Below are 111,889 nucleotides of genomic sequence, written 5' to 3' on the forward strand. Positions count from 1 at the left end.
TCCTGGTACTCGCCGGTCGCGGCGTTGAAGCCCCAGCCATAGGCATCCTTTTCCAGGAGCTTGCCGACCACCAGCGAGCCGTCCTCGCCGGCGTTCTGCACGATCTGCCGCACCGGCACCTGGATGGCGCGCCGGACGATGTCGACGCCGGCCTTCTGGTCGGCGTTAACAGTCTTGACGCCGTCGAGCACCTTGGTGGCGCGCAGCAGCGCGACGCCGCCGCCGGGCAGGATGCCCTCCTCCACCGCGGCGCGGGTCGCATGCAGCGCATCATCGACGCGATCCTTGCGCTCCTTGACCTCGACCTCGGTGGCGCCGCCGACCCGGATCACCGCGACGCCGCCGGCGAGCTTGGCCAGCCGCTCCTGCAGCTTCTCGCGGTCGTAGTCGGAGGTGGTCTCCTCGATCTGCAGCCTGATCTGCTGGGTGCGCGCCTCGATGTCCTTCCTGGCGCCGGCGCCGTCGACGATCGTGGTGTTCTCCTTGTCGACCACGACCTTCTTGGCGCGGCCGAGCATCGACAAGGTGACGTTCTCCAGCTTGATGCCGAGATCCTCGGAGATCGTGGTGCCGCCGGTGAGGATCGCGATGTCCTCCAGCATGGCCTTGCGGCGATCGCCGAAGCCCGGCGCCTTGACCGCGGCGATCTTCAGGCCGCCGCGCAGCTTGTTGACCACCAGCGTCGCCAGCGCCTCGCCCTCGACATCCTCGGCGACGATCAGCAGCGGCTTGCCGGACTGCACCACGGCTTCGAGCAGCGGCAGCATGGTCTGCAGGCCCGACAGTTTCTTCTCGTGGATCAGGATGTAGGGATCCTCGAGCTCGACCCGCATCTTCTCGGAATTGGTGACGAAGTACGGCGAAACGTAGCCGCGGTCGAACTGCATGCCTTCGACCACCTCGAGCTCGGTGTCGAGGCTCTTGGCCTCCTCGACCGTGATCACGCCCTCATTGCCGACCTTCTGCATGGCCTCGGCGAGGAAGCGGCCGATCTCGTTGTCGCCATTGGCCGAGATGGTGCCGACCTGCGCGATCTCGTCATTGCTGGTGATCTTCTTGGCGTGCGACTTGAGATCCTTGACGATCGCGTCGACGGCGAGATCAATGCCGCGCTTCAGATCCATCGGGTTCATGCCGGCGGCGACCGACTTCGCGCCTTCCTTGACGATGGCCTGGGCGAGCACGGTGGCGGTGGTGGTGCCGTCGCCGGCGAGATCGGCGGTCTTCGAGGCCACCTCGCGCACCATCTGCGCGCCCATGTTCTCGAACTTGTCCTCCAGCTCGATCTCCTTGGCGACCGTCACGCCGTCCTTGGTGATGCGCGGCGCGCCGAACGATTTCTCGATCACGACGTTGCGGCCCTTGGGACCGAGCGTGACCTTCACGGCATTGGCGAGGATGTCGACGCCGCGCAGCATGCGATCGCGCGCGTCGGTCGAAAACTTCACGTCCTTGGCAGCCATGTTCGTCGTCTCCTTTCTCTCGATGACTGTCAGTTGAGGGAATCACGCAGCCTTCTTGGCCGCGACGGGCGTGTCGATGATGCCGAGCAGATCGCTCTCCTTCATGATCAGCAGATCCTTGCCGTCGATCTTGACCTCGGTGCCCGACCATTTCCCGAACAGCACCCGGTCGCCGGGCTTGACGTCGAGCGGCACCAATTGCCCCTGCTCATTCCGCGCGCCAGGACCCGCGGCGACGATCTCGCCCTCCTGCGGCTTCTCCTTGGCGGTGTCGGGAATGATGATGCCGCCCTTGGTCTTCTCCTCGGCATCGATACGGCGCACGAGCACGCGGTCGTGCAATGGACGGAAATGCATGCACATCCTCCTTTACAGATCAGCGATGTCATAAGCCTCGGGTCCCATCAGGCCCCCGAGCGAGCAACGACCTAGGAAAGCCGAACTTTTCGTTCAAGAGGGTCACGTAAATTTTTTGGCACTCTCGGGGAACGATTGCCAGTGCGGCTCTTGAACCGGGCCGGCCGCTTTCCCAGTTCTGTCGTCGCCAAAAAATCCTGATCGCGCTTGTTGGGGATCACGATGCAGCTTCCGCCTTTTCTCCGGGCCGTCCTGGCGCCTGCCATTCTGCTTTGCCTGATGACCGGGCCTGCCTTGGCCCAAATTCCCGATCTCAAGCTCGGCCGGGTGCCGACGCTGGCCCCGCTGGTCAAGGAAGTGACGCCCGCCGTCGTCAACATCTCGGTCGAAGGCAAGGTCCGCCAGGACAATCCGCTCTACCAGGACCCGCTGTTTCGCGAGTTTTTCGACGTCCCCAAGCAGGTCGAGAAGCAGATCAGCGCCACCGGCTCGGGCGTCATCGTCGATGCGCAGCGCGGCTACGTCATGACCGCCAATCACGTCGTCGAGCACGTCACGACAGCGCAGATCCGAACCAAGGATGGCCGCAAATTCGCCGCCCGCCTGGTCGGGCGCGATCCCGCCACCGATATCGCGCTGCTGCAGATCAGGGACCCTATCGACCTCAAGGCCATCGCGCTTGGCGACAGTGATGCGCTCGAGGTCGGCGACTTCGTGATCGCCGTCGGCAACCCGTTCGGTCTTGGCCAGACCGTCACCTCGGGTCTCGTCAGCGCGCTCGGGCGAACCGGCCTCGGCAAGCAGGGCTACGAGGATTTCATCCAGACCGACGCCGCGATCAATCCCGGCAATTCCGGCGGCGCGCTGATCAATCTGCGCGGCGAGCTGGTCGGCATCAACACCGCGATCATCTCGCCCGGCGGCGGCAATGTCGGCATCGGCTTCGCCGTCCCGATCAACATGGCGCGGCGGGTGATGGAGCAGCTCGTCGCCAACGGCCGCGTCGATCGCGGCCGCATCGGCGTGACCCTGCTCGACCTGGATGCGCCGGCCGATGGCCGGATTCAGGGCGCGCGCGTCGCCGACGTCACCGTGGGCTCGCCGGCCGAACGCGCGGGACTGCGCAAGGGCGACATCATCGTGAAGGCGAACGACATGCCGGTGCGCAGCGCCACGCAGGTGCGCAACCTGATCGGCCTCACACCGGTCGGGCAGCGCGTCCGTCTCGTGTTCGAGCGCGACCGCGCGCTCGGCAATGCGACGGTGGAGGTCGCGCCGGTCACCGAAGAACGTGCGCGCGCGAGAACCTCGGGCTGAGAATTCAACTTCAGTTCGTTGTTAGCTGCGCATACCACGTGGAGTAAATTTTTACCGTGCATCAAGCATGCAGCGAGACGCCGATACCTCTCTAAACGCCTGTTAAGTGCTATCGCGCTTATTGCAACCCCGCGGAGGTATTGAAATGCGGGGTGATGGTTTGGCGTTCAGTTTGCCACGCTGGCGCGTGACGCGCTGGCTGGCCGACCCGGGATATCCGGTGTCATCAGATATCCGCCGCGCGTTGACGCGTGAGCTCTACGGCTGCTGGTCGGTGTTCGCCGGCGGCGCCATCAACACCGTTGCTGTCGCCGCAGCGCTCGCACTGCGTACGCCGAGCCCGCTCTTCATCACCTGGTTCGTGCTCGAAGTCGCGATCTGCCTGTCGCGGCTGATCGTGATGATGATTGCCTACCGCCGCGCCCGCGAGCGGCTGGCGACGCCGACCGACATCCACATCCTGCTGTCGGTGGCCTGGAGCGCCAGTGTCGGCTTCGGTGTCGGCATCAGCCTCGCGTCGGGCGACTGGGTGGCCGCGTCACTGACCTGCATCTCCTCGGCCGCCATGGTGGGCGGCATCTGCTTTCGCAATTTCAGCGCGCCGCGCTTGGTCGGCACGATGATCCTGTTCAGCATCGGCCCCGTCATCCCCGGCGTCGCGACGTCGCATGAGCCGTTGTTGTTCGCGATGTATCTGCAGATGCCGGTCTACTTCCTCGCCATGACCGGCGCGGCGTTCCGGCTCAACAAGATGCTGGTGGCGGTCATGCAGGCCAAGCGCGAGAGCGACGAGCGGGCGCGGCTCGATCCACTCACGGGCTTGCGCAACCGCGCCGGCCTGATCGATGCACTGCAGAGCAGGCTCGACGCCGGCGGCGATCGCAGCTTCGCCGTCCTGTATCTCGATCTCGATGGCTTCAAGCCGGTCAACGACACCTTCGGTCACGCCGCAGGCGACGAGCTGCTGAAGATCGTCGGCCGGACGCTGCGGCAGACCGCCTCTCGGGGCGACGTCATCGCCCGGATCGGCGGCGACGAGTTCGTGGTGCTCGCCGGCGATCCTGCGCTCGACCACGCGCTGGCGCTCGGCGAGCGCATCATCGAGGTGATGACCTCGCCGATGGCCCTGCCGGGCGGCGCGCATGTCCAGATCGGCATCAGCATCGGCATCGCCGTCGCGCCCGAGCACGGCACCGATCCGGAAGCCCTGCTGTTCGCGGCGGACGCCGCATTGTATGAAGCCAAGTCGAGCGGGAAATCCTGCTGGCGATTGGCCTCAGCCGAGGCCAATCTCGCAGCGCTGCGCAAGATCGCCGGCGGCGATCTCGCGGCGAAGTCGGTCGCCAGCGCGGCTTGAGCTCGGCCTCGTGCAAAACAATCAGCGCCGTCGCGGTCGTAGCCCGGACGAGCGCCTGCACTACCGTGGCATCTCCGCGAGCGCGGCGAGGATGCGGGCCCAGGAGCGGATGCCCTTGTGGTAGCTCTTGAGGTCGTATTTCTCATTCGGCGAATGGATGTTGTCGTCGTCGAGACCGAAGCCGACCAGCAGTGAATCGAGACCGAGCGTCTTCTTGAAGTCGGTGACGATCGGGATCGAGGCGCCCGAGCCCATCAGGATGGTCTCCTTGCCCCACTCCTCGGTCAACGCCTGCTTGGCAGCCGCCAACGGCTTCATGGTCCAGTCGAGCGCGATCGCAGCGCCCGCCGAATGATCGCCGAACTCGACCGAGCAGTCGCCGGGGATGCGCGCCGACACGTAGTCGCGGAAGGCCTTGCGGATCTTCAGCGGGTCCTGGCCCTCGACGAGACGGAACGAGACCTTCGCATGCGCCAGCGACGGAATCACCGTCTTTGAACCCTCGCCGATATAGCCGCCCCAGATGCCGTTGATGTCGCAGGTCGGCCGCGACGAGATTTGCTCGATCAGCAGACGATCCTTCTCGCCGGCGGGGATCGACAGCCCGATCGGCTTGAGGAAGCTCTCGGGCGTCAGGTTGAGCTTCTTCCACTGCTCCAGGACCTCCGGCGGCACATCCTTCACGCCGTCATAGAAGCCGGGGATGGTGATGCGCCCGTCGGCGTCGAACAGGCCGCCGAGGATCTCGGTCAGCACGCGGATCGGATTGCGCGCGCCGCCGCCGAACACGCCGGAATGCAGATCGCGATTGGCGGCCTTGATCTTCACCTCTTCATAGAGCAGCCCGCGCAGCGAGGTCGTGATCGCCGGGGTGTTCGGGTCCCACATGCCGGTGTCACAGACCAGCGCGAAGTCGGCCTTGAACTCGTCCTTGTTGGCTTCGAGGAACGGCACGAAGTTCTTGGAGCCGACCTCCTCCTCGCCTTCGATCAGCATGGTGATGTCGAGCGGCAGCGCGCCCGTCACCTTCTTCCAGGCGCGGCAGGCCTCGACGAAGGTCATCAGCTGGCCCTTGTCGTCCTCGGCACCGCGCGCGACGATGATCTTGCGGCCGTCGGCATGGTCGGCGACCACAGGCTCGAACGGCGGCCGGTGCCACAGCTCGAGCGGATCGACCGGCTGCACATCGTAATGGCCGTAGAACAGGACATGTGGCTTGGCCGCGCCATGGCCGTTGCTCTTGCCGACCACGGCCGGATGGCCGGCGGTCGGCCGCACTTCGGCGGCGAAACCGAGCGTCGCAAGATCCTTGGCAAGATGGTCGGCTGCTGCCTTGCAATCCCCAGCGAAGGCCGGATCGGCCGAGATCGACTTGATCCGGATCAGCGCAAACAGCCGCTCCAGGCTGTTGTCGAAGTCGGCGTCGATGTGGTCGAGAACGGATTGAAGCTGCGCATTGGCCATGGCCACCGGATCCTTCGCATGTAACGGCTATCGGCCCGCTTGTAGCTCCGTTGCGCGGTCCGGGCCAGCCTCATGCAAAGGCAGCAAATGCCGCCTGCCCCCAGTCGGCGCAAATGACGTGACAAGGCCATCACGCCGACCGGGAACACGACACCATATCAACGCCGCAGCAGTCCACCTAGCGCGCCACGCACGAGGGAGCGGCCGATCGAACTGCCCAAGGAGCCGCCGACCTGCTTGCCGAGATCGGCCGCGATCCCGCCCACCACCTTGTCGGAGACCGAGCGGGCGACGTTGCGCGCGATCACCTGCGTGGTCGAGAGCTGGCCGCGCTTGACGTTGGTGCCGAAGATCGTCGCGGCGATGTCGCCGATCTTGCCGAGCACGCTGCCGGAGGAGGCTTCCGTCGTCGCGGCGGTTCCGCTGATCCGCTTCTGCAGCAGCTCGTAGGCGGACTCGGCGTCGATCGCGGTGTCGTATTTGCCCTTGACCGGGCTCGCGGCGATGATCGCCTTGCGCTCCTCCGGCGTGACGGGTCCGATGCGCGCCGACGGCGGCCGGATCAGGACGCGCTCCACCATCGCCGGCGTGCCGTTGCCCTCCAGGAACGACACCAGCGCCTCGCCCTTGCCGAGTTCGGTGATCACCTTGGCGGTGTCCAGCTTGGGATTGGGGCGGAAGGTGTCGGCGGCCGCGGCCACCGCCTTCTGATCGCGCGGCGTGAAGGCGCGCAGCGCGTGCTGCACGCGATTGCCCAATTGCCCGAGCACCCGGTCCGGAACATCGAGCGGATTCTGCGTGACGAAATAGACGCCGACACCCTTCGACCGGATCAGCCGCACCACCTGCTCGATCTTGTCCATCAGCGCCTTCGGCGCATCGTTGAACAACAGATGCGCCTCGTCGAAGAAGAACACCAGCTTGGGTTTGGCGAGATCGCCGACCTCCGGCAGCTCCTCGAACAGCTCGGACAGCATCCACAGCAGGAACGTCGCGTAGAGTCGCGGGCTCTCCAGCAACCTGTCGGCAACGAGGATGTTGATCATGCCGCGGCCGTCGCGGTCGGTCTTCATGAAGTCGGTGAGCGCCAGCGCCGGCTCGCCGAAGAACTTCGTGCCGCCCTGGTTCTCGAGCACGAGCAACTGCCGCTGGATCGTGCCAACGGTCGCGCGCGTGACATTGCCGAACGACTGCGCCGCCTTCCGGATCGGCGCCAGCGGATCGGCCTCCGCATCCGCCCCCTTCTTGCCGGCCTCCGGAATGATCGCGTCGAGCAGCGCGCGCAGATCCTTCATGTCGATCAGGGCGAGGCCGTTCTCGTCGGCCACGCGGAACGCGACGTTGAGCACGCCTTCCTGAACATCATTGAGATCGAGCATCCGCGCCAGCAGCAGCGGTCCCATCTCGGTAACGGTGGCGCGCACCGGATGGCCCTGCTCCCCGAACACATCCCAAAATACCGTCGAGAACTGATCGGGCTGATAGGTGAGGCCGAGCTCGGTGGCGCGCTTGAGGATGAAGTCCTTCGCTTCGCCGGTCTGCGAGATGCCCGAGAGATCACCCTTGATGTCGGAGGCGAAGACCGGAACACCGGCACGGGCAAAACCCTCGGCCATCACCTGTAGCGAGACTGTCTTGCCGGTGCCGGTCGCGCCGGTGACCAGTCCATGGCGATTGGCAAGCTCAAGCGTCAACCAGGCCGGCTGCTCGCCGGCACCCACGAAGATCTTGTCGTCGGTATCAGCCACGGGTTTTCCGGATGGTGCCATGATGATCCATCTTTCGAGAGAGAATGTTTCGCATCACACGTGGTGCGGAGCGTCGCGCGCGATAACATAGTTGAGTTTCGCGAATTGGAACCAGCGTCAGGGTGCCTCACCTCTTCGCACGGCACGCACTCTTCTTAGCATTGGTGCTGCGCGATGCGCACGTTTGATCCGTGGATTCAACATCCGGTCTTGCATCGCTGCAACAGTTCATCGTCGATCGCGAATCGATTCGCGCACCGAGCCGGCTCCTCGCTTGTAATTCACGGATCGTCCGATCAAGATGAATTCAGCGAGAGGACATCCGGTCGTGGGGGACCGGATGAGACGGGGTTCACATGAACGAGTTGATTGAGCCGCTGGCCAGAACGGCCGGCATCAGTAAAGTCGTGGCTGAAATCATCGGCATCGGGCCTGACTTCCTCAGCGGCAATGGACGGCAATGGCAGGCGCCGCAGCCGTCAGCCGGTGAACTTTTTGCGTTCGGCCGCGACCAAATCGAAGCCGATCAGTTGGCACGATCGCGACAGGCACACCCGGCCTGAGCCCGGTTGCCCCAAGCCCGACCGCCCGGGCCATATCACCTGAAGCACCTTCGCGCGCGCCGAGTATCATGACATATCCGATCACCGAACTCGAAGGCATGACGACCTTCTATGCCGCCAAGCTGAAAGCTTTGGGCATCCGGACCACCGACACATTTCTCGAAGCCGCCCGGACCGTGAAAGGGCGTAAGGCGCTGGCCGCCAAGACCGGCATCAGCGAGCAGCAACTGCTCGATTGGGCAAACGCCGCCGATTACATGCGCATTCCCGGCATGGGCAAGGCCAAGGTCTGCCTCGTCCGCGCAGCCGGGGTGACCACCGTGCGCGAGCTGGCGCACCGCAATCCCGCCCGGCTGGCGCAGAACATCAAGGAAGTGAACACCCGGCGAAAACTGGTTCGGATCCTGCCGTCGGAGAAGTCGGTCGGCCAGCTCATCGAAAGGGCGCGCCGGCTGGAGCCGAAGATCAGCTATTGACCAGCCTCTAGATTGACCGTGCTTGTGCGGTGCGACACCTTGACTTGAGGGTGGCAACCGCGCAAAGCGGCGCCTATGAGCGCCATTTCGCCGCACTCCGCCCCGGACCTCGCGTCGAGCCACCCGCTGCTGCGGAGCTGGCTTTCGCGTCCATTCCCGGCGGTGATGGGCATTCTCAACGTCACACCGGATTCGTTCTCGGACGGCGGCCGCTTCGATGCACCGGAACGCGCCATTGCGCAGGCCGAGCGCTTGATCGCGGCCGGCGCCGACATCATCGACATCGGTGCCGAGTCCACCCGGCCCTACAAGGGCGCGGTGCCGGTCACGGCCGAGGAGGAACTGGCGCGCCTGCAGCCGATCCTGCCCGCGGTCGTCGCACTCGGCGTGCCCGTGTCGATCGACAGCATGAAATCTCAAGTTGCAGGCTACGCGCTGGACCATGGTGCTGCGATCGCCAATGATGTATGGGGTCTGCAGCGCGATCCCGCGATGGCCGATGTCGTCGCCGCGCATGGCGCGCCGATCGTGGTGATGCACAACCGTGCTGCCGTCGATCCGGAGATCGACATCGTCGCCGACATGATCGGCTTCTTCACGCGCTCGCTCGACATCGCGGCCAAGGCCGGCATTCCCCGTGGGAACATCGTGCTCGATCCAGGCATCGGCTTCGGCAAGACGGCGGAGCAGAGCATGATTGCGCTGGCCCGGCTCGATGCATTCGCATGCTTCGGGCTGCCGCTGCTGGTCGGCGCATCGCGAAAACGTTTCATCAGCACCGTGGTGGCGTCGGAGCCGCAGGAGCGGCTCGGCGGCTCGATCGCGGCGCATCTGATTGCGGCTCGGCGCGGTGCTGCAATCATCCGGGCGCATGACGTCGCCGAAACGGTTCAGGCCGTACGCGTGGCCGCGGCAATCGAGGCACTGCGATGACCGATACGATCTTCATCAAGGGCGTTCTCATCCACGCGCGTCATGGCGTGATGGAGCATGAGAGCGAGGTCGGCCAGCGCTTCGTGATCGACCTCGAGCTCTACACCGACCTTTCGGACTCCTCGCGCAGCGACCGCCTCGCCGACACCGTGTCCTATTCCGACGTGGTGGAGACGGCGACGGCGGCGTTCAAGGACTCCAACTACCGCCTGCTCGAACGCGCGGCCGGCGCGGTGGCCGATGCGATCCTGTCGACCTTCGCCCGCATTCGCGCCGTCAAGGTCACGGTGCACAAGCCGCATGCGCCGATCGCCGCCATCTTCGAGGATGTCGGCGTGGTGCTGATGCGCTCGCGGCATCCATGACGGCGATGGCGAGCGCGCTGGTTGCTCTCGGCGGCAATGTCGGCGACGTCAGGGCGACGTTCCGGCGCGCCATTCCGGAGATCTGTGCGCGCGCGTCGGCGGCGCTTGTCGCGCGCTCGTCCGACTACATCACGCCGCCATGGGGCGAGGAGCAGCAGCCGCCCTTCATCAATGCCTGCATCGAGATTGCGACCGCGATGCCTCCACGGCCGCTGCTCGGCGTTCTGCACGCGGTCGAGCGCATGTTCGGCCGCAATCGCGCGCAGGAGACGCGGTGGGGTCCGCGGACGCTCGACCTCGATCTGATCGCCTATGACGATTTCGCGATCGACACCCCCGATCTCACGCTGCCGCACCCTCGGCTGTTCGAACGCGGCTTCGTGCTGGTACCGCTGGCCGAGATCGTGCCGGCGCGACGGATTGCCGGCCGCCGCGTCGATGAGGCCGTGCTCGCCGTTTCGCGCGACGGAATCCGGCCGTTGCCGTCAGCCGAATAGCTGACATCTCCGGCCAAACAACCGTTTGGCTTGGCCGTCCTGACGTGGCATTTTGCGCCACAACAAACAGACGCCCGGGAGACGCGATCCGCATGACGACCGAGACCGACGATCTGCGACTGGCTGCCGATTTTGCGCCGGCCGGCGAGGCGGACTGGCGCAAGCTGGTCGATGGCGTGCTGAAGGGCGCGGCCTTCGAGAAGCTGGTCGGCAAGACCTATGACGGGCTCGAGATCCAGCCGATCTATCCGCGCGCCAAGCATGCCGCGCCGGTCGCCGGCCGCGCACCATCGGCACCATGGCAGATCATGCAGCGCGTCGATCATCCCGATCCGGCCAAGGCCAACGCACAGGCGCTGATCGACCTCGAGAATGGCGCGACCGGGTTGTCGCTGGTGTTTGCCGGCTCGAACGCCGCGCATGGCTTCGGCCTCGCCGCCAGCCCCGACGCAGTGGCGCGCGCGCTCGACGGCGTGCATCTCGATGCTGCGATTGCAATCGAATTGCACCTCGGCGACTCCCTCTCACCCGCCTCGCTTCTCGCCGACACCGTCGAGCAGCGCGGCATCAAGGCCGCGGCCTGCGACATCCGGTTCGGCCTCGATCCGATCGGGCATGCGGCCGCTCGCGGCGCAAGCTCGCATGAGGCATCGACGCTCGGCGGCAACTCGGGCGCGCTGGTCAAGCAACTGCACGCGGCCGGCTTCAAGGGCCCGTTCTTCGCCGCGGACGGCCGGGTCGTGCACGACGCCGGCGGATCGGAGGCGCAGGAGCTCGCTTTCGCTCTCGCCTCCGCCGTCGCCTATCTGCGGGCGCTCGAAGCCGAAGGCATCGCGCTCGAGACCGCGCGCGGCATGATCTATGGCCGGCTCGCCGCCGACACCGATCAGTTTCTCACGCTGGCGAAATTCCGCAGCCTGCGGCGGCTGTGGGCGCGCATCGAGGAGGCCTGCGGCCTGGCGCCAAAGCCGCTCTTCATCTCGGGCGAGACGGCGTGGCGCATGCTCACCCGGCGCGATCCTTACGTGAACATGCTGCGCGCCACCATCGCGACGTTCGCGGCCGGATTGGGCGGCGCCAATGCCGTGACGGTGCTGCCGCACACGGCCGCACTCGGCCTGCCCGACGCGTTCGCGCGCCGTGTCGCCCGCAACACGCAATTGGTGCTGCTGGAGGAAAGCAATCTCGCCCGCGTCGCCGATCCCGCCGCCGGTGCCGGCGGCATCGAGGCGCTGACCAGCGAGTTGTGCAGCGCCGCCTGGGCACTGTTCCAGGAGATCGAGAAGGCCGGCGGCGTCGTTGCGGCGTTGCAGGCGGGCCTCATCCAGACCAAGGTCGCCGCGGTGAAGCAGGCGCGCGATGCGAACATCGCCAAGCGGCGCGACGTGCTGACCGGCGCCAGCGAGTTTCCGAATCTCAACGAGGCCGAAGTCGCCGTGGAAGCGGTCGCCCCTCTGGCCGCGCCGCTGGCGGCCAAGGCTGCGCTCAGCTTCGCACCGCTCACGCCGATCCGCCTCGCTGAAGGATTTGAGCGGCTGCGTGACCGCTCCGACAGCCTGCTGAAGAGCCAGGGACAGCGCCCCTCGGTCTTCCTCGCCAATCTCGGCACGGCCGCCGACTTCACCGCGCGCGCGACCTTCGTCCGCAGCTTCTTCGAGGCCGGCGGCATCGCCGCGATCGACGGCCAGGGCGGCGCGGATCCGGCCGCGCTCGCAGATGCATACCGCGCCTCCGGCGCCGCGATCGCCTGCCTCTGCTCGTCGGACAAGGTCTATGCCGAGGCCGCGGTTCCGGCGGCCAAGGCCCTTCAGGCCGCGGGCGCACGACATATCTATCTGGCAGGCCGGGGCGGCGAGCGGGAAGCTGCGTTGCGCGAAGCAGGCATCGGCAGCTTCGTATTCGCCGGCGGCGACGCGCTGAAGACGCTCGAGGACGCCTATACGCATCTGGAGTGAGCATGACCGACGACACCAAGCCTCTCCTGACCGGCGGCTGCCAATGCGGTGCCGTCCGCTTCGCGTTCAAGACCACGCCGAACAAGGTCAGCATCTGTCATTGCCGGATGTGCCAGAAAGCCTCCGGCGCGCCGTTCGCCTCGTTCGCTGAGATCGACCGCGAGCACTTCGCCTGGACGCGCGGTCAGCCCGCCGCGTTCCGTTCATCCACGATCGCCGAGCGCTTCTTCTGCCCCGCCTGCGGCACGCCGCTCGGCTTCGGGCGTATTGATGGGCCGCGGATCGAGATCATGACCGGCAGCTTCGACCGGCCGGACCGGGTGGTGCCGACGCGACAATATGGCTCGGAGTCGCGACTTGGCTGGGTGGTCGCGATCGCCAATCTGCCGAGCCAGACGACACAACAGAACTATGGACCGGAGAAGATGGCGTCCATCGTCAGTCATCAGCATCCGGATCATGACTGAGCGCGCGACATGCGAGCGTCCGAGGACCACCTCATGATCAACTGGCTGGCCGCGCTCATCGAAACTGCGGTCCACGGCCTCTGGACGCGCAGCATGACAACGGATCCACGCAATGATCCGGTCTACAAGAAGAACATCCAAGAGCTGATCGAGAGAAACCGCAGGTTTGAGGACGCCAGGGAATGACCCGGATTCCGAATTTCGCCGACATCGCGTTCGCGCCGATCGCAGCCCCCGCGCCCGCAGGCGCTGCCGAGCCGTGGCTGACGCCGGAAGGCATCCCGGTAAAATCAGCCTACGGCGAGGCCGATCTCGCCGGCATCGACTTCCTCGACACCTGGCCCGGCATCGCGCCCTATCTGCGCGGCCCCTACCCGACCATGTATGTCAACCAGCCCTGGACGGTCCGGCAATATGCCGGCTTCTCCACGGCCGAGGATTCCAACGCCTTCTACCGGCGCAACCTCGCCGCCGGCCAGAAGGGCCTCTCGGTCGCCTTCGATCTCGCCACCCATCGCGGCTATGATTCCGATCATCCGCGCGTCGGCGGCGACGTCGGCATGGCCGGCGTCGCAATCGACTCGATCTACGACATGCGCACCCTGTTCGCCGGCATTCCGCTCGACCAGATGAGCGTGTCGATGACCATGAACGGCGCCGTGCTGCCGATCCTGGCGCTGTTCGTCGTCGCCGCCGAAGAGCAGGGCGTGCCGCCGGAGAAGCTGTCGGGCACCATTCAGAACGACATTCTGAAAGAGTTCATGGTGCGCAACACCTACATCTATCCGCCCTCGCCCTCGATGCGGATCATCTCCGACATTTTCGCCTTCACCTCGCAGAAGATGCCGAAGTTCAATTCCATTTCCATCTCCGGCTATCACATGCAGGAAGCCGGCGCGACGCAGGATCTCGAGCTCGCCTATACGCTCGCCGACGGCGTCGAATATCTGCGCGCCGGCATCGCCGCCGGACTCGACGTCGACCGCTTCGCGCCGCGGCTGTCGTTCTTCTGGGCGATCGGCATGAACTTCTTCATGGAGGTCGCGAAGCTCCGCGCCGCGCGCCTGTTGTGGGCCAAGCTCTTGAAGCCGTTCAACCCGAAGGATCCGCGCTCGCTGTCCTTGCGCACGCACAGCCAGACCTCCGGCTGGTCGCTGACCGCGCAGGACGTCTACAACAACGTCGTGCGAACCGCCGTCGAGGCGATGGCAGCCACGCAAGGCCATACCCAGTCGCTGCACACCAACGCGCTCGACGAGGCGCTGGCGCTGCCGACCGACTTCTCCGCCCGCATTGCCCGCAACACCCAACTGTTCCTGCAGCAGGAGAGCGGCACCACCCGGATCATCGATCCCTGGGGCGGCTCGTATTATGTCGAGCGCCTCACCCGTGACCTCGCCGCCAAGGCCTGGGGCCACATCCAGGAGATCGAGGAGCTCGGCGGCATGGCCAAGGCGATCGAGGCCGGCGTGCCGAAGCTGCGCATCGAGGAAGCCTCGGCCAAGACCCAGGCCCGCATCGACACCGGCCGCCAGTCGGTGATCGGCGTCAACAAATACAAGCCGACCGACGAGCCGCCGCTCGACGTGCTCAAGGTCGACAATTCCACCGTGCGCCGGCTGCAGATCGACAAGCTGTCGCGGCTCAAATCCGAGCGCAGGCAGGCCGAGGTCGATGCGGCGCTGTCGGCGCTCACGCGCTCGGCCGGCGACGGCAACGGCAACCTGCTGGCGCTCGCGATCGACGCGGCGCGCGCCAAGGCCACCGTCGGCGAGATCTCCGACGCGCTGGAGAAGGTGTTCGGCCGCCATCGCGCCGAGATCAAGTCCATCACCGGCGTCTACAAGCGGGAGATCGCCGCCATGTCCGGCAAAGCCGAGAAGCTGCAGGCGCTGATCGAGGCGTTCGAGGAGGCCGAGGGCCGCCGGCCACGCATCCTGGTCGCCAAGATCGGCCAGGACGGCCACGACCGCGGCCAGAAGGTGATCGCGTCGGCCTTCGCCGACATCGGTTTCGACGTCGACATCGGACCTTTGTTCGCCACCGCCGACGAGGCGGCGCGGCAGGCGGTGGAGAACGACGTGCACATTCTCGGCGTCTCATCGCTGGCGGCCGCGCATCTCACCGCGGTGCCTGAGCTGAAGGCCGCGCTCAAGAAGCAGGGCCGCGAGGACATCATGATCATCGTCGGCGGTGTCGTGCCGCCGCAGGATTATGATGCGCTGTACAAGGCCGGCGCCGAGGCGATCTTCCCGCCGGGCACCGTCATCGCCGACGCCGCCGAGGAGCTGATCCAAAAGCTCAATGCGCGGCTGGGGCACAGCGAGGCGGCGGAATAGTCCGACTGCGTCACACCCCACCGTCATTCCGGGGCAAGGCCAAAGGCCTTGAGCCCGGAATCTCGACATTGTCTTGCGTCCATTCCCGAGAGCGTCGAGCTATTAACGCGCTGTAATCAATCGCCGCGCGTTCGATCTGGGCACGATCGAACCTTTGCGGTACGTGCGCGCACAGACAACCAAACCCGGATCACAAGCCTCATGTATTCTACCAAACTGCTTGTCGCCGCCCTGTTCGGCCTGCTCACCCTCTCGCCGGCGATCGCCGCCGAAGCCAAGCCCGATGCGTCGATCAAGACCAAGGCCGCCGAGGCCAGCGTCACGCTGAGTGCCGACATCAAGGCCGATCCGGCGCTCGCCGCGAATTGCCTCGCCGAAGGCCGCAAGTGGATGGACAAGCAGGCCGCGGACGCCGCCAAGGACTACAAGGCGGACAAGGAACTGTTCCGCGACGGCCCTTACACCTATGGCCGCGACTATTCGGTGCGTTCGATGGTCGCCGATCGCTATGTCAGCGTGCTGCGCAACGACTACATGGACACGCATGGCGCCCATCCCAACCGGACGGTCGACACCATCCTCTGGGACAAGGCCGCCGCCAAGCGCATCTCGATCCGCCCGTTCTTCAACGAGACCGCCGACAACGGTCCGACCATGACCGCGATCAGCAAGGCGATCATCGCCTCGCTGCGAGCAGAGAAGAAGGCGCGCGACGCCGGCGACACTGACGAGTGGTGGTTGAAGAGCGTCGAGCCGAAGCTGCTCGGCATTGGCGCCGTCACGCTCGCGCCCTCGACGCTGGCCGGCAAGAGCTCGGGCCTCACCTTCCACTATCCGCCCTACGCCGTTGGCGCCTACGCGGAAGGCGACTATGTCGCCTTCGTGCCCTGGGAAACGCTGAAGCCCTATCTCAGCGCGGAGGGGCAGGCGATCTTCGGCGGCGCGAGGCCGAAGGGGGATGCGGAGGAGAACTAGCTGGCCGGGCCGCTCGCATCCGCTATAACGGGCGCATGTCCTCTCGTTCTCCTTCGCCAAATACCACGACCTTGGCCGACGATATCAGCGCCGGCAGCCGCGCGGCGCTGGCGCGCGCGATCACGCTGGTCGAGAGCCGCCGCGCCGACCATCAGGCCGCCGCGCGCGAACTGGTGCAGGCGCTGCTGCCACGGACGGGGCACGCGATCCGCGTCGGCATCACCGGCTCGCCCGGCGTCGGCAAGTCCACCACGATCGATGCTCTCGGCATGTTCCTGATCGGACAGGGCCACAAGGTCGCGGTGCTCGCGGTCGATCCGTCCTCGGCGCGCACCGGCGGTTCGATCCTCGGCGACAAGACGCGGATGGCGCGATTGTCCCATCACGAGCACGCCTTCATCCGCCCCTCGCCCTCGTCGGGCACGCTCGGCGGCGTCGCCGCCAAGACGCGCGAGGCGATGCTGCTGTGCGAGGCCGCAGGCTTCGACGTGATCCTGGTCGAGACGGTCGGCATCGGCCAGTCCGAAACCGCGGTCTGCGACATGACCGATTTCTTCCTCGCCCTGATGCTGCCGGGCGGCGGCGACGAGCTGCAGGGCATCAAGAAGGGCCTGGTCGAGCTCGCCGACATGATCGCGATCAACAAGGCCGATGGCGACAACGTCAAGCGCGCCAACATCACCGCCGCCGACTATCGCGGCGCGCTGCATCTGCTCAGCCCCCGCTCCGAGCACTGGCATCCGCCGGTCGTGACCTATTCGGCGATATCAGGCACGGGCATCGCCGAGCTGTGGCAGAAGGTCCTGGATCATCGCAAGGCGATGATCGCCTCCGGGGAGTTCGCCGCGCGGCGGCGCGACCAGCAGGTGAAATGGATGTGGACCATGCTGGAGCAGCGCCTGATGGCGCGGCTGCGCACCGATCCATCCATCCGCGCGAAGGTGAAGAAGCTGGAGAGCGACGTCGCCGAGGGCCGCGTCGCGCCGGCGCTCGCCGCCGAGCAGCTCGCGGAGATGCTGACATGAGCGAGCGGCCGCGCATCCTGATCACCGGATTCGGTCCGTTTCCCGGCGCGCCGTCCAATCCGACCATGCCGCTGGTGAAGCGGTTGTCCGAGCTGCGGCGGCCAGCGCTGGACGACGTCGCCATCAGCAGCCACATCTTTCACGTGACCTATGCGACCGTGGATCGCGAGCTGCCCGCGCTGATCGCCGAGCGGCACCCGCATGCGCTAATGATGTTCGGCCTCGCCGGGCGAACGTCCTATCTGCGGATCGAGACGCGCGCCCGCAACGCGATCACCACGACCTTCCCGGATGCCGACCGCCACGTCGCGCGCAAGGGCGTGATCGTCCCGGGTGCACATCCGATGCCGTTCGGCCCGCACATGGCGCGGCTGCTGCGCGCGGCGCGCGCCACCGGCATCGATGCCCGGGCCTCGCGCGATGCCGGCAGCTATCTCTGCAACTATCTGAGCTGGCGCGCGATCGAGGCGACCAAGGCCGCCGAAGGGCCGCGGCTCGCCGCCTTCATCCACATTCCTCCCTTGCCGCGTGCCGGCACGGCGTTGCCGCACGGCAGTTCGCGCATCACGCTGGAGGGGCTCGTCGATGCCGGCGAAGCGATGCTGACGGAGCTGGTCAAGCTCGTGCGACAGGCGTCCTGTCGCACGAGCTGACGCCGATGGTGGTATGACCGCTGACGGTCAGCGCGGGATATCAGATGCTCCAGCGGCGCCGACCGCCAAATCCCCCACCGATCAAGCGCAGCAGGAGCAACAGGACCACGGCGCCGATGAAGGCGTTGATGATCGCGGCGACCAGTCCGACACCCAGATGAATGCCGAGCTGCGGCAACAGCCAGTTGCCGATGAAGGCACCGAGGAGGCCGACGATCAGGTCGCCGATCAGGCCGAAGCCGCCGCCTTCCATGACGCGGCCTGCGAGCCAGCCCGCGACAATGCCCACGAACAGAATAACCAGTAGACTCTCATTTGACAGATGCATGACCCTCTCCTCGCCGATCCATTGCGGGAACAATGTCCCCGAGTCCCATTGGTTCCCTCGGGAGAGGCTCACCGGTTCGACGGGCAACCCACGCCGGCGGGCGATCTGACGTGAAGATTTAACCCTACCGCCAACAATCCCGGGCGCAGGCGCTCATCCTCGGCATCAGCATTGAGACTTTCAGCTTAAGTCGTGGCCGCACATCATCTTTTGCGCGAGACGCTGACCATGGATGTCAATCGCCGCCGCATTCTGGCTGGATCGGCTGCCGGCGTCGCCGGGGCATTGGCCCTGCCGGCGGATGCCGCGCAGGCCACCCTCCTGATCTCCACACTCGGCCGCGACGCCACGCAATATGGCGTCAAGCCCAACAGTCCCGACGACCAGACCCGCGCGCTGCAGCGTGCGATCGACGAGGCCGCGCGCGCCCAGGTGCCGCTGGCGCTGCCGCCGGGCACCTACAGGACCTCGATGCTGCGGCTTGCCAGGGGCAGCCAGATGGTCGGCGTCCGGGGTGCCACCAAGCTCGTGTTCACCGGTGGCGGCCCGTCGATGCTGTCAGCAGAAGGCGCTGACGGCCTCGGCATCAGCGGCGTCGCGCTCGACGGCGGCGGCATTGCCCTGCCCCAGCGGCGCGGCCTGCTTCACGTTGCAGCCGGCAACGATGTCAGAATCCTGGATTGCGAGATCACCCGCTCCGGCGGCAGCGGCATCTGGCTCGAGCAGGTTTCCGGCGACGTCAGCGGCAACGTCCTCACCGACATCGCGGTCACCGCGATCGTGTCGTTCGATGCCCTCGGGCTGATCGTGTCGCGCAATACCATCAAGGGGACGCGCGACAACGGCATCGAGATCCTGCGCACCGCGATCGGCGACGACGGCACGATGGTGCTCGACAACAGCATCACGGACATCAAGGCCGGCCCCGGCGGCTCGGGCCAGTACGGCAACGCCATCAACGCCTTTCGCGCCGGCAACGTGATCGTGCGCGGCAACCGCATCAGGAACTGCGACTACTCGGCAGTGCGGGGCAACTCGGCCTCGAACATCCAGATCGTCGGCAACAGCGTCAGCGACGTGCGCGAGGTCGCGCTCTACTCTGAGTTCGCATTCGAGGGCGCCGTCATCTCAGGCAATACGGTGGATGGTGCCGCCTTCGGCGTCTCCGTCTGCAACTTCAACGAAGGCGGCCGCATCGCGGTGGTCCAGGGTAACATCATCCGCAATCTGATCCCGAAGCGGCCGATCGGCACAGCACCCGACGACGACGCCGGAATCGGCATCTATGTCGAGGCGGACTCCGCGGTGACCGGGAACGTGGTCGAGAATGCCCCGTCCTACGGCATCGTCGCCGGCTGGGGCCGATATCTGCGCGACGTGGTGATCTCCGGCAACGTCGTCCGCAACGCTCTGGCCGGCGTCGGCCTCTCGGTCGTGCCGGGCGCGGGCACGGCGCTCGTCAGCAACAACGTCATCTCCGGCACGCCCCGTGGCGCGGTCATCGGGCTCGATCACGTCAAGCCGGTGACATCGGACCTGACGCAGGACGGTGCGCAGCGATTTGCCCATCTGACTGTCAACGGCAACGCCGTCAGCCGGTAACAGACTAATAAGCGACCGCCAGCGCTGGATAGCGGCGCTCGATGGCATCGAGATCGACCACCGGCTCGTCATACTCGGCGTCGGATTGAATGCCGATGCTCAAGGCCTGCTCCAGGGCGAACATGTCGATGCGGGACGGCGCGACGGTCGGCTCCGGCGCGATGTCGTCTTCGGCCACATAGTCGGGTTCGATGACGTCGTCCGGTTCCAGATCATCCGCGGCCAGCTCGATCTCGGGCTCGACGATGATCTTGGACTCCGCAAGGATGGTTTCGAGCGAAGGCGGCAGCGCAATGGGGCGCCGCTCGATGGGATGATTCTCATGGAGACGGAGTTTGATCGGCTCAGGCTCGGCGGGGCGCGCGGGCGCCGGTGGCGCAGCCACAACGGCAGCCGGCCTCTGGCTGGGCACGATGCTCACCTGCTCGGGCTCGGCGCGGGATAGCGCCTGCCAGGTCTGCACCGCGGCTTTGGCCTGGCGGATATCGTCGAGGAGAGACTGCTCGGTGTAGTAGCGGCGCCAGCGGCCGCTCTGGAACAGCTCGGTCAGATGGTCGAGCCGCCGTTCGGCAAGCGCGCACCAGCGTGCAGCCAGTTCGCGGCTGCAAGCCACGTCCGGTCGATGTGTCATGGGGGAGCCCGTGAGATAAGGGGACGGACGCACTCGGCACGAATCAACGCAACGTGACGGGAATATTTTGTGGAAAAGGTTAACAAAGTCTAGCTAATGCCATGTTGTTTGGCGGCCAAACCGTAGTCGTGCGGAAATTTTGTCCGTGTTCTTTCGGGCTTTGGCCAGGCGCGGAGCGCGAGCGCGGCCAACGGCATCCCGAGACAACCCAAGGATGTTCGCCTCGGGGCGCGCGAAACACTGCCGGATATCGACGTTGCCGGGCTTCGACCTCGCCCAAAATGAAAGACCCGTCCGGGGGGACAACCGGACGGGTCGAGCCATATGGGCGCTTGGGGTGGATGGGCGCTCGCGCCGTATATAGCCTTGGGGAGGGGATCACCGCTCCCACATGCTTTCTGTCGTGACCGCCCCGCTGCACGTTCAAAGCGAGCGGGAGAATTTCGGAACGTTCACGAAAACGTTGGCGTCATTGCTGCGCCGGCCGAAGCGCGTCGCCGGCCGGAGATGCCTCGGTCACCGCGGCCGGCGCCGGGCGCAACTCGCGGGCCGCCGCGGGCTCCGTTTGCAGCCCCGCAGAAGGCACAGCAGCAGCAGGCGCCCCCTGCGGCGAGACCACGGCCTGGACCGCCGCCAACGCATCTGCCTCCCCTGCCCCGAACAGATCGTCGCGTCCGGGGGTCCCGAGATCCCGCGCGGTCCCGGTCAATACGGTCCGCACCATCTCCGGCTTCAGCGTCGGATTGCGCTCCAGCACCAGCGCCGCAAGCCCGCTGACATAGGCCGCGGAAAACGAGGTGCCCGAGATGATCTGATATTTTCCGTCCGGCGCCGGCAGAAAAATCTCGGCGCCGGGCGCGGCCAGCGCAATGTAATTGCCGCGGTTCGACGCCGGCAGCAACTGGTCCCGGTCATCGGTCGCACTGACGGCGATGACGTTGGGATTGCCCGCAGGATACAGCGGCGGCGACTTGGCCCCGGCATTGCCGGCCGCAGCGACCATCACGACGCCCTTGGAAGCGACGGCCGCGATCGCGCGCTCGATCACCGCATCCTTCGGGCCGGCGAAGCTCATGTTGACGATCTGCGCACCATGCAAAACCGCGTAGTCCAGCGCCTTCAGGATCACATAGGAGTTGCTCTCCGGCCCGCCGCCCTTCTTGGCCATGCCGAAGGCGCGGATGGCGATGATGCGTGCATAGGGCGCGCTGCCCATCAACCGCTTGTGCGACACGATCACGCCGGCGATGCCCGTGCCGTGCGCATGCGGCCCCTCGTCGCCGCCGAGCGCGTCGAATGCGTCGAACGACGCGTCGGCGAATTCCGGGTGCTTGAGATCGATCCCGGAATCGATCACGGCGATGGTGACGTTGGCGCCCTCGGCCAGCCTGTGCGCTTCCGGCAGCCGCAGCTTCGCCAGCGCGTATTGCGCCGGATCGCCCTCGACTGGCACGGCGCTCTGCTGCTGCAGCGTGTAGCGGTAGTTCGGCTGCACCGAACGCACCCTGGCATCCGCCGCGAGCGCACGGCTGACCGCCTGCACCGAGCGGCGATCGGTGATCCGGAACAGACCGATGGTGGCGCCGATCAGCGGAAAGCGCTGCGAGCTGATGCGCTGCAGGCCATGGCGACGCGCCAACGCGTCGACCTGGTCGGCCGAGAGACCATCATCGATTTCGGCGACGATCTCGTTGGCGATGGTCCGCGGGTCGACCGCGCCCGCAGCTTTCGGCTCGCCGCGCTGCGTCACCTTGGCGGACCTGCCTTTGTCCAATCTTCCTTGGGACCGCCGGCCCTGCCCGTCCGCCGTCACCGGCCGGCGGTCGAGACATTCACCCGAGGCGCTGCGATCCGCCGGGTCACAGGACACCTGCAGGTTCGGTGCAAATCGCACATTGGGCAGGGTCGGGCGCACGGCCATCGCCGGCGGCGGCACACGCATCGCGGTGCCCGGGTTGATGCTCGGCACCCGGCTCGGGATGTTGATGTTGGGCGAACGCATCATCGCCTGGGCATGGGCACTGAGGTCGCCACCCGCGAAAGCAGGCATTGCGACGACAATCAGCATCGCGACCGATCTGGCGAACTGGAGCGGCGAAGTAGTCGACATGGAGCCTCCGAATGACGTTCGGACGGCGCGGGCCTATTGCGCGGCCACCGCCAGGCTGACGATCTTCTCGCGCGCCAGACGGCCGATCAGGCTGTCGGCCTCGGCCTTCGACAACGGCCGGTCGCCGAGTTGCAGCTTGAACAGGCCGCCCTTGGCGCCCTCGACGATCGAGGCCTGGTAGCTGTCGAGCAGCGCCGAGATGTCGGCCATGCGCGCATCCGGCGCGAACCGCACCAGCGCATAGGCGGGCGCGGTCGATCCGGCGACCTGCGGTCCAAGGCCGCGGATCAGCGGTGCGGCCGGGGCCGGTGCTTCGGCCATCCGCGAACGCGTCATGCTCTCGGGCGCCCGCTCCGCCGGGGCCGGCGCAGCGGCGCTCGGCGGCGGCGGCGCGGCCATCGGCCTGCTCGCGGGCTCGGGCGCCGCGGTCTTGTCCTGGACCGAGGCGGTCTGATAGGTCGCAGTCTGCGAGCGCATCAGCACGGCGCCGATCACGCCGGCCTGCGCCAGCACTAGCAGCGCGCCGAGGCTGACGGTCCACGCCAGGGTCCGCGGCGACAGGCTGTCGAAGAAATCCATCAGCCGCGCGCCGAAGCCGCGCGGCGCGGCAGGCTTCTGCACCGGATCCGCCTCGATCGCCGCGAACAGCTTCTGCATCGCACGCATCGACGGCGCGCCGAGGCTTTCGTTCAGCGCGATGGTCTCGGCATACTCCTTCTGGATTTCCGCATACTGCCTGGCGAGATCGGCATCGTTGGCGAGAGCCTCCTCGACCCGGCGCATGTCGCGCGCGCTCAGCGTGCCGGCGGCGTACCACGGCAGCAGGAGTTCGATCTCTCCGGGCTCTTGCTCCAGCATCTTGCTCAAAGCCATCATGGCCAGCCTCTCTCAATGCCGGCCGCTTTCAGGAGTTCGGCCAATTTCTTGCGCGCATAGAACAGGCGCGTCTTGACGGTGTTTTCCGGAATTCCGACGATCTCGGCCACCTCCTCCACGGACTTCTCGTGGTAGTAGACGAGATCGACGATCTCCCGGTGATCAGGCGAAAGCGCCGTCAGGCACTTGCGCAATGCTTCGCCGGTATTCTTCTTCTGGACCGCGACCTCCGGATCGTCGGACGTGTCCTCGATCGCGTTCGCGGCCTCGTCTTCCAGCTCAACGTCCTTCCGGCGCCGAAGGGCCGACAGGGCCTTGAACCGCGTGATCGCCAGGAGCCAGGTGGAGACGGCAGAACGGCCTTCGAACTTGCCGGCCTGACGCCACACGTCGAGAAAGACCTCGCTGATGAGGTCTTCCGCGACCTGCTCGTCCCGCACGAGCCGGAGCCCGAAACGGTACACCCTGACATGGTGCCGTCCGTACAGCACCTGCATGGCGAGCCGGTCGCCTTGAGCGATCCGGGCAATCAGGGTTTCATCTGACGCCGCTGCTGTCACGCTCAATGGCCGTCTCGCAAGATTGGTCTGGAGGATTGACGTCGCGGTTCGAACACAACCGCAAAAATCTTCAAAATACCGGAAAGATACGTCCCGAAATGTGAGCTGGCGCACAGACTTGCAGATTTCGCTGCAGCGCCCAGATCGATCGCGACCAGCGGGTTCCCGCCTACCATGTTCCGCCCGTTCCCGCCAACTGCACGCCCTGAAAGCCGTAGATTCCCCGTCGCAGCACGACGCCGGCGGCCTCTTCGTCCATGCCCATAGATACCAAAGTTAAATGCTTTCCCACGTAGATTTTAAGCCAACGACGAAGAATCGCGAGCACATGGGCACGACGGCACCGCCTATTCCCAGTCCGAATGTCACCGAGGCCGGGGACGCGCAACCGTCTCCGGCCAGCGACCTGCGCGCGCGTCGTGCCGGGCGGCGCCGGCAGATGCTGGCGCTGGTCGCCGGATGCTACCTGATCGACGCCGTCATCCTGCTGATCTACGCAGAGGCGGGAACCGTCCCGGTCACGATCGCGCCAGCCTACGCAGCGACCGGCATTCTGACCGTCGCGCTGTGGACCGCCCTGTCGGAAAGCGGCTTCAACGACCGTTTCCGCGACCACTACCTCGTGGTGCCGCAATCGCTCGCCAGCATGATGATCACGGTCGCGTTCTGCTACATCGCGCCCGAAGTCAGCATCCTCTTCCTGTGCACGCTGTACATCGTCGTCGCCTTTGCCTCGCTGCGGGCGACGCCGCGCCAGAGCGCGATCTGCTGGACGTTCCTCGCGATCGGGCTGGCGGGATTGTTCCTGCTCACCGACAAGCCGCTCGGCATGCCGCACGACAGCGGCCTCGAGCGGCTCGCGACGCTCCTGGTCTTCCTCCTCACCATCGCCGGCTGCATGTTCCTCGGCATCTTCTCCAGCGCGCTGCGCGAGACGCTGTACCAGCGCGGACAGAAGCTCAAGGAAGCCTATCGCCGCATCGAGGAGCTGGCCGAGATCGACGAGCTCACCGGCGCGCTGAACCGGCGCTCGATCATGGATGTGCTGGACGAGGAGATGGCGCAGGCGCGGCAGGGCGGCCAGCCCTGCTCGGTCGTGCTGATCGATCTCGACTGGTTCAAGCGCATCAACGACACGCATGGTCATCCGACCGGCGACGACGTGCTGCGCACCTTCGCCATCACCATCTTCGCCAACATTCGCGGCAGCGACCGCTTCGGCCGCTACGGCGGCGAGGAATTCCTGCTGGTGCTGCCGGGCGCACCGGCCGACGCCGCGGCGCGGCTCGCCGAACGATTGCGCCAGATCATCGCCGGCCTCGACTGGAGTGCGTTTTCGACCGGCCTGCAGGTCACGTTCTCGGCCGGCGTGGCCACCCCGCGCGGCGACGAGACCGCCGATTCGCTGCTCGCCCGGGCCGATCGTGCGCTCTACGACTCGAAGGCGCAGGGCCGCAATCGCGTCACCAGCGCCTGCGCCGTCCCGGCATGACCCCGAAACCCGCCCCGAACGAAAGCCTGCTCGACGAACTCGAGGACACGCTCGCGCACGGCACCGTCGCCCGGCGGGTCGAGACCCTGCGCAAGGTGACGGACCTGTTCGTCGACGGCGCGACGGACTTCGCCGATGATCAGGTCGCGCTGTTCGACGACGTGTTCGAATGCCTGATCGAGCACATCGAGATCTCGGCCCGCGCGCTGCTCGCGCGGCGGCTGGCGCCGCTGGCGTCGGCGCCGCCGCGGACGCTCTACCGGCTGGCCGATGACGACGCCATCGATGTCGCAGGCCCGGTGCTGTCGAAGTCCGAACGGCTCGACGAGGCCGCGCTGATCCGCACAGCCGAGACCAAGAGCCAGGCGCATCTGCTCGCGATCTCGCTCCGGCGCGTGCTCAGCCGCGCCGTCACCGACATCCTGCTCAGGCGCGGCAACGACGAGGTCGTTCACAGCACCGTCAGCAATCCCGGCGCCGACGTCTCGGAGGCCAGCCTCGACACGCTGGCCGATCGCGCCGCGCTGGACGAAAACCTCGCCGCGTGCCTCGCCATGCGGCCCAATCTGCCGCGCCATCTCTATCTGAAGCTGGTCGCCAAGGCGTCGGCCACGGTCCGCGCGCGGCTCGAGGCGGCAAACCCGAAGCTCGCGCAGGAGGTCTTCTCGGCGGTGCGGACGGCAGGGCGGCGGGCGCGATCGAGCGCGGCGGCGCTGACCAGCCAGACCGAGATCGCGCACGCGCTGGTGCGCTCGCTGCATGCCGAGGGCCGGCTCGACGATCGTCTCGTCGTGCAGTTCACCGAGCAGCGCAGGTTCGACGAGGCCAATGCCGCCGTGGCGGCCATGGCCAACGTGCCGGTCGCGGTCGCCGAGAGCATCATGATCGAAAGCCGCGCCGAGGGCGTCATGATCCTCGCCAAGGTCGCAGGCCTGTCATGGCCAACGGTGAAGTCGATCATCCTGATGCGCGATGGGCTCGCCACCACCGCGACGACCGATCTCGACGCCTGCAAGGCCACCTATGAGCGGCTCCGGCGGTCCACCGCGCAGCAGGTGCTGCGCTTCCATCGCGTCCAGGACGCCGCGACGCCGGTGCAGGCGTAGCCGCCCCCGGTCAATAGCGCAGCACCCTCGCGCCGATGAGCGCGCCGAGCCCGGCCACGATCAGCGCGGCCACCGTGTACCAGGTGGCCACGAACAGCGGCGAATCGTCGGTGCAATGCGCGGCATAGAGCGTCGCCGCCATGCCCGCCGAGACCAGCCCGGCGATCGCGCCCGTCATCGCCGGACGCGACGGCGCGCCATGGCGCAGGCCGAACAGCGCGGCGGCCAGCAGCGGCAGCGACAGCACGGGAATGGCGCTCATGCACACCATCGAATTGTGGCCGACCAGCCGCGCCATCATCGGTGTGCGCTGCGGCAGCATCATCTCCGCCGCCATGCCGCCGACGAGGACGATGATCGGCGCGATCAGGAGCCAGCTCCAGCCCTGCAGCGAAGCTTCAGGGCGCGACAGATGCAGGCTGATGATCAGCGCCGGGATCGCCAGCGCCGTGGTGACGACGAACTTCAGGTCGAAGAACGGATTGCGCACCGCGAGCCAGATGTCCGGCCGGACGCCGAGGCCGATGAGCAGCATTGCGGTCGAGACCGGCGTTGCCGCCATCAGGGCCAGCGCCAGCACGATGCCGACCGGCTGCGCGCGCTGCGCATTGTCGGCGGCGAGGGTGCGGATGAGCTGATCGGTGTCCATGGTCAGGTATCCCGTAGCTTGGCCGTGAGGCTTGCGAGCGCGCGGTGCAGCGCCACCCGCACCGCGCCCTCGCTCATGGAAAACTTCTCCGCGGTCTGCTTGATCGAGGCAGCCTCGACTGCGATCGACTGCAGCACGTCGCGCTGACGCTGCGGCAGGGTCTTCAGCTGCGCCTCGACCTCGCCGGCCGAGACGGTGGGCGCCGGCGGCTCGTCGGCCAGCGTCTCCGAGAAATCGTCGATGTCGACGAACACCCGCCGGCCGCGCCGGCGCAGCATGTCGATCAGCTTGTTGCGCGCGATCGCGAACAGCCAGGGCGCGAACGGCGCGTCGACGTCCCAGGTGTGCCGCTTGAGATGAACCGCCAACAGAATTTCCTGCACGATGTCCTCGGCCTGGTCGGGGGGCTGACCGGCGCGCGCCAGCCCGCGCCGTGATGCTGCGCGCAACACCGGCGTGATCGCCCTCAGCAGGCGATGATAGGCCTCGTCGTCACCGGCGACGGCCTGGCGCATCCAGCCCGTCCACTCGTCGTCACGCTCGCGCAACTCCGCTCCACCCCCAGCAATTCGCCCGAATCGTCAGCTTGTTACTCTCGCGACATCCTGATCACTAATTCGTGATGCGGGCATTGGCCTCGGAACCATCCGAGTTACGCCACAACGAGAGCACGCCACCGGGCAAGTCTTGGAACCGCTCCATAGCACCGAATCGAAAGGTGCATGATCAGGTTTAATGGGCCGCGCCGCAAAGTGCGGCGCCGCCCAGCTTTTGCCGTGAGCGGCAGGAAGATACCCATTTTCTGCCCCGTTCTCGACATCTGTCGGGGTCTCACTCCGGCCTGGGCTGGCGGGATGGGGAGAGAGCCGACGATGACGATCCAAGCCAGTGGACGTTCAGCATTGATCATTGCCGCCGCGTTCGTTCTGGGCCTCGTTGGCACTGGATTCGCCCGCGCGGCCGAACAGCAGAGCTACAGTCCGTTCTTGCCGGTGGGGTCCGAGAGCGCTCCGGCGGCGAAGCAGGACGGATTCCCGGCGCCGATGCCGGTCGAAGCCCAGGCTCAGGCCGCACCCGCGGCGGAATCGGCCGACGCCGCGCCGAGCGACGCGCCGGCGGCCTCGGACGTCACCGTGAACATGGTCACGGTCAGCAATGACGACAGCTCCGGCTGGGACAAGGCCTCGATCATCGGCAAGATCTTCATCGCCTGCGGCACCCTGCTCACCCTGGGCTCGGCGGCACGGATGTTCATGATCTGAGGCGCCGCGCGGCGCCGCACCTACTTGATGCGCATCGATCCAGCGGGCACATTGCCCGCTGTTTTGATTTCTCGGGGTGGGATCATGAGCGTTTACGAGCACATCATCGTCGAAGGCAAAGGCGCGGTCGGAATCATCACCCTGAACCGGCCGAAGATGCTCAACGCGCTGTCGTTCGGCGTCTTCCGCGAGATCGCCGCCGCCGTGGATGACCTCGAGGCCGACGACGCCATCGGCTGCATCGTGATCACCGGCAGCGAGAAGGCGTTCGCCGCGGGCGCCGACATCAAGGAGATGCAGCCCAAGAGCTTCATCGACATGTTCTCGAGCGACTTCACCGCGATCGGCGGCGACCGCGTCGCGCGCTGCCGCAAGCCGACGATTGCGGCGGTCGCCGGCTACGCGCTCGGCGGCGGCTGCGAGCTCGCGATGATGTGCGACTTCATCATCGCTGCCGACACCGCGAAATTCGGCCAGCCCGAGATCACGCTCGGCACCATTCCGGGCATCGGCGGCACCCAGCGCCTGACGCGCGCGATCGGCAAGGCCAAGGCGATGGACCTCTGCCTCACCGGCCGCATGATGGATGCGGCCGAGGCCGAACGCTCCGGCCTCGTCAGCCGCATCGTGCCGGCCGACAGGCTGATGGATGAGGTGATGGCTGCGGCCGAGAAGATCGCATCGATGTCGCGCCCGGCAGCGGCGATGGCCAAGGAGGCCGTCAACCGCGCCTTCGAGACCCCGCTGTCCGAAGGCATGAATGTCGAGCGCAACCTGTTCCACGCCACCTTCGCGCTCGAAGACCGCGCCGAGGGCATGGCCGCGTTCATCGAGAAGCGCAAGCCGGTGAACAAGAACCGCTGAGATTGCTGCGGGTCACTCGCAGCTGAACGAATCGATCTGCCTCTCATGTCGCCGGGTGCACCTCACCCGCTTACCAAGCGCGTATCCGCGCGCCGGGCCGCAGCACTGCGACAAACGGCCTGTGGCGAGCACGCCACAACAAACCATGGAAAAGCCCGCCAGATTCCACATCGGCGGTTTGTGTGTGGCCGCCATCCGCCCTAAACAGGTAAACAACTGGTTAAGACAGTGAGACGCGGCGGAGTCGGATGGTGGGTCGAGCCAAAGAATTTGGCGTCGGCAAGATGCGTGTGCGAAGGATCGGCCTCGGCCTGACCCTCGCGGGCAGCCTTGTCGTCGTGTGCTCGCCCGCGCGCGCCGAGGATCTCGCCGCCGCGCTCGCGAAAGCCTATCAGACCAATCCGGCGCTGAATGCGGAGCGCGCGCGCCAGCGCGCCACCGACGAGAACGTGCCGCAGGCGCTGGCCGGCTATCGTCCGCAACTGATCGCGAGCCTCGGCGCCGGCCTGCAGGCGGTGCGCAATCTGCTGCCCAACAACACGATCCAGACCGCGACATTGAAGCCCTGGACCATCGGCGTCACCGTTACGCAGACGCTGTTCAACGGCTTCCGGACCGCCAACAGCGTCCGCATGGCCGAGCTGCAGGTGCAGTCGGGCCGCGAGGCGCTGCGCAATGTCGGCCAGGGCGTACTGCTCGACGCCGTCACCGCCTACACCAATGTGCTCGCCAACCAGTCGCTGGTCGAGGCACAGCGCTCCAACGTCGCCTTCCTGCGCGAGACGCTCTCGGTCACGCAGCGCCGTCTCAATGCCGGCGACGTCACGCCGACCGACGCCTCGCAGGCCGAGGCGCGGCTGTCGCGCGGGCTGTCCGATCTCAACGCCGCCGAGGTCAACCTCGCCATCAGCCAGGCGACCTATGCCCAGGTCATCGGCATGGCGCCGGGCCAGCTGCGCGCGGCCGACCCGATCGATCGCCTGCTGCCGCGCAGCCGCGAGGACGCGATTGCGCTCGGCAACAAGGAAAATCCGGCCGTGGCTGCGGCGAGCTTCGACGTCGACGTGGCCTCGACCTCGATCAAGGTCGCCGAGGGCGCGCTGCTGCCGAGCGTGACCCTGCAGGGCGGTGTCAGCCGCAGCCGCGATTCGGATCAGACGCTGGGTACCTTCGGCACCGACCAGGCATCGATCGTCGGCAGCATCACCGCGCCGATCTATGACGGCGGCACGGCGGCGTCGCAGACCCGCCAGAGCAAGGAGCTCGCGGCGCAGAGCCGCCTCGTGCTCGACCAGGTCCGCAACCAGGCGCGAACTGCGGTGGTCAGCGCCTGGGTTGCCAACGAGGGTGCCAAGGTCGCCGTCAGCGCCTCCGAGGCCGAGGTGAAGGCCGCCACCATCGCGCTGCAAGGCGTGTCGCGCGAGGCCCAGGGCGGCCAGCGCACCACGGTCGACGTGCTCAACTCGCAGGCCGATCTGATCCAGGCCAAGGCACGGCTGATCGGCGCGCAGCGCGACCGCGTCATCGCCTCCTATACGCTGCTCAGCGCGATCGGCCGGCTCGACGTCAAGAACCTCAATCTGAATACGCCGGACTATCTGCCCGAGGTGCACTACCACCAGGTGCGCGACGCCTGGCACGGCCTGCGCACGCCCTCCGGACAGTAGTGCGAGCGGTCATCGCTCAAGGCCGACGACCTTGCTTTGCCGATATTGCCGGATAGTCTGACGCACGACCGACTCCGGGGCTGTCATGACGGCATTGCGTTACCTGTTGCTTGTTCTCGTTCTCATCAGTTCAGGCAGCACCGCCGCGCTGGCGGACAAGCGCGTCGCGCTGATCATCGGCAACTCCGCCTACAAGACTGTCGCCAGGCTATCGAACCCGGCCAACGATGCGAAGCTCGTCGGCGACATGTTCCGCAACGCCGGCTTCGAGCGCGTCGACGTCAGGCTCGATCTCGGCGTGCAGGAGATGCGCCGGGCCTTGCGCGAGTTCGGGGCGCGGGCGCGCGAGGCCGAGGTCGCGGTGATCTACTACGCCGGCCACGGCATCGAGCTCGACGGCACCAACTATCTGATCCCGACCGATGCCGCGCTGGAGGCGGACAGCGACGTTCTCGACGAGGCGATCGCGCTCGAGCGCGTGCTGTTCGCGATCGAGCCGGCCAAGCAGTTGCGCCTCGTCGTGCTCGACGCCTGCCGCGACAATCCGTTCGCCAAGACGATGAAGCGCAGCGTCGCCTCGCGCAGCATCGGACGCGGCCTCGCCAAGGTCGAGCCGTCGAGCCCGAACACGATGATCGCATTCTCGGCCAAGGCCGGGTCGACCGCCGCCGACGGCGACGCCAGCAACAGCCCGTTCGCAACGGCGCTGGTGGCGCATCTGCCAAAGCCCGGCCTCGATCTGCGCCGCGCGTTCGGCTTCGTCCGCGACGACGTGCTGAAGGCGACCGGCTATCGCCAGGAGCCCTATGTCTACGGATCGCTCGGCGGCAACGACGTGGCGCTGGTGCCGGTCGTGCAAGCTCCGAGCGCGGCGGCCGATTCCGACGCGGCGATGCGGCGCGACTACGAGCTCGCCGAGCGCATCGGCAGCGAGGCGGCGTTCGATGCCTTCATCGAGAAGTATCCAAGCGGATTCTACGCCGCGCTCGCCAGGGCGCAGCGCGCCAAGCTCGCGCCGGCGGCAGCCAACGTCGCCGCGCCCGCCACGACCGACGTCACGCGCAGCCCGCCCGAAGCGTCAGGGCAACGTGCGGACAAGCCGCCCGCGGCGTCCGAGCCAGCCAAGCCCGCGATGGTCGCGGCGTTGCCGCCGCCCGCGGACAAGGTCGCGCCGCCGGACCCGGCACGCGAGCTTGCCAGCGAACTGCGGCGCGTCGGCTGCAGCACCTCCGACAGCGACGGCACCTGGGATCTCAACGCGCGCCGGGCGCTGGAGCGCTTCAACAAGCAGGCTGGCACCCGGTTCGATACCAAGCTCGCCAGCCTCGACGCGCTCGACGCCGTCAAGGCGAAGACGGCCCGTGTCTGCCCGGTGCTCTGCCCCAAAGGCCGGCGCGCCGACGGCGATGCTTGCGTCGCTATCGCCTGCCCCGCCGGTCAGGCGCGCGACGGGGATGGCGATTGCGTGAGGCGCAAGGACGAGCCGGTCGCGAAGAAGCCGGACGAGGCGCTCAGGCGCGACGAGCCGGCGCGCAAGAAGGAGCCGGCGGTGGCGGCGCGCTCCGAGCCGGAGCCGAAGCGCGTCAGCGGCGGCGGCCGCTGCACCAGCATCAGCCAGCGCTGCGCGATCGAGATCGGCGGCCGCTGCAATCCCGCCACCGGCCATTGGGAATACGGCCGCAACGGCGCCGGCGGCAACACGATGTCGTTCAACAATTGCATCGGCCGGATGATGGCCGGGCGGCGCTGAGCGGACGGCCGCGTCCGGAGACGAGACAACCGGGGCGATCTGGAACAGGCGCGCGAACTCGCCCACAATGGGCGGCAACCGGAGGCGCGCATGCTGTTCATGGTGATCGAACGTTTCAAGGACCGCGATCCGATTCCGGTCTACCGCCGCGTGCGCGATCCCGGCATCACGTTTCCCGAAGGGCTCAAATATCTCGGCAGCTGGATCGAGCCGAACTTCGACCGCTGCTTCCAGCTGATGGAATGCGACGACGCCCGCCTGCTGCAGCATTGGGTTCTCGCCAACGCCCGCGACACCGGCATGACCTTCGAGATCGTGCCGGTGGTGACAAGCGCGGAGACGCGCGAGGTGGTGGCGCCCTTTTTGGATGAGAATCCACTCGCGGGCGGACGATGCTCGACATCCTGACGCAGGTGCTCGCCGCATGCATCGTCTCCTACGCGATCGCTGTTCTAATGCCGTCGTGGCGGGCGTTGCTCGTGGCGACGCTGATCGTCGTGCTGCTGACTGCGTTCGACGGGATACGGCATTGGTGGTCGCCAGCGTCGGATCGTTGTCACAGCACCTGTACACTCAACGATCTGCTCGCCATTCCGCTGCTGCCGATTGCGAGAGCAGGCTTCTTGACCGGAGCAGCGATCCGCGCACTGACCTTCCTTCCGCATGCCCAAAGACTGTCGTCGCGGGCGATCATCATGATCTTGGTTGCCGGAGGGCCCATCGCCATCGCAATCGTCTTGTTCGCGCCGGATGTTGTTTTCTGGCACCCGCCCCGGCTGGGCTAGGCTCAGTCGATCGACACGGCCCTGCCCGAATTCGCTACCCCTCGAACGAAAACAGCTCGATCGGGTCGCTGAAGCCGCGTACCGGAAATTCGCCGACGCGCTCCAGCGCGAACGGGCCCTCGACGAGCTCGGCAAACGCACGCGACATCAGCACGGGACGGCCGACCTGCTTGGTCAGCGCCTCCATGCGCGAGGCCATGTTGACCGCGGGTCCGATCACCGTGAAATCCAGACGTGTCTGCGAGCCGATGTTGCCGTACATCACGTCACCGACATGGATGCCGATGCCGTAGCGGAGCGGCGCCCGGCCGCTCTCGGCGTTGCGTGCGTTCAGCTCCGCCATCGCCTGCCTGGCGCCAGTCACGGCATGCAGCAAGTTGGCACAGGCTGCGGGCTCGGTGAGCGGAAAGATCGCGAGCAGGCCGTCGCCGATGAACTTCAGGATCTCGCCGCCGTGCTGCGTGATCGGTTCCACCATCGCGTCGAAATAGCCGTTGAGCAGATCGATGACATCGTCGCGCGGCCAGTTGTCGGAGATCCTGGTGAAGTCTCTGAGGTCGCAGATCATGATCGCCGCGCGCACCGTCGTGCCGCTGCCGCGCCGCGTCGCTCCCGCCAGGACCATCTCGGCCGCATGCGGCCCGACATAGGTCTCCAGCAACGTCCGCGCCAGGCGGTTCTTGATGCGAATCTCGCTCACCAGCGCCAGCACCGGCAGCAGCCGCTGCAGCGCGTCGATGTCGGCCTGGTCGAAGCCACCGTGGCGATCGGTCGCGAACGTCACGAAATGCCGCTTGCCGAGCGTGTGATACATCGGCCAGGCGACGTAGTCGGTCAGGCCCTGCGCCCGCATCTCGTCATAGATCGCATGCTGACGGCCGAGCCTGGGATCGCGCGCCAGATCTTCGCGAATCTCCTCGGCACCGCCGTAGATTTCGGCGCCGGGGCTGCCGATGAATTCGGACCGCTCGCGGACGTCGTAGTCGATGCGGGCGATCTCGGCCCCTTGCATGCCGTCGCTCCACAGCATCCGGGCGCCGAGCCATTGCGGATGGTTGATCTGAACGTGCAGCGAGGCGCGCTTGAGCGGAATGCCGGCGCGCTGCAGCCGGATGCACATCTGCGCGAAGATGTTGTCGATGAAGCGCTCGTCGCGGGTGCCGTTGGTAAGCCAGTCCACGACCTCGTCGCCCAGGCGCTGGCCAGGGGCGAGATGGACGTCTGTTGCGGTCATGGCGATCTCCTGGCGGCTCGGCGTCGCGGTCCAGGAGATGTCGTGCCGCAATGCGAAAGAGTCAATCGACGTCATCGCATCGCGGCCCACCCGGATGGGCAGGATACGCCAGCTCCTCATCGGATCGGTGAGCCGGGCGCGCCTCGCGCGATGGGGCGGATGCTGCACACCCGCCCCATCGGCTCACATCACAGGATCAGAAGTGCACCACCGTCCGCAGGCCGAGAACCACCGCATTGCCGGTTTTGACACCGGCGCCATTGAAGCCCCGCCCGCCCGGATTGATGACATACTGGGCGTCGAACTTCAGGTTCATCCAGCCGGTCGCCTGCCAGCCATACCAGGCCTCGATCGGCACCTCGTTGCCGCCCGCATTCGGCGTCAGCGCCGCCGAGTTGACATGCGTGGTGCCGACCGCGAAGCCGACCTCGTCGTCGGGACGGAACGAGAAGGTGCCGGTGTGCTTGACGCCCCAGGAGATCTGGTAGTCCTGATACGCGGTGCGGTGATCGGCGACGCTGGTGTTGAGGAAGGTGTACCAGCCCTGCGCCTTGGGACCCTCGACCGTCAACCGCTGCAGGATCGATTCGTAGAAGCCGTAGCGGCCGCGCTGGCTGCTGAGGTTCTGATCGCCGACGCCGGGGCCGCCGGCATACACGCCGGTGATGCCGGGCAGACCGCCGTCGATGGTCGAGGCGCTGTCATACCAGCCGCCGACGCGCCAGGTGCCGTTGAGCGGACCGCTCGGTTCATACACCACCTCGACCGGCACCAAGACGCCTGCGGCCGGATTCGAGCGCGGAATGCCCGGCGCGAGATAGACGCCCGCGTCCGACGTCGTCAGATAGTTCGGATTGGCGTCGTAGACGCCGACCGACAGCTTCCATTCCTTGGTGAAGTTGTAGTGCACGACGCCGGCCCACTGGCTCACCGGCCAGTTGTAGATGTAGCCGCCCTGGATGTTGCCCGGCTGGCCGCCGCAGAAGGTCAGGTTGATGAACTCGCACTGGCCGAAGAAGAAGTCGGAGCCGACCGGCAGCCGGCCGCCCTTGAGCACGAGGCGGTCGTCGAACAGCTTCTGCTGATAGTAGAACTCGGTGAGGCGCAGGATGTTGCCGCGGCCGAACACCTCGTTGGTCAGCTGCAGCGCCGGAATGCCGGCCTCGCTGTTGAGATTCTTGCCGAAGCGATCGACCAGCGTCACGCCGATCATGCCGCCCTGGATGCCGGCGAGCTTGGCCATGTCGAACTTGGCCTCGAACCACAATTGCCCGGCATTGGCCGCGGTGTTGCGCGAGCCACCCGACAGATTGGTGACGGCTTCGTCGCCGAGCGTGAGCGCGAGCGAGATGCCCTGCTCCTTCAGCCTGGTCCGGCCGAGATCGCCGAACAGATACGGCCGCGTCCAGAAATCATCGACACCCGCATAGGGAATCGGCGGCGCCTTCATCGGCAGATCGGCCGCGACCGCACCACCGCCACCCAACAAACAAGACAAAGCAACCCCTACGCCGCACATGCGCGCGGTCGTCGCAAACCCACTCATTTTTCCTGCTCCTCGCAGCGTCCCCAGGCTCTGGATGTTGTTCTGTCGCGCCCGGCCCAGAGCCTCCGTCCCGGCACGCGCTTCCCCACGGCTCAATCCCCGGCCGCCGCCCATTCGAGGGGCGATTTCGTCAACCTAAGATTGGATGGCAATCCTAGCAAGCGCCGAGGCGCCTTTGAATAGTCATATTATATTTGGGAGTCGGTATAACCGTAACTGTGACATGAGCGTCACATGCCGCACTGCGGAATATCTGCTGTTCAGGTCCGACCACGTGAAGCCGTCCGTATGTCGCTACGCTCACGAGCGGCTCGCCTGGAAGCACGATGTCTCCGCGCGTCATTGGAGAGGAGCTGCGAGTTCGAGAGCTCTCGGGCCGAGGCAACTTCCTAGCGAGGCTGCGCATCTTGAACGAGGGCATTCCACTCATCGCGAACGGCGTCCCGAAGCAGACCAGGAGGGATCGCGCCCACGTTCTCTGGCGCAAGATGACTAGGCTGTGGGCTGCATGTCTCGATCAGGAAATTGACGGCATCGTCTGCTGTCTCAACCCCAGCGGCTTTGGCCGTCGGTGCATACGTGCGGACGCAGGCTTTGAGGTTAGAGACCACTTGACGCAATCTGTCGTTCGCAGCCCGTGCTGATACTAACAGCGCAGCGGCAACAAGCAGCAATGCAATTGCCGTTCTCAAGGCATCGATCCCCATGACATCCAGCCCATCAGAATTGCATCGGCAGTTGTGCAGTTTAAGTGTGTAAACACCAGTTACGCGTCAGCCGAGGGTCAGCCAGCTTCGGAGAAAAAAACTGCCTTGTGGCGTCACTGCCAGCTTACTTCCAGTTGCACCCTGATAGCGTAAACTTCCGCCGCGGACCGAAAGGCCCGAGACGGGCCAGAAGCGCCCTTGGTCTCCGGGTGACGTGCTGCGCCGGGCGAGTCGGAGCGATCGGGCCAAATTCGGTCGTGACCTGTCGTCGTTGATTTGCCCGACGAGCAGCGTCCCGGCCGTTCATGCAACGAAATTGGTCTCGGCCACCCCAAATCGGCCTTCGCCGGAACGGCGCATTTCATCAGCAGCTTCAACGCCATCGCCCGTTTCAAGGGCTTCGCGCAAAAATAAATCACTTCCGAAAATCAGCAAATCATGTCTATTCTCTCCACGTTCCGGTCCGGATGAGGGGCGTACGCGTCGTCACGAAACGTTGGGCCGGCAATGCGGTGGACGTGAGGGCATCAGCGCGCTTCATGCGCGGACGATTGATGCGCTCGCGGACGTGAAGTCGCGTGGTCCTGACACCCCGAAGCTGGTGTCCCCGCGGCGGCGAGCGAGAAGCGCGTCGTCGCGCACGGTGGCCAACAAGCCCGGTGCACCGAGGAGATCGCGTATAAGCGTTAAAACCGCCGCGCAGGGAATGCCGGATGAACCGGCTTTGCCTGTGGTACCTGCCGCCTGCATTTTTTTCCGCAGGCGGGCCATGGGTGAGGCCCTCACCCGGCATTCCCTGCGCCCTCATCACTCTCGAGGGCGGACGTCTTCCGCATCTCCTGGGTGCAATCGCGCCGCGGGATGGTGCGCGCGCGCCCGGCTGTTTGACTCGTTGGAAGATGGAATGAGACGCGCGCCTGCCGTCGCCAACGACGTACGGAATCCGCGCGCAGCCCCTACTCGTCCGTCTGGTCGTCGTGCTCGGCCTGCGACAGCTCGGCAAGGGCGAGGTCGCCGGAATCGGCCATGCGCGCCTTGGCGATGGTCCGGACATGCGCGGCGAGCGCCGGCATCCGCGCGATCAGCGCATGGAAATCCTGCGCGTCGAGCACCAGCAGCCGGGTCTTGCGCGTCGCCGTCACGGTGCCCGAGCGCTTGGTCCGGTGCAGCAGCGCGATCTCGCCGAAGAACGTGCCGTCGGCGAGCTTGACGCATTGCGTCGGCAGCTCGATCTCGACCTCGCCGGCAGTGATGAAATACATCGAGGAGGCGGCATCGCCGCGCCGCACCAGCACCTCGCCGGATTCGATCGTGCGCGCGCGCAGCAGCCGCATGATGTCGGCGATTTCGGACGCCGAAAGATGCGAGAACAGCGGCACCCGCGCCAGCATGCCCCAAGTGACGACGAAGTCGCGCCGCTTGATCTCCTCGGCGAACGCGGTGGAGATGATCGCGACCGGCAGCGCGATCATGGCGAAGCCCCAGATGATCGCGAACACCGTGATGATGCGGCCGAGCGGCGTCACCGGCACGACATCGCCATAGCCGACGGTGCCGAGCGTCACGATCGCCCACCACATCGCGTGCGGGATGGTGCCGAACTTGTCGGGCTGGACGTCGCGCTCGACCGCATAGAGCAGCGAGGCGAACAGCAGCACCGCGCCGGCCAGGATGACGAGGCAGCCGATCAGGATGCGCCGCTCGGCCTGCACCGCCGACAGCAGCGAGCGCAGCGCCGGCGAATAGCGCACCAGCTTGAGGAACGGCAGCACGATGCACACCGCTTCCAGGCTGCGGTCGCCGAGCACGAGCGCAATCGCGGCCGGCACGAAGGACAGGAGATCGATCAGGCCGAGCGCTGACAAGGCGTAGGCGAGCCGCTCCCGGTGCGGCGACTGGCGCCGCGGCATGTGCCCCGCCACGCTCCAGAGCCGAGCGACATACTCCGCGGCAAACACGATCAGCGAACAGACCTTGATCGCTCGCAGCAATCCGCCAATGGCGGCCGCGATGTCCGGGTCGGAGGCCAGCACCACCGCCAGCACGTCGAGCGTGATGACGAGCACGATGAACTGGACGACGCGCGAGCCGTGCGTGCTCGGCAGATGGTCGTGCTCGAGCAGCTCGTACAGCCGGTCGCGCAGATCGGGATCGCGAACGCTCTCGCCCGGCCCGAGCGTCGGCACGGTCAGCCTGCCTTGCTGATCGCGCTCTCGATCGCGGCCAGCGCAGCCTCCGCCTTGGAGCCGTCGGGACCGCCGGCCTGGGCCATGTCGGGACGGCCGCCGCCGCCCTTGCCGCCGAGCGCCTCGGACGCAGCCCGCACGAGGTCGACCGCATTGAAACGCGAAGTGAGATCGGCGGTGACGCCGACCACGACCCCGGCCTTGCCGTCCTCCGAGGTCGCGACAAGCGCGACCACGCCGGAGCCGAGCTGCTTCTTGGCGTCGTCGGCCAGCGATTTCAGATCCTTCATCTCGATGCCGGTGACCACGCGCCGGAAAAACTTGATGTCTCCGATCAGAGTCGGACCTGTGCGGCCTCGCCCCTCCATGCTATCGGCAGCTTCCCCTGCTGACATGACACCGCTGACCCCGCCACCCATCGCGAGCTTCTTGCGCGCGTCCGACAGCTCGCGCTCGAGCTTCTTGCGCTCCTCCATCAGCGCGGTGATGCGCGCCGGCACGTCCTCGACCGTGGTGCGCAGCTCGGCCGCCGCCGCCTTGGCGAGCGAGAGGTTGTGGTTGGCATGCGCACGGGCGCCGCGCGCCGTCAGCGCCTCGATGCGGCGGACACCGGACGCCACCGCACTCTCCGAGGTGACCGCGATCAGGCCGATGTCGCCGGTGCGCCTGACATGGGTGCCGCCGCACAGCTCGACCGACCAGCCCATGGCGTTATTGCCGTGATCACGCGCGGCGTTGCCCATCGAGACGACGCGGACCTCGTCGCCATATTTCTCGCCGAACAGCGCGCGGGCGCCGGCCTCGCGGGCATCGTCGAGCCCCATCAGGCGGGTCGTGACCTCGGCATTCTCGAGCACGACGTCGTTGGCGATGTCCTCGACGCGGGCGAGCTCATCCGGGGTGATCGGCTTCGGATGGACGAAGTCGAAGCGCAGGCGGTCCGGAGAGACCAGCGAGCCGCGCTGGGCGATGTGGTCGCCGAGCACCTGGCGCAGCGCCTCGTGCAGGATGTGGGTCGCCGAGTGGTTGGCGCGGATCGCCGAGCGCCTGGTGTGGTCGACGTCGAGCTGCAGCGCCGCGCCGAGCTTGAGCGTGCCCTGCTCCACGGTGCCGATGTGCGCGAACAAGTCGCCGGCCTTCTTCTGGGTGTCGGTGATGCGCACGCGGACGCCGTCGCCGGTCATGAGGCCGGTGTCGCCGACCTGGCCGCCGGACTCGCCGTAGAACGGGGTCTGGTTCAGGACGATGACGCCGCTCTCGCCGGCCTTGAGGCTGTCGACCTCGGCGCCGTTCTTGACCAGCGCGGTGACCGCGCCTTCGGCGGTCTCGGTCTCATAGCCGAGGAACTCGGTGGCGCCGAGCTTCTCGCGCAGCGGGAACCAGACGGTCTCGGTCGCAGCCTCGCCGGAGCCGGCCCAGGCGGCGCGCGCCTTGGCACGCTGGCGGTCCATGGCGTCGGTGAAGGAAGCCTGGTCGACGCTGATGCCGCGCGACTTCAGCGCGTCCTGGGTGAGATCGAGCGGGAAGCCGTAGGTGTCGTACAGGGTGAAGGCGACGTCGCCGTCGAACATGTCGCCCTTCGAGAGCGAGGCCGACTTCTCGTCGAGGATGGCCAGCCCGCGCTCCAGCGTCTTGCGGAAGCGGGTCTCTTCGAGCCGCAGCGTCTCCTTGATCAGCGCCTCGGCGCGGATCAGCTCCGGATAGGCCTGGCCCATCTCACGCGAAAGCGTGCCGACGAGCTTGTGCATCAGCGGCTCGCGGGCGCCGAGCAGTTGGGCGTGGCGCATCGCGCGGCGCATGATCCGGCGCAGCACATAGCCGCGGCCCTCGTTCGAGGGCAGCACGCCGTCCGAGATCAGGAACGACGAGGCGCGCAAATGGTCGGCGATGACGCGGAGCGACGCCTTCTGCGGGCCCTGCGGGTCGGCATTGGTGAGGTCGGCGATGGCGCGGATCAGGGCGACGAACAGGTCGATGTCGTAATTGTCGTGCTTGCCCTGCAGCACCGCGGCGACGCGCTCCAGGCCGGCGCCGGTGTCGATCGACGGCTTCGGCAGCGGATTGCGGACCCCGCCCTCGAGCTGCTCGTATTGCATGAACACGAGGTTCCAGATCTCGATGAAGCGATCGCCATCGGCCTCCGGCGAGCCGGGCGGGCCGCCCCAGATCTTGTCGCCGTGGTCGTAGAAGATCTCCGAGCACGGGCCGCACGGGCCGGTGTCGCCCATCTGCCAGAAATTGTCCGAGCCGGCGATCCGGATGATGCGCGATTCCGGCAGGCCGGCGATCTTCTTCCAGAGGCCGAACGCTTCGTCGTCATCGATGTAGACGGTCGCGGTCAGCTTGTCCTTCGGGAGGCCGAACTCCTTGGTGACCAGCTTCCAGGCGAGCTCGATGGCGTTCTCCTTGAAATAGTCGCCGAAGGAGAAGTTGCCGAGCATCTCGAAGAAGGTGTGATGCCGGGCGGTGTAGCCGACATTGTCCAGATCGTTGTGCTTGCCGCCGGCGCGCACGCATTTCTGCGACGTCGTGGCGCGGTGGTACGGCCGCTTCTCGACGCCGGTGAAGACGTTCTTGAACTGCACCATGCCGGCGTTCGTGAACATCAGGGTCGGGTCGTTGCGCGGCACGAGCGGCGAGGACGGCACGATCTCGTGGCCGTTCGCAGCGAAGAAATTGAGGAAGGTCGACCTGATCTCGTTGACGCCGCTCATAGCAATCCAATCGAAGAAGTCCGGGAATTCGGCGGCAATGCTTTTAGACAAGGCGACTTCGCGTGTCCAGAAACTGTGCAGAAACATCATGGGCTTGCTGCACGGCTCCTAAAGCTGGTTGAAAGCCGCCGTGACGCGTTGACAGCTTGCGCGGGCTGGTGTTTGGTCCCGGACATAGACGACAGTCGCGTCGGGAGAGACTGGCCTTTGAGGTTCTGGTTGAACGTCAAGGGTCGGCGCCGAAGGAGCAACCGCCCCGGAAACTCTCAGGCAAAAGGACCCTCGCGACTGCAACTGCATCTGGAAAGAGACGCTTGTCCGGTTTTGACCGGGACGCGTCCGCCGACGGGATAATACTCTCAGGCACAGCGACAGATGGGGCTTCGGTGGCGTTTTTCGGGACTGGTCCCGAGGAACCGCGCGAGGATCCCTGATCGATGGCTGAACCGGCTGCCCCCCCTTTTTTGAAGCGAACGCCGCTCCATGCGCTGCATGTCAGCCTTGGCGGCAAGATGGTGCCCTTCGCGGGCTATGAGATGCCGGTGCAGTACGCGCCCGGCGTGCTCAAGGAACACCTCCATACCCGCAGCGCGGCCGGGCTGTTCGACGTGTCCCACATGGGGCAGGTCGCGCTGGTGCCGAAATCCGGCAAGGTCGCCGACGCCGCAGCCGCGCTCGAGCGGCTGGTGCCGCAGGACGTCATCGGCATCCCGGCAGGCCGGCAGCGCTATGCCCAGTTCACCAATGCCGAGGGCGGCATTCTCGATGACCTGATGGTGGCGAATTTCGGCGAGCACCTGGTGCTGGTGGTCAACGCCGCCTGCAAGGACGCCGACATCGAGCTGCTGCGCGACGGGCTGTCCGACGTCTGCGAGGTGCAGCCGCTGACCGACCGGGCACTCCTGGCGTTGCAGGGGCCGAAGGCCGCGAGCGTGCTGGCGAAATTCTGCGCTGATGCCGAGGGCATGCGTTTCATGGATTCCGGCCCGCGCACGGTCGACGGGCTCGCCTGCTACGTCTCGCGCTCCGGCTACACCGGCGAGGACGGCTACGAGATCTCCGTTCCCGCCGACAAGGCCGAGCAGCTCGCCGAAGCGCTGCTGTCGGACAAGGACGTGCTGCCGATCGGACTGGGCGCCCGCGACAGCCTGCGGCTCGAGGCCGGGCTCTGTCTCTATGGCCACGACATCGACACGGCGACGACCCCGGTCGAGGCCGCGCTGGAGTGGTCGGTGCAGAAGGTCCGCCGCAGCGGTGGCGCGCGCGCTGGCGGCTTCCCCGGCGCTGACAAGATCCTTGCCCAGTTCGATGGCGGTGCGACACGCCGCCGCGTCGGCTTGAGGCCCGAGGGCCGCGCGCCGGTGCGCGAGGGAGCTGCGCTGTTCGCGTCGGCCGATTCAGCCGAGCCGGTCGGCCAGGTCACCTCTGGTGGCTTCGGCCCGACGCTGAATGCTCCGGTCGCGATGGGTTACGTGCCGACCACTCTCTCTGCGCTCGACACCCCATTGTTCGCCGATGTGCGCGGCCAACGCCTGCCGCTGCGCGTCGCCGCCATGCCCTTCGTTCCCAACACCTACAAGCGCTGAAGGACGTCCATGACCACGCTCTACACCTCCGACCATGAATGGCTCAGCATCGATGGCGACACAGCCACCATTGGCATCACCGACTATGCGCAGGCCCAACTCGGCGACGTCGTGTTCGTGGAGCTGCCGCAGGTCGGCCGCGCGCTGAAGAAGTCGGAAGCCGCCGCCGTGGTCGAATCGGTCAAGGCCGCCTCCGACGTCTACGCGCCGATCACCGGCGAGGTGGTCGAGGTCAACCAGGCGATCGTCGACGAGCCGGCGCTCGTCAACACCGACGCCGGCGGCAAGGCCTGGTTCTTCAAGCTCAAGATCGCCGACCGGGGCGAACTCGGCGGCCTGATGGATGAGGCCGCCTACAAGGCGCATACGGCGTGAGACGCGCGGTGCGTAGCCCGCATGAGCGGAGCGATGCGGGACCGGCGGTCCCGGGTCGCTGCGCTCGCCCGGGCTACGGTCTGCCGATCTCGCCGTCGCTGTTTACTGGATGCCCCGCCGTCGCGGGGCATGACGAGGCATAGAGGATTTGCTCATGACCACGCCGCTCAAGCCGCTCGATGATGCCGCCACCAGCTTCGCCCGCCGCCATATCGGTCCCTCGCCGCGCGACGTCGCGGCGATGCTGGAGACCGTCGGCGCCAAGAGCGTGGCGGAGCTGATGGCGCAGACGCTACCCGGCACGATCCGGCAGACGGCGCCGCTCACCCTCGAGCCGGCGCTGAGCGAGCCCGAAGCATTGTCACACATGCGCGCACTCGCCGCACGGAATCAGGTCTTCACCTCGCTGATCGGCCAGGGATATTCCGGCACGCTCATGCCGGCGGTGATCCAGCGCAACATCCTGGAGAACCCGGCTTGGTACACGGCCTACACTCCCTATCAGCCGGAGATCAGCCAGGGCCGGCTGGAGGCGCTATTCAACTTCCAGACCATGATCTGCGATCTCACCGGGCTCGACGTCGCCAACGCCTCGCTGCTCGACGAGGCCACGGCGGCGGCGGAAGCGATGGCTCTGGCCGAGCGTTCGGCGCGGGCGAAGACCAAGGCGTTCTTCGTCGATCGGAACGTGCATCCGCAGACGCTGGCGGTGCTGCGCACCCGCGCGGAGCCGCTCGGCTGGCAGCTGATCGTCGGCGACCCCGCCGAGGATCTGGACGGCACCGAGGTGTTCGGCGGCCTGCTGCAATATCCGGACACGACGGGCGCGCTGCGCGATCCGCGCGCCGCGATTGCCAAGCTGCATGACAAGGGCGCGCTCGCGATCCTCGCCGCCGACCTGCTGGCGGTGACCGTGATTGCCTCGCCGGGGGAACTCGGCGCCGACATCGCGATCGGCTCGGCGCAGCGCTTCGGCGTGCCGATGGGCTATGGCGGACCGCATGCGGCCTACATGGCGGTGCGCGATGCGCTGAAGCGGTCGCTGCCCGGCCGCATCGTCGGCCTCTCCGTCGATTCACGCGGGGCTCCCGCCTATCGGCTGGCGCTGCAGACCCGCGAGCAGCACATCCGCCGCGAGAAGGCGACCTCGAACATCTGCACGGCGCAGGTGCTGCTGGCGGTGATTGCCGCGATGTACGCGGTCTATCATGGCCCCGACGGGCTGAAGGCGATCGCCCGCACCGCGCATCGGCGGACCGCGGTGCTGGCTGCAGGGCTGCGCAAGCTCGGCTTTGCGCCGGAAAGCGAGGCCTTCTTCGACACGGTCACCGTCGAGGCCGGCGCCAAGTCCGAGTCGATCATCGCCCGCGCGGAAGGCGAGCGGATCAATCTCGGGCGCGACGGCAGCAGGCTGCGGATCGCGCTCGATGAGACCACGACGGCCGATGTCGTCGAAGCCGTCTGGCGCGCTTTCGGCGGCGAGCTCTCCTACACGACGATCGAGGCGGAAGCGCGCGAGGCTCTGCCGGCCGAGCTCAAGCGGCAGCGGCCGTTCCTGACCCATCCGGTGTTCCACGCGCATCGCTCCGAGACCGAGATGCTGCGCTATCTGCGCAAGCTCGCGGACCGCGACCTCGCGCTCGATCGCGCGATGATTCCGCTCGGCTCCTGCACGATGAAGCTGAACGCGACGACCGAGATGATTCCACTGACGTGGCCGGAATTCGCCAGCCTGCACCCGTTCGTGCCGCGCGCGCAGGCCGCCGGCTATCATACGATGTTCGCCGATCTGACCGACTGGTTGTGCCGGATCTCCGGCTATGACGCGGTGTCGCTGCAGCCGAACTCGGGCGCGCAGGGCGAATATGCCGGCCTCCTGGCGATCCGCGGCTACTACGCCGCCCGCGGCGAGGGCCATCGCACCATCTGCCTGATTCCTTCCTCCGCCCACGGCACCAACCCGGCCTCGGCGCACATGGCCGGCATGGAGGTGGTCGTGGTCGGCTGCGATGCAGGCGGCAATGTCGATCTCGCCGATCTCAAGGCCAAGGCGGAAGCGCATAGCGCCAAGCTCGCCGCCATCATGATCACCTATCCCTCGACGCATGGCGTGTTCGAGGAGCACATCCGCGACATCTGCGACGTCGTCCATGCCCACGGCGGACAGGTCTATCTCGACGGCGCCAACCTCAATGCGCAGGTCGGCCTCGCCAGACCCGGCGATTACGGCGCCGATGTCAGCCATTTCAACCTGCACAAGACCTTCTGCATTCCGCATGGCGGCGGCGGCCCGGGCATGGGCCCGATCGGCGTGAAGGCGCATCTGGCGCCCTTCCTGCCCGGTCACCCCGCGACCGACGGCGCGAGCGCGCATCCGATCGGGCCGGTCTCGGCCGCCCCCTACGGCTCGGCCTCGATCCTGACCATCTCCTACATCTACATGCTGCTGATGGGCGGCGACGGCCTGACCCGCGCCACCGAGATTGCGATCCTCAACGCCAACTACGTCGCGGCGCGGCTCGATGCGCATTTTCCGGTGCTCTACCGCAACGAGCGCGGCCGCGTCGCGCATGAATGCATCATCGACCCGCGGCCGCTCAAGCAGAGCAGCGGCGTCACCGTCGACGACATCGCCAAGCGGCTGATCGACTACGGCTTCCACGCGCCGACCATGAGCTTCCCGGTGGCGGGCACCTTGATGATCGAGCCGACGGAATCGGAGTCCAAGGCGGAGCTCGACCGCTTCTGCGACGCCATGATCGCGATCCGGAAGGAGATCGCCGAGGTCGAACAGGGCCGCTTCGGAATCGAGGCCTCGCCGCTGCGCCACGCGCCGCACACGGTGCACGACATCGCCGACGACGATTGGAACAGGGCCTACCGGCGCAGCGAGGGCTGCTTCCCCGCGGGCACCTCGCGCACCGACAAGTACTGGTGTCCGGTCGGCCGCGTCGACAACGTCTACGGCGACCGCAATCTGGTGTGCTCATGCCCGCCGGTGGCGGACTACGCCCAGGCGGCGGAGTAAGCCTCCTCACGCATGTTCCAGTGGATCGGGCGCCACGGCTCGCGACAATCAATGACGTGAGGCGTGCCGGGATCCGGAGCGATGAGCACCGCATGCCAACGCCAGAGATTGGCGTTGATCAATTCGGTGCCGCCCCACCAGCGCCGGATCGGATTATGGCTGCTGAAATCCTCCTCGCCGGCCAGGATCGCCTTGCCGAGCGGCGTCAGCGACAGCGTGCTCGCCTTGTAGCGCTCGAGGCGTTCACGGCTGTCGTGCATCTCGACCGAGAATGGCCATTCGGCGAGGCCCGAAATTGCCGGCACCGGCGCCAGTGCCAGACCGTCGAGCAACGCGCCTCCCTCCCAATAGTCATAGACGCGGCGTTGAAAGCGATCCCGATGAGGCGGCAACAGGTCGAATGGGTGCTGATAGCCGGCTGACAGCAATTCGAGGATTCTCAGCTCCGATGCTCCCAGGCCCGTCGCAACACCGGGAAGCTCATCGAGCATCTCCTGCACGCAGCGGCGAAGCTGCGGCAGTGCACTGAGATCCTGCTTCAACAGATCGAACCAGGCTTGCGGCGTGAGCGCCCGAAACGCCTGCCATGCCAGATGGCCCAAATCGAGATGCTCACGCGCAAGCTCTACGCCGGCAATGGCCCGACCGGCGAGTCGCCCGGCCGGGGCATCGGATAGCGGGACATCGACATGCCGCAATACGATCTTCGTCGCGATCTCCGCGTGATGGCGCAGATAGTCCAAGAGCCAGATCAGCACCAACTGGTCGTTCGGACGGGTCCCCATCCACAGCTCGACGCTATCGCAACGGTCGACAAGTTCGAGAAAACTCTGACTCCGCCCGCCGACCGCCATGAAGTCGCCACGCGAGGCGAAATCCAACCAATGCCCGCGCTTCGGTCGCGCGGTGCGCTGGACGAGATAAGCCGATAACTCGGCATCTGATGGCAACGGTCCCCATACGAAACGATGGAGAATTGGCACCACCAGGTCGGCAAAGCCGCCTCTCCGAAGCGCTCCGGCGCTGGGATCATCGGCCGCTAGAATCAAACGCGTCATGCTGTTGGCTCCGGCACGACCTGATTGGCTCAAGACGCTATCAACACGCTCGCGATCGGCTCCCGGCGCCCAGGGCTGGCGTCGGAAATGTCGGTGCCGCCGCGCGGATCCGGTCCGCTCGCCCGCGCACGCGCTTTCGACTATTCGCGCTGAAGATCGTATCCGGCGTTCGGAACCTCAGGCTCACTGCATTCGATCATGCAGCAACCGCAGATTTCGGCAGAACACCACACATCTGCAAACGGGCGCCGGAACGTCGGCAACGCAACGTCCACGGCACCCGCTGCCGTCTTACCTCTACTCCTCCGCCGGCTCCTCGCCGTCGGCGTCGGCGTCGCGCTCGGCGTTGCCGGCCAGGATCTGCTCGGCGATCAGGCCGGAGTTCTGGCGGATCGCGGCTTCGATCTTGGCGGTCATGTCCGGATTGGCCTTGAGGAACGATTTCGAATTCTCACGTCCCTGCCCGAGACGCTGGCTATCGTAGGAGAACCAGGCGCCGGACTTCTCGACGATGCCGGCCTTGACGCCGAGATCGAGGATCTCGCCCATCTTGGAGACGCCCTCGCCATACATGATGTCGAACTCGACCTGCTTGAACGGCGGCGCCAGCTTGTTCTTCACCACCTTCACACGGGTGGAATTGCCGATCACCTCGTCGCGCTCCTTGATCGCGCCGATGCGGCGGATGTCGAGGCGGACCGAGGCATAGAACTTCAGCGCATTGCCGCCGGTGGTGGTCTCCGGCGAGCCGTACATCACACCGATCTTCATGCGGATCTGGTTGATGAAGATCACCATCGTGTTGGACTTGTTGATCGAGGCCGTCAGCTTGCGCAGAGCCTGGCTCATCAGGCGGGCCTGCAGGCCCGGCAGCGACTCGCCCATCTCGCCTTCGAGTTCGGCCTTCGGCACCAGCGCCGCCACGGAGTCGACCACCAGCACGTCGACCGCACCGGAACGCACCAGGGTGTCGCAGATCTCCAGCGCCTGCTCACCCGTATCCGGCTGCGAGATCAGAAGCTCGTCGATGTTCACGCCGAGCTTGCGCGCATACACCGGATCGAGCGCATGCTCGGCATCGATGAAGGCGCAGATGCCGCCCTTCTTCTGCGCTTCCGCCACCGTGTGCAGCGCCAGCGTGGTCTTGCCCGAGGATTCCGGCCCGTAGATCTCGACGATGCGGCCCTTCGGCAGACCGCCGATGCCGAGCGCGATGTCGAGCCCGAGCGAGCCGCTGGACACCGTATCGACATCCATCGAACGGTCGTTCTTGCCCAGCTTCATCACCGAGCCCTTGCCGAACTGACGCTCGATCTGGGACAGCGCAGCGGAGAGCGCCTTACTCTTATCCATGGAGGAACCTTCGACGATACGCAGGGCGGTGGCGGACATTGGCGCTCCTTATGGCGGGGATTCGCGGGATGGACAAACGGTTAACGAGGTCGGCCAGCAATCTTGAGGCGAATGTACTCCATCCGTTCTTTGTTCGCAATATGTTCTTCTCGACATTCACACCTCTCTTTCACAAACCCCTGACAACCCGCGGGAGACACGCCTGCCGCTCGAAGGCCGAGGGCCGGCGCGCAGTGCACCGAGCACCAGCGAGGGAGCGCTGCCCGATCAGCGCGCCCAGAAGCGAAGTACGGCATGCTGGATGCTGGATGACGGCGACTGCGAAGGGATCCCGATTCCAGCTGGAGGCGGAAGCCATGCGCGCGAGCGGCGCAGCCGCCGACCGGCGATCACGCGGATTAAAACCAAACTGTCCGAGCGCTCCAACCTCATCTCCCGCACCAGCGGCAGACGCCGACCCAACTATAAATTGTTATTGTCGTCTCGGCCGTGTCCCATCATCCTGCTGGTCCTTCTCTGTGAGCCTCGCAGACTGCTTCCAATTTTCGGAACCAGCATGACCGGATCCAACAACGAACAGACCCTCACGCTGTGGCGCCCTGTCGGCCCAAAGGAGCTTGCCTTGATCGAGGCGTCGGGCATGCGTGCGTTTCCGCCGCGCCTTCCGGAGCAGCCGATCTTCTACCCGGTGCTGACCGAGGACTATGCCGTGAAGATCGCACGGGACTGGAACGTGCCGGCGAGCGGCGCCGGCCACGTGCTGCGCTTTGCGATCCTGCGAGGCTTCATCGACACCTACGAGGTGCGCGAGGCCGGCGGCCGCAAGCATCGCGAGTACTGGATTCCCAGCGAAGACCTCGCCGACTTCAACGCCGCAATCGTTGGACCGATCGTGCTTGTCAGGTCTTTTCCTTGAAACTACCAACTCCTACACGCGTGCGTAGATCGCACATTCCGTGGTTCTCCTGAGAGGAACGAAGTTCCATCGCCTCTTCTGCTTTTGTTCGGCTCGTCGTGCGTGCAGGCGCACGATTTCGATGCAGACGCGCAGCCGCGCGCAAGCGGCGGCCGGCCATCAGGTTCCGCATCACGTGGCGTGCAAGCACTCGACGGCCACCATATGACGGACGACAGATGAAGCGACGAACCTCGGACGCCCCCGTGTCGGACCCTGCCCAAGGATGCGTTAGCGCGCCATTGGCGCGGCTCCTCATGCCGGCCCGAGGAATGGCCCGGAAAAAACCCGCGTGATCCGCATCACGCGCGCCGGCGCTCACGACATCTTCAAGCCACAAACCATTGTCATAAACTTTGGGTTGCGTTATAGAATCGTGGTTGTCGTACGTCTGAGCAGATTTTTGATCAGCCCCGGATTTGTTTGTTCGTTGCGATGATGGTCGCCGCACATCCTCTAGTGTATCGCCTTTGGTGTGCCGTCGACCGATCCCTTGCAGCCTGCCAGCTCCGACACTTGCAGGCTCCGTCACACGTAGGCGCACGGCCCTGAAACCATCCGCGCCGAAAGAAAGCCCCGGACGACGTCCGGGGCTTTCGACGTTGATAGCTCCGCTCGGGATGCATCTCCCTCCGTCATTGTCGTGATGTCGGGGAACGGATCGCGTGCGTTGCGCTTCATATTGGCGATGACAACAAATGACGTGACGTGCCCGTCCTGCAGGGCCGGCCTTCAAAGGATCGAGCTTCACTCGCAGCAAGACGCCGCGGGAGAGAGGCGTTGTCCGGCCTGCGATGAACTCTTGGAAATGGTCGACGGCGCGACGCAGATCGCCTACCGACTGACAGTCGTGCCGGAACGGATCTTCGACCACAGCCAGGTGCGCGTCCCACGGCGGCCGATCGAGATTGCAACCTTGATCTGACGCAAGGCACGCCTACAGATTTCGCACTAATTTAATCGTGTCACTGCCGAACTGCCCTCGCTGGGAAGCTACGACGTTGACGCCGAGCCTCGGACCGCAGCGGTCCGAGGCTCATTCGTTGGCCCGCGATTCGTCCGGTTGCGCCGCACATCACCAACGGCAATCAGCCTAACCGAAGCGATCAGCGCGACCGACCGTATTTTACCGGAATTGATCCGAGTGGGTTTTGCGCTTCCATTTGTGGTGCGTACATCAAACCCAGCGGCCTGGGGCGGTCAGGGCTCACCGGTTTTGGCAATGCCGCTCTATTTCTTTCGTATCCGCAACGGCCACTTCTCAGGCGCGTCCGAGTATGGGACCGAGTGCGCCGACCGCAATGCAGCCTGGAAAGAGATGACCACCGTCTGTGCCGACATGGCCAGCAGCATCTCGCGCAAGCTCGCCGAAAACTCCGAATGGCAGATGGAGCTGCTCGACGAGGCAAGGCAGCCGGTCTTCCGCATCCGGATCGTCGCCGAGTCGCTGGATCAGGCCTGACGGCTCGCCACACCTCTTGTGGATCGTCGCAGGCGAAAGACGCAACCTAAGATTGCAGTCAACGAGGTTGACTGCGCGTCATTTCGGCAGCCGAACTTGATCGAGATCAAAATGCCTGTCTGCATCTTGGCAGACATTTAAATTTGTATGGGTAATCTGATCTTCAAATGTCCGCGAACGGGGATGAACGTGCAGCATTGGCTGGAAGAGCCGAAGCCGGGCGATCCCACGTGCTCCTATGAAACCGTGGTCTGCAAGGCCTGCACGCGGCTTCATTTCATCAATCGCGATACACGCAAGCTTCTTGGCGAAAAGGAATGAGGCGCTCGCGGCAATCGTTCAATCGGCGCTGGGAAGCCGCCGCATCGTGAACTCGATGGCCCCATCGGGAAGCTCGCGCCAGCTTTCGACCGCGCTCATGTAGCCGGCCTTGGGATAGCGGGTCAGATAGTCACGGGCCTTGGCGCGCGCTTGCTCGCGCGGCAGCGTGAACGTGTCGCGAACGTAGCCGTCGCGAGCCCCCACGGCGCCCTTCTGGCGCCGGGCCGCCATCCGGCTGGCAATGTCCCGGGGGCGCATCCCCATCGACGAACTCCAACGCGCTGCCACACCGTCAATATAGACGGGGCCGCGAGGAATCCGAGTCCGCAATCGGCAAACGGGCCCCGAAGGGTCAGAGCCCGCCCGACCCGAGCGCGATAAATCTCAGTTGGTGCTGCCGACAGCCTTCGGCTTCTTGGCCGCGGTGGTCTTCATGGCAGGCGCCGCCTTGGGCTGCTCCGCCGCCCGGACGTTGCCCCAGGGATCGGTGCTCGTCTTGGCGTCCGGAATCTTGCGCATGGTGTCCCTGTAGGCCTGCTCCCGCGCCGCTTCGGCCTCTTTCTCCTCGGGCGACTTGGAGGGACCGTCGGCGAGAAGGTTGATGTTGGGCATCTGCGCCATTGCGGGCACCGCCCAGCCGGCCAGCACGGCGACCGCCATCGTCACGATCAGCTTCTTCATTGGTTACTCCCCGGTATAGGCGCCTTATACCATCGCTTCGCCATGCGCCAAGCCCGCGGCACTGTGCCGGAACGGTGGAGCGCAGGTCGGGATGTTCACGGCCGCATCGTCTGCGCGCACCTCCCGTCTGTTCCACGGCAGGCCATCATCATAGTTTTCCAACTCCGGCCTTTTCAAGCCGCCGCTCTGCGGCAACATTCCGGCAGCTCCGCCGATCGCGGCGAGGCAAGTCGATGCCAAGACACGTCGATGACACGATCATGGAAGGACCTCCGCGCGTGCCGAACGAGACCCTGAACTTCACCACCGACGACGCGAGGCGCATCCTCGATGACGTGTTCGCGCCCTGGATCAAGGATCTTGGCTTGATCGTCGAGGACATCGCGCCGTCTCCGCAGGGCGAAGCCGGCGCCATCCTGCGCATGCCGTTTTCGCCGCGGCTCTGCCGCGACAATGGCGTCGTCTGCGGCCAGGCGCTGATGGCTTTTGCCGATACCGCGATGGTGATCGGGATGGTCACCGCCAGCGGCGGCTACCGGCCGATGACCACTGTCGACCAGACCACGCATTTCATGCGCGCCATTGCCTCCGCCGACGTGATGGCCGATGCGCGCGTGGTGCGGATGGGCCGCACCATGAGCTTCGGCCGGGTCACACTGACCAGCGCCGGCGATGGCAAGCCAGTGGCCATGGTGTCGAGCGCCTTCGCGATGCTCTGATCCGCGGCCTGGCCGGGTTAACGAAACGTGAAGGCGAGGGCCCGGGCTTCGCACGCCGGATTCATCTGATCGAAACGCGAGCCTGATTTATTTTAGGTGCTTTTGACGCGAAAGGTGACGCCGTCCGGCACCGGAATACAGGCCATGAGCGAGACGAGTGACAAGCGCATTGCACCGAGGCATCGGGTGCTGAAGCAGGGCAGGCTGGCATTCGACGGCGGCGGCGCGGTCGATTGCATGGTCCGCAACATGTCCGACACCGGCGCCAGGGTCGAGGTGGTCAGTCCGGTCGGTCTGCCCGAAGCCTTCACGCTGGTGATCCCGGCCGACAAATTCACGCGGCGCTGCCACGCAGTCTGGAGCCACGACAAGCGGATCGGCGTGGCATTCGACTGATAGCGGCGCGGCGGGCTAGACCCACCGCAGGCGCCATCGCCACAACGCCACCAACAGGCCGGCCAGCACCCCGGCCGCGAGCAGGGAGCCGGCGGCGAACCGTCCGCCCGGACGATCAATCGTCCGTGACCACAGCGAGGGCCCTTCGCCATCGCGCGCCAGCCGAAACGCCACGACGCTGTCGCCGAGCGACGTTCCCGCCTCCGAATGGCCGCCGGCTGCGGTCACCACGAATTGCTCGCCCTTCCATTCATAGGTCATCGGATTGGCGACGCCCGGCGCGGGCAACCGGCCCTGCCAGAGCTCCTGACCTGAGACAGCATCAAAGGCGCGCAGATAGGCGTCCATTGCGCCGGTGAAGACGAGGCCGCCGGCTGTGACCACGACGCCGTTGACGAGCGGCGTGCCCCATTTGAACGCCAGCCCGAGCGGTGCGCGATCCTCGGTGGTACCGACGGTCGAGCGCCACAGGATCTTGCCGGCCTTGAGATCGACCGCGACCATTTCGCCCCATGGCGGCCGGTTGCACAACAGGCCGAGCTTGGACATGGCGACCACCCGCGTCACCGCGAACGGCGACCCGCGCTGCAGCCCGACATCGACACCACGCGGCGGCGTCATCCCGTCAGCTTCCGCACGCGGGATCAGCCGGACGATGTGGATGGCACGGCTGACATTGGCGTAGAGGATCTGATGGACGGGATCGAACGCCGCCCCGCCCCAGTTCACGCCGCCGCCGGTCATCGGAAACAGCAACGTGCCCTGGATCGTGGGCGGCGTGTACAAACCCTCATTGCGCAATGGCGCGAGCTGATCGTCGCAGGAGGAATCCAGGACGCGCGGCACGGCCCTGAAAATATCATCCGCTGCGAAGCGCTGATCGAGCAGCGGCGGCACATGGGTCGGGAATGGCTGCGTCGGTGATAGAACCTCACCCTCGGCGGCGCCTTGCGGCACTGCGCGCTCCTCCACCGGCCAGACCGGCGCGCCGGTGTCGCGGTCGAGCACGAACACGAAGCCCTGCTTGGTCGGCTGTATGACGACGTCACGCGCCCCCTGCCCGGCATCGATTAGGGCCAACGTCGGCTGCGCCGGCAGATCGTAATCCCAGACGTCGTGGTGCGTGGTCTGAAACGACCAGGCCAGTTCGCCGCTTTCAATCCGCAAAGCGACCACGGAATCGGCATGCCGGTTGTCACCCGGACGCGCACCGCCGAAGAAATCCGGACTGGGCGACGAGGTCGGAAGGAAGACGAGGCCGCGCGTCTCGTCGACCGACATCGGCGCCCAGACGTTCGCATGTCCCGCCGCGATGCCGTCATGGATCAACGGATCGAAACTCCAACGCAGCGCGCCGGTGCGCGCATCGAAACCGCGGACCGTGCCTTTGGGCGCATCGACCCGCACATTGTCGCCGATCGATGAGCCGACCACCACGACACCCCCGCCCACCACCGGCGCCGAGGTGATCTGGAACTCGCCCGGCCATAGCAGATCCTTGGAAATGTCGATCCGCGCTTCGCCGTCCGATCCAAAGCCGGCGCAGGGCTGTCCCGTTTGCGCGTCGAGGGCGATCAGGCGAGCATCGACCGTGCCCATGAACAGCCTGCTGCGGCATGCCGCGCCGGCCGGCGCCCGCTCGTCCACCCAATGGGCAACGCCGCGGCAGGCATAGCGATTGGCCGGGCGCCGCCCGTCACCGACCTTGGGATCGAAACGCCAGCGCTGCACGCCGGTGCCGGGATCGAGCGCGACCACCTCATTGAACGGCGTGCAGAACACCAGGCTGTCCTCGACCAGGATCGGCGTCGCCTCGAACTTGGTCCGCAAGGCTGCCGCGGGCGGCCGGCGCTGCAGATCCGCGGTGTGATAGTCCCAGGCAGGCACCAGCCGATCGACATTGGAAGGCGTGATCTGCGCCAGCGGCGAGAACCGCGTTCCACCGGCATCGCCGCCCCAGTGCTGCCAGCCAAGGGCCGGCACGACCGTCAACTGGCTCCCGACGAGGACCGCGCAAACACCTGCTCGACGCAACGACATGACCCTTCCCTCCCGCAGACTGCATCCGAAGCGACGCACCGGGACGATGAAAGCAGCCTTCGCGGGCGGATCGAGCAGGATGGGACGGGCGGCGGCATCCGCGGGACGAGTGGTGAGGAGCGATGACGAATGGCAGAACCGAGAGGATGACCCGAACGGACGTCCCCCGCCAAACATCAGTGGCCGCCCTTGCGGGCGGCCACATCGATGCGCAGACGTCAGCCAGCTTCAGTAGCCATAGCCGCGCCGTGTCGGATAGTTCTGAGGTGCCCGCCCATAGCCACCGCCATAGCCGCCGCCGATGCCGATCCCGATACTGACCGGCGGCACCACGCGCACCGGCGGTCCATAATACGCGCGCGGCGGAGGCGGTGGCGCGTAGACGACGACATCGTCGTCAGGGTCGCGTCGGGGCGTGCGGCCGGCGCGCTTGGGAGGGTCCTCGTCGCGCTTCCTCGCCGGCTTCTCTTCGACCCGCTTCGGCGTCTCAGACTTCCGAGCCGGCGGAGGCGTCTGCGAACATGGGCAGGTCGGGCCTGCCGCGGCAACGGCCGGCACGACCGGCAGGGTTGCCGAAGCGGCGGCCGGGATCGCCGCATTGGCGGCCGCCACCACCGGCGTCACCACGGGCCGGTTGCGCAGGCGCTCGATCAGCTTGCGCGCGGTCGGGGTCAGGTCGCTGTTCGGATAGCGGTCGAGAAAGCCCTGATAGGACGCCACCGTATTGATCAGCACCGCCTCGTTCCAGGCTGCCATCCTGTTGTGGAGGTCGAGCCATTCGCGCGCCTGCGGGCCATAGGGCGGCGCGGTGTAGAGCGTCACGAAGGCCTCATACGCCTCGACGCTGCCGTCGCCGACGATGATTTCGTTGGCGGCCTCGATCGGCTTGCCCTCCAGGCTGCGCTTCCATTCGTCGACGCTGCGCTTGGCGACGGCCGGCCGCGGGCCGGCATTGGCAGCGCCTCCATCCGCCGACCCGACGAAGCGAAAATCCTCCGTCAAGGACGACGAATCCCACGGCGTCTGCCGGCCCTCGGTGACCTTGTTCACCGCAACGCGCACGCGCTTGAACGCCTGCTCGATGGGAAGGCCCGGCTCCCGCGCCGCCTGCAGCAGTGCCGTGGTATAGGGGCTGTTGGCGCCGGTGCCATCCTCGGCTTCCGCGCCGGGCGAGGTCGAGTAGGACAGGAAGGTGCCCGGCGCTCCCGTCTTTGTGTCGACCAGCGCAAGGCCACGGCCCGCGTTCTGGCTGATGGCGGGAAACGGATTGTTGCGGCAGGCATCGAGCAGCAGGATTCGCATCCGGCTCGGCACCGAATTGAGCGTGTTCAAGAGATCGTTGAGACGCACGGCCTGCAGCGGAATGTCGGCTTCACGTCGCGGATCGACGTCCACGGGTACGAGATAGTTCTCGCCGTCGATCTGCAGTCCGTGGCCGGCATAGAACACCAGCGCCACCGTGTCGGGTCCCTTGGCCGCGATCTTGGCGGCGAAGTCGCCGACCTCCCTGTTGAGGTCCCGCTGCGACAGATCGGCGGCGGTCGTCACGTCGAACCCCGCTTCACCCAGCATCTTCGCCATTGCCTTGGCATCGTTGGCGGGATTCGGCAGCGGCGTCACCGAACGATAGGCCGACTGCCCGATCACCAGCGCCAGCCTGCTGCTTTCAGCCAATGCGGGAGCAAGGCCGGCAAACAGGCCGCCGGCGAGCAATGCAGCCCTGAGAGCGTGCCGAAACATGGGATCTCCAATCTGCTCATGGCGTGCCTGTTGGTCGAGCCGGTTCGCGGCCCGGTTCATCCCGACGAGCACAATCCGGTGAGCACGATGCCGGACGGCCGGCGCCGTTCGCGCGCGCATGACTGCCGCCGGCCGCGACCGGACATCGTTGCTGCACGAGTTTCCCGCAGCAATGCCGCGATCTCTCGCTAGCGTGCGCGCCGCAATGGGGGACGATGCGGCATGCGGCGGATTGCGTCACGCGTGGGGCTGCTCTCGGCCCTGCTCCTGATCGGCTGCGCCGCCGACAGCAATGCGCGCCTACCGGCCTTCATGCGGGCCAAGGCGCCCGAGCCGCCGCAGCCCGAAGCCGCGCCAGATGTCGCGCTTCTCGTGCGCAAGAATCTCGACATGATCTTCGTCGCAACGACGCTGCCACGTGATGTCGAGGCCACATCCGTCCGACATGCCGATGCCGGCGATACATGGACCGCCTGCGTGCGGGCTCAGATCATATCCGCCAGTGGAACCGCGCTCCGGCGCCAGACCTATCGGCTCTTGATCAGGCACAACGAGATCATCGACCGGCGGCGCGCGGCGGCCGGCGACGACTGTGTTTCTGAAGATTACAAAGCCGTCCTGCCGACGAAGTAATTCCCTCCGAAGGCGAGCTGGATCCGCCTCGTCGACTGGAACTCGTCCTGTCGGTGGGCGTGCAGGAACGGGCTACCGCACCGGTCGCCGATTGTTAGTTCTTAGCTAACGCAAATCCGCAACCGCACAGCGAACGAATGGCTCAAATTTAACAATTCCTGCGGAACATCGGGGCCTAAACGCGGAATGACCCTGGACCTGGTTTTCCATGAACGTTCACCTCGTCGGCGATGACACGGCCAAGCTCGCTATGCTTCGCGGCATGCTGGCCGAACGCTGCTCGCTCACATCTGAACTGATCGGTGATGCCGACTTCAAAGGCGGCGACATCGACGCGATCGTCGTGGCCGCCGATCTGCGCCACGTCGACAACATCACCGCATTGAAGGAGATCTCGGAGCGGCTCTCGCGTATTCCGCGGCGGATCTTCCTGACCAACAACAAATCCCGTCTGTCGACGGTCCAGGCCTATGCGCTCGGTGCGACAAGCGTATTGTCGAGCACGCCGAGCCGCAATCAGTTGCTCGGAAAGCTGCTCGATGTGCGCCCCGGTTCTGCGGCCAAGAGCATCGCGGTCGACGACCGACAGGCCGCATTTGCCGGCGCGTCCTGCATCGCCTCGATGTTTGCAGCCGTGCTGGGCGGTGCAGCGATCGATGTCGAGGAGACCCGGCGGGCGGGCAAGCGGATCGCCGACTGTATAGCGGAAAACGGTCTGTCCGATTGGCTCGCCACCGTTCGCCGCCATCACGAAGGCACCTATCAACACTGCCTGCTCGTGACCGGCATCACCGTCGATTTCGGCTTGAGCCTCGGCGTCCACAGTTCGGATCTGGAGCGTCTCTACATGGCCGCGATGTTCCACGACATCGGCAAGGCCAAGATCCCGCTCACCATTCTCGACAAGCCGGGCCGGCTCGACGTCAAGGAACGTACGCTGGTGGAAACCCATCCGGTGGCCGGTTACGATGCACTGAAGGACAACGCAGCGATCACCGACGAAGTGCTGAAGGCGGTGCGCAACCATCACGAATTTCTCGACGGCAGCGGCTATCCCGATGGGCTGATGGCCGACAGCATCCCGGACCTGACGCGCATCCTCACCATCTCCGACATCTTCTCGGCGCTGATCGAATACCGCAGCTACAAGCCGATGATGACGCGCGAGAAGGCCTACGAGATCCTCCGGGGGATGGAGGGCAAGCTCGAGAAGCCGCTGATCGGCGCCTTCCGCGAAGTGGCGCTGATCCGCTGATCGCATCAGGCGACGTGCTGAACCGGCCGTTAACGCATCGATTCGAATTGTCTGCCAACGGCAAGTGTCTCTTGTCAGCTTTGCGCTAGTGTCGCCCGCGGTGTGGGTTGTCCGCGCCGCGAGGGGACCATCGGGACGTGGCCGAGATCATCGATCGCGCGATTGCGACTGCTTCATCGACGGCAAGGAACCAGCAGGCCGGTCCGCTCGAACGCGCGCGCGCCGCTGACCTGGTGCCGCTCGATACCGTTTCACCGCAGGCGTGGCAGGATCTGGCGGAGCATGCGCGGGAGCCGAACGGCTATTACCTGCCCGGCTGGGAACGCGCGGTGAACGCCACGGCACGCGGCCGCACCGGAACATCGGCGCTCTGCGCATGGGATGACGATCAGCCCTCGCGTCTCATCGGCCTGATGCCCACGACCTCTCTATGGCATGCCTGCAGGCTTCCCCTGCCCGCGCTCGCCAGCGGCCATCCCTACGGCACGCTGTGCACGCCGCTGCTCGACGGAAGGAGCGCTGAGCGGGCTGCGGCGCAACTGCTCGACGCTGCGCGACGAACAGGCGCGCGCGCCCTGCTGCTGCGAGACATGTCGCTGGCAGGCTCCGTGATGCAGGCGTTCGAGGCGGCGCTTCGTCGCGTGGATCTGCGCCCGCGCGTGCTGCAATCCTATGACCGGGCCCTGCTCGATGCGAGCGGGGACGCCGACACGGTGCTGCATGATGCGCTCGGCGCCAAAAAGCTGAAGGAGTTGCGCCGCCTGCGTCATCGGCTGGCCGAGCATGGCGACGTCCGCTTCGAGGTCGCGCGCTCTCCCGGCGACGTTTCCACTGCGCTGGAGACTTTTCTGGTGTTGGAGGCGAGCGGTTGGAAGGGGCGTCGCGGCACTGCGCTGATCCAGCACGACGGCGACGCGGCGTTCATCCGACGCGCTGCACCAGCGCTGGCACAGCACGAGGCCTGCGAGATCATCAGCCTCATCGCGGGCGACACCACCGTCGCCGCAGGCGTCGTATTGCGGCATCAGGATCGCGCCTTTTTCTTCAAGCTCGGCGTCGACGAGCGCTTCGCGAAATACTCGCCCGGTGTCCAGCTGACGCTCGACCTGACGCGGCACCTTTGCGCGGATCCGAAGATCAACGCCGCCGACTCCACCGCCGGTCCCGACCATCCCATGATCAACCCGATCTGGCGCGAACGCCTTGCCATCGGCGACGTGATTATCCCGCTCTATACGCGCGATCCGGTCGTCGAGCTTATTTACGGCGCATTGACTGCGCGACGCGAAGGCCTCGCCGTGGCACGCCGCGCCGTGCACGCGGTCCGCGCCATCCGAAAGCGCCGGCCGACTACTCAGCCGCCTCGGCGTTGACCTCCGCCGACACCTGCCGGATGGCGCGCGCCAGCATCTGCGGATCCTGCGCGCCGGAGACGGCGTATTTCTGCGCGAAGACGTAGGTCGGCACTCCGGAGATGCCCTTCTCTGCGGCCTCCTGCGCCTGGGCCGAGACCAGCGCCACATCCTCGTCGGTCGCCAGCATCTTGCGGACCACCTCGGCATCGAGCCCGCACTCCGCTGCGGCCTGTACCAGCACCTCGACATCGGTCAGATCGCCGCCGTCGCGGAAATACAACTCCATCAGCCGCTGCTTCATCTCGGGCGCCTTGCCGATCTCGCCGGCCCAGCGGATCAGGCGATGACAATCGATCGTGTTGGGCTGACGGGCGACACGATCGGGATGATAGCTCAGCCCCTCCTGCTCCGCGGCCGCGACCACGCGGCCTGCGATGCCCTTGTAGGCTTCAACCGATCCGAACTTGGTCGTGAGGTACTGCTCGCGGCTGATGCCCTCGCGCGGCACCCAGGGATTGAGGAAGAACGGCCGAAAGTTCACCTCGACCGGCACGTCAGGCACGAGCTTCAGCGCCTCCTCGATGCGCTTCTTGCCGATGTAGCACCAGGGACAGACGACATCGGAGACGACATCGATGATCAGCGGCTTCAAGGTGCTCATGCGCGTGCCTCCAGGTTCCCATGGCTGCGCCCAAGATAAACCCGCGCACGGCCAACACAAGCGGGGTCACGGCGAGGTAACCATCTCCTTCAGTCTGAGCGCGGTGAGCTCATCGGCCGGAAAGAAGGTCTCCAACGCCAGCTCCGACAGCGTGATATCGACCGGCGTGCCGAACACCATCGTCGTCGAGAAGAAGCTCAGCACATCATCGCCGACCCGAAGCCGCAACGGGATCGCGACGCTGTCGGCCGCGAGCGGCGCCGATCGCGCGGGGATCGGATAGGACTTCAGCTCCTCATAAAGCTTGAGCAAGCCGGCATCGGCGGTTGCCTCGCATTGCCGGTGCAGTCTCTCCAGCAGATGGCCGGCCCATTCGGCAAGGTTCACCGTCCGCGCCGCCAACCCCTCCGGATGCAGCGCCACGCGCAGCACATTCAGGGGCGGCGCAAGCAGCCGCTCGGAGACACCGGACAGCAGCGGCGCGATCATCCGGTTCGCCGCGACCAGGTTCCAGTGCCGGTCGATCGCGAGCGCAGGGTTGGGCTCGTGGGCCTTGAGCACGAGGTTCATCGCCTCGCGCGCTTGCTTGAGCGCCGGATCATCCAGCGGGCGCTGCTGAAAGGCGGGCGCGTAGCCGGCCGCCACCAGCAGAACGTTGCGTTCGCGCAGGGGCACGTCCAGTCGCTCCGCCAGTTTGAGGACCATGTCGCGCGACGGCGCGGCGCGGCCGGTTTCCACGAAGCTCAGATGGCGCGCCGATATCTCGGCATCGAGCGCGAGATCGAGCTGGGACAGATGCCGGCGCTGCCGCCATTGCCGCAGGTGCTCGCCGACATGAACGGGTCTGGCGCGGTCGGCGCGCGCCGAAGCAAGCTGTGCATTCATGAGCCAAGACCTATCACGCTGACGTCAGCACCTCCATGACCTGCCAGGTAATCGAAATGCCTCCCGGCGCAGGTCATCGTCCTCACCACAGGAGATGACGATGAGCAGGCAGCGCAATCTCGAGACCCTTCCGTTCGCCGCCGCCAGCCAATGGCTGGCGGGTCTCGCGACATCGCTGCTGGCGCGCTCGCTCAACATGCCGGAGCCACTGCTGTACGTCACGGGCAGCCTCGTCTTTGCACAGGTGTACGCGATCGAGACGAGAGCAGCGCGCTCGCTGCGCCCGGCGCGCCTGCGCCATCAGCTCCTGGCCTGGTTCCGTTGAACCGCCCCCAACCGAAGGAGACCCGACATGATCACCTCGTCCGCCCTGCTCCGCCGCGCTCTGCTCGCCGATGCCGCCTTCAGCGGCGTTGCCGGGCTCGCGCTCACCTTCGGCGCCTCGCCGCTGGCGGCGCTGCTGCAACTGCCCGACGCGCTGCTGCGCGAGACCGGCCTGTTCCTGGTCGTCTACGCGAGCTTCGTCGGCTGGCTGGGCTGGCGGCCGGTGGCGCCAAGGCCGCTGATCGTTCTGGTCATCGGCGGCAATGCGGCGTGGACGGTCGGCAGCATCGCGCTGCTGTTTTCGGGCCTGGTCGCACCGAACGTGCTCGGCGAGATCTTCGTCGCAGTGCAGGCGCTGGGCACCGGCCTATTCGCCGAATTGCAGTATATGGGCTTGCGCCGGAGCACCGCCGCGGTCACGGCCTGACCGGTGGTGAGCGCCGGGCTTCATGATCGAGCGGCCCGGCGCTCACGGCCAAACCGATATTTGGACATGCGCGGCGAGCGCATCTTCTGCATAATCGGAGATCGACGGGAGATCGTAGCGATGCAGCCTCAGGTGATCGGAACGGAGGGCTACGCCACCGAGGCCGAAGATCTCTTCGTGCGCTACGAGAGCATCCCGTCGGAACAGGTTCATGCCGCCGTGCTCCATCTGCTGCCCAACGCGCCCGCGCGTGTGCTCGACATCGGCGCGGGCACGGGCCGCGACGCCGCCTGGTTCGCGGGCCTTGGACATCAGGTGGTGGCCGTCGAGCCGACCGAAGCACTGCGCGTCGGCGCCATGCAACTGCATGCCTCGCCGGCGATCACCTGGATCGACGACAGCCTTCCGGAGCTCGCCGCACTGGCCGCTCGTGGCGAGCAGTTCGACCTGGTGATGTTGACCGCCGTCCTGATGCATCTCGATGAGGCACAGCGGCGACGCGCGCTTCCCAACGTCGCGGCGCGGATTGCTCCCGGCGGACTGCTGATCATGACGTTGCGGCATGGTCCGGTGCCGCCGGGCCGCCGGATGTTCGAGATCGCGGCCGAGACGATCGTTGAGCCCGCGCGGCAGCTCGGGCTGACGCTCAAGCTCAACCGGCATGGCGAGTCGCTCGGCGCGGAGAACCGGGCGGCCGGCGTCACCTGGACGACGCTGGCCTTCGGGAAGCCGTCCTGAGAGATCCGGACACGAGCCGATCGGATCAGGCCGCCTTGGCGCGGCTGGTCTGCGTCTTCGCCGGGGTGGATTTGGTCCTGCCACGATTGCCGGCAGCCGGCCGCCGGGTTTTGGCTTTGCCGCGAGCCGCCTCGCCCGATTGGGCTCTGGCCTTGGGCCGCTGCTTGGCCTTGTCCTTGACGAGCTTCTCGGCCTTTTTCTTCGCCTTCTTCTCGGCCTTGCGCACGTCCTTCGCCTTCACCTGCGCCCGCTCGGCGCGCGCCTCGGCCTTCTTCTTGGCCCGCTTCTTCTCGCAGGCGTCGCATTTGCAGCCGATCGGCTTCAGATAGGCTTTGAAGTAGTCCGTGCCGTAGTCGTAGTTGATCTCCTCGCCGGGCTCGATGTTCTTGATCGCCCGGATGAAGATCTTCTTCTTGCGCGGCTTGACGTCGGACTCGGCGTTCGGCTTGCAGGAATGATTGATGTAGCGGGCGACGTTCTCTCGGATCGAGCCGTCGATGGTCCAGCGCTTGTCGAGCTCGAACAGATATTTGTTCTCGATCGCGTCCTCGTCCGCCTTCTTCGAATCCAAAAGCGGACCGAAATAGCGGATGATCTTGGTGCCCTTCTTGATCGGCTGGGTGGCGAACAGACCAAGCCCCGTCTTGGAGCGGCCGATGCGATAGGGTTTGGATTGCGGAATGACAGGCATGAGTGATGAGAAGACATGGACCTCGCGAGGCCGCCGTTCTAGGATAAATTCGCGACGATGTCAGGTGTTTCCCGCCGCCGTTTCGCGCCGTCCCCAGTTTGAAGCGTCCTGCGCAGGGACGAATTCCGGTCATCAGGGGCCCTCGCATGTCCGAATTCCTCCCACATCGCGTCGTGGCGCGACGAATCGGTGTCGCATTGATGCTCTGCACGGCGTGGATCGGACAGGCGGCTGCAGAGACCATCGCCAGCGCCTATACATCGGCCGCCGCCAAGGACTGCCGCACCATCGGCGGCAAGCAGGAGGATGACAGCTCGACTGAGACCTGCCCTGGCAAGGACGGCCTGATTCTGCTCGTCAGCGAAGGCGATCTTCGCCAGACCGTGTCTGTGGGGCGCAATGTCCGCGCGGCCGCCAAGGAGCCGGCTGCTCAGACCTGGTTCGGACCGTTCAACTCCGCCGGCAACGCTGTCGAATGGAGGCTGGCTGACGGCAAGCCGTTCGCGATCATCCAGCGCTGGCAGATCGCCGACAACGACGATCAAGGCAGCAAGGGGCCGAAGGACAAGCCGATGCTGGTGGTGACCCGGCTGCCGCCCGGACCAGTGTGTCATGTCGCCTATGTCGACGCTGCCGCCAACTCCAATGCCAACGAGCTGGCGCGGCAGGCGGCTGACCAGACGGCGCGAGGCTTTGCCTGCGGCAAGGACAGGGCGAAGATCGTCGGCATGCGCGGCCGGGCCGTCGATCTGGCGTTGCCGCCCAATTAGCGCGCCGACTTCCGTCCGGACTTTGCGGTCTTGCGCACGGCGGATGTGCGCCTGCTCGCCGTCTTCGATGCGCCCTTCCCGGCCTTCGATTTCGCCGCCCGCTTGCGGCCGCTGGTCTTGGTCTTTGCCGCCTTCCTGGCCGCGACGCGCATATTGTCGACCAGGTTGGGATAGCGCCGCCCGGCCCGACGGGCGCGCGCCTTGGCCGCCGCCTTTTCGGCCGGGGTGAGACCTTGCTGGCGCGCTTGCGCGGATTGGCCTTGCTCCAGGGAGCGCGTGGGGTTCGTGCCATGCGTTGCCAACGCATGATCCCCCACCCGGTTTCCGGTGCGTCGAACTACGCGCCCGGCGGCAGCTTCGGCACGGTGGCCCGGAGCATCGCCTCCAGCAGCGATTCGGCCGTGGTGCCCGGTGGCGAACGGCGCAGAATGTCGGCAAGGCGGCCGTCGAGCAGCAGCATCGTGTAGCCATGCACCAGCGACCAGGCGCGGGCGATTGCCGCCGACTGATCGAGCGACAACTCCTCGTCGCCGACCGGGCCTTCGCTGCGCGCGGCGACCGATCCCGCGAGTCCGGCAAACGAGGCTTCCGCGGCCTCGTGCAGCGAAGGGCGCGAATAATCCAGACGCTCGGTGCGGAACATCAGTCCGTACATGCCGGGATTGGCCTGCGCGTAGGCGACATACGCGCGGGCCCGCGCCATCGCCCGCTCGATCGGCGTGCCGGGCTGCTCGCCGGCCGCTTTCATCGCCGCATTGAACCGCGTGAAGCCGATTGCCGCGAGCTCGCTGACCAGCCCGGTGAGATCGCCGAAATGATGCGTCGGCGCCGCATGCGACACGCCGGCCTCACGCGCCACCGCGCGCAAAGTGAGTCCGGCCAGCCCGTCGCGCTCCAGCACGCGCTCGGCCGCTTCGAGCAGCGCATCGCGCAGCGCGCCGTGATGATAGGGCGCCGCCGGCTCGCCCGCGCTCACCGCGCGGCGCGACCGCGTCCGGGCCACCGCCATAGCCGTCCGGTGCCTGCTCAGTCTTGCCTGTTCGATCTTCGTCATGCCTCTCCTTATACAAGCAATTTTGACAGCGTAAAGATTAGCCTTGACCTGCAGGCGCTCGGCCGGTAGCCTTATCTTTACATCGTAAAGATAAAGCCGGATCCAAGGGGAAGGAAGCGCCATGAATGGACAGTCGATGAACGGACCGTTGCACGACACAGCCCGCCAGCGCCCCACACCGCGCGACAACATCGCGCCGATCCCGTTCGAATGCGACGCACCGTTCCTGAAAGTCACCGGCGAACTGCCACGTGAGCTGAACGGCACGCTCTATCGCAACGGCCCCAATCCGCAATTCGACTCGCCGGGTTCGCACTGGTTCGTCGGCGACGGCATGCTGCACGCGTTCCATCTGGAGAACGGCCGCGCGTCCTATCGCAACCGCTGGATCCGCACCCCGAAATTCGAGGCCGAGCGCCGCGCGGGGCGCGCGCTGTTCGGCGGCTTCGGCCGCAGGCTGCCGGACGCGCCAGCCGAGGTCACCGATGGCGGCGTTGCCAACACCAACATCATCGCCCATGCCGGCCGCCTGCTCGCGCTCGAAGAGGCGCATCTGCCGACCGAGATCGAGCCCGGCACGCTCGCCACCCGCGGCTATCACGATTTCGGCGGCCGCCTGCGCGGCGCCTTCACCGCGCATCCGAAGACCGATCCGGTCACCGGCGAATTGCTGTTCTTCGGCTACAACGCCGCCGGTCCGCTGACGCCGGCGCTGTCCTACGGCACGGTCGATGCGGCCGGCAAACTGACGCGTCTCGATCGTTTCGAGGCGCCCTATGCCAGCATGGTGCACGACTTCATCGTCACGGCCAACCACGTGCTGTTTCCAATCCTGCCGCTCACCGGCAGCATCGAGCGCGCAATGTCCGGCAAGCCGCCTTATGCCTGGGAGCCCGACAAGGGCGCCTATGTCGGTGTGATGAAGCGCAGCGGCGACATCAAGGACATCGTCTGGTTTCGCGGTGACGCCTGCTACGTCTTCCACATCATGAATGCCTGGGAGGACGGCAGCCGGATCATTGCCGACGTCATGCAGTTCGAGGAAGCGCCGCTGTTTCCGCATCCCGACGGACGTCCGACCGATCCGGCCAAGTCGGTCGCGCGGCTGTGCCGCTGGAGCTTCGATCTCGCCGGCAACACCGACCGTTTCACGCAGAGCTATCTCGACGACCTCACCGGTGAATTCCCCCGCATCGACGACCGCCGCGCCGGGCTCAAGAGCGGCCATGGCTGGTACGCCTGCGCCAATCCGGACGGCCCGCTGTTCGGGGCGCTGTCCGGCCTTGCCCATGTCGACGGCGCCGGAACGCGCCAGGCGACGCATCTGCTGCCCGCCGGCGACACCCTGTCCGAGCCGGTATTCGTGCCGCGCAGCCCTGATGCCGCCGAGGGCGACGGCTGGCTGCTGACCGTGGTCTGGCGCGCCGGCTCCAACACCAGCGACCTCGCCGTCTTCAACGCCACTGACATCGGCGACGGTCCGGTGGCCCTGGTGCATCTCGGCCACCGCGTGCCCGATGGCTTCCATGGCAATTGGGTCGGCGCCGAAAATACAAACCATTGATAAAGCTGAGCTAACCTGCGGTCTCACGAAATTTTGACACTGTCAAGATTTGCTTGACCTGGCAACGTCCAGGCCCTAGTAATCTTGGCAGTGTAAAGATTGGCCTGCAAACCCCATGACGATCTTCCTTATCCTCGCGCCCTACGGCGTCTACGCTGCGCTGATGACGGTGGTCTCGGCCACGCTCAGCCTGGCCGTGGCCACGGCGATGTGCCTGGTCGTTGTCGCGGTCGACGTCGTCAAGGGACGCTCGATCAAGATTCTCGGCCTGGGCTCGGCGATCGTGTTCGCAAGCGTAGCCGCCTACCTCGGCCTCATCGATCCGACCCTCAGCGCATCCGCGGTGCGTCTTGCGGTCGACTGCGGCATTTTCGCGCTGTCGCTCGGCTCGATGCTGCTGCGCGCGCCGTTCACGCTGCAATATGCGCTCGAGGCCGTACCGCCGGAAACCGCGGCGATTCCGGGCTTCCTGCGCGCCAATTACGTCATCACCGGCGCCTGGACCGTGTCGGCGCTGCTGATGATCGTCGGCAACCTGATGACGCTCTACGTGCCGGGCCTGCCCTATTGGACCGGCCTCGCCATCGCCTTTGCCGCCCGCAATAGTGCACTTTATTTCACGCGCTGGTATCCTGACTACCGCCGAACAAAGGACGTGGCAGCGCAGACTGCCGCCGCAATGTCCGGCCAAGATTCGTGACCGGGGTCTGCTGCAGGAGACGTGCGTGAAAATCGTGTTTGCCAAGCTGATTGCCGACTTCCTGTCGGCCGCGGTGTTCTTCATCCTGTACATCGCAACCGATGATGTCGTGCTGGCCACCGCCGCCGCGGTCGCCGTCGCCGTGGTGCAGGTGGTCTGGGCGCGCATCAGGGGCGTGAACCTCAGCTTCATGGCCTATGCCAGCGTCGGCCTCGTCATCGTGCTCGGCGGCGTGACGCTGCTGACCAATGACCCGCGCTTCATGTTCGCCAAGCCCGCGATCGGCCATTTCGCCATCGGGCTGATCATGCTCAAGCGCGGCTGGATGCTGCGCTACGTGCCGCCGATCGTGTCGGAGACCATCCCGGAATACGTCACCATCGCCGGCTATGCCTGGGCGGCGCTGATGTTCGCGCTCGGTCTCGGCACGATCGCGGTCGCCATGACCGGCGACATCAAGCTGTGGGTGCTCTACATCACCGTGGTCGCGGGCGGCGCCAAGGTCGCGGCCTTCGCGCTGCAGTTCATGGCCTTCCGCTTCGTGGTCGCCAACCGCCTCAGGGCAGCGCGAGCCTGATCGCTGCATCCGATCGCCGCAATGGGCTTACGCGCAAAGATGCGCTATAGGGGCGGCCGAACGCATCCTCGAGGTCGTTGCCTCGAGGTCCGCAAAATCGCAATGCCAGGAGAACGATCGATGGCTGTGGACGGCAACTGGAATCTGACCTTGAACACGCCCATGGGCGAGCGCAGCGCGACCCTGAGCCTGAAGAGCTCGGGCGCGACGCTGACGGGGACCCAGGCCGCGGAAGGCGATTCCGCCGAGATCTTCGACGGCACCGTCAACGGCGACGACGTCGCCTGGAAGGTCTCGATCACCAGCCCGATGCCGCTGACGCTGGATTTCAAGGGCAAGGTCGCCGGCGACACCATCTCCGGCGAGATGGGCATCGGCTTCATGGGCAGCTTCCCGTTCACCGGCGCGCGGGGCTGAGCGCTATTCTTTTGCGTGGGCGCGTCGCATCGACACTCTCCGCTGTCGTCCCCGCGAAAGCGGGGACCCATACCCGTAGGGAGTGGTTCGAGGCACGCTGGCAATTGGCTTTTCGCCCGTCACGACAGTCGCGGCGCATGGGTCCCGGGTCGGCGCCACGATCGCGCTGTTGCGCGCTCATGGCTTGCCCGGGACGACACCGATTTTCAATCGCAGCAGTCCCGCTTCACATCTCAAACAGCCCGGACAAGCGGACGCAGCCCCGCGGCTGATAACGCCCGAGGGATGGCATCGGCATGTCCCTCTCCAAATGCAGAGGGCGCAGGGAAGGCCAGGCGTCGGCTGACGCCTGCGGCCCGCCTGCGAAAGAAATGCAGGCGGCAGGTACCACAGGTGCAGCCGGAAACGCCCGGCCTTCCCTGCGCAATGGCTTCACGCTTATACGCAGTCTCCCTGGTGCGCCGGCTTGTTGGCCACCATGATCCGCGCGATGCGCTCAGCACCGCACGAACGTGACACCAGCTTCGGGGTGTCAGGACGCTGCGACTTCGCGTCCGCGCCAAGCCGTTCGTCCGCGTATCCGAAGACACGCTGCGGCTCCATCGCGGCCATCGCCTCCCCGCCTCGCGTGTCGTGACGATCGCGCGCAACGCCCCTCCGCAGTGAGGCGGGATGGCGAGATAAAATCACGATTTCGGAAAAATCACAAGTGATTTATTTTTTTTAGAACCTTCCCCCTGGAAATCGGATCGAACATTGGCCTATGGCCCGTCAGGGAAGCCGCGCCCCCCTCATTGAGGTCCGACCAGCGGAACGGTGCGCACTTGTTTGTATTTCGACCCCTGGCAGGCATCGAAGCCATCAACCGTGAGGCGGGGACTTCCTATATCCATCGCTACGGCTGCCGCAATGGCTCAAGCGGTCATCGTTGCGGGCGCGATCGGAATCTGATTGGATCACCTAACTCACATTCGAGCTAGGAATTGGGTAATCATAGTCCAACCTGCTTAATTGGAACTACAATGAGATATCTCTTACTTCTTTCGGTACTACTTTCCGGTACCGCCGCGGCAGAGGCCGCTCCGCAATCGAGTTGCGCAGCCAAGTTTATCGGTGACTGGCGACACTCAGGCAGTGGCAACAGAGGTACGCTACTCCCTGACGGCAGAGCATTGTGCAGCGAACACCCGGCTTGTGTCCAGGGTACGTGGACCTGCTCGGGAAACGTATTGACCTATACGAATAGCGCGGGGACATGGAACTACACGCTCGAGCCGGACGGAAAGTCCATGTCCACGAATGGCGGGGCCGCTACCGCTGTCCGCATCGGAGCGGTACCGGCAAACGCTCGTTCCCGGGATATTGGCTCTGCAGCGAAGAATGTGACCGCTGACATTCTCGGCGTGGATAGAACGCAGCCGAATCCGGCAGCAACTCCCATTACCAAGCCCGTTGCCGAGCCACCATCAAGCGTAGTTCGACCGCCGCGGACCGTCAGTTCGGCCCCACAATCAGATCCAAGCCAGTGCGTGGTAGAGAAGGCGTGGCCGAAAGCTCCTGGGGTCAACTGGTACAGCCTGAAGAACAGCTGCAAGCGGCGGGTGACGTTGGATTATGACGACTGCGACCTGAATCTCAGCACGAACATGGTTCAGTGCTCAACAAAGACGCTCCCTCTTGCACCACGCAGCGAATTCGGCCCGGTGCCCAACCACAAGCACCCGCTCAACGCACGCGATTTCCGCTAGCAGCATCTCGAAACTCGACGGCCTAGCCCTATGCAGGGATAAGCGGAAACCCGTCCGTTGATCGCTTACCCCATGTACGCCAGCCCTCCGCGCTGAAGCAGATGTGGGAAAAACTTGGCCGGGCCGCCCCTCAAAACCAGACCTGCATCGGCACGCCATGCGCGTCGCGCGGCGCAGCTTCTTCCGGTACGCAGCCCGCGCAGTCGCGAGCGGCCAGCGCGACCGCGCAGGCGTCGAGGACGTCGTCGGGCTTGGCACCGGTACCGATGCGGGCGCGGGTCATCCAGTCGTCGATGGCGGCGAAGCCTGCAGAAACTAACAAGTCGCGCCGCAGCCTGGCGCCATGTTCCGTCTTCTTCGACGGCAACGGCGCGCCGTGGAGGCGCAGGAACACCAGTTCGGGATGGGCCTCGCGGATGTCGCGGTCGCGATGCGCACGGACGAAGGCGTCGACCTCCATGATCTTGCGGCCGAGATGCCAGAGCTGACGCGAGGCGCGCGTCTGCCCGCGCCGCGACGCCTCGATGTTCGCCTCGTCTGGATCGGTGTAGTCCTGCCACAGCCAGCGTCGCGCGCCGGTGAAGACGCGGGAGCGATGCGGCGCGAGCTTGTCGCGCGCGAGCCGGTCACAGGTGCGCTCGCCGTCGTCGGTCATGCCGATCGGGATGTCGATCGCGGCGCGGGTAAAAGGAGCCGATAGTGCCGTCGAAACGTCGGCGGGAAAGGCGATGTCGCGCCGGTCGCCTGCAATCGACACCGCGACCCAGCCGCGGGAGAAGCCGTCGAGACCGATGATGCGGTTGGCGGGCATTACATCCGACTACCAGTTGCTTCGTTCAGCATCGTGCTCCTCTTGCCACGAACGCACGCTGAGCCCCACGGTAGTCGGAGCCGAGCTGGCCCCACAACAGCAGTGAGCTCCCCTCCCCGCAAGGGGGAGGGGAGCGCACCGTCGGCGTGCGAATTCGGTTGCCACGCTACGCGCTCAGGCGAGATGGGCCTCCCCCATACGCCAACGGCCGGGATCGCTCCCGGCCGCCGCAACAAACATCACGCCCGGCTCACCTCAGCCGAGGTTCAGCTCCTTGAAGAAGTCGTTGCCCTTGTCGTCGATGATGATGAAGGCCGGGAAGTCCACTACCTCGATGCGCCAGATGGCTTCCATGCCGAGCTCGGGATATTCGACGACCTCGACCTTCTTGATGCAGTGCTCGGCGAGGTTGGCCGCGGCGCCGCCGATCGAGCCGAGATAGAAGCCGCCGTGCTTCTTGCAAGCCTCGCGCACCGCCGGCGCGCGGTTGCCCTTGGCGACCATCACCATCGAGCCGCCGGCCGCCTGGAACTGGTCGACGAAGGAATCCATGCGGCCCGCGGTGGTCGGGCCGAACGCGCCGGAGGCGTAGCCTTCGGGGGTCTTGGCGGGGCCGGCGTAGTACACCGGATGGTTCTTGAAGTAGTCCGGCAGGGGCTCGCCGCGATCGAGGCGCTCGCGCAGCTTGGCATGCGCCGCGTCGCGCGCGACGATCATGGTGCCGGTCAGCGATAGCCTGGTCTTGATCGGATTCTTCGACAGAGTGGCGAGGATGTCCTTCATCGGCTGGTTCAAGTCGATCTTCACGACCTCGCCGCCAAGCGCCTGCTCGACCTCCGGCAGATACTGCGCCGGATGATGCTCGAGCTCCTCGAGATAGACGCCGTCCCTGGTGATCTTGCCGAGCACCTGGCGGTCGGCCGAGCACGACACGCCGAGGCCGATCGGCAACGACGCGCCGTGGCGCGGCATGCGGATGACGCGGACGTCATGGCAGAAATACTTGCCGCCGAACTGCGCGCCGACGCCGAGCGACTGCGTCATCTTGTGGATTTCCTGCTCCATCTCCACGTCGCGGAAGGCATTGCCATCCGGGGAGCCCTGGGTCGGCAGCGCGTCGAGATAACGCGCAGACGCCAGCTTCACCGTCTTCATGCACAGCTCGGCCGAGGTGCCGCCGATCACGATGGCGAGGTGATAAGGCGGGCACGCCGCGGTGCCCAGCGTCAGGATCTTCTCCTTCAGGAACGCCAGCAGCCGGTCCTTGGTGAGCACCGAGGGCGTCGCCTGGAACAGAAAACTCTTGTTGGCCGAGCCGCCGCCCTTGGCCATGAACATGAACTTGTAGGCGTCCTCGCCCTCGGCATAGATCTCGGTCTGCGCCGGCATGTTGTTGGCGGTGTTCTTCTCCTCGTACATCGACAGCGGAGCGACTTGTGAGTAGCGCAGGTTCCGGCGCAAGTAGGCGTCGCGCGCGCCTTGCGACAGCGCCGCCTCGTCGTCGCCATCGGTGATGACGTTGCAGCCCTTCTTGCCCATGATGATCGCGGTGCCGGTATCCTGGCACATCGGCAGCACGCCGCCGGCGGAGATGTTGGCGTTCTTCAGGAAGTCGAGCGCGACGAACTTGTCGTTCGGGCTGGCCTCCGGATCCTCCAGGATGCTGCGCAGCTGCTTCAGATGGCCGGGACGCAGAAAGTGGTTGATCTCGCCGAACGCGGCTTCCGACAAGGTCCGCAGCGCCTCCCGCGACACCACCAGCATGTCGCGGCCCAAGACCTTCTCGACCCGCACGCCGTCGGTGGTGATCTTCCTGTAGGGCGTGGTGTCCGGCCCGAGCGGAAACAGCGGCGTGTGCTTGTAGGGCGGGACGGGCTTGGACTGGTCGGGAAAGGCGGTGGGCGCGTTCATGGCGAGCTCGTGGGGTTCTAGAAATGGCCGCCCAAAGCGGTCTTGACAGGTCTGATACGCTACCCGTCTGAAGCCTTGCAAGACATGTCTCGGTGCATCCGTCGAGGAGGAGGACCATGGCGACTTTCGTTCTGATTCCAGGAGGTTGGCACGGTGGCTGGATGTACGACTCGCTCTGCGCCAGGCTCCGGCAAGCCGGCCATGCGGCCTATGCCCCCACCCTGAGCGGATTGGAGGAGACGCCCGCCCGCGCCCATGCCATCAATCTCGACACCCATATCACCGACGTCGTCGAGCTCCTGGCGATAGAGGACCTGTCCGAGGTCATCCTGTGCGCGCACAGCTATGGCGGCATGGTCGCGACCGGCGTCGCCGACCGCGTGCCGGAAAGGCTCGCCGCACTGGTCTATCTCGATGCCTTCGCACCCGAGAACGGTCAGTCATGGTGGGATCTCGCCGGTGACGCGTATCGCCGGTTCGTGATCGAACGCGCCGGGCATGACGGGCTGACGGCGCTGCCGCGCGAAGGCTCCGATCCGCGCCGCCGGCCGCATCCGCTCGGGACCTTCATCCAGGCCCTGAACCTCCACGGTCCGGCGCCGGCGGCTCTGCAGCGCACCTTCGTCTACGCCAGCGGATGGAGCGCGACGCCATTCACCGCGCAATATGAGCGGCTGCGCAGCGATCCCGCGTGGCGCGTGCACGCATTTGCGTGCGGGCACGATGTCGTGCAGCACGCACCCGACGAGACGTTCGACCTGCTGATCGAGACGGCCCGCGAGGTCGCCGCAACATGACGCCGCGACCAGCGCAATGTCGTACGGCGAGATCGATTGCGATCGGTCGCCGAATTATGTAACCTTAGATTGTTGACATATTCATTTTCCTCCTGGAGGCGTCATGACACGAGGTCTCTTCGTTGCCATCACATTTGCTCTTGCCCTGATCACCATGCTCCCCGGCAGCGCCGGCGCAGTCGGTCCCGGCCGTGCGTGCGGCGGATTTGCCGGCATCCCCTGCAATGCCGGTCTTTATTGCGAGTTCCCGGCCGGCCAGTGCGGCCGGTTCGACATGATGGGTGTCTGCCGCCGAAAGCCGACGCTCTGCCCGCGGATCTACATGCCGGTGTGCGGCTGCAACTTCCAGACCTACAGCAACGACTGCGAGCGTCGCGCCGCGGGCGTATCGCTGTCGCATCCGGGCCGCTGCTGGTTCTGACGAAGCGATCGCGCCGCTGCCGCCGGCATATGACCGCGGCCCGTCAACACGCGGTCACGTCGGCCGACGATCTTGTGCGGCCGCGGCGCATCGCGCTTGCATGACCTCCGCGCGCAGGCTTCAATGGCGCGGGGGTATTTGGAATGCAGTCATCGCTTTGCTCATTTGGCCGCTTGGCCGGTTTTGTTTTTCTCGTTGCGTCGAGCAGCACGCTGCTGCCGCACGCGGCCCGGGCGGATCGTTGCGACGACGTTGCCAAGGAACTGAAGAACGGCATCGACGGCATCAAGATCGGACAGACCGCGGCGGGCACGGTCTATCTCGCTCATCCCAAGGCGCGCGAGATCACGCTCGGCTGCTCATCGAAGAATGTCAGCAATCAATTGTTCGGAAAATCCGAGCGCAAGCCGACGCCGGCCTTCATCGAGCTGATGGCGAGCGCAGCGGCGATCGTTTTCACGTTGCCGAAGGACGACATGCAGCGCGGCGTCACACGCTGTTACCGCCGGCTCGGAATCTTCCGCGGCGACGACGTCGCCAGCCGCTACCGCCGGCTCGACATGCGCTGCGCCCGAACCAAGACCGAGTCCTCGATCACGATCAGCCGCAGCAAGGACCAATAGGCCGGGGGTGACGCGACAGCCTTGCGGTTTCTGCGCCGGCGGCAGCGACCCGTTCACTATTCGCCGCGCCACCGACAGTTGCAGACAATTCGAACGATCTGCTTGACGAAGTTTTCGTGAGCGATGGCCACGCTTGTCGCAACACCAAGCGAGGAGCTGGACCATGTCCGTTTCGAGCGTTTCGTCGTCATCGCCGCCGCCCTCACCGCCGCCGATCTCGACCGAGACGACCAAGCCGCAGACCCAAGACACGCAGGCGCGCAACCAGACGCAGCAGAGCCAGGCCGTGAATCCCGCCAAGACCGGCGACGAGGCGGCCGCGGAGAAGCAGGCCTCGCGTCCGCCGCTGCCGCCCGGCCAGGGCACCCGCGTCGACATTCTCGCCTGACGATCCCACACCCTCAGGCCAACTTCGTATAGCGGCGGCGCCTCAGGCGCCTGCCGCTATACGTGTGAGCTGGGCCGTGGCGGCGCGGCGATCCACGTGGTTTCAGCTCACGCGCGGCTCGTTCGGGCGAGGCGTTACAGGTCTCTCGACACCCACTTCCCGTGCGGCCGCCCCTCCCCCCGTGAAGAACGGGGAGAGGGAGCGCAGCGCCGACGAGGCGCCGGCGAGGCTCTCAGATGAGCACGCTCACTCCAGCACGACTGCACGCCCTCAGCCCTCACGCATCCAGCGCCTTGTAGTGGCGGAAGATGCCGTCTTCATTGAAGGGGATGCGGCGGTCGCTGGCCAGATAGGCCGAGATGTTCGGCCTGGCGGCGACGCGGTCGTGCAGCGCGACGAGGCCGGGAATGTTGCGCTCGAATGCCGTCATGCGGTGGGGAAACGCGTAGCGCAGTCCGGCGACGATCTGGAACAGCGACAGGTCGACGTAAGTGAGCCGGCGCCCCGTGACATAGGTGCCGCCGCTGTTCGCCAGGAGCCGTTCGAAATAGCCGAGGAATTTCGGTACCCGCTCGTTCCAGAACTCGGCGGCGCGCTTCCTGGCCGGCGCGCGCTGGTCCTCGTAGTACAGCGTCGGCCCGAGCGGATGGTGGGTGTCGTGGATCTCGACGACGAAGTCGGAGATCGTCAGTTGCAGCTGATGCAGCCAGGATTGCCCCGCCTCGGCCTTCGGGGCGAGGCCATGGCGGGGGCCGAGGAACAGCAGGATGTTGGCGGTCTGGCCGATGACGCGGCGGCCCGCTCTCAAGAACGGCGGCGCGAAGGGCGGCGTGTCGCTGACCGCCTCCATCATCGCCGTCATCGTACCGATGCCGTCCTCGCGCACGACGTCGCGATAGGCGGCGCCCGCCTCCTCCAGCGCGAGCCGCACATATTCGCCCCTGCCCTGGATCATCGGCCAGTAATACAGCTCATAACGCATGGGCCCATCCTCGTTGCCTGTTCATCGCGGCACGCCACTATAACCACGCGCAAAGCAAAAGCGCCGCGGATTGCTCCGCGGCGCCCGATGAGGATCTCAAGTCAGGCTCAGCTGACCTGCTGGATTCCCGACAGCTGCCAATCGGCGCCGGCGTGGCGCAGGAAGGTCCAGATCTCCGTGACCTCCTGCGGCTGGTCGGAGCCGTCGACCACGCGGCCCGAGGCGCGCTCGATGGTCTTGTCGGCCAAGGTGAAGCGCATCGCGACCGTGGCATAGTCGGCGCCATTCTCGCGCCAGGCTTCGGCGAGGTCACCCTGCAGCAGCTTCACGGCACTGACCTTGTTGACCACACCGCGGGCCTGGTTCTGCTCGAGATCGCGCTCGAAATACGAGGCCATCTCGGGCGTCGACAGCAGCCGCAGGCGGCCGACATCCTCGTTCGACCAGGCGGACTGGATCTCGCCGAGCAGCCGCTCGAACGCCTCGTAGTCGGCCGGCAGGATCTGCAGCGGCGGCGTGTTGCTGCCACCGCCGAAGCCGCCGAAACCACCAAGGCCGCTGAGGCCCGACCGCAAGCTCGGCTGGCCGTCGGTGGGCGTCGGCGCCGGGCCGGCGGCATAGGCCGGCTGGTTGCGGCGCTGCCACCAGGCCATCCCCATGCGCACCAGGAACACCACCAGCAGGACCTGGAGGATCAGGCCGATGATCGAAGCGAAGCCGCCCAGCCCGGAGAACAACCCGCCGCCGAACAGCATGCCGAACAGGCCGGCGCCGAGGAAGCCGGCAGCGAGGCCGCCCAGCAGGCCACCGGCGCGACCGCCGAACAGCCCGCCGCGGGAGGGCGCAGCCGTGTTGAAGCCGCCGGGCTGGCCCGGCTGGGTGATGGTGCGGTTGAACTGCGACGCCGATCCCGGCGCGGTGGCGGTCGGAGGCGGCGCGGAGAAGGTACGCGTGCCGCGGGAGCCCGAGCTGGAGCCGCCGCCGATCCGGGCGTCGGCCGCCGAGACGGCGAGCACCGTCGGCAGCGCCAGTGAAAGGGCCACGGCCATCGCCTTGAGGAGGCCGCTTTTGCGCTGCATGAAGCTCATCTGTGTTTCCCATAACTCCCCGGAATGGGGATGCCTGTAAGATGGGCACAACCCGCGAAAAGGGAAGGCGGCACGAGGCCGCGCGGCTGCGGCGCGGGGTCGCGGGATGAACGCGCCCGGCCGGCTTGCCAAGGAATTTGCCAAGGAACTCCGGTAACCTATTGCGGCGCCATGGTTTCCTTGACCGCCGCCACGAGCTGGCTGAGCGTGAAGGGCTTTGGCAGGAACGCGAACTGCTGGTTCTCCGGCAGGCTCTTCTCGAACGCATCCTCGGCATAGCCCGAGACGAAGATGATCTTGATCTCCGGATTGCGCTCGCGCATCGCTTTGAGCAGCGTCGGCCCGTCCATCTCCGGCATCACGACGTCGGACACCACGAGATCGAGCACGCCGTCGCACTCGTCCAGCGCCTCCATCGCCTCGACGCCGTTCGACGCCTCGATCACGCTGTAGCCGCGCGAGCGCAGGCCGCGCGCGTTCAGCGCCCGCAGGCCCTCCTCGTCCTCGACCAGCAGGATGGTGCCCTGCCCGGTCAGGTCCGCGCGCGGCTTCGACGCTTCCGCGACGGCCGGCTCCTTGGCGGCGCCGTTGGCCGCGTGCGGTTCGGCCTGGACCTCCGGCACGACGATGTGCCGCGGCAAGAAGATCTGGAACGAAGTCCCCTTGCCGACCTCGCTGTCGACGTAGATGAAGCCGCCGGTCTGCTTGATGATGCCGTAGACGGTCGACAGTCCGAGACCGGTGCCCTTGCCGACCTCCTTGGTCGAGAAGAACGGCTCGAAGATCTTCTCGCGGATCTCGGCCGGAATGCCGGTTCCGGTGTCACTGATCTCGATGCGGACGTAGTCGGCCACCGGCATGCCCTTGTAGGCGGCCTGCGCGACCTCGTCGGCCGAGACGTTGGCGGTGCGCACCGACAGCTTGCCGCCATCGGGCATCGCATCGCGGGCGTTGACCGCGAGATTCACGACCACCTGCTCGAACTGCGAGACGTCGACCTTGACCGGCCACAGGTCGCGGCCGTGAACCAGGTCGAGCTTGACCTTCTCGCCGATCAGCCGGCGCAACAGCATCGTCAGGTCGGACAGTGCGTCGCCGAGATCAAGCACCTGGGGCCGCAGGGTCTGGCGGCGCGAGAACGCGAGCAGCTGCCGCACCAGCGTCGCGGCGCGGGTCGCGTTCTGCTTGATCTGCATGATGTCCTGGAACGACGGGTCGGTCGGCTTGTGCGCGTTCAGCAGGAAGTCGTTGGCCATCATGATGGCCGAGAGCACGTTGTTGAAGTCGTGGGCGATGCCGCCGGCGAGCTGGCCGACCATCTCCATCTTCTGCGACTGGTTGATCTGGTTCTCCAGCGCGCGGCGCTCGGTGGTCTCGAGCAGATAGACGATCGCGGCCTCGGTCTCGCGCTCGTCCTCGTCGACGGCGGTGACGAAGAACTGGCCGAAGCGCTCCTTTGCGCCCTCCAGCATCACCTCGACCGGCGGAATGTCCGCCTGCCCTTCCGAGGCCTGGTTGATCGCGGCGATCAGCAGGTGCCGGTCGCGCTGGCTGACGGTGCGGAAGATCGATTTCGCCGCGGCCACGTCGCCGCTGACGCTCTGCGCCAGCTTGGCGTAACGCGCATTGGCCCTGACCACGGCGCCGCCGCGGTCGACGGTGGCGATTGCCATCGGCGTATGGTCGAAGAAGCGCATGAAGCGCACCTCGGCGGCGCGCTCCGGATCGGAGCGCTCGTCGCGGGCGCGGCTGATGACCAGGGTGCGCGAGGCGCCCGGCTTGCCGTCGGCGCCGAAGGCGAGCTTGTGGTAGAGCCGCGCCGGCATGGTCTTGCCGCCGCGCATCTTCAGGTCGATGTCGAACACCTCGGTGCGGACCTCGCCGGGCACCGCCACGATCGAGGTCAGCAGCGACGCGCCGTCGCCGGAGACGACGTCGGCGAGCTTCAGGCCGCCCGAGCCGATCTCGGCGAGATCGTAGTCGAGCCAGTTGGCGAGCGTGGCATTGACGTAGACGAGGCTGCCTTCCGGATTGACCGAGAAGAAGCCGCACGGCGCATGGTCGAGATATTCGATCGCGTGCTGCAGCTCCTGGAACACGTCCTCCTGGCGCTCGCGATCCCGCGTGATGTCGGCGATCGACCACACCGCGTAGCGGGCGTGGCGCTTGGTCTGGCCGAGCGGGCGAACGCGCATGCGAAGCCAGCGCCCCTGCGCGCCTTCGGCCGCGGTGATGCGTACCTCTTCTTGCTGCCGCTTGCCCTCGCGCGCCGCCTTGAGCAGGCGGAACACCGCTTCGGAGACATCGGGATTGCCGATGAAGACACGCTCGACGGGACGCGCCTCCTGCGCGGTCGCCGCTCCCGTCATGTTGAGATAGGCGGCGTTGGCGTAGACGACATGGCCGCGCGGATCGGTCACCGCGAGGCCATCGAAGGCGTGATCGGCGATCGCGCCCAACACCGGATCGTCGGTCGCCTTGTCGGCGAAGCGGACGATGCCGGCGGCGAACGCGAACAGATTGAACAGGCCGACGGTGGCGAGCAGCGACAGCAGGCCGAGAATATAGGGCTGCGCCTGGGCGCGGCCGATCGTCATCAGCGCGATCGCGACCGCGACGAGACCGAACGCCACCAGCAGGATCAGCAGAATGCTGCCGCTGCGGCGCGGCCGCTCCGGCAGGCCCACCTGATCCTGTAACCCATCGTTGTCGGAATCGGCGCTCATGGCTCGGGGACGCGACCTGTCGGCTGGGAGCCCCAGCCCGTTCGCGCGGCTCCCCCTTCCACCTGCCTGAATCGACGGGTCAAGCGCAAGCCCGTCAAGCCGATATTCCATGATTTATCCGTATTTTGCGGTCCGTCCATGGACCGAATCGGTTGTCATCGCGGGCGCCCCGAGAGGTTGCGCCGCAGCCCCATCACGTAGCCGATGATCTCAGCGACGGCATGATAATGTTCCACCGGGATCTCCTCGTCGATCTCGACGGTGGCATAGAGCGCGCGCGCCAGCGGCACGTTCTCGACGATCGGGATGTCGTGCGCCTTGGCCACCTCCCGGATCTTGAAGGCGATGTTGTCGACGCCCTTGGCGACGCAGACCGGCGCCGACATGCCGCGCTCGTAGGACAGCGCGACCGAGTAGTGGGTCGGGTTGGTGATGATCACGGAGGCCTTGGGAACCGCGGCCATCATGCGCTTCTTCATGCGCTGCTGGCGGATCTGCCGGATGCGTCCCTTGACGTGCGGGTCGCCTTCCGACTGCTTGAACTCCTCCTTCATCTCCTGCACCGACATCTTCTGGCGCTCGTACCATTGCCGATACTGGAACAGGTAGTCGCCGATCGCGACCAGGGCGAGCAGCGCGACCACCGAGCCCATCAGATGCGTCGTCAGCGAGATCGTGACGCCGAGCAGCTCGCTGACGTCCATATGCAGCAGCGATTCGAGGCGCAGCCGCTCCGGCCACAGGATCATGACCATGACCGTGCCAAGCAGCACGAGCTTGAAGAGGCCCTTGGCGAAATTGGCCGCGGCCTGCTTGCCGAACAGGCGCTTGGCGCCGGCCAGGGGCGAGATCTTGCTCAGGCTCGGCTTCATCGGCTCGCCCGACCAGACCAGGCGATGCTGCATCATGTTGCCGGCGATCGCCGCCAGCATCACCATCAGAATCGGCACGCCGATCGCCGCGATCACGGCGAACGACAGGCTGCGCGCCAGCGCCAGCAGGCCGGCGCCGTCGGCGTGGATCATCCAGGAATTGGCGATCAGGTTGCGCATCGGCACCAGCACCGCGGTGCCGATCGAGCCCGAGAAGGTCGACATCACCAAGGTCGCGGAGGCGATCACGAACCAGGTGTTGAGCTCCTGGCTCTTGACGACGTCGCCGCGTTCGAGCGCCTGGTCCAGCCGTTTTTGCGTCGGGTCTTCTGTTTTGTCTTCGGAATCGGCCTCATCGGACATCGATCGGCCCCCTCACCGCGGCATCATCTCGTGCATGACGCCTTCGAAATAGCCGAGAAACGTTCCCATCATCGCGGTCAGGACCAGCGCGAAGATCAGGAAGCCGATCAGGATCGAGAGCGGCGCGCCGACGAAATAGACCTGCATCTGCGGCATCAGCCGCGCCAAGACGCCGAGCCCGATGTTGAAGACCAAGCCGAACACCAGGAACGGCGCCGATAATTGCAGACCGATCTTGAACGCCGCGGCAAACGCCTTGGTCGCCAGCGAGGCGACGTCGCCGCTCGGGATCAATTCGCCCGGCGCGAAGATCTTGTAGCTGTCGCTGAGTGCGGCGATCACCAGGTGATGGCTGTCGGTCGAGAACAGCAGGGTCACGCCGAGCATGGTGAGGAAGTTGCCGATCAGGACGCCCTGCTGTCCCTGCGTCGGATCCACCGCGGTGACGAAGCCGAGTCCCATCTGCTGCGCGATCACGGAGCCCGCGACCTGCAGCGCCGACAGCGTCACCCGCGCTGTCGCGCCGAGCACGATGCCGATCACAATCTCGTGCACCATCATCACCAAGAGCGGCGACAACGCCTGCAGGTCGACCTGATAGGCCTGACGGTGCAGCGGCAGCACGATCATCGTGAGCAGCAGCGCGGTCGCGAGCTTGATGCGGACGGGGATGTTGACCTCGCCGAGGCCCGGCAACAGCATCACCATGGCGCCGACGCGCGCGAAGGCCAGCATGAACACGGCGGCCAGCGCCGGAAGGAACGATATATCGATGCGCATCGTCCGCCGTCACGGCCCTTTCGACCGCATGCTGGTGCGGCACGACGGTCTTTGAAGAGACAGCCTCTGAAAAGACAGCCTCCGACGAGGCAACCAGCGAAGAGCTTGCCCGAAAGGCTGCCCGCGCGCGCCCGAAAGCAGCAGCGCCCCCCGCACTGCTCCTTACGACCGCTCGCAGCGCCCTCACGCAGGCCTGCCCTGCCGCCCCGGACATTGCCTCATCCGCCGATGATTCGCGACGAGATCCGCATCATGTGCGAATGCAGCGCGTCCGCCATGAACGGCAGCGCCAGCAGCAGCGTCACGAAGATCGCGATGATCTTCGGCACGAACACCAGCGTCTGCTCCTGGATCTGCGTCAGCGCCTGGAACAGCGAGACGACCACGCCAACCACGAGGCCGACCACCATCAGCGGCGACGACACCAGCACGATGGTCCAGATCGCATCGCGCGCCACATCGAGCGTTTCAGCTCCCGTCATGTCCTGTCGTTCCTCACTGTCGATCGGCTCCGGTCCGGCACCCGCCTCATCGCGCGCGGTCGCGGCAGACGGCAAATCCCCTGGGCGCATCAGGCACGTGGCGGCCTGAAGCATTACGAGCTGCGCCTAGATCGTCATCTTCATCACGTCTTCATAGGCCTGGATCACGCGGTCGCGCACCGACACCAGCGTCGACACCGCGACGTCGGTTTCGGCGACCGCCGTGACGACATCCATGACGTTTGCCTTGCCCGCGGCCATCGCGACTGCCTGACTGTCGGACTTGCGCCCGGCCTCCATCACGCTGCCGATCGCGTCCTTCAGCACCGCGCTGAATGACGGACCACCCTTGTCGGCGCCGTTGCCGCTACCGAGCACGTCGCGCACGCGCCCAAGGCTGCCGAAGGCACCGCTCGAGCCGCCGGTGTCGAGCACGCGCGCGGAATTCGCGTAGGCATTCGCTGCGGAGATTGGGGAGGCCATGACTTTCGTTCCTGTCCTAGGTCTTCAGAATGTCGAGCGTGCGCTGGATCATGCGGCGCGTGGCGCCGATGATGTTCAAATTCGCCTCGTAGGACCGCTGCGCATCACGCATGTCGGTCATCTCGATGAGCGGATTGACGTTGGGGTACTTGACATTGCCGGACGCGTCCGCGGCCGGGTTACTGGGGTCGTATTTGACGCGGAACGACGATTGATCGGGCACCACCTTGCCGAGTGCCACCACCTTGGCGTCGAGCGCACGATCGAGTGCCGAGGTGAATGTCGGGACCTTGCGGCGATACGGATCGCCGCCCGCCTTGGCAGCGGTCGAATCGGCATTGGCGATGTTCTCGGAAATGACGCGCATACGTCCCGCCTGCGCACGCAGGCCGGAGGTCGCGATGCTCATCGAGCGGAGGAAATCGCTGGAGTCGTTTGCCATGCTTGTCGGTCTCTGTCCTTAACCCGAGCTCAGCCCTTGCCGATCGCCGTCTTCAACAGATGCAGGCTCTTGCCGTACAACGAGGTCGCCGCGGCGTAGTCCATCTGGTTGGCGGAGACCTTCAGCATCTCCTCTTCGAGGCTCACCGCGTTGCCGGCGGGCCTCGTCTGAAATCCGACCTTGCGGTTCTGGTCGAAGCTCGCGCTCTCGCCCGACGACGGGGCGATGTGCGCGGTGCTGGTCCGGGTCAGCGACAGCGGCGCAAAGCCGCCGACCGCTTGGCCGGTTGAATCGAACTTCGGCTCAACCAGATCCTTCGGCTTGAAGTTTGGCGTATCCGAATTGGACACGTTCTCGGACAGCACGCGCTGGCGCTCCTGGTGCCATTGCATCTTGGTCCGCAACGCCGACAACACGGGGAGATCGTTGATGGACATGGCGCTGCTCGGTTGTGTCCGACTACCGGACGGTTTGGGTAGGTAGAAATTGCCGTGCATATGGTTAACAGGGAGTTAAGAAAGGGTGCGATGCCCACCGGGACTATCCCGGTGTCTTGACGAATTCTTAGGAAAGTGCCGGGGTCCCAGCCGACCGATGCATCATTCCGGGACGGCGCGGCTCGCCAAGAAGTCGTTTTGGCCCGGCCGATTCATGGGTTATTAAGAGGCGGAGCGGCAGTTCCTGCCGTCATGCGTTAACAGGTTGGTTCCGGTTCTGAAGCTCCGTTCGCTGCCGGCGATGCGTTGGACAGACGAAAGACTTCGAAAGGACGCGGTATTTGCCGGGGACAGAGATGCAGGCACTGACGTTCTTTTTTGCATTCGTGGCGGTGCTGGCGCTGATCGGCCTCGCCGCTTGGCTGGTCCGTCGATTCGCGGGCAATCGTCTCGGCACGAACCCGAATCGCGGCCGCATGCCCCGGCTTGCCGTGATCGATGCCGCCGCCGTCGATGGCCGCCGCCGTCTCGTGCTCGTGCGCCGCGATAACATAGAGCATCTTCTGATGATCGGCGGGCCGACCGACATCGTGGTCGAATCCAATATCGTGCGGGCCATGCCGGCGCGCGAGCAATTGCCACAGCGGCCGGGCATCAGTGCCGAGCCGCCGGCGGCGCGCATCGCGCCGCTGCCGGATGCGCCATCCTGGGCCGACAACGAGCCGAAGACCGAGGCCGCCGAGCATGCCGAGTTGCAGATGCCGGAGTCGCCGCAGCGCCCGATGCGGCCGTCGTTCATCGATGAGGTTCGCCGCACGGCGCCGACTGCCGCAGAGCGGCGTGAGCCAGCACCGGCATTTCCGCCGGAACCACCGCTCCCTCCGCGCCGTCCCGATCCCCGCCAGGACCTCCGGGCGGACGTCCGTGGAGAACCGCGCGGCGGAGACGAAGCCCGCCTGGAGCCGCGCCCCGAGCGGGTGGCCCGCGGTGAACCAGTGATGCCGCGCCCGTTGCGCCCCGCCGAGCCGCAGCGTCAGGCCGAGGCGCAGCGCCCTTCCGAGGGGCCCCGGCTGCCGCCGGTGCGGAGCGCTGAGCGCGCAGCCGAGCGCGTCGAGCGCGCGGCGGCGCCGCCGCTGCCGCCGGTGGCCCAGATGCCGCCGCCCCCGCCCCCGGCTGCCCCGCCGCCCGCAGCGGCCGATTCGAGCGCCGAAGCCAATCTGGCCGAGATGGCGCAACGGCTCGAGGCCGCGCTGCGGCGTCCATCAGCCGATCCGTCGGCTGCTCCGGCCTCGGGTCCCCCGGCGCTCCGGGCGGCCGCGCGCAGCGAGCCGCCTGCGGCGCAGGCCGCGCCGGTCAAGACCAGCTTCGAGAATCTGGAGGACGAGATGGCTTCGCTGCTCGGACGTCCGAAGTCGTCTCAGTGAGATCGCTGCTTCCCCCGCGTAGAGTTGTCTTCACCGCTGTTCTGACTGCCGCCGGTTTACTGGCGGGACGTGCTGCTGCGCAGGACATCAGCATCAATCTCGGCGCCGGCGGTGGCGGCGTCACCGAACGCGCGGTCCAACTGATCGCGCTGCTCACGGTGTTGTCGATCGCGCCGTCGATCCTGATCATGATGACGTCGTTCACGCGCATCGTGGTCGTGCTGTCGCTGCTGCGCACGGCGATGGGCACAGCGACCGCGCCGCCCAACTCGGTCATCATCGCGCTCGCGATGTTCCTCACGGCGTTCGTGATGGGCCCGGTGTTGCAGAAATCCTATGATGACGGCATCCGGCCCCTGGTGGAGAACCAGATCGGCGTCGAGGACGCGCTGCAGCGCGCCTCGGTGCCGCTGCGCGGCTTCATGCAGAAGAACGTGCGCGAGAAGGACCTGAAGCTGTTCATGGACCTCTCCGGCGAGCCGCCGCCGGCGACGCCCGACGACCTGTCGCTGCGCATCCTGGTGCCGGCTTTCATGATCTCCGAGCTCAAGCGCGCCTTCGAGATCGGTTTCCTGCTGTTCCTGCCCTTCCTGATCATCGATCTCGTGGTCGCCTCGGTCCTGATGTCGATGGGCATGATGATGCTGCCGCCGGTCGTGGTGTCGCTGCCGTTCAAGCTGATCTTCTTCGTGCTGGTCGACGGCTGGTCGCTGGTGGCCGGCAGCCTGGTGCAGAGCTACGGCGGGTAGGTTTCACCTCTCGGTGTGAGCGAAAGGCAGTCGGTCGTGACTTTCCATTGACACGTGCCCTCGATCAGTTCGCCCGGATTGGGCTTGCGATGGGGCGCGATGTGGGGGAGCCGCGCAACTCGATGCGAGCTCGCTGTATGATGTGCCAGCCACCGCTCGAACCAAGCGCGGCCATGATCGCCGCCACAATGAGATCCGGCCATGCCGTGCCGGTGCCGAACACACCGGCTGCGGCCGCGAGTACGGCGACGTTGCCGATCGCATCGTTCCGGGAGCGGATCCAGACCGACCTCATATTCGCGTCGCCGATCCGGAAGCGGTAAAGCATGAGGGCCACGCCCGCATTGGCGACAAGGGCGAGCATGCCGACGATCCCCATCGCCTTCGCCTCCGGGAGGGTGCCGGTCATTGCGTGCCAGACAGTGGAGGCAAGGACAAGGACGCCAAGCAGGACGAGCGACCAGCCCTTCAGAAGGGCGGCGCGCGCTCGCCAGCTCAGCGCCAGTCCCGCCACTCCGAGGCTGATCGCATAGTTGGCCGTATCACCGAGGAAGTCGATCGCGTCCGCCTGCAGCGAGGCCGACCCGGCCGCCACGCCTGCTGCGATCTCCGTCAGAAACATGGCTCCGTTGATAGCCAACGCAATCCAGAGCGCACGACGCCAGCGGGGGCTGTCCAGTTCCCTCGGAGGGGAAGAGGAACAGCAGTCGTCATGACAACCAGGCATATCGTCGCCTCTTACAAGATGATGCGACGTCCTATATGGACCCTGTAGCCACTACAGGGTCAAGCCATGTCACGACTGACCATCGGAGACCTCGCGAAGCGGACCGGCACCAAAGTCGAAACGATCCGCTATTATGAGCGGATCGGCCTGCTACCTCTTCCGGCGAGAACCGAGGGCAATTACCGAGCCTATGACAACGACCAACTGGGGCGACTGAGCTTCATCCGGCGTGCCCGCGACTTGGGCTTCTCCATCGACCAGGTCCGTGACCTGCTGGACCTCGCCGATCAGCGAGACCGCTCGTGCGACGCGGTCGACGTCATCGCCGGCCAACACCTGGCAGAGATCGAACGCAAGATCGCGGACCTCGTGGCGCTGCGCGACGAGCTTGCCGATGTTATCGGGCGCTGCAAGCACGGCACCGTTGCCGACTGCCGCATCATCGAAGCACTTGCGCCACATCGCTCTGACTGAACGAACGAGACAATGGCCGTTCCACCGGCGTCGCACGGCAGTCTCGACCTTTCGTCTGGACGCGCGTCGGGCGGATTGCGGACAGTATCGCGATGAGCTCGGCTTCGGCCTGGTCGGCTCATCTGGTGGCTCTCCGGCTCCGCGTGCGGCGTTGAGATCAACGGCCGGCGATCGCCTGCTTGACGCCCTGGATGCGCGGCAAGGCGCCGGTCGCTTCCGACGGGGCCTTCGCGGCATCCTTGCCGCCGTCCGGTCCTTTGCCGGTGGCATCCGGGAAGCGCGCCCGCATGTCGCGGAGGAAGCCGTCGAGCGTGTCGACGCTCGCGGCCATCTTCGCGATCTGCGCGAATTCGGCGCTGGAGCCGCTCGCCGGCTTGCTGGCGACGTCGAACGCGATCTTGTCCGCCTCGCCGGTCATCAGCGGCGCATATTTCTCGCGGAAGCGGGCGAGGCCGATGGCGTCGTCGGCGAGCGCATAGCCGACCACGGCGCGCAGGATGTCGCCGCGCTCCGCCGGATTGAGCGGGCGGAAATCGCGCCAGCGATCGCCGTAGTAGAGCTCGATCTGCTCGGACGCCTCGCGCCAGCGCCGCGACGCCCAGTAGATGTCGGAGCGCAGCCGGATCGCCTCGCGGCCGCCGATGTTACTGATGATGTCCAGCCCGAGGTCGTAACGACCGATGTCACTGTTGGCGCGCGCCTCCAAGAGCAGCCGCTGCTGGCGCAGCTCGCCCGCGAGATCGGCGATGCGGGTGGTGCGCAGCGCCTCGATGGCGCGGTCCGGCTTGCGGTTGGTGAGGTAGACCATGGCGAGACGCGCGGCGACCTGGGCGCGCGCCGCACCTTCGAGGCGGTGGTCGACCTGGTATTGCAGAAGCTCGGCGGCCTGATCGAGCAGATCGATGCCGACCAGGCGGTCGGCGAGCTTGCGGATCATCTCGTCGCCGCGGCGGCCGATCGGAGTCAGCTCGCGAAACCCGTAGAAGATGCTGAGCGCATCGACCGGCGGAAGCTCGTCGGCCTTGCCGCTCAGGAACAACTGCGAGAACAGGCGGGAGGCTGCATCCTGGGCCTGCCGCGCCAAGTCGGAGTTGGGCATCAGGCGGGTGGCCTGGCGAGCGGCCTCGAGCGAGTCCGCGTAGCGCCCGGCCTCCTCGTAGAGCTGCGCCATCATCTGCAACGTCTGCACCTCGATGGCGTCGCCGCGCCAGATCACCTGCAAGGTCTCCAGCTCCTTCAACGCGTCGGGCGGCTTGATCTCGCCGCGCTTCTGCAGAAGCTTGATCTCGAGCAGCTTGGCCTCCGCGGCCGCCATGCGGTCGTCGGAATTGACGGCGAAGCGATAGTCGTCGAGCGCATCCTTCTCCTGCGCCATCGCCTCGGCGAGTCGGCCGCGCAGCACGGCGATGTCGGGCTTCATGTCCGCGGGCACGCCGATCACGTCGAGCTCGGCGCGCCGCTTCGCGGCGCCGGCGAAATCCTTGATCTCGAGCGCCGACTTCATCGCGTCAGCGATCACGACGCGCTGCAGGTCGAGCGGCAGCGAGGCGATGGCGAACTCGACGTTCTTCAGCTTCTCGCGCGCGTCCGCGAACTTGCCCTGCCGGGCGAAGGCGAGGCCCTTCCACATCTGGGAGTCGAAATTGTTCCCGATCGACGGCGTGGCGAGATCCTTGAGCCCCTGATCCGGCCGGCCCATCAGGATGCTCGCCACCGCGTGGATCATCAGCATGGCGGTCTCTTCGGTGCGCGGGTCGGCGTCGGAGATCATCAGATTGGTGACACCGCGCGCTTCCGGATACATCGCTCGCGCCATGTAGAAGCGCGCCAGCGCCAGCCGCGCCTGCGCCCGCCGCTCCGGCTCGGCGTTGGCCGCGGCCTTGATCAGGAGATCCTCGCGCGGCACGAACGGCTGGGTCTGGTTCTGCTGCCATTCGTCGATGTCGAACATCGGCCTGACAGCGGTCGGCGCCCGCTCCGGCGAGAAGCCGATCGACGACAGCGTCAGCCCGCCCGGCCGGCCCAGGATCACCTTGTCGGGCGCGATCTCGACGGCGACGTCATCCGAATTCGGACGAACCGCGATGCCGTGAATGGAATCGAGCAGCGACAGATCGACGAAATCCTGGCGCTTGATGAAGCCGCGGATCGGCGGCGGCGCCGTCACGACCAGCAGCGTGTCGCCGGCATCCGGGTCGATCACCCGGTGCAGCATGCCGGCTCCGGGATTGGCGAGCGGCACCATCACATTGGCAAGCGCGGGATCGGTGACGTTGCGCATCACCATCAGCGGCTGCTGATTGGCCTGGCCCTTGTCGGCGAACGACAGCATCCAGCTGCGCCCGCCATCATCGCTGCCGAGCGAATGCATCTGCGGGCGGTTGAGCCGGATCCGGATGGCCTGCCCGTTCTCGAGCGACATCCTGTTGACCTCGCCGATGATGGCGCCGCCCTTGGCGCGGATGGGTTCGACGTCGACGGGCTTGGTCGAATCGAACACCATCCATACCGTATCGCCGCGGCGGAACAGCGCCGCTGGCGTGACCTGGCCGAAGCCGAAGGTGAGCCGCAGGCCCTCACTGTCGCGCAGGGCCTCCAGGGTGGCGGCTCCATTGGCTGCCTTCTCGGCAGGCTTGGTTTCGGCCGACTTGGTCTCGGCAGACTTGGTCTCGACGGGCTTGGCGGCTTCGGCTTTGCCGGCCTCCGGCTTCATCGCCTCGGGCTTCGCTGGTTCGGATCTGGCGGCTTCAGGCGCAGCAGCTTCAGGCTTGGCGGCCTCGGGCGCGGCTTCGGCCTTCGCGGCGGCGGGCGCGGCAACAGCCGCTGCCGACGGCGCCGGCTGGGCTGCGGGCTCGGTGGCCGGCGCCGCGACCGCAGGCGCCGGCTTGGCCTCCGTCTTCATCTCCTTGGCGATGGTGTCGGAGGTCGGCGGCACGATCTCGGGCTGCGCAGCCTGCTTCGGCTTGTCGCCATTGGGTTTGCTGCCGTTGGGTTTGTCGGCCGCGGCCGCCTTGGCGCCCGGCAGCGTGTCCGAGGAGACTGCGGAAACCTTCTTGTCCGGCTGCTGATAGGCGACGTCGATGTTGTAGTTCTTCTCCTCGCGGAAGGCGCGAACGTCGACCTCGCCGACCAGGCCGAGCTCGACGACGGTCCTGCTGCCGTCGATGCGCTGGTTGATCGCGGCGACGTTCGGCGGCGCGACGAGCTTGGCGTCGGCGAGATCGAAGGACAGCGGCGCGGTGAAGAACAGCGACAGCTTCTGGTCGTTGAGCACCGAGGAGATGCCGACACCGTCGGGGATCTCGAACACGAAGCGCACGAAGGTCGGCTGCACCAGCGCGCGGACGCGGATCGGCGGCCGCTTCTTCGATTCCGCCTCGGCGCGCTGCAGCCGCAGCGCCTTCTCGGCGGCGCGCGCGCGCTCGGCGAGCTCGCGCACGACCTCGGCCGGCAGCGGCGGCGGCGGGCCGGTCCAACTGTCGGGCAACAGGTCGATGAAGACGCGTTCGCCCGCGGTCATGGTGTTGACGCGGACCTTGCGCGACAGCGACAACCGCAGCGCCGAGCCGTCGGGGTCGCCGCGGGCCGATGAGATATAGTCGGGCGCAGCATCCACCCAGCGGTCGATCGGAACGGTGGCGGCGCGATCGAACCTGATCAGCAGAATCGAGCCGGCGGTGGTGACGTCGGCGCTGACGTCCTCGGCGAATTTCAGCACCAGCCGCGCATAGCCGTCCTGAGCCGACAGGCTCGCCTCGCCCGGCACCGGCGCAGCGCCTGCCGCGACCGTGGACAGCACCAGACCGATGACGATGGCCGACAGCAGGGCAAGGCCGGCGCGCGCCCGTGCGCGGGCCTTCGACCGCAATCCAATGGGAGTCGTGCGCGCCATGGTCACAAGCTTCCGGTTCGACATCCGCAACTTGACGGATACGCCTGCCCCGCCACGCCGGAAATCTAGGTGCCGGCGTTTAAGGGCGCATTAAACATGCGGCTCAATTGCTCTTCACAGGCACGATCTTGCCCTCGATCTTCGGCAGCTCGGCGCTGGTCTCGGGCCTGTCGGCGCCGGCCCGGCGCGCGAGCTCGACGGTGAGCCGCTCGGCGGCCTCCGGCGTCATCAGACCGAGAATGTCCGACATCTTGCGCGGGGCGATCTGCGAGGCGATCTCGATCAGCACCGACATCTCGAGCCGGTCGAACACCTTGGCGGCATCCTTCGGCTTCATGCCCTCGTACATCGTGACGATGCTCTTGAAGCGGGCGTTGTCGGCCTCGGTCTTGGCGGCCTGCGCGCCGGAAATGCGGCCCTCGATCGCCTTCATCTCCTCGGTCTTGGACTGGATGCGCTGCTCGGCGGCGCGCAACAGGCTCTCGCGGATGTCGATCTCGCGAGCGCGCGCGTCGAGCTCCTGGCGACGCGACTGCAGCCGCTCGAGGATCGCCTTCTCCGCCGGCGACACCTGCTGCTGGTTCTCCTCGGGCTTGATCACCACGCCCTCGGGCTTGGTGTCGGGAGCGGCGGGCTTGGGCGCCTCCTCCTTCTTCTCCTTCGGCGCGCCGTGCGTGGAGCCGGTGACGATGTCGTTGTCCTCGCGGCCGGGATAGCCCAGGTTCTCCTGGGCCCAGGACCGCTTGGTCGGGTGAGGGTCATAGTCGAAAACGTAGCCGCCATCGATCACGAGGCCGGCCACCTTCAGGACCGCAAGGCAGGCCACCGCGATCAGGACGACGGGAATGACGCGGATGTTACGAAACGCATTCATGCGGCAAGGCCACCAGTCCTTCGACGTTCGGAGAATGCCTGGGCCGCGGCGGCAACCGCCTTGGCACTGGAGACGCGCACCGGCTCGGTCGTGATCGCCGGCACCGGCGCAGGCGCAGGGGCCGGCTCCGGCGCGGCTTCAGGCGAGGTGATGGGTCGCGCGGCGCTGGCGATGCGCGACAGCCGGCGCACCACGCCGTCGCTCTCGGCGAGCTGCTTGCGCAACTGGTCGGACATCTGCGTCGCGGCGGCGAGCTGATTGCCGAGATTGTCGTTGACGTCGCGCACCGCGAGCTTGAGGCCGCCGATCGCCCGCTCGGCGATCTCGGTCGCGGTGATCAGCTCCGCGATCACGGCCTTGAGCGAATGCTCGTCCGCCTTCAGCCGCTTGAGCCTGGAATTCAGCAGCATGCAATAGCCGATGGTCAGCACCAACAAGACCGCCACCAGACTTTCGATGATCAATCCGAGGGAGTGGTTCATTGGGCCTCCATCAACTTGTTCTGGCCTTCGGCGCCTTCGAACATCGCAAGCGTCGTATTCGGCTTGCGCAAATTCTTGGTGACACGGATCGCGACGCGGTCGCCGACCCGCCCCATCCGCCCCTCCGTCAGCATGGTGCTGCCGCAGCGGACCGCGACCAGCGCATCGGGACGGATGTCGAGCGGCAGGGTGTCGCCGACCTTCAGCTTCATGAGCTGCTTCAGCGGCACGTCGGCCTCGTAGAGCACGGCGTCGACGGCGATCTCGGCCTTGGCGATCTCGGTGGCGAAGTGGCCTTCCCAGACGGGATCGCGGCCGAACTTCTCACCCATGAACATCTGCAACAGCACGGGCCGGATCGGCTCGATCGTCGCGTAGGGCAGCAGCAGCTCGATGTTGCCGCCGCGGTCTTCCATGTCGATCCGCAGCTTCACCAGGATCGCGGCATTGGCGGGCCGGCTGATCGCGGCGAAACGCGGATTGGTCTCGAGCCGGTCGATGGTAAAGCGCACCGGCGACAGCGGCCGGAACGCCTGCTCGGCATCGCTCAGCACCACCTCGATCAGGCGCTTGACCAGGTTGGTCTCGATCGTCGTGTAGGGGCGACCCTCGACGCGGAGCTGGGTGTTGCCGCGGCGGCCGCCGAGCAGCACGTCGATGATCGAATAGATCAGGGTCGAGTCGACGGTGGCGAGCCCGAAATTCTCCCACTCCTCCGCCTTGAACACGCTGAGCACGGCGGGCAGCGGGATCGAGTTCATGTAGTCGCCGAAGCGCACCGAGGTGATGCGGTCGAGCGAGACCTCGACGTTGTCGGAGGTGAAGTTGCGCAAGGACGTCGTCATCAGCCGCACCAGGCGGTCGAAGACGATTTCGAGCATCGGCAGACGCTCGTAGGAGACCATCGCCGAATCGATGATCGCGCGAATGCCGGAATGGTCGTCGAGACTGACCTCGCCGGCGGTGAAGCCGAGGAGATTGTCGATCTCCTCCTGCGACAGCACCCGCTCGCCGCCGTTCTTGGTGGCGCCGAAATCGCGGCTGCCGTCCTCGACCATCGCGGCCCATTGCAGGGCCATCGATTCGGTGAGTTCATTGGCTGCTGCGGCTTCCGCGGCCTCCGTGGGATCCTCCGAGTCGAGCGAGGCTTCCCATTGCGCGGCTATCGCATCCTGGTCGACTTGATCGTTGCCCGCCATGATCGTTGAGCTTCTTTGCCTTACTGGACCACGATTTCCTTGAACAACACCGCGTTGACCTGGTTGGGCGCCAGCGCGACGTTGACCCGCTTGGTGAGCTCCTCCTTGAGCCGGAACAGGCCCGCCGAGCCGTTGAGGTCGCTCGGCCGGAGCTCGCGCAAGTACGTCTGGAAGATGTCGGTGACGCGCGGCAGCGTCGGCTTGATCGACTCGACCTGCTTCTCCTCCTTCACCTCCAGCACGATCTTCACTTTCAGATATTGGACGCGGTCACCGGGATTGCCGACCAGGTTGACGAGAAGGTCCGGCACCTCGACGAAGGCCGGCGGCTTCGGTGGCGGCGCCGCCTCGGCGTGATGCTCGTCGTTCTTGTGGCTGAAGAAGAAGAAATAGGCCGCACCACCGACGCCGAGCAGCGCCAGCGCGCCGACGACCATGATGATCAGCTTGAGCTTGCTCTTCGGCGAGCCTGCTTGCTCCTCGCCTTCGCCTGCTCCGGCGTCGTTCTCGGCCATGGCTTTCGGATCCTTCCGGAAAATCGAGCCGATGCCGCCAGAAAGCTTAATGACGCGAAACCAACGCTCCCAGCGCATCTGCGCTTTGTTGAGTGAACGCTACGGTAACAATGGTTAACGGAAGCTTTCTTTTGCCGAGGCGGTGGGAAAATCTTGCCGGGCAATTATGGTTAGCGAGACGTTATTGCCGGGCGTTTCGGAAGCCATCGAAACTCTAATTCATTGATAGGAATACGATTTTCATAGTGGCACGGCTTTCGCTGTACCCCTTGCGAACCCGCCGGCTTGGGAGAGCTGAACGGTTCGTTGAAGACCCGGTCGAGACCGCCTTGGGAGAGGTGCCGCGAACGGGATTCGTCAAAAGGGGAGATCGACCGGTGGAGAACGCGCTTCTCATCGGATTGTCGCGGCAGATGGTGCTGGAGCGGCAACTCGACGTCGTTGCCAACAACGTCGCCAACGTCAACACCAACGGCTTCAAGGCCGATCAGCAGCTGTTCGAGGAGTATCTCTCCTCCGGCGCGCATGAAGACAATTTTCCGGGCGCCGCCCGCAGGGTGTCCTATGTCCAGGACCGCGGCACCTATCGCGACTTCTCGCAGGGCTCGATGCAGCGCACCGGCAACGCGCTCGACGTCGCCGTCACGGGCAACGGCTTCCTGACGGTGCAGACCGCGGCCGGCGAGCGCTACACCCGCGACGGCAATCTGCACATGAACAATCTCGGCCAGCTTGTCACCGCCGCCGGTGACCTCGTGCTCGGCACCGGCGGTCCGATCGTGTTTCAGCCGACCGACCACGACATCAACATCTCGCCCGACGGCACCGTGACGGTGGTCGAGGGCGTCAACCGCACCGACTCGATCCGCGGCAAGCTGCGCATCGTGAACTTCGCCGATCCGCAGGCCGCGCAGAAGCAGGGCAACAACCTCTACGCCGCCGCCGGCGGCGCCATCCCGCAGCAGGACACCAAGTCGACCATCCAGCAGGGCTACATCGAGAAGTCGAACGTCAGCGCGGTCGGCGAGATGAGCAAGATGGTCGAAGTGATGCGCGCCTACACCCAGGTCGCCAACATGCTCCAGGTCCAGAGCGACCTGCGCAAGAACGCGATCGAGAAACTCGCCGACGTTCCGGCCTGACAGATCTTGAAGGAGACGTGACATGCAGGCGCTTCACACCGCTGCGACCGGAATGGCGGCACAGGAACTCAACGTTCAGGTGATCTCCAACAACATTGCCAACCTGCGCACCACCGGCTTCAAGAAGCAGACGGTGGCGTTCCAGGACCTGATCTACGAGCACATGCGCCGCGTCGGCGCGCAGTCGTCGGACCAGGGCACGATCCTGCCCGTCGGCATCGACATCGGCGGCGGCGTCAAGACCGTCGGCACGCCGCGCTCGATGACGCAGGGCACGCTGTCGCAGACCGGCAACGATCTCGACCTCGCGATCTCGGGGGAGGGCTTCTTCAAGGTGCTGATGCCCGACGGCACCTTCCAGTACACCCGCGACGGCACCTTCCAGATGGACAATCAGGGCCGGATCGTTACCGCCCAGGGCAACCCGGTGCAGCCGACCATCACGATCCCGCAGAACGCCTCGGGCATCACCGTCAACGCGCAGGGCCAGGTCTCGGTGACGCTGCCGGGCTCGACCACCTCGAACATCATCGGCCAGCTCCAGGTCACCCGCTTCATCAACAAGGCCGGCCTGCAGCCGGTCGGCAACAACCAGTTCACCGACACCCCCTCCTCCGGGCCGCCGCAGGACGGCGTCGCCAACCAGGATGGTCTCGGCAGCATCACCCAGGGCAGCCTGGAGCAGGCCAATGTCGACGTCGTCAGCGAGATGAGCGAGCTGATCGCCGCGCAGCGCGCCTACGAGATGAACGCCAAGGTCATCTCGGCCGCGGACCAGATGCTGCAGTCGACCACTGCGCTGTTCCGCTGAGGTTCGAAGGGAGATCGCCATCATGACCCGCACCGTCCGTCCCTTCCTGCTTGCGGCCGCCCTGCTCGCCTCGACTGCGCTATCGGCGCTGGCCGGCGAGGCCGACGACCAGATCAAGGCGCCCGTACTGCGCTCCACCGTGAACGTCACCGGCGACATCGTTCGCGTCGGCGACCTGATCGACAATGCGGGCGTCGCGGCCAACATCGCCGTCTACCGCGCGCCCGACCTCGGCACGACCGGCGTGCTGCCGGCCGCGCAGGTGATCGCAACCCTGCGCACCCACCAGGTGATCGGCGTCGAGGTCCGCGACATCAAGGAGGTCGCGGTCACGCGGCTGGCGCGCGCCGTCGACGCCAAGGAGATCAGCACGACGGTGGCCCAGGCGCTCGATCACCGCAACGGACTTGGCGATGCCGCCAACCTCAGCATCAGCTTCGACCAGCCGGTGCAGGACCTCAAATTCGAGGCCTCGACGTCGGGCACGCTGGCGCCGACCAGCGTCCGGTTCGACCCGCGCAGCGGCCGCTTCGACATCACCTTGGAGCTCGGCCATGCCAATGGCGCGAGCCCGACCAAGCTGCGCTACACCGGCACGGCGATCGAAACCGTCGAGGCCGTGGTGTTGACCCGCAACATCGACCGCAACGAGATGATCCGCTCAGGCGACCTGCAGACCGAGCGGCGGCCGCGCGCCGAGCTCGGCGGCGGCGACCCCGCCACGCGCGAGCTCGCAGTGGGCATGCAGATGCGCCGCCCGGCGCGCGCGGGCCAGGCGCTGAAGACCACCGACCTCGCCAAGCCCGACCTCGTGCAGCGCGACCAGGCGGTCACGCTGATCTTCCAGACCGCCGGCATCTATCTCACCACGCGCGGCAAGGCGCTGGAGTCGGGCACCGAAGGCGACGTCGTCAGCGTGCTCAATCTGCAGTCCAAGCGCACCGTGACCGGTCGCGTCTCGGGTCGCGGCCAGGTCTCCGTCGACATCGCCGTCGCCAAGCCGGCGCAGACCTCCGAAGCCGACATCGCCGCACCCGTCGCCGTCGCCAGCCGCCTTCCCACCTCCGCCACCCCGAAAGCCGAGTAAGTTTCATGTCGAAGTTCAAGTTTGATGATCGGGGCGTCTCGAGCCTGCGCCGGGTCGCGCTGATCTCGGTTTCCTTCGCGGTGCTGTCGATCGCCGGCGGATGCTCCTCGATCGACCGTCTCAGCCAGATTGGCGAGCGGCCGAAGCTGACGGAGATCGACAATCCGACCACGCAGCCGGGCTACAAGCCGGTGCAGATGCCGATGCCGAAGCCCGAAACCGTGTCCTACGCGCCGAACTCGCTGTGGCGCAACGGCTCGCGCGCCTTCTTCAAGGACCAGCGCGCCCGTCAGGTCGGCGACCTCCTGACCGTCACGGTCAGCATCTCCGACAAGGCCAATTTCGCCAACGAGACCCAGCGCAGCCGCACCAACAAGGAGGATTCGGGCATCACCGACTTCATCGGCGCGAAGACGCTCGGCGTGCAGGCGCAGAAGGTGCTGCCCGGCCGCATCCTGACTGCCGACGGCACCTCGTCCTCGGACGGCAAGGGCACGATCCAGCGGTCGGAGTCCTTGACCACCAGCGTCGCCGCGGTCGTGACGCAGGTGCTGCCGAACGGCAACCTCGTCGTCGAAGGCAAGCAGGAGATCCGGGTCAACTACGAGATCCGCGAGCTGATCGTGGCCGGCATCGTGCGGCCCGAGGACATCCAGAGCGACAACACCATCGACTCCACCAAGATCGCCCAGGCCCGCATCTCCTACGGCGGCCGCGGCCAGATCTCCGACGTCCAGCAGCCGCGCTACGGCCAGCAGGTGATGGATATCCTGCTGCCGTTCTGAGGCAAACCTCAGCATCAATGACCGGGCGGAGCGCCGCCCGGTCGCTCGGGAAGCCGCCCATGCGATGACCTCGCAAGGCGCAAATCGAAACGAGGACCAGGACACGACCGAAATCCCTCCCCGCGCGGGAGGGTCGGACAAGGGATGGCCGAGCGCGATATGGGTCACGGCGCATGACCCCCGCAGCCGCCGCCCTTCTCTGAAAACGAGCTCCCACATTGCCCAATGCGAACCTAGGCGCGGCGGGTGATGTATACGCGGCCTCCGGTAGCTCCCCTGCCGGAGGCCGCGTTCGTTTTAGCTGTCACACCCGAGCTGACGGACCCCAGCTCAAGACGTTCCGGCCCTACCTCGGCTCACCCGAACGTCGCCTCGACCACACCGAGGCCGTCCAGCTCCATCCGTACCCGGTCGCCGGCCTTGAGCCAGATCGTCTTGACCAGGCTGCCGGTCAGGACGAGCTGCCCGGCCTCGAGCCCGTCACCACTGGCGGCGAGATGATTGGCAAGCCAGGCCAGCGCATGGACCGGATGTCCCAGCACATCCGCGCCAGTGCCCTCGCCGACCAAGGTGCCGTTGACGATGGCACGGCCCTGCACCGCGGCCAAGTCCGCTACGGCAGCGCGTGGGAGCGCCGGGCCGAGGACACAGCCGGCAGCAAAGAAATCGTCGGCGACGAGCATCGGCGCGCCCAGCGTCTGCCATTGCACATAACGGTCGTCGACGATCTCGATCGCCGCGTGACAGTCGCCGATCGCCTCGACGACACGATCCATGGTGAACGGCGCGTCCAACGGCAGCAGGTCGTGCTTGAGCCGCACGGCGATCTCGCATTCGACGCCCACGCGGACGAAGTCGGCCGTGCGCAGTTCGACACCTGTCTGGTGAATACCGGACGCGAACACTCCGCCGGAACAGGGATGCGGAATGCCAAGATAGTCCTGCATCACCTTGCTGGTGCAGCCGATCTTGTAGCCGGCGAAGTCACCGGCCTGTTCGGCGAGCAGCCAATGGACTTCGCGCTGGATCTCATAGCCGGCTGCTTCATCCTTCGGCTGAAGCTGAGGCGGCAGAGCCCCCAAGGGCGCCCGCTGCTTGCGGGCATCTACGATCAGTCGCGCAGCGGATAGTATCTCGTCTGCTCCCATGGCCCTTCAACTCCCTTGGCCCGCGGTCCGAACCGGCATCGCAGGATCTATGGTGAACGGATTGTTTATAAACGAGTTTTGGGCTCCCATCTCAGCTTCATCAACAATTTGAGACGGCGCGGCCGCAGCGCAAGCGGCTCGTTCAACCGATTTCACGTTTCACGATGCCGAGTTCGAGCAGACTTTCCGCAGTGGCGACGATCGCGTCCTCGTTGGAGCGCGGACTCCAGCCGCGCAGACGCCGCGCCTCGCTTGGACTTCGGGCAAGGCCATGCCGGGACCAGCCGCGCAGCGTTTCGCGCGCCGGCGCTCAGCCCGCCTCCGTTGCGGCCACCGAACTCTCGCCAGGCGTCTTGAGCCAGGGCAGCTCGAACTGGCAGGTCAGCCCACTCTCGGCAAACGTCCGCTGCAGATGCCTGACCGTGCGGGTCAGCAGCCGGCTGCCGAAGCCGACCACTGGCGGCTCCGTTGCCGGCGGGCCGCCGCTTTCCTGCCAGCGAACATGCAGCGCGTCCTGCGCCAACGACCAGCTGACATCGACGTGGCCGTCGGGCGTGGTGAGCGCGCCATATTTGCTGGCGTTGCAGGCCATCTCGTGGATGACGAGCGCCAGCTGCGTCGTCAGCTCGACCGGAACCAGGATGGCGGGGCCGTGGGTGGCGAGTTGATCCGGTGTGCTGGCGAACGGCGCGACCTGACTCCTGATGAGGGCGGCGAGATCGGCGCCCTGCCAGTCGTTCTCGGCAAGGCTCGTGTGCGCCGTCGCCAGCGCATGCAGGCGTGACGTGAAATCGCGGACCTTGGCGTCGTGCCGCGGCAGCAGCTGATGCGCCAGCGATTGCACCACGGCGAGGCTGTTCTTGACGCGATGGGCCAGCTCATGCACGAGCAGCTCGCGCTTGCGGTCGGCTTCCTTCGCGGCCGTGACGTCGATGTTGACGCCGATCATGTACGGATCGCCGCCGCCCTCGCCGCCCAACATGCGGGCGCGCGCCTCGATCCAGCGGATCGAGCCGTCGGGCAGCGGCACCCGCCATTCCGAATCGAGCTCCCCGGTTGTCAGCGCCTGCTTGTTGTCCCGGTCGGCACGCGCCTGGTCCTCGGGATGCACCAGCGCCAGCCAGGCGTCATAGGTCCCGGGGAACGTGCCCGGCGCAAGCCCATAGAGCTCTTCGATCTCATCGGACCAGTGGCTGGCGCCGGATCTGCCGTCCCAGGTAAAGGTGCCAAGCCGTCCGTATTTCGCGGCGAGTTTGAGCTGCCCGGCCGTGCGCGACGCATCGTCCCTGGCTTGGGCGAGCATCCCGAAATTCTCCTGGATGACGCGTGCACTCTCCGCCTGCGCCTTTTCGGCCGCAGCTAGTCGGGCGTTGAGCGCCCGGACCTCCGGGGGATCGGAGGGCGCGGCCTCGCCGGGGATGGCGCGCTTGACGGCGATGCTTTCGAGCGGCCGGGCGATGCTTCGTCCGATGCCGGCCGCCAGCAGCAGCGCCAGGGCACAGATCGTCGTCGCCACGATGGTTGCGGTCTGCACCGTCGAGGAGATCGCCTGGGCGAAAGCCGCCTGCTTGATGCCGACCCCGACAGTCCAGTCGCTCAGTTGGGGACGCGCATTGGCGTTGATGATCCGATCGCCCTCGATCGACGGAAACTCCGCGATCCCCTCAGCCTTGGCAGTCGCCCGCCATCCGGCCGACGCCGGCTGCCCGGTCGAGGTCGCGTTCTTCGGGATGCGCGAAATGTAGCGGCCCTGGCCGTCCATGATGCCGACCAGCCAGTCGGCCGGCAGCTGCTGCTGGGCCAGCAGCCGGGTGTAGTTCGCGGCTGGCATGGCAATCGAAAGGCAGCGGAACGGCTTGCCGTCCTTGAAGACGGGAACATCGACGGTCGCCACCCACGCGCCGGAATTCGGACCGGTGAAAATGTCGGAGATCGACGGCCTTCCGGACTGAAAGGCGCGCTCCTGCGAGCCCCAGCCTTCGGGCGCGCCCTCGCCGAGCGGCTTGCCCGGCGTCGCCCCGGTGTTGAGCAGGATGCGGCCGCTCGCGTCCGACACGATGATCCAGCCTTCGCCGCTGACCGCACCGACGCGGCGCGCCTCCGCCTCGAAGTTGCTGAGATCGGCGGCACTGAGATCCGGAGACTTGCCCAGCACCTCGGCGAGCGCGATGTAGCGCCGCAATTCGGCGTCGACGGCACCGGAGATCGTCTGCGCGGCATAGGACAGGCCGCGCCGGATCGAGGCGTCGGCGGATTGCGCCATCGATACGATGACATAGGCGATCAGCCCGACGCAGGGCAGGAACAGAATGCCGGCCAGGAGAAGGAGGCGCCCCTTGATGCTCAAGGCGCCATAGGAACGCTGCATCGTTGCCAGCGCGCCCCTGGCTATGTCCGGCTCGCCCATGATTCCCCGCGGCGTTCCGAGATGGAACGGCCGACAATTCAGCAGACGCGAAAAAGTTCCGGACGCTTGGAAAACCAACAGCGCTCGCGGTCGTGCCGGCATCGCCGGCCCGCAGACCGCTCAGGTGACGAGACACTCGACCTCGCGCACACCGGCGCCGTCTCAGCAACAGACGCTGCGGCCGCACCCGGCAAGCGGCCGCAATCCCCGCTCGTTCAGGTCAATGTCGCGACTTACTCGTCGCGATAGACCTTTTCACGCTTCTCGTGGCGTTCCTGCGCCTCCACCGACAGTGTCGCAATGGGACGGGCCTCGAGCCGCTTCAGCGAAATCGGCTCGCCGGTCTCCTCGCAATAACCGTAGGTGTTGTCCTCGATGCGCTGGAGCGCCGCGTCGATCTTGGAGATCAGCTTGCGCTGGCGGTCACGGGCGCGAAGCTCGATCGCCCGATCGGTCTCCGACGACGCGCGGTCGGCGAGGTCCGGATGGTTCACGTTCTCCTCCTGCAGAGCCTGCAGGGTGAGCTTCGATTCGCGCAGGATCTCCTCCTTCCATGCCAGCAGCTTGGCGCGGAAATAGTCGCGCTGGCGTTCGTTCATGAAAGGCTCTTTTTCGGAAGGTTTGTAGTTCTTCAACTTTTCCAAGGTCAGCCCATCTGTACGTGCTGGCGCCGGTTTCGGCACCGGCGGACGGAATACGCCCGTTCGCGGCCGCGTTATATAGCGGCCTCATGTGACAGACAATATTTCCATCGGCACGGGCGCCCCGCCGTTCGGGCCGTTGCACAGGCAAATTCGGCCCCAGCCGGCGGGACGCCGTGGACGGCCTCAGTAACCGACCGTGAAACGGGCCCGCCGGTGGGCTGGACGCTCGATTTCGTCGGCCATCGCGACCGCGAAGTCCTCGAAGGTGATGAAGCTCTTGCCGTCGGCATCGACCAGCAGCTGATCCGTTCCGAGCCGGAACTTGCCCGTCCGGGGGCCGAAATCGATCATTGCAGAGGGCGACAGGAAGGTCCAATCGAGCTCCTTCTCCTGGCGCAGGCGGTCGAGGAACGCGGCGCCCTTCTCCGCTTCGGCCTTGTAGGCGGCCGGAAAGCCGGGCGTCGTCACCAGCCGCACACCCGGCGCGACCTCGAGCGAGCCGGCGCCGCCGACCACGAGGTAACGCGATACGCCTGAGTCCTTGGCCGCCCCGATCAGGGTCTCGACATCGCTGGCCGAGAAATGGATCGCGCTGATCGCGACGTCATGGCCGGCCCAGAGTTTCGCCAGCGCGGCGCGGTCGTTGGCGTCACCCCGCACCGCCGTGACGTTGGCGTGCTTCTCGATCTTGTCCGGGTTGCGGGCGATGCCGGTGACCTGGTGGCCGCGGCTGGCCAGCTCGGCGGTGATGCGGGACCCGGCACGGCCGGAGGCGCCGGCGACGGCGATCTTCATGGGGAAACTCCTATGTTCGAGATCACGAGGTCGGATCCGAGGTCTGGACGAAGCCGCCTCGGTATCCGATAGTGACTAGATAGCGGAACGAATGCTGGTGTTAAGAGCGCACTTTAAGATCACCTGGTCACGCCGGAGTAACCGATGAGAGCCGCGAACGTCTATTCGGCCGACTGCCCAACGCGACAGATCCTGGACCGCGTCGGCGACAAATGGGCCGTGCTGATCCTGATCCTGCTGCGCAACGAACCCTTGCGCTTCAATCAGTTGCGGCGGTCGATCGAAGGGATTTCGCAGAAGATGCTGTCCCAGGTGCTGAAGAGCCTGGAGCGCGACGGCCTGGTGCGGCGGCGCGCGATCGCGACCGTCCCGGTCACCGTTGAATATTCGATCACGCCGCTCGGGCTGACGCTCGCCGCCGCGGTCGATCCGCTGCGCGACTGGGCCGAGCGTCATCTCAAGGAGGTCACCGCCGCGCAGCGCCGCTACGACGCGCAGCAGCCGTCGAAGGCGGCCTGAACGCGCGCGAGGCGTCTCAGCTCCGCCCGGCCTTGGCGAGCTCGACCTCGACGCGCAGCTCGATCTCGGAGAGGATCGCATCCAGTCCCGGGTCGCCGGAGGTCTGCTTCAGGTCGGCCGCGGCATCGCGAAGCCGCAGCGCCATCGCAGTGTCGAGCTTGCCGGACAGCAGCGTCAGCTTGAGATCATCGAGCACGTCGAGCGCGCGCTTGCCGCGCTGGACCGAGCGCTTGCGGCGCTCCGCCGGCTCCTCCTCGATGCCCTGCAGCGCCAGCAGCGCATCGATGTTCGCCGTCTGCTTCGGCGCGAGGGTCGCGCGCGTGTCCTGCGTGGTGCCGACGTCAGGCAGCTTGAAGCCGCTGGACGAGGTCTTCCGCGTGGAGCTGGTCGACGAGCCCAGGGTCGTGCCGTTCGGTCCGTAGATGCGCATCGATGGCTCCCGCAAGCTTCGCGTGTCGAGCGGGAGATTGGCTCCGCCGTGGTTAACGGTGCGTAAACGGCCCGGCAAATTCTGCCGGGGCGGCAGCTTCGTTCCCCCGGAGTAACCCTGGACCGCGACAAAGCTTCGAGTCGATTTCACACTCTTTCAATGAGTTAGCCCGGAGCATCGCTGTGGCACGGCCCTCGCATAGTTAATGCCGATCATGCGGTCATGGGAGTGGCCGAGTGATCACTTGAAGAGTTCGAGGGGAGCATAGGATGCGACGCGTCCGAACTACGCGCCTGTTTCAGGTCGCCTGCGCCGCGGTGCTGGCGCTGGCATCTACCATTATGTCTGCGAATGCGACCTCGCGGATCAAGGATCTCGCCAATATCGAGGGCGTGCGCCAGAACCAGCTGATCGGCTACGGCCTCGTGGTCGGCCTCAACGGCACCGGCGATACGCTGAACAACATCCCGTTCACCAAGCAGTCGCTGCAGGCGATGCTCGAGCGCATGGGCGTCAACATCCGCGGCGCCACCATCCGCACCGGCAACGTCGCCGCTGTCATGGTCACCGGAAACCTGCCGCCATTCGCCACGCAAGGCACGCGCATGGACGTGACGGTCTCCGCGCTCGGCGACGCCAAGAACCTGCAGGGCGGCACCCTGCTCGTCACCCCGCTGCTCGGCGCCGACGGCAACGTCTATGCGGTGGCGCAGGGCTCGCTCGCGATCTCCGGTTTCCAGGCCGAGGGCGAGGCCGCCAAGATCGTGCGCGGCGTGCCGACGGTCGGCCGCATCGCCAACGGCGCCATCATCGAGCGCGAGATCGAGTTCGCGCTGAACCGGCTGCCGAACGTGCGGCTTGCGCTGCGCAACGCCGACTTCACCACCGCCAAGCGCATCGCGGCCGCGGTCAATGATTTCCTCGGCGTCAAGACTGCCGAGCCGATCGATCCGTCGACGGTGCAGCTGAGCATCCCGCCGGAGTTCAAGGGCAACGTCGTCGCCTTGCTGACCGAGATCGAGCAGTTGCAGGTCGACCCGGATCTCGCCGCCAAGATCGTCATCGACGAGCGCTCCGGCATCATCGTGATGGGTCGCGACGTGCGTGTGGCGACCGTCGCCGTGGCCCAGGGCAACCTCACCGTCACGATCTCCGAAAGTCCGCAGGTCAGCCAGCCCAATCCGCTGTCGCGCGGCCGCACCGTGGTCACGCCGCGCACCAGCGTCGGCGTCACCGAGGAAGGCAAGAAGTTCGCGGTCGTCAGGGACGGCGTGTCATTGCAGCAACTGGTCGACGGCCTCAACGGCCTCGGCATCGGCCCCCGCGACCTGATCAGCATCCTGCAGGCCATCAAGGCGGCCGGCGCGATCGAAGCCGACATCGAGGTGATGTGATGGCGACGTCCTTCATCGACTCCTATCATGGCCGCGTCGCTCTCAGCATGCCGACGGCCGCGGCCGTCACCGCGCCGCGCACCGATCTCGATCTCGCGGCGGCTCTGACCAAGGTCTCGCCCAAGGCACAGGCCAGGGCCAAGGCGACGGCAACCGACTTCGAAGCCATGTTCCTCAACAGCATGTTCTCGCAGATGACCAGCGGCGTGAAGGGCGAAGGTCCGTTCGGCGACACGCCGGGCACCGGCGTCTGGCGCTCGATGCTGACGGAGCAATATTCCAAGAACTTCGCCAAGGCCGGCGGCGTCGGCATCTCAAACGACGTCTTCCGCACTCTCATCCTGCAACAGGCCGGCAGCAGCTCCGGCGCCAACGGCAAAGCGTAGATGTTCGCGTGACGAGCGCGTGGGCGGCAAACGCTCACGCCGAAGGGAGTTATGAAATGACCGCACAGGGACAAGCGAAGAAGACGACCTACACGGCCGCCACCAGCGCCGCAGAGGCACGCGCGCTCGCCGACGAGATGGTGAGCGTCATGAGCGAGCTGATCGCGGTCATCGAGCAGGAGACCGAACTGGTCCGCGCCGGCAAGCTGCGCGAAGGCATGGCGTTCGGCCCCAAGAAGACCGAGCTGTCCCGCCACTACGTCACGACCGTGGGCCGCCTCAAGGCGAGCCAGAATTTCATGAAGCAGACCGCGCCGGAGCTGCTCGCCACCCTGCATCGCCACCACGACACCTTTCGCGCCATGCTGCAGGTGAACCTGACCGTGCTGGCGACGGCGCACGCGATCTCGGAAAAGATCGTGCGCGGCGTCAATGCCGAGGTTCAGCGCAAGAACATCCCCAGCACCTATACCGCCGGCGGCCGCCGCGCCGCCCCGGGCGCACGGCACCTCACCCCGCTCGCCGTCAGCCGAACGCTCTGAGCCTCACCGCCAGCCCCCATCTGCATCGCAGCGCCGCGCCGCCTCGAGGGCCGCGCGGCCGCCGCCGTTTAACGCTCGGATAAGCTTAAAAGGCCGGCGCGAATCACAACGCGGTGTTCATCCTATTTCCTAACATAACGTTGATTGGTCATCGGCATAGTTGCAAGCGGGATGGGTTGGGAATTGACTCGATGGCCATGAGGAGGCTGCCATGAGTTCCGATTTCAGCGTAAGACCGGTAGGGACGCCTGCGTCCGTTCCGATAATTCCGCCGTCGAGCCAGGCGGTGGTGAGCGCTGTTCCGACGGACCTTCCTCCCAGCCAGACCGTGACCGCGGCCGAGCCCGGCGTCCCCGTGCGCAACGACATCCCGGTCAACATCGCAAACGATCTGTCCGTGTCACGCCAAGCCTATTACGATCGCGCCGCTGCCGCTCTGGTGTTCCAGGTGGTCAACCGCAAGACCGACCAGGTCGTGACCCAATATCCAGATGAGGCCGTGCTGCGCCGCCGGGCCTACTTCAACACGCTCGACCTGCAGAAGGATATGCAGAGGGCGGACGTGCCGCGCGTCGTGGCGACCGATCGCACTGCCTGAGCCCCCGCGGAACCGGGCCGCTTCATTCCGCCGCCCGCACGCCGCCCCACCGGGCGGCGTTGCCGTATCGAGCCCCGCAGCTTTGGCGGATCAACGGCTCCGTATCGCGTAGGCGGTGTCGAGATAGGTCTGGCCCGAGGCGGCGTCGGTGACCACGTTCTTGATCTGGGCCTTGGCGTTGCCGGCCGGCGTGAACTTCGTATCGCCGATCCTGAACGCATGAGACCGGGAACGACTTCCCGTTGGCATGTCTTCCGCTCCAGCCGCCCCGATATAGAGCGTCGGATAGACGGCCACGTATCTGCTGTTGCTTCGCGCCGTACTGCGCAGGTTCGACTTGTAGGACGCAGACAGGATGCTGGCGATATCGGTCACGACGACGCGCCTCCCGCCCTGCCCCCGACGGTCAGCTCCGCCCGGACAACCCCGCGGCGATGTGGCAGTTGATGTCGATCAGCGACTTGAGCTTCGCCGGATCCGGGTCCATCTGCATCTCGATCGTCTGCTTCATCACGAACACGCCGATATTTGCTATGTTCTGGCGGATGTCGAGCGGATTCGGATTGTCGTCCGCCTCCATCGCGCTCATGAAGATCGTCCACAAGCGACGATTGAAGAGAAGAGCCTTGTACATGTTGCGATCAGGGCCGTTCCAATTGGCCTGGACTTCCTGCAGCTGCCGTGCCGCTTTCAACAGAGCCTGAGCTTCGATCTCCCGTGGTGATGCCGTCGTCTGCGACGTGCGGGCATAGGCTTGAGCGGCATATGACATCAACTACTCCGGACTGACGCAGGGACACGACCAAACTGCTCAGGTTTTGTACTTTGTGTGCCTTTAAAATATGGTTAGCGGCCGTTAGCGGAATTTGTTTCGTAGCGTCACGGAGCACCACAAATCGCTTTGTTTGGTGCACCTCTTAATTTCTTGCGAACGCGGTGATTCAAAATGTCCGGACGAAGCTCGTACGTTGTTCATCCCGCCCGGGCGGCGCGAACTACACGAACAACGGCGTTCTCACAGAGCTGACTCACTGCCCCGACATCGAACGAAGACCAGTGCCGGCACGCTCGGCATAGCCTAACGCAGAAGCGGCGGGCATGGCCCGCCGCTTCGATGAGATGTTATTCCGGTACGTTCGCGCGTCAGCGCAGGAGCTGCAGCACGCTCGCCTGCGACTGATTGGCCAGCGCGAGCGCGGAGACCGCGATCGACTGACGGGTCGACAGCGCCTGGCTGTTGGCAGCCTCTTCGTTGGTGTCGGCCAAGGTCAAGTTCGACGAGCCGGTCTGCAGCACGTTGATCAGGTTCTTGTTGAAGTCCTGACGGATCTGCACGATCGAGAGGTTCGAACCGAGCGACGACGCTTCAGAGCGGATCGCGGTCGATGCACTGTTCAAGGTCGTGAGCACCTTGTTGGCCGAGTTGCTGTCGAGGAAGTCGCTTCCGACCACCAGCGCCGACAGGCCGAGACCGGTGCTGTTGAAGGTCACGCCGGTGATGTTCAGCGTGGACCGTCCGGTCTCGTTGAACACCAACTTGAGCGTGTCGCCGTTGAGCAGGTTGATGCCGTTGAACGAGGCGTCTTGCGCCGTGGTGTTGATCTGCGCCAGGACGTTGTTGTACTGCGCGATCAGGCCGGCACGCGTCGTCTGAGAGTTGGTGTCGGCCACCGGGGTCGAGGCCGTCACGCCGTTGAAGGCCATGCTGGCCGCGGTCGAAGAGCCGGCGACCGCGCCGATCGTCGACGATGCCGCTTCGTTGGTGGTGAGGATCGTAAGCTGGCCCGTCGTGCTCAGGCTGGCCTGCAGGTTGTTGGCCGCGAGCGCCGTATTGAGCTGTGCCAGCGTCGAGATCTGCGAAGCACCTGTGCCGAACGTTATGTTCGTTGCGATGCCGCCCCCTGTCGAGGCAATTGTCAGCGTCTGTCCTGTCAAGGCTGGCGGATTTCGTGTGGTCGTGCCGGCGGTCAATCCGAGCTTGGCCAGGGCCGTGCCCGATACTGTCAGATCCTGCGCCGTGCCTGTCGCCAGCTGGATCTTGCCCGCTGCCACCGTGGACGGCGTTGCGGTGGCTCCGGTCACCGAATCGATGGCAGCCAGGAGGTTGCTGACGGTGTCGCCGACGCCGATATTGGTACCGGCCGAGACCGAGCCGGCCACGAAGGTGAACACGACACCGTTGACCACGAGCGTATCGCCGGTGGTGACGCTGCTCGCCAGGTCGTTCGAGGTCGAGCTCGCCGTACCCGACAGCCTGGTGGATCCGGTGATCGCAACGGCCGAGCTGAGGTTGTCGTTGTTGACCGTGCTGCCGGTCACGAAATTGTTTGAGGAGCTGCCGAGCAGGTTGTTCGCCGTCGCCCCTGAGATGACCGCGGAGGTCACGCTCGACTTGGTGGTGTATCCCGTCGGCGCCTGAAGCACCTGGCTTGCGATCGATTTGGCGCTGTCGACAAGCTTCTGAAGTGAGGTGAGACCGGTATTCGCAGCCTGGAGAACCTGGACACCGTTGCCGATGCTGTCGAGCAGATTCGCAATGTCGCTCGCGCGGTTGTTGAGCGATTGCGAGGTGAAGAATTCGGTGGGGTTATCGAGCGCCGTGTTGACCTTGTTGCCGGTGGCCAGGTTGTTTTGAGTCGTGGCCAGCAGCGATGCGGTGTTTTGCAGCGCCAGCAGGTTTTGGCGAACCGAAGCCGAGAGAACGATACCGGACATGTGTGTGAAACCTTCCTAGTTATTCACCAGGGGGTTCTAGTCCACCCACTTTTAAAACATGGTTAATGGCACTTTAAATTTCTTGCTTAACGACTGGTTGCGATCCTTGGCTCCACTCGCGTCCGGTTCCAGACCAGTATTGATACGGGCCGGACGGCCAAACCAGGCGAAAAAAAAGCGGCGGGGTTTCCCCCGCCGCCTTGGTCGTCGAGATGCGATGCTTGTGGATCAGCGCAGCAGCTGCAGCACGCTCGCCTGCGACTGGTTGGCGAGCGACAGCGCGGACACCGCGATCGACTGACGGGTCGACAGCGCCTGGCTGTTGGCCGCTTCCTCGTTGGTGTCGGCCAGCGTCAGGTTCGACGAGCCGGTCTGCAGCACGTTGATCAGGTTCTTGTTGAAGTCCTGACGGATCTGCACCACCGACAGGTTCGAACCCAGCGTGGAGGCTTCCGACCGCAGCGTCGAGCTCGCCGAGTTCAACAGGGTGATCACCTTGTTCGCCGAGTTGTTGTCGAGGAAGTCGGTGCCCGAGGTGAGGTTCGACAGGCCAAGACCGCCAGTGTTGAAGGTCACACCGGTGATCGAGAGCGTCGACTTGCCGTTCTCGTTGAAGGTCAGCTTCAGCGTATCGCCGTTCAGCAGGTTGACACCGTTGAACGAGGCGTCGGCCGCGGTCGTGTTGATCTGCGCCAGCACGTTGTTGTACTGCGAGACCAGGCTCGCGCGCTGCGTCTGCGCGGTCGCATCCGCCACCGGCGCCGCCGCCGTCAGACCGTTGAAGGCCTGGCTGGATGCAGCCGACGTACCGCCGATCGCACCGATCGTGGCCGAAGCCGCGTCGTTGGTCGTGGTGATCGAGATCTTGCCGGTGGACGAGTCGACCGTGGCCTGCAGGTTGTTGGCTGCGAGCTTCGCGTTGAGATCGTTCAGCGACTTGACCTGTCCTGTCCCTAGACCGAACGTGATGCTTGTCGCCGTGCCACCTCCTGTGGCGCCGACCGTCAA

The 111,889-nt window shown here is 66.1% G+C and carries 111 protein-coding genes and 1 riboswitch (2 of these 112 cut by a window edge); of the genes, 58 read left to right on the forward strand and 53 right to left on the reverse strand.

What is annotated here, in order from left to right; translation table 11 throughout:
- Window positions 1-1,463, reverse strand: the 5' portion of a protein-coding gene (groL, locus tag QX094_RS00755) for a chaperonin GroEL (protein ID WP_315716107.1). The gene continues 160 nt to the left of window position 1, outside the view; 1,463 of the gene's 1,623 nt are visible here — the first part of the coding sequence; its start codon is at window positions 1,461-1,463; its stop codon lies off the left edge, out of view.
- 42 nt (window positions 1,464-1,505) lie between these two features.
- Entirely contained in the window at window positions 1,506-1,820 is a 315-nt protein-coding gene (gene groES, locus QX094_RS00760; protein ID WP_008961795.1) for a co-chaperone GroES, read from the reverse strand.
- Between the two features lie 222 nt (window positions 1,821-2,042).
- On the opposite strand from groES, the gene QX094_RS00765 reads away from it, so the two are divergent.
- Together QX094_RS00765 and QX094_RS00770 are read left to right on the forward strand one after the other, a co-directional pair.
- Window positions 2,043-3,137 carry a trypsin-like peptidase domain-containing protein gene (locus QX094_RS00765; protein ID WP_315753079.1) on the forward strand — a complete coding sequence of 365 codons (1,095 nt, stop codon included), beginning with the start codon at window positions 2,043-2,045 and terminating at the stop codon, window positions 3,135-3,137.
- Window positions 3,138-3,282: 145 nt separating this feature from the next.
- The gene (locus QX094_RS00770) at window positions 3,283-4,494 is read left to right on the forward strand and encodes a GGDEF domain-containing protein (protein WP_315768141.1); all 1,212 of its coding nucleotides are present in this window, start codon (window positions 3,283-3,285) and stop codon (window positions 4,492-4,494) included.
- 60 nt (window positions 4,495-4,554) lie between these two features.
- On the opposite strand, the gene QX094_RS00775 is transcribed toward QX094_RS00770, so the two are convergent.
- Together QX094_RS00775 and QX094_RS00780 are read right to left on the reverse strand one after the other, a co-directional pair.
- Entirely contained in the window at window positions 4,555-5,958 is a 1,404-nt protein-coding gene (locus QX094_RS00775; RefSeq protein ID WP_316187280.1) for a M20/M25/M40 family metallo-hydrolase, read from the reverse strand.
- Window positions 5,959-6,116: 158 nt separating this feature from the next.
- Window positions 6,117-7,727 (reverse strand): helicase HerA-like domain-containing protein, encoded by a 1,611-nt coding sequence (locus QX094_RS00780; protein WP_316187471.1) that lies wholly within the window; start codon window positions 7,725-7,727, stop codon window positions 6,117-6,119.
- Window positions 7,728-8,062: 335 nt separating this feature from the next.
- Between QX094_RS00780 and QX094_RS00785 the strand changes: the two genes are divergently transcribed.
- The 12 genes from QX094_RS00785 to QX094_RS00840 all read left to right on the forward strand — a co-directional run bounded on the left by QX094_RS00785 (window position 8,063) and on the right by QX094_RS00840 (window position 17,954).
- Window positions 8,063-8,269, forward strand: coding sequence for a hypothetical protein (locus tag QX094_RS00785; RefSeq protein WP_316167043.1), 207 nt, complete (start codon window positions 8,063-8,065; stop codon window positions 8,267-8,269).
- Between the two features lie 68 nt (window positions 8,270-8,337).
- Complete coding sequence (locus QX094_RS00790) at window positions 8,338-8,745, forward strand: DUF4332 domain-containing protein (protein ID WP_315716100.1); 408 nt, start codon at window positions 8,338-8,340, stop codon at window positions 8,743-8,745.
- A gap of 75 nt (window positions 8,746-8,820) precedes the next feature.
- On the forward strand, window positions 8,821-9,678 hold the full coding sequence (folP, locus tag QX094_RS00795) for a dihydropteroate synthase (RefSeq protein WP_316167045.1): 858 nt from the start codon (window positions 8,821-8,823) through the stop codon (window positions 9,676-9,678).
- The gene (folB, locus tag QX094_RS00800; RefSeq protein ID WP_315828249.1) at window positions 9,675-10,043 is read left to right on the forward strand and encodes a dihydroneopterin aldolase; all 369 of its coding nucleotides are present in this window, start codon (window positions 9,675-9,677) and stop codon (window positions 10,041-10,043) included. The genes folP and folB overlap by 4 nt, the downstream gene beginning before the upstream one ends.
- 5 nt (window positions 10,044-10,048) lie before the next feature.
- A complete protein-coding gene (gene folK, locus QX094_RS00805; RefSeq protein ID WP_316188183.1) occupies window positions 10,049-10,540 on the forward strand; it encodes a 2-amino-4-hydroxy-6-hydroxymethyldihydropteridine diphosphokinase in 492 nt (163 codons plus the stop codon).
- A 92-nt stretch (window positions 10,541-10,632) separates the two neighbouring features.
- Window positions 10,633-12,495, forward strand: a complete 1,863-nt coding sequence (locus tag QX094_RS00810; RefSeq protein WP_316187474.1) for a methylmalonyl-CoA mutase subunit beta — start codon at window positions 10,633-10,635, stop codon at window positions 12,493-12,495.
- Between the two features lie 2 nt (window positions 12,496-12,497).
- Complete coding sequence (locus QX094_RS00815) at window positions 12,498-12,962, forward strand: GFA family protein (protein WP_315753087.1); 465 nt, start codon at window positions 12,498-12,500, stop codon at window positions 12,960-12,962.
- A 33-nt stretch (window positions 12,963-12,995) separates the two neighbouring features.
- Complete coding sequence (locus QX094_RS00820; protein WP_315753088.1) at window positions 12,996-13,148, forward strand: hypothetical protein; 153 nt, start codon at window positions 12,996-12,998, stop codon at window positions 13,146-13,148.
- Window positions 13,145-15,301, forward strand: coding sequence for a methylmalonyl-CoA mutase (scpA, locus tag QX094_RS00825; RefSeq protein WP_316187476.1), 2,157 nt, complete (start codon window positions 13,145-13,147; stop codon window positions 15,299-15,301). Before QX094_RS00820 ends, scpA begins: the two co-directional genes overlap by 4 nt.
- A gap of 201 nt (window positions 15,302-15,502) precedes the next feature.
- Window positions 15,503-16,276, forward strand: a complete 774-nt coding sequence (locus tag QX094_RS00830; RefSeq protein WP_315828247.1) for an RsiV family protein — start codon at window positions 15,503-15,505, stop codon at window positions 16,274-16,276.
- Window positions 16,277-16,311: 35 nt separating this feature from the next.
- Window positions 16,312-17,301, forward strand: coding sequence for a methylmalonyl Co-A mutase-associated GTPase MeaB (gene meaB / locus QX094_RS00835; RefSeq protein WP_315753091.1), 990 nt, complete (start codon window positions 16,312-16,314; stop codon window positions 17,299-17,301).
- Window positions 17,298-17,954, forward strand: coding sequence for a pyroglutamyl-peptidase I (locus QX094_RS00840; protein ID WP_316167049.1), 657 nt, complete (start codon window positions 17,298-17,300; stop codon window positions 17,952-17,954). The genes meaB and QX094_RS00840 overlap by 4 nt, the downstream gene beginning before the upstream one ends.
- A 40-nt stretch (window positions 17,955-17,994) precedes the next feature.
- Here the strand turns inward: QX094_RS00840 and QX094_RS00845 are convergent, their stop codons facing one another.
- Window positions 17,995-18,282: a GlsB/YeaQ/YmgE family stress response membrane protein gene (locus QX094_RS00845; RefSeq protein WP_315716090.1), complete on the reverse strand. Its 288-nt coding sequence runs from the start codon at window positions 18,280-18,282 to the stop codon at window positions 17,995-17,997.
- A 228-nt stretch (window positions 18,283-18,510) separates the two neighbouring features.
- Here QX094_RS00845 and QX094_RS00850 point away from each other — a divergent pair, with 228 nt between their 5' ends.
- Entirely contained in the window at window positions 18,511-19,884 is a 1,374-nt protein-coding gene (locus QX094_RS00850) for a TIGR03808 family TAT-translocated repetitive protein (protein ID WP_316187479.1), read from the forward strand.
- Between the two features lie 4 nt (window positions 19,885-19,888).
- Here the strand turns inward: QX094_RS00850 and QX094_RS00855 are convergent, their stop codons facing one another.
- The 4 genes from QX094_RS00855 to QX094_RS00870 all read right to left on the reverse strand — a co-directional run bounded on the left by QX094_RS00855 (window position 19,889) and on the right by QX094_RS00870 (window position 24,067).
- On the reverse strand, window positions 19,889-20,515 hold the full coding sequence (locus QX094_RS00855; protein ID WP_316187481.1) for a TIGR03809 family protein: 627 nt from the start codon (window positions 20,513-20,515) through the stop codon (window positions 19,889-19,891).
- A 469-nt stretch (window positions 20,516-20,984) separates the two neighbouring features.
- Window positions 20,985-22,625, reverse strand: a complete 1,641-nt coding sequence (locus tag QX094_RS00860) for a S8 family serine peptidase (protein ID WP_316187484.1) — start codon at window positions 22,623-22,625, stop codon at window positions 20,985-20,987.
- Window positions 22,626-22,658: 33 nt separating this feature from the next.
- Complete coding sequence (locus QX094_RS00865; protein ID WP_316187486.1) at window positions 22,659-23,501, reverse strand: hypothetical protein; 843 nt, start codon at window positions 23,499-23,501, stop codon at window positions 22,659-22,661.
- Window positions 23,498-24,067 (reverse strand): sigma-70 family RNA polymerase sigma factor, encoded by a 570-nt coding sequence (locus QX094_RS00870; RefSeq protein ID WP_008961196.1) that lies wholly within the window; start codon window positions 24,065-24,067, stop codon window positions 23,498-23,500. The genes QX094_RS00865 and QX094_RS00870 overlap by 4 nt, the downstream gene beginning before the upstream one ends.
- A gap of 322 nt (window positions 24,068-24,389) precedes the next feature.
- On the opposite strand from QX094_RS00870, the gene QX094_RS00875 reads away from it, so the two are divergent.
- Complete coding sequence (locus tag QX094_RS00875; RefSeq protein WP_316187488.1) at window positions 24,390-25,553, forward strand: GGDEF domain-containing protein; 1,164 nt, start codon at window positions 24,390-24,392, stop codon at window positions 25,551-25,553.
- The gene (locus QX094_RS00880) at window positions 25,550-26,659 is read left to right on the forward strand and encodes a DUF2336 domain-containing protein (RefSeq protein ID WP_316187490.1); all 1,110 of its coding nucleotides are present in this window, start codon (window positions 25,550-25,552) and stop codon (window positions 26,657-26,659) included. The genes QX094_RS00875 and QX094_RS00880 overlap by 4 nt, the downstream gene beginning before the upstream one ends.
- Window positions 26,660-26,669: 10 nt before the next feature.
- On the opposite strand, the gene QX094_RS00885 is transcribed toward QX094_RS00880, so the two are convergent.
- Together QX094_RS00885 and QX094_RS00890 are read right to left on the reverse strand one after the other, a co-directional pair.
- Complete coding sequence (locus QX094_RS00885; protein WP_315753096.1) at window positions 26,670-27,308, reverse strand: DUF1109 domain-containing protein; 639 nt, start codon at window positions 27,306-27,308, stop codon at window positions 26,670-26,672.
- Between the two features lie 2 nt (window positions 27,309-27,310).
- Window positions 27,311-27,856, reverse strand: a complete 546-nt coding sequence (locus QX094_RS00890; protein WP_315716082.1) for a sigma-70 family RNA polymerase sigma factor — start codon at window positions 27,854-27,856, stop codon at window positions 27,311-27,313.
- Window positions 27,857-28,180: 324 nt separating this feature from the next.
- Between QX094_RS00890 and QX094_RS00895 the strand changes: the two genes are divergently transcribed.
- From QX094_RS00895 to QX094_RS00920, 6 genes are all read left to right on the forward strand, one after another.
- A complete protein-coding gene (locus QX094_RS00895) occupies window positions 28,181-28,570 on the forward strand; it encodes a hypothetical protein (RefSeq protein WP_315753098.1) in 390 nt (129 codons plus the stop codon).
- 84 nt (window positions 28,571-28,654) lie between these two features.
- Window positions 28,655-29,434: an enoyl-CoA hydratase gene (locus QX094_RS00900; protein ID WP_315716080.1), complete on the forward strand. Its 780-nt coding sequence runs from the start codon at window positions 28,655-28,657 to the stop codon at window positions 29,432-29,434.
- Window positions 29,435-29,682: 248 nt separating this feature from the next.
- Window positions 29,683-31,101 carry a TolC family outer membrane protein gene (locus QX094_RS00905; RefSeq protein ID WP_315753100.1) on the forward strand — a complete coding sequence of 473 codons (1,419 nt, stop codon included), beginning with the start codon at window positions 29,683-29,685 and terminating at the stop codon, window positions 31,099-31,101.
- Between the two features lie 85 nt (window positions 31,102-31,186).
- Window positions 31,187-32,851: a caspase family protein gene (locus tag QX094_RS00910; protein ID WP_316187493.1), complete on the forward strand. Its 1,665-nt coding sequence runs from the start codon at window positions 31,187-31,189 to the stop codon at window positions 32,849-32,851.
- A gap of 90 nt (window positions 32,852-32,941) precedes the next feature.
- The gene (locus QX094_RS00915; RefSeq protein WP_315753102.1) at window positions 32,942-33,259 is read left to right on the forward strand and encodes a DUF3303 domain-containing protein; all 318 of its coding nucleotides are present in this window, start codon (window positions 32,942-32,944) and stop codon (window positions 33,257-33,259) included.
- Entirely contained in the window at window positions 33,244-33,636 is a 393-nt protein-coding gene (locus QX094_RS00920) for a hypothetical protein (protein ID WP_315716076.1), read from the forward strand. The genes QX094_RS00915 and QX094_RS00920 overlap by 16 nt, the downstream gene beginning before the upstream one ends.
- 34 nt (window positions 33,637-33,670) lie before the next feature.
- Here the strand turns inward: QX094_RS00920 and QX094_RS00925 are convergent, their stop codons facing one another.
- The 5 genes from QX094_RS00925 to alaS all read right to left on the reverse strand — a co-directional run bounded on the left by QX094_RS00925 (window position 33,671) and on the right by alaS (window position 42,023).
- Window positions 33,671-34,870, reverse strand: coding sequence for an adenylate/guanylate cyclase domain-containing protein (locus QX094_RS00925; protein ID WP_315753104.1), 1,200 nt, complete (start codon window positions 34,868-34,870; stop codon window positions 33,671-33,673).
- 196 nt (window positions 34,871-35,066) lie between these two features.
- A complete protein-coding gene (locus tag QX094_RS00930) occupies window positions 35,067-36,416 on the reverse strand; it encodes a carbohydrate porin (RefSeq protein ID WP_315828237.1) in 1,350 nt (449 codons plus the stop codon).
- A 1,010-nt stretch (window positions 36,417-37,426) separates the two neighbouring features.
- Entirely contained in the window at window positions 37,427-37,558 is a 132-nt protein-coding gene (locus QX094_RS00935) for a hypothetical protein (protein WP_316171163.1), read from the reverse strand.
- Window positions 37,559-38,079: 521 nt separating this feature from the next.
- Entirely contained in the window at window positions 38,080-39,309 is a 1,230-nt protein-coding gene (locus tag QX094_RS00940; RefSeq protein WP_315828235.1) for a cyclic nucleotide-gated ion channel, read from the reverse strand.
- 2 nt (window positions 39,310-39,311) lie between these two features.
- Window positions 39,312-42,023 (reverse strand): alanine--tRNA ligase, encoded by a 2,712-nt coding sequence (gene alaS / locus QX094_RS00945; protein ID WP_316188184.1) that lies wholly within the window; start codon window positions 42,021-42,023, stop codon window positions 39,312-39,314.
- 181 nt (window positions 42,024-42,204) lie between these two features.
- A riboswitch (glycine riboswitch) is annotated at window positions 42,205-42,315 on the forward strand.
- A 145-nt stretch (window positions 42,316-42,460) separates the two neighbouring features.
- On the opposite strand from alaS, the gene gcvT reads away from it, so the two are divergent.
- The 3 genes from gcvT (at window position 42,461) to gcvP (ending at window position 47,012) form a co-directional block, all read left to right on the forward strand.
- Window positions 42,461-43,609 (forward strand): glycine cleavage system aminomethyltransferase GcvT, encoded by a 1,149-nt coding sequence (gene gcvT, locus QX094_RS00950; protein ID WP_316187496.1) that lies wholly within the window; start codon window positions 42,461-42,463, stop codon window positions 43,607-43,609.
- A 9-nt stretch (window positions 43,610-43,618) separates the two neighbouring features.
- Window positions 43,619-43,984: a glycine cleavage system protein GcvH gene (gene gcvH / locus QX094_RS00955; RefSeq protein ID WP_315716067.1), complete on the forward strand. Its 366-nt coding sequence runs from the start codon at window positions 43,619-43,621 to the stop codon at window positions 43,982-43,984.
- Between the two features lie 154 nt (window positions 43,985-44,138).
- Complete coding sequence (gene gcvP / locus QX094_RS00960) at window positions 44,139-47,012, forward strand: aminomethyl-transferring glycine dehydrogenase (protein WP_315828233.1); 2,874 nt, start codon at window positions 44,139-44,141, stop codon at window positions 47,010-47,012.
- Here gcvP and QX094_RS00965 read toward each other — a convergent pair.
- Together QX094_RS00965 and recA are read right to left on the reverse strand one after the other, a co-directional pair.
- Window positions 46,991-48,070 carry a DUF1835 domain-containing protein gene (locus QX094_RS00965; RefSeq protein WP_316187499.1) on the reverse strand — a complete coding sequence of 360 codons (1,080 nt, stop codon included), beginning with the start codon at window positions 48,068-48,070 and terminating at the stop codon, window positions 46,991-46,993. The genes gcvP and QX094_RS00965 overlap by 22 nt on opposite strands.
- A gap of 297 nt (window positions 48,071-48,367) precedes the next feature.
- On the reverse strand, window positions 48,368-49,462 hold the full coding sequence (gene recA / locus QX094_RS00970; protein ID WP_315828231.1) for a recombinase RecA: 1,095 nt from the start codon (window positions 49,460-49,462) through the stop codon (window positions 48,368-48,370).
- A 583-nt stretch (window positions 49,463-50,045) separates the two neighbouring features.
- On the opposite strand from recA, the gene QX094_RS00975 reads away from it, so the two are divergent.
- The 3 genes from QX094_RS00975 (at window position 50,046) to QX094_RS00985 (ending at window position 52,161) form a co-directional block, all read left to right on the forward strand.
- Window positions 50,046-50,339 (forward strand): hypothetical protein, encoded by a 294-nt coding sequence (locus QX094_RS00975; protein ID WP_315716194.1) that lies wholly within the window; start codon window positions 50,046-50,048, stop codon window positions 50,337-50,339.
- Between the two features lie 1,261 nt (window positions 50,340-51,600).
- Window positions 51,601-51,840 carry a DUF6894 family protein gene (locus QX094_RS00980; RefSeq protein ID WP_012045383.1) on the forward strand — a complete coding sequence of 80 codons (240 nt, stop codon included), beginning with the start codon at window positions 51,601-51,603 and terminating at the stop codon, window positions 51,838-51,840.
- Window positions 51,841-52,023: 183 nt separating this feature from the next.
- Window positions 52,024-52,161, forward strand: coding sequence for a hypothetical protein (locus QX094_RS00985; RefSeq protein ID WP_315828230.1), 138 nt, complete (start codon window positions 52,024-52,026; stop codon window positions 52,159-52,161).
- Window positions 52,162-52,179: 18 nt separating this feature from the next.
- Here QX094_RS00985 and QX094_RS00990 read toward each other — a convergent pair whose 3' ends face one another.
- On the reverse strand, window positions 52,180-52,425 hold the full coding sequence (locus QX094_RS00990; protein WP_315828229.1) for a hypothetical protein: 246 nt from the start codon (window positions 52,423-52,425) through the stop codon (window positions 52,180-52,182).
- A 120-nt stretch (window positions 52,426-52,545) separates the two neighbouring features.
- On the reverse strand, window positions 52,546-52,842 hold the full coding sequence (locus QX094_RS00995; RefSeq protein WP_315716062.1) for a hypothetical protein: 297 nt from the start codon (window positions 52,840-52,842) through the stop codon (window positions 52,546-52,548).
- A 260-nt stretch (window positions 52,843-53,102) separates the two neighbouring features.
- Here QX094_RS00995 and QX094_RS01000 point away from each other — a divergent pair, with 260 nt between their 5' ends.
- The gene (locus QX094_RS01000; protein ID WP_409977944.1) at window positions 53,103-53,561 is read left to right on the forward strand and encodes a PaaI family thioesterase; all 459 of its coding nucleotides are present in this window, start codon (window positions 53,103-53,105) and stop codon (window positions 53,559-53,561) included.
- A 144-nt stretch (window positions 53,562-53,705) separates the two neighbouring features.
- On the forward strand, window positions 53,706-53,957 hold the full coding sequence (locus tag QX094_RS01005; RefSeq protein ID WP_315716061.1) for a PilZ domain-containing protein: 252 nt from the start codon (window positions 53,706-53,708) through the stop codon (window positions 53,955-53,957).
- 15 nt (window positions 53,958-53,972) lie between these two features.
- On the opposite strand, the gene QX094_RS01010 is transcribed toward QX094_RS01005, so the two are convergent.
- Both QX094_RS01010 and QX094_RS01015 read right to left on the reverse strand, forming a co-directional pair.
- Window positions 53,973-55,997 carry a pyrroloquinoline quinone-dependent dehydrogenase gene (locus QX094_RS01010; RefSeq protein ID WP_316187502.1) on the reverse strand — a complete coding sequence of 675 codons (2,025 nt, stop codon included), beginning with the start codon at window positions 55,995-55,997 and terminating at the stop codon, window positions 53,973-53,975.
- A 228-nt stretch (window positions 55,998-56,225) separates the two neighbouring features.
- Window positions 56,226-57,737 carry a caspase family protein gene (locus QX094_RS01015; RefSeq protein ID WP_316187504.1) on the reverse strand — a complete coding sequence of 504 codons (1,512 nt, stop codon included), beginning with the start codon at window positions 57,735-57,737 and terminating at the stop codon, window positions 56,226-56,228.
- A 222-nt stretch (window positions 57,738-57,959) separates the two neighbouring features.
- Here QX094_RS01015 and QX094_RS01020 point away from each other — a divergent pair, with 222 nt between their 5' ends.
- The 3 genes from QX094_RS01020 (at window position 57,960) to QX094_RS01030 (ending at window position 60,998) form a co-directional block, all read left to right on the forward strand.
- Window positions 57,960-58,370 (forward strand): hypothetical protein, encoded by a 411-nt coding sequence (locus QX094_RS01020; RefSeq protein WP_316187506.1) that lies wholly within the window; start codon window positions 57,960-57,962, stop codon window positions 58,368-58,370.
- A gap of 208 nt (window positions 58,371-58,578) precedes the next feature.
- Window positions 58,579-59,625, forward strand: coding sequence for an HD-GYP domain-containing protein (locus QX094_RS01025; RefSeq protein ID WP_315716057.1), 1,047 nt, complete (start codon window positions 58,579-58,581; stop codon window positions 59,623-59,625).
- Between the two features lie 137 nt (window positions 59,626-59,762).
- Window positions 59,763-60,998 (forward strand): GNAT family N-acetyltransferase, encoded by a 1,236-nt coding sequence (locus tag QX094_RS01030; protein ID WP_410052935.1) that lies wholly within the window; start codon window positions 59,763-59,765, stop codon window positions 60,996-60,998.
- On the opposite strand, the gene QX094_RS01035 is transcribed toward QX094_RS01030, so the two are convergent.
- Window positions 60,976-61,641, reverse strand: a complete 666-nt coding sequence (locus QX094_RS01035; protein ID WP_315716055.1) for a DsbA family oxidoreductase — start codon at window positions 61,639-61,641, stop codon at window positions 60,976-60,978. The two genes, QX094_RS01030 and QX094_RS01035, sit on opposite strands and share 23 nt — an antisense overlap.
- Before the next feature lie 66 nt (window positions 61,642-61,707).
- Window positions 61,708-62,526 carry a helix-turn-helix transcriptional regulator gene (locus QX094_RS01040; RefSeq protein WP_315716054.1) on the reverse strand — a complete coding sequence of 273 codons (819 nt, stop codon included), beginning with the start codon at window positions 62,524-62,526 and terminating at the stop codon, window positions 61,708-61,710.
- 100 nt (window positions 62,527-62,626) lie between these two features.
- On the opposite strand from QX094_RS01040, the gene QX094_RS01045 reads away from it, so the two are divergent.
- The 3 genes from QX094_RS01045 (at window position 62,627) to QX094_RS01055 (ending at window position 64,015) form a co-directional block, all read left to right on the forward strand.
- Entirely contained in the window at window positions 62,627-62,851 is a 225-nt protein-coding gene (locus tag QX094_RS01045; protein ID WP_316175764.1) for a hypothetical protein, read from the forward strand.
- Window positions 62,852-62,878: 27 nt separating this feature from the next.
- On the forward strand, window positions 62,879-63,277 hold the full coding sequence (locus QX094_RS01050; protein WP_315828223.1) for a hypothetical protein: 399 nt from the start codon (window positions 62,879-62,881) through the stop codon (window positions 63,275-63,277).
- A gap of 120 nt (window positions 63,278-63,397) precedes the next feature.
- Window positions 63,398-64,015, forward strand: a complete 618-nt coding sequence (locus tag QX094_RS01055; protein WP_316188186.1) for a class I SAM-dependent methyltransferase — start codon at window positions 63,398-63,400, stop codon at window positions 64,013-64,015.
- Between the two features lie 25 nt (window positions 64,016-64,040).
- Here QX094_RS01055 and QX094_RS01060 read toward each other — a convergent pair whose 3' ends face one another.
- Window positions 64,041-64,706, reverse strand: a complete 666-nt coding sequence (locus QX094_RS01060; protein ID WP_315753117.1) for an SET domain-containing protein — start codon at window positions 64,704-64,706, stop codon at window positions 64,041-64,043.
- A 146-nt stretch (window positions 64,707-64,852) separates the two neighbouring features.
- Between QX094_RS01060 and QX094_RS01065 the strand changes: the two genes are divergently transcribed.
- Window positions 64,853-65,476, forward strand: coding sequence for a hypothetical protein (locus QX094_RS01065; RefSeq protein ID WP_316187509.1), 624 nt, complete (start codon window positions 64,853-64,855; stop codon window positions 65,474-65,476).
- Here QX094_RS01065 and QX094_RS01070 read toward each other — a convergent pair.
- Window positions 65,473-65,778 (reverse strand): hypothetical protein, encoded by a 306-nt coding sequence (locus tag QX094_RS01070; RefSeq protein WP_316175768.1) that lies wholly within the window; start codon window positions 65,776-65,778, stop codon window positions 65,473-65,475. The genes QX094_RS01065 and QX094_RS01070 overlap by 4 nt on opposite strands.
- A 35-nt stretch (window positions 65,779-65,813) precedes the next feature.
- Complete coding sequence (locus QX094_RS01075) at window positions 65,814-66,530, reverse strand: TetR/AcrR family transcriptional regulator (RefSeq protein WP_410052608.1); 717 nt, start codon at window positions 66,528-66,530, stop codon at window positions 65,814-65,816.
- 136 nt (window positions 66,531-66,666) lie between these two features.
- Here QX094_RS01075 and QX094_RS01080 point away from each other — a divergent pair, with 136 nt between their 5' ends.
- The 4 genes from QX094_RS01080 (at window position 66,667) to QX094_RS01095 (ending at window position 69,788) form a co-directional block, all read left to right on the forward strand.
- Window positions 66,667-68,094, forward strand: a complete 1,428-nt coding sequence (locus tag QX094_RS01080; protein WP_316187511.1) for a carotenoid oxygenase family protein — start codon at window positions 66,667-66,669, stop codon at window positions 68,092-68,094.
- Between the two features lie 115 nt (window positions 68,095-68,209).
- Complete coding sequence (locus QX094_RS01085) at window positions 68,210-68,794, forward strand: hypothetical protein (RefSeq protein ID WP_316187513.1); 585 nt, start codon at window positions 68,210-68,212, stop codon at window positions 68,792-68,794.
- 25 nt (window positions 68,795-68,819) lie between these two features.
- On the forward strand, window positions 68,820-69,371 hold the full coding sequence (locus QX094_RS01090; protein ID WP_315753122.1) for a septation protein IspZ: 552 nt from the start codon (window positions 68,820-68,822) through the stop codon (window positions 69,369-69,371).
- A 120-nt stretch (window positions 69,372-69,491) separates the two neighbouring features.
- Window positions 69,492-69,788: a hypothetical protein gene (locus tag QX094_RS01095; RefSeq protein WP_315753123.1), complete on the forward strand. Its 297-nt coding sequence runs from the start codon at window positions 69,492-69,494 to the stop codon at window positions 69,786-69,788.
- Window positions 69,789-71,666: 1,878 nt separating this feature from the next.
- On the opposite strand, the gene QX094_RS01100 is transcribed toward QX094_RS01095, so the two are convergent.
- Both QX094_RS01100 and QX094_RS01105 read right to left on the reverse strand, forming a co-directional pair.
- On the reverse strand, window positions 71,667-72,347 hold the full coding sequence (locus tag QX094_RS01100; RefSeq protein WP_316187515.1) for a DUF429 domain-containing protein: 681 nt from the start codon (window positions 72,345-72,347) through the stop codon (window positions 71,667-71,669).
- Window positions 72,348-72,602: 255 nt separating this feature from the next.
- Window positions 72,603-74,258, reverse strand: coding sequence for a fumarate hydratase (locus QX094_RS01105; protein ID WP_316187517.1), 1,656 nt, complete (start codon window positions 74,256-74,258; stop codon window positions 72,603-72,605).
- Between the two features lie 116 nt (window positions 74,259-74,374).
- Between QX094_RS01105 and QX094_RS01110 the strand changes: the two genes are divergently transcribed.
- The 4 genes from QX094_RS01110 (at window position 74,375) to QX094_RS01125 (ending at window position 76,487) form a co-directional block, all read left to right on the forward strand.
- Window positions 74,375-75,055, forward strand: coding sequence for an alpha/beta hydrolase (locus QX094_RS01110; RefSeq protein WP_315768193.1), 681 nt, complete (start codon window positions 74,375-74,377; stop codon window positions 75,053-75,055).
- A gap of 103 nt (window positions 75,056-75,158) precedes the next feature.
- Complete coding sequence (locus QX094_RS01115; protein ID WP_315768195.1) at window positions 75,159-75,476, forward strand: hypothetical protein; 318 nt, start codon at window positions 75,159-75,161, stop codon at window positions 75,474-75,476.
- 143 nt (window positions 75,477-75,619) lie between these two features.
- A complete protein-coding gene (locus tag QX094_RS01120; RefSeq protein ID WP_315768197.1) occupies window positions 75,620-76,099 on the forward strand; it encodes a hypothetical protein in 480 nt (159 codons plus the stop codon).
- 163 nt (window positions 76,100-76,262) lie between these two features.
- A complete protein-coding gene (locus tag QX094_RS01125; RefSeq protein WP_315716033.1) occupies window positions 76,263-76,487 on the forward strand; it encodes a hypothetical protein in 225 nt (74 codons plus the stop codon).
- A 277-nt stretch (window positions 76,488-76,764) separates the two neighbouring features.
- Here the strand turns inward: QX094_RS01125 and QX094_RS01130 are convergent, their stop codons facing one another.
- The 9 genes from QX094_RS01130 to flgB all read right to left on the reverse strand — a co-directional run bounded on the left by QX094_RS01130 (window position 76,765) and on the right by flgB (window position 85,142).
- Complete coding sequence (locus QX094_RS01130; RefSeq protein ID WP_316187520.1) at window positions 76,765-77,469, reverse strand: glutathione S-transferase; 705 nt, start codon at window positions 77,467-77,469, stop codon at window positions 76,765-76,767.
- A 107-nt stretch (window positions 77,470-77,576) separates the two neighbouring features.
- On the reverse strand, window positions 77,577-78,548 hold the full coding sequence (locus QX094_RS01135; RefSeq protein WP_316184640.1) for a Tim44 domain-containing protein: 972 nt from the start codon (window positions 78,546-78,548) through the stop codon (window positions 77,577-77,579).
- Between the two features lie 167 nt (window positions 78,549-78,715).
- Window positions 78,716-81,283: a cell cycle histidine kinase CckA gene (gene cckA, locus QX094_RS01140; RefSeq protein WP_315753132.1), complete on the reverse strand. Its 2,568-nt coding sequence runs from the start codon at window positions 81,281-81,283 to the stop codon at window positions 78,716-78,718.
- A 155-nt stretch (window positions 81,284-81,438) separates the two neighbouring features.
- Window positions 81,439-82,518, reverse strand: a complete 1,080-nt coding sequence (gene flhB / locus QX094_RS01145) for a flagellar biosynthesis protein FlhB (protein WP_315828140.1) — start codon at window positions 82,516-82,518, stop codon at window positions 81,439-81,441.
- A 12-nt stretch (window positions 82,519-82,530) separates the two neighbouring features.
- On the reverse strand, window positions 82,531-83,298 hold the full coding sequence (gene fliR / locus QX094_RS01150) for a flagellar biosynthetic protein FliR (RefSeq protein WP_315716025.1): 768 nt from the start codon (window positions 83,296-83,298) through the stop codon (window positions 82,531-82,533).
- A 218-nt stretch (window positions 83,299-83,516) separates the two neighbouring features.
- Entirely contained in the window at window positions 83,517-83,780 is a 264-nt protein-coding gene (gene fliQ / locus QX094_RS01155) for a flagellar biosynthesis protein FliQ (protein WP_008965881.1), read from the reverse strand.
- Between the two features lie 126 nt (window positions 83,781-83,906).
- Window positions 83,907-84,263, reverse strand: coding sequence for a flagellar hook-basal body complex protein FliE (gene fliE, locus QX094_RS01160; RefSeq protein WP_315716024.1), 357 nt, complete (start codon window positions 84,261-84,263; stop codon window positions 83,907-83,909).
- 16 nt (window positions 84,264-84,279) lie between these two features.
- On the reverse strand, window positions 84,280-84,705 hold the full coding sequence (gene flgC / locus QX094_RS01165; RefSeq protein WP_315716023.1) for a flagellar basal body rod protein FlgC: 426 nt from the start codon (window positions 84,703-84,705) through the stop codon (window positions 84,280-84,282).
- Between the two features lie 29 nt (window positions 84,706-84,734).
- Window positions 84,735-85,142 (reverse strand): flagellar basal body rod protein FlgB, encoded by a 408-nt coding sequence (gene flgB / locus QX094_RS01170; RefSeq protein WP_315716022.1) that lies wholly within the window; start codon window positions 85,140-85,142, stop codon window positions 84,735-84,737.
- 356 nt (window positions 85,143-85,498) lie between these two features.
- Between flgB and QX094_RS01175 the strand changes: the two genes are divergently transcribed.
- Window positions 85,499-86,566: a flagellar biosynthetic protein FliO gene (locus QX094_RS01175; RefSeq protein WP_316184645.1), complete on the forward strand. Its 1,068-nt coding sequence runs from the start codon at window positions 85,499-85,501 to the stop codon at window positions 86,564-86,566.
- Window positions 86,563-87,315: a flagellar type III secretion system pore protein FliP gene (gene fliP / locus QX094_RS01180; protein ID WP_315716020.1), complete on the forward strand. Its 753-nt coding sequence runs from the start codon at window positions 86,563-86,565 to the stop codon at window positions 87,313-87,315. The genes QX094_RS01175 and fliP overlap by 4 nt, the downstream gene beginning before the upstream one ends.
- A gap of 64 nt (window positions 87,316-87,379) precedes the next feature.
- Here fliP and QX094_RS01185 read toward each other — a convergent pair whose 3' ends face one another.
- Entirely contained in the window at window positions 87,380-88,042 is a 663-nt protein-coding gene (locus QX094_RS01185) for a cation transporter (protein ID WP_316187521.1), read from the reverse strand.
- 66 nt (window positions 88,043-88,108) lie between these two features.
- Between QX094_RS01185 and QX094_RS01190 the strand changes: the two genes are divergently transcribed.
- On the forward strand, window positions 88,109-88,516 hold the full coding sequence (locus tag QX094_RS01190; protein ID WP_315716019.1) for a helix-turn-helix domain-containing protein: 408 nt from the start codon (window positions 88,109-88,111) through the stop codon (window positions 88,514-88,516).
- 157 nt (window positions 88,517-88,673) lie between these two features.
- On the opposite strand, the gene QX094_RS01195 is transcribed toward QX094_RS01190, so the two are convergent.
- The 5 genes from QX094_RS01195 to fliL form a co-directional block, all read right to left on the reverse strand.
- Complete coding sequence (locus tag QX094_RS01195) at window positions 88,674-92,408, reverse strand: tetratricopeptide repeat protein (protein ID WP_316187522.1); 3,735 nt, start codon at window positions 92,406-92,408, stop codon at window positions 88,674-88,676.
- A gap of 103 nt (window positions 92,409-92,511) precedes the next feature.
- Window positions 92,512-93,282, reverse strand: a complete 771-nt coding sequence (locus QX094_RS01200; protein ID WP_315716017.1) for a flagellar protein FlbB — start codon at window positions 93,280-93,282, stop codon at window positions 92,512-92,514.
- Entirely contained in the window at window positions 93,279-93,764 is a 486-nt protein-coding gene (locus QX094_RS01205) for a DUF6468 domain-containing protein (protein WP_315753139.1), read from the reverse strand. Before QX094_RS01205 ends, QX094_RS01200 begins: the two co-directional genes overlap by 4 nt.
- Window positions 93,761-94,963: a flagellar motor switch protein FliM gene (gene fliM / locus QX094_RS01210; protein ID WP_315716015.1), complete on the reverse strand. Its 1,203-nt coding sequence runs from the start codon at window positions 94,961-94,963 to the stop codon at window positions 93,761-93,763. The genes QX094_RS01205 and fliM overlap by 4 nt, the downstream gene beginning before the upstream one ends.
- A 20-nt stretch (window positions 94,964-94,983) precedes the next feature.
- Entirely contained in the window at window positions 94,984-95,478 is a 495-nt protein-coding gene (gene fliL, locus QX094_RS01215; RefSeq protein WP_315716014.1) for a flagellar basal body-associated protein FliL, read from the reverse strand.
- A gap of 377 nt (window positions 95,479-95,855) precedes the next feature.
- Between fliL and flgF the strand changes: the two genes are divergently transcribed.
- From flgF to flgH, 4 genes are read left to right on the forward strand one after another with little or no spacing between them, the layout of a single operon-like run.
- Complete coding sequence (gene flgF, locus QX094_RS01220) at window positions 95,856-96,620, forward strand: flagellar basal-body rod protein FlgF (RefSeq protein WP_315716013.1); 765 nt, start codon at window positions 95,856-95,858, stop codon at window positions 96,618-96,620.
- Between the two features lie 22 nt (window positions 96,621-96,642).
- Window positions 96,643-97,431 (forward strand): flagellar basal-body rod protein FlgG, encoded by a 789-nt coding sequence (flgG, locus tag QX094_RS01225; RefSeq protein ID WP_315716012.1) that lies wholly within the window; start codon window positions 96,643-96,645, stop codon window positions 97,429-97,431.
- Between the two features lie 19 nt (window positions 97,432-97,450).
- Window positions 97,451-98,518 (forward strand): flagellar basal body P-ring formation chaperone FlgA, encoded by a 1,068-nt coding sequence (flgA, locus tag QX094_RS01230; protein ID WP_316175803.1) that lies wholly within the window; start codon window positions 97,451-97,453, stop codon window positions 98,516-98,518.
- A gap of 5 nt (window positions 98,519-98,523) precedes the next feature.
- The gene (gene flgH, locus QX094_RS01235) at window positions 98,524-99,303 is read left to right on the forward strand and encodes a flagellar basal body L-ring protein FlgH (protein ID WP_315716010.1); all 780 of its coding nucleotides are present in this window, start codon (window positions 98,524-98,526) and stop codon (window positions 99,301-99,303) included.
- Window positions 99,304-99,659: 356 nt separating this feature from the next.
- Here the strand turns inward: flgH and QX094_RS01240 are convergent, their stop codons facing one another.
- From QX094_RS01240 to QX094_RS01255, 4 genes are all read right to left on the reverse strand, one after another.
- Entirely contained in the window at window positions 99,660-100,451 is a 792-nt protein-coding gene (locus QX094_RS01240) for a 2-keto-4-pentenoate hydratase (protein ID WP_316187523.1), read from the reverse strand.
- Between the two features lie 310 nt (window positions 100,452-100,761).
- Window positions 100,762-102,819 carry a sensor histidine kinase gene (locus QX094_RS01245; RefSeq protein WP_316187524.1) on the reverse strand — a complete coding sequence of 686 codons (2,058 nt, stop codon included), beginning with the start codon at window positions 102,817-102,819 and terminating at the stop codon, window positions 100,762-100,764.
- 272 nt (window positions 102,820-103,091) lie between these two features.
- Window positions 103,092-103,457 (reverse strand): RNA polymerase-binding protein DksA, encoded by a 366-nt coding sequence (gene dksA, locus QX094_RS01250; protein ID WP_170323279.1) that lies wholly within the window; start codon window positions 103,455-103,457, stop codon window positions 103,092-103,094.
- Window positions 103,458-103,685: 228 nt separating this feature from the next.
- Window positions 103,686-104,297, reverse strand: coding sequence for an NAD(P)-dependent oxidoreductase (locus QX094_RS01255; protein ID WP_315828148.1), 612 nt, complete (start codon window positions 104,295-104,297; stop codon window positions 103,686-103,688).
- Between the two features lie 144 nt (window positions 104,298-104,441).
- Here QX094_RS01255 and QX094_RS01260 point away from each other — a divergent pair, with 144 nt between their 5' ends.
- Window positions 104,442-104,816 (forward strand): helix-turn-helix domain-containing protein, encoded by a 375-nt coding sequence (locus QX094_RS01260; protein ID WP_315716006.1) that lies wholly within the window; start codon window positions 104,442-104,444, stop codon window positions 104,814-104,816.
- 16 nt (window positions 104,817-104,832) lie between these two features.
- Here QX094_RS01260 and QX094_RS01265 read toward each other — a convergent pair whose 3' ends face one another.
- The gene (locus QX094_RS01265) at window positions 104,833-105,246 is read right to left on the reverse strand and encodes a flagellar assembly protein FliX (RefSeq protein WP_315738785.1); all 414 of its coding nucleotides are present in this window, start codon (window positions 105,244-105,246) and stop codon (window positions 104,833-104,835) included.
- A 269-nt stretch (window positions 105,247-105,515) separates the two neighbouring features.
- Here QX094_RS01265 and QX094_RS01270 point away from each other — a divergent pair, with 269 nt between their 5' ends.
- From QX094_RS01270 to QX094_RS01285, 4 genes are all read left to right on the forward strand, one after another.
- A complete protein-coding gene (locus QX094_RS01270) occupies window positions 105,516-106,640 on the forward strand; it encodes a flagellar basal body P-ring protein FlgI (protein ID WP_315716004.1) in 1,125 nt (374 codons plus the stop codon).
- Window positions 106,640-107,026 (forward strand): flagellar assembly peptidoglycan hydrolase FlgJ, encoded by a 387-nt coding sequence (flgJ, locus tag QX094_RS01275; protein WP_315716003.1) that lies wholly within the window; start codon window positions 106,640-106,642, stop codon window positions 107,024-107,026. Before QX094_RS01270 ends, flgJ begins: the two co-directional genes overlap by 1 nt.
- 56 nt (window positions 107,027-107,082) lie before the next feature.
- Entirely contained in the window at window positions 107,083-107,568 is a 486-nt protein-coding gene (locus tag QX094_RS01280; RefSeq protein WP_315716002.1) for a hypothetical protein, read from the forward strand.
- A 211-nt stretch (window positions 107,569-107,779) separates the two neighbouring features.
- The gene (locus tag QX094_RS01285; RefSeq protein WP_315716001.1) at window positions 107,780-108,166 is read left to right on the forward strand and encodes a hypothetical protein; all 387 of its coding nucleotides are present in this window, start codon (window positions 107,780-107,782) and stop codon (window positions 108,164-108,166) included.
- Window positions 108,167-108,256: 90 nt separating this feature from the next.
- On the opposite strand, the gene QX094_RS01290 is transcribed toward QX094_RS01285, so the two are convergent.
- From QX094_RS01290 to QX094_RS01305, 4 genes are all read right to left on the reverse strand, one after another.
- On the reverse strand, window positions 108,257-108,541 hold the full coding sequence (locus tag QX094_RS01290) for a hypothetical protein (protein WP_316187525.1): 285 nt from the start codon (window positions 108,539-108,541) through the stop codon (window positions 108,257-108,259).
- 31 nt (window positions 108,542-108,572) lie between these two features.
- Window positions 108,573-108,938 (reverse strand): flagellar biosynthesis regulator FlaF, encoded by a 366-nt coding sequence (gene flaF / locus QX094_RS01295; protein WP_315715999.1) that lies wholly within the window; start codon window positions 108,936-108,938, stop codon window positions 108,573-108,575.
- Window positions 108,939-109,309: 371 nt separating this feature from the next.
- Window positions 109,310-110,881, reverse strand: coding sequence for a flagellin (locus QX094_RS01300; protein WP_316187526.1), 1,572 nt, complete (start codon window positions 110,879-110,881; stop codon window positions 109,310-109,312).
- A 228-nt stretch (window positions 110,882-111,109) separates the two neighbouring features.
- Window positions 111,110-111,889: the 3' portion of a flagellin gene (locus tag QX094_RS01305; protein ID WP_316187527.1), read on the reverse strand. It continues 771 nt past the right edge of the window; the window shows 780 of its 1,551 coding nt (coding positions 772-1,551); the start codon falls outside the window, past its right edge — the gene reads right to left on this strand; its stop codon occupies window positions 111,110-111,112.

This window comes from Bradyrhizobium sp. SZCCHNS1050 (assembly GCF_032484785.1).
Lineage (GTDB): Bacteria > Pseudomonadota > Alphaproteobacteria > Rhizobiales > Xanthobacteraceae > Bradyrhizobium.

Coding starts and splice junctions, on each gene's coding strand:
- QX094_RS00915 (WP_315753102.1), top strand. CDS start 32,942: ATGCTGTTCATGGTGATCGAACGTTTCAAGGACCGCGATCCGATTCCG.
- cckA (WP_315753132.1), bottom strand. CDS start 81,283: ATGAGCGCCGATTCCGACAACGATGGGTTACAGGATCAGGTGGGCCTG.
- QX094_RS00770 (WP_315768141.1), top strand. CDS start 3,283: ATGCGGGGTGATGGTTTGGCGTTCAGTTTGCCACGCTGGCGCGTGACG.
- QX094_RS01185 (WP_316187521.1), bottom strand. CDS start 88,042: ATGCCTGGTTGTCATGACGACTGCTGTTCCTCTTCCCCTCCGAGGGAA.
- QX094_RS00855 (WP_316187481.1), bottom strand. CDS start 20,515: ATGACACATCGACCGGACGTGGCTTGCAGCCGCGAACTGGCTGCACGC.
- QX094_RS00790 (WP_315716100.1), top strand. CDS start 8,338: ATGACATATCCGATCACCGAACTCGAAGGCATGACGACCTTCTATGCC.
- QX094_RS00845 (WP_315716090.1), bottom strand. CDS start 18,282: ATGCATCTGTCAAATGAGAGTCTACTGGTTATTCTGTTCGTGGGCATT.
- gcvT (WP_316187496.1), top strand. CDS start 42,461: ATGGCTGAACCGGCTGCCCCCCCTTTTTTGAAGCGAACGCCGCTCCAT.
- QX094_RS01175 (WP_316184645.1), top strand. CDS start 85,499: ATGCAGGCACTGACGTTCTTTTTTGCATTCGTGGCGGTGCTGGCGCTG.
- QX094_RS00865 (WP_316187486.1), bottom strand. CDS start 23,501: ATGATGGCTTTGAGCAAGATGCTGGAGCAAGAGCCCGGAGAGATCGAA.
- QX094_RS01100 (WP_316187515.1), bottom strand. CDS start 72,347: ATGCCCGCCAACCGCATCATCGGTCTCGACGGCTTCTCCCGCGGCTGG.
- QX094_RS01120 (WP_315768197.1), top strand. CDS start 75,620: ATGCAGTCATCGCTTTGCTCATTTGGCCGCTTGGCCGGTTTTGTTTTT.
- QX094_RS01085 (WP_316187513.1), top strand. CDS start 68,210: ATGACGATCTTCCTTATCCTCGCGCCCTACGGCGTCTACGCTGCGCTG.
- QX094_RS01190 (WP_315716019.1), top strand. CDS start 88,109: ATGTCACGACTGACCATCGGAGACCTCGCGAAGCGGACCGGCACCAAA.
- QX094_RS01260 (WP_315716006.1), top strand. CDS start 104,442: ATGAGAGCCGCGAACGTCTATTCGGCCGACTGCCCAACGCGACAGATC.
- QX094_RS00880 (WP_316187490.1), top strand. CDS start 25,550: ATGACCCCGAAACCCGCCCCGAACGAAAGCCTGCTCGACGAACTCGAG.
- QX094_RS00840 (WP_316167049.1), top strand. CDS start 17,298: ATGAGCGAGCGGCCGCGCATCCTGATCACCGGATTCGGTCCGTTTCCC.
- QX094_RS01000 (WP_409977944.1), top strand. CDS start 53,103: ATGGAAGGACCTCCGCGCGTGCCGAACGAGACCCTGAACTTCACCACC.
- QX094_RS01020 (WP_316187506.1), top strand. CDS start 57,960: ATGCGGCGGATTGCGTCACGCGTGGGGCTGCTCTCGGCCCTGCTCCTG.
- QX094_RS01035 (WP_315716055.1), bottom strand. CDS start 61,641: ATGAGCACCTTGAAGCCGCTGATCATCGATGTCGTCTCCGATGTCGTC.
- QX094_RS01300 (WP_316187526.1), bottom strand. CDS start 110,881: ATGTCCGGTATCGTTCTCTCGGCTTCGGTTCGCCAAAACCTGCTGGCG.
- QX094_RS00965 (WP_316187499.1), bottom strand. CDS start 48,070: ATGACGCGTTTGATTCTAGCGGCCGATGATCCCAGCGCCGGAGCGCTT.
- flaF (WP_315715999.1), bottom strand. CDS start 108,938: ATGTCATATGCCGCTCAAGCCTATGCCCGCACGTCGCAGACGACGGCA.
- QX094_RS00785 (WP_316167043.1), top strand. CDS start 8,063: ATGAACGAGTTGATTGAGCCGCTGGCCAGAACGGCCGGCATCAGTAAA.
- QX094_RS01115 (WP_315768195.1), top strand. CDS start 75,159: ATGACACGAGGTCTCTTCGTTGCCATCACATTTGCTCTTGCCCTGATC.
- folP (WP_316167045.1), top strand. CDS start 8,821: ATGAGCGCCATTTCGCCGCACTCCGCCCCGGACCTCGCGTCGAGCCAC.
- QX094_RS01270 (WP_315716004.1), top strand. CDS start 105,516: ATGCGACGCGTCCGAACTACGCGCCTGTTTCAGGTCGCCTGCGCCGCG.
- QX094_RS01055 (WP_316188186.1), top strand. CDS start 63,398: ATGCAGCCTCAGGTGATCGGAACGGAGGGCTACGCCACCGAGGCCGAA.
- QX094_RS01080 (WP_316187511.1), top strand. CDS start 66,667: ATGAACGGACCGTTGCACGACACAGCCCGCCAGCGCCCCACACCGCGC.
- QX094_RS01245 (WP_316187524.1), bottom strand. CDS start 102,819: ATGCAGCGTTCCTATGGCGCCTTGAGCATCAAGGGGCGCCTCCTTCTC.
- QX094_RS01010 (WP_316187502.1), bottom strand. CDS start 55,997: ATGTCGTTGCGTCGAGCAGGTGTTTGCGCGGTCCTCGTCGGGAGCCAG.
- QX094_RS01265 (WP_315738785.1), bottom strand. CDS start 105,246: ATGCGCATCTACGGACCGAACGGCACGACCCTGGGCTCGTCGACCAGC.
- QX094_RS00980 (WP_012045383.1), top strand. CDS start 51,601: ATGCCGCTCTATTTCTTTCGTATCCGCAACGGCCACTTCTCAGGCGCG.
- QX094_RS00905 (WP_315753100.1), top strand. CDS start 29,683: ATGGTGGGTCGAGCCAAAGAATTTGGCGTCGGCAAGATGCGTGTGCGA.
- QX094_RS01200 (WP_315716017.1), bottom strand. CDS start 93,282: ATGAATGCGTTTCGTAACATCCGCGTCATTCCCGTCGTCCTGATCGCG.
- QX094_RS01255 (WP_315828148.1), bottom strand. CDS start 104,297: ATGAAGATCGCCGTCGCCGGCGCCTCCGGCCGTGCCGGGTCCCGCATC.
- QX094_RS00925 (WP_315753104.1), bottom strand. CDS start 34,870: ATGACCGCAACAGACGTCCATCTCGCCCCTGGCCAGCGCCTGGGCGAC.
- alaS (WP_316188184.1), bottom strand. CDS start 42,023: ATGAGCGGCGTCAACGAGATCAGGTCGACCTTCCTCAATTTCTTCGCT.
- QX094_RS01280 (WP_315716002.1), top strand. CDS start 107,083: ATGACCGCACAGGGACAAGCGAAGAAGACGACCTACACGGCCGCCACC.
- QX094_RS01075 (WP_410052608.1), bottom strand. CDS start 66,530: ATGACGAAGATCGAACAGGCAAGACTGAGCAGGCACCGGACGGCTATG.
- QX094_RS01195 (WP_316187522.1), bottom strand. CDS start 92,408: ATGGCGCGCACGACTCCCATTGGATTGCGGTCGAAGGCCCGCGCACGG.
- flhB (WP_315828140.1), bottom strand. CDS start 82,518: ATGTCCGATGAGGCCGATTCCGAAGACAAAACAGAAGACCCGACGCAA.
- QX094_RS01105 (WP_316187517.1), bottom strand. CDS start 74,258: ATGAACGCGCCCACCGCCTTTCCCGACCAGTCCAAGCCCGTCCCGCCC.
- QX094_RS00885 (WP_315753096.1), bottom strand. CDS start 27,308: ATGGACACCGATCAGCTCATCCGCACCCTCGCCGCCGACAATGCGCAG.
- meaB (WP_315753091.1), top strand. CDS start 16,312: ATGTCCTCTCGTTCTCCTTCGCCAAATACCACGACCTTGGCCGACGAT.
- QX094_RS00780 (WP_316187471.1), bottom strand. CDS start 7,727: ATGGCACCATCCGGAAAACCCGTGGCTGATACCGACGACAAGATCTTC.
- QX094_RS00995 (WP_315716062.1), bottom strand. CDS start 52,842: ATGAAGAAGCTGATCGTGACGATGGCGGTCGCCGTGCTGGCCGGCTGG.
- scpA (WP_316187476.1), top strand. CDS start 13,145: ATGACCCGGATTCCGAATTTCGCCGACATCGCGTTCGCGCCGATCGCA.
- QX094_RS01095 (WP_315753123.1), top strand. CDS start 69,492: ATGGCTGTGGACGGCAACTGGAATCTGACCTTGAACACGCCCATGGGC.
- QX094_RS01240 (WP_316187523.1), bottom strand. CDS start 100,451: ATGGGAGCAGACGAGATACTATCCGCTGCGCGACTGATCGTAGATGCC.
- QX094_RS00930 (WP_315828237.1), bottom strand. CDS start 36,416: ATGAGTGGGTTTGCGACGACCGCGCGCATGTGCGGCGTAGGGGTTGCT.
- QX094_RS00900 (WP_315716080.1), top strand. CDS start 28,655: ATGAGCGTTTACGAGCACATCATCGTCGAAGGCAAAGGCGCGGTCGGA.
- flgH (WP_315716010.1), top strand. CDS start 98,524: ATGTCGAAGTTCAAGTTTGATGATCGGGGCGTCTCGAGCCTGCGCCGG.
- QX094_RS01135 (WP_316184640.1), bottom strand. CDS start 78,548: ATGCAGCGCAAAAGCGGCCTCCTCAAGGCGATGGCCGTGGCCCTTTCA.
- QX094_RS00990 (WP_315828229.1), bottom strand. CDS start 52,425: ATGGGGATGCGCCCCCGGGACATTGCCAGCCGGATGGCGGCCCGGCGC.
- fliE (WP_315716024.1), bottom strand. CDS start 84,263: ATGGCCTCCCCAATCTCCGCAGCGAATGCCTACGCGAATTCCGCGCGC.
- QX094_RS00765 (WP_315753079.1), top strand. CDS start 2,043: ATGCAGCTTCCGCCTTTTCTCCGGGCCGTCCTGGCGCCTGCCATTCTG.
- fliR (WP_315716025.1), bottom strand. CDS start 83,298: ATGCGCATCGATATATCGTTCCTTCCGGCGCTGGCCGCCGTGTTCATG.
- QX094_RS01050 (WP_315828223.1), top strand. CDS start 62,879: ATGATCACCTCGTCCGCCCTGCTCCGCCGCGCTCTGCTCGCCGATGCC.
- dksA (WP_170323279.1), bottom strand. CDS start 103,457: ATGAACGAACGCCAGCGCGACTATTTCCGCGCCAAGCTGCTGGCATGG.
- groES (WP_008961795.1), bottom strand. CDS start 1,820: ATGCATTTCCGTCCATTGCACGACCGCGTGCTCGTGCGCCGTATCGAT.
- fliM (WP_315716015.1), bottom strand. CDS start 94,963: ATGGCGGGCAACGATCAAGTCGACCAGGATGCGATAGCCGCGCAATGG.
- recA (WP_315828231.1), bottom strand. CDS start 49,462: ATGTCCGCCACCGCCCTGCGTATCGTCGAAGGTTCCTCCATGGATAAG.
- QX094_RS00810 (WP_316187474.1), top strand. CDS start 10,633: ATGACGACCGAGACCGACGATCTGCGACTGGCTGCCGATTTTGCGCCG.
- fliL (WP_315716014.1), bottom strand. CDS start 95,478: ATGGCCGAGAACGACGCCGGAGCAGGCGAAGGCGAGGAGCAAGCAGGC.
- QX094_RS01040 (WP_315716054.1), bottom strand. CDS start 62,526: ATGAATGCACAGCTTGCTTCGGCGCGCGCCGACCGCGCCAGACCCGTT.
- QX094_RS00920 (WP_315716076.1), top strand. CDS start 33,244: ATGCTCGACATCCTGACGCAGGTGCTCGCCGCATGCATCGTCTCCTAC.
- QX094_RS01060 (WP_315753117.1), bottom strand. CDS start 64,706: ATGCCTGTCATTCCGCAATCCAAACCCTATCGCATCGGCCGCTCCAAG.
- QX094_RS01110 (WP_315768193.1), top strand. CDS start 74,375: ATGGCGACTTTCGTTCTGATTCCAGGAGGTTGGCACGGTGGCTGGATG.
- QX094_RS01025 (WP_315716057.1), top strand. CDS start 58,579: ATGAACGTTCACCTCGTCGGCGATGACACGGCCAAGCTCGCTATGCTT.
- QX094_RS00815 (WP_315753087.1), top strand. CDS start 12,498: ATGACCGACGACACCAAGCCTCTCCTGACCGGCGGCTGCCAATGCGGT.
- folB (WP_315828249.1), top strand. CDS start 9,675: ATGACCGATACGATCTTCATCAAGGGCGTTCTCATCCACGCGCGTCAT.
- gcvP (WP_315828233.1), top strand. CDS start 44,139: ATGACCACGCCGCTCAAGCCGCTCGATGATGCCGCCACCAGCTTCGCC.
- gcvH (WP_315716067.1), top strand. CDS start 43,619: ATGACCACGCTCTACACCTCCGACCATGAATGGCTCAGCATCGATGGC.
- flgB (WP_315716022.1), bottom strand. CDS start 85,142: ATGTCCATCAACGATCTCCCCGTGTTGTCGGCGTTGCGGACCAAGATG.
- QX094_RS01125 (WP_315716033.1), top strand. CDS start 76,263: ATGTCCGTTTCGAGCGTTTCGTCGTCATCGCCGCCGCCCTCACCGCCG.
- QX094_RS01130 (WP_316187520.1), bottom strand. CDS start 77,469: ATGCGTTATGAGCTGTATTACTGGCCGATGATCCAGGGCAGGGGCGAA.
- fliQ (WP_008965881.1), bottom strand. CDS start 83,780: ATGACGGGAGCTGAAACGCTCGATGTGGCGCGCGATGCGATCTGGACC.
- flgG (WP_315716012.1), top strand. CDS start 96,643: ATGCAGGCGCTTCACACCGCTGCGACCGGAATGGCGGCACAGGAACTC.
- QX094_RS00910 (WP_316187493.1), top strand. CDS start 31,187: ATGACGGCATTGCGTTACCTGTTGCTTGTTCTCGTTCTCATCAGTTCA.
- QX094_RS00875 (WP_316187488.1), top strand. CDS start 24,390: ATGGGCACGACGGCACCGCCTATTCCCAGTCCGAATGTCACCGAGGCC.
- QX094_RS01205 (WP_315753139.1), bottom strand. CDS start 93,764: ATGAACCACTCCCTCGGATTGATCATCGAAAGTCTGGTGGCGGTCTTG.
- QX094_RS00860 (WP_316187484.1), bottom strand. CDS start 22,625: ATGTCGACTACTTCGCCGCTCCAGTTCGCCAGATCGGTCGCGATGCTG.
- folK (WP_316188183.1), top strand. CDS start 10,049: ATGGCGAGCGCGCTGGTTGCTCTCGGCGGCAATGTCGGCGACGTCAGG.
- QX094_RS01005 (WP_315716061.1), top strand. CDS start 53,706: ATGAGCGAGACGAGTGACAAGCGCATTGCACCGAGGCATCGGGTGCTG.
- QX094_RS01065 (WP_316187509.1), top strand. CDS start 64,853: ATGTCCGAATTCCTCCCACATCGCGTCGTGGCGCGACGAATCGGTGTC.
- QX094_RS00850 (WP_316187479.1), top strand. CDS start 18,511: ATGGATGTCAATCGCCGCCGCATTCTGGCTGGATCGGCTGCCGGCGTC.
- flgJ (WP_315716003.1), top strand. CDS start 106,640: ATGGCGACGTCCTTCATCGACTCCTATCATGGCCGCGTCGCTCTCAGC.
- flgC (WP_315716023.1), bottom strand. CDS start 84,705: ATGGCAAACGACTCCAGCGATTTCCTCCGCTCGATGAGCATCGCGACC.
- QX094_RS00820 (WP_315753088.1), top strand. CDS start 12,996: ATGATCAACTGGCTGGCCGCGCTCATCGAAACTGCGGTCCACGGCCTC.
- QX094_RS00775 (WP_316187280.1), bottom strand. CDS start 5,958: ATGGCCAATGCGCAGCTTCAATCCGTTCTCGACCACATCGACGCCGAC.
- QX094_RS01285 (WP_315716001.1), top strand. CDS start 107,780: ATGAGTTCCGATTTCAGCGTAAGACCGGTAGGGACGCCTGCGTCCGTT.
- QX094_RS01045 (WP_316175764.1), top strand. CDS start 62,627: ATGAGCAGGCAGCGCAATCTCGAGACCCTTCCGTTCGCCGCCGCCAGC.
- QX094_RS00830 (WP_315828247.1), top strand. CDS start 15,503: ATGTATTCTACCAAACTGCTTGTCGCCGCCCTGTTCGGCCTGCTCACC.
- QX094_RS00985 (WP_315828230.1), top strand. CDS start 52,024: ATGAACGTGCAGCATTGGCTGGAAGAGCCGAAGCCGGGCGATCCCACG.
- QX094_RS00895 (WP_315753098.1), top strand. CDS start 28,181: ATGACGATCCAAGCCAGTGGACGTTCAGCATTGATCATTGCCGCCGCG.
- QX094_RS01015 (WP_316187504.1), bottom strand. CDS start 57,737: ATGTTTCGGCACGCTCTCAGGGCTGCATTGCTCGCCGGCGGCCTGTTT.